Annotated in this window: 83 protein-coding genes, 5 tRNA genes and 1 rRNA gene (1 of these 89 running past the window's edge); 29 read left to right on the top strand and 60 right to left on the bottom strand. The window is 44.5% G+C overall.

The features are described from left to right. The 7 genes from K6Y31_RS05980 to K6Y31_RS05950 form a co-directional block, all read right to left on the bottom strand. Nucleotides 1-603: ribosomal RNA gene (locus K6Y31_RS05980) — 16S ribosomal RNA — on the bottom strand; the annotation flags it as partial. Between the two features lie 510 nt (nt 604-1113). Then, nucleotides 1114-1632 (bottom strand): menaquinone-dependent protoporphyrinogen IX dehydrogenase, encoded by a 519-nt coding sequence (hemG, locus tag K6Y31_RS05975; RefSeq protein WP_233051899.1) that lies wholly within the window; start codon nt 1630-1632, stop codon nt 1114-1116. A gap of 31 nt (nt 1633-1663) precedes the next feature. Next, nucleotides 1664-3121, bottom strand: a complete 1458-nt coding sequence (locus K6Y31_RS05970; protein WP_233051898.1) for a TrkH family potassium uptake protein — start codon at nt 3119-3121, stop codon at nt 1664-1666. A 42-nt stretch (nt 3122-3163) separates the two neighbouring features. Next, nucleotides 3164-3778, bottom strand: a complete 615-nt coding sequence (locus K6Y31_RS05965) for a YigZ family protein (RefSeq protein ID WP_233051897.1) — start codon at nt 3776-3778, stop codon at nt 3164-3166. Continuing rightward, nucleotides 3778-5103 carry a Xaa-Pro dipeptidase gene (gene pepQ, locus K6Y31_RS05960; protein WP_233051896.1) on the bottom strand — a complete coding sequence of 442 codons (1326 nt, stop codon included), beginning with the start codon at nt 5101-5103 and terminating at the stop codon, nt 3778-3780. The genes K6Y31_RS05965 and pepQ overlap by 1 nt, the downstream gene beginning before the upstream one ends. 252 nt (nt 5104-5355) lie before the next feature. After that, nucleotides 5356-6402, bottom strand: a complete 1047-nt coding sequence (locus tag K6Y31_RS05955) for an MbnH family di-heme enzyme (RefSeq protein WP_233051895.1) — start codon at nt 6400-6402, stop codon at nt 5356-5358. 14 nt (nt 6403-6416) lie between these two features. Continuing rightward, nucleotides 6417-7154: an MbnP family copper-binding protein gene (locus K6Y31_RS05950; protein WP_233051894.1), complete on the bottom strand. Its 738-nt coding sequence runs from the start codon at nt 7152-7154 to the stop codon at nt 6417-6419. Between the two features lie 112 nt (nt 7155-7266). Here K6Y31_RS05950 and K6Y31_RS05945 point away from each other — a divergent pair, with 112 nt between their 5' ends. From K6Y31_RS05945 to K6Y31_RS05935, 3 genes are all read left to right on the top strand, one after another. Then, nucleotides 7267-7527, top strand: coding sequence for a glutathione S-transferase N-terminal domain-containing protein (locus K6Y31_RS05945; RefSeq protein WP_232800596.1), 261 nt, complete (start codon nt 7267-7269; stop codon nt 7525-7527). Between the two features lie 102 nt (nt 7528-7629). Then, nucleotides 7630-7824 carry a hypothetical protein gene (locus K6Y31_RS05940; protein WP_233051893.1) on the top strand — a complete coding sequence of 65 codons (195 nt, stop codon included), beginning with the start codon at nt 7630-7632 and terminating at the stop codon, nt 7822-7824. Between the two features lie 127 nt (nt 7825-7951). Beyond that, entirely contained in the window at nt 7952-8749 is a 798-nt protein-coding gene (locus tag K6Y31_RS05935) for a carbonic anhydrase (protein WP_233051892.1), read from the top strand. 59 nt (nt 8750-8808) lie between these two features. Here the strand turns inward: K6Y31_RS05935 and K6Y31_RS05930 are convergent, their stop codons facing one another. The 6 genes from K6Y31_RS05930 to argC form a co-directional block, all read right to left on the bottom strand. After that, complete coding sequence (locus tag K6Y31_RS05930) at nt 8809-9132, bottom strand: putative quinol monooxygenase (protein ID WP_233051891.1); 324 nt, start codon at nt 9130-9132, stop codon at nt 8809-8811. 134 nt (nt 9133-9266) lie between these two features. Then, a complete protein-coding gene (gene argH, locus K6Y31_RS05925) occupies nt 9267-11126 on the bottom strand; it encodes an argininosuccinate lyase (RefSeq protein WP_233051890.1) in 1860 nt (619 codons plus the stop codon). Between the two features lie 130 nt (nt 11127-11256). Next, complete coding sequence (locus K6Y31_RS05920; protein ID WP_233051889.1) at nt 11257-12468, bottom strand: argininosuccinate synthase; 1212 nt, start codon at nt 12466-12468, stop codon at nt 11257-11259. Continuing rightward, nucleotides 12468-13385, bottom strand: coding sequence for an ornithine carbamoyltransferase (locus K6Y31_RS05915; protein WP_233051888.1), 918 nt, complete (start codon nt 13383-13385; stop codon nt 12468-12470). The genes K6Y31_RS05920 and K6Y31_RS05915 overlap by 1 nt, the downstream gene beginning before the upstream one ends. Before the next feature lie 99 nt (nt 13386-13484). Continuing rightward, on the bottom strand, nt 13485-14258 hold the full coding sequence (argB, locus tag K6Y31_RS05910; protein WP_233051887.1) for an acetylglutamate kinase: 774 nt from the start codon (nt 14256-14258) through the stop codon (nt 13485-13487). A 97-nt stretch (nt 14259-14355) separates the two neighbouring features. After that, the gene (argC, locus tag K6Y31_RS05905) at nt 14356-15366 is read right to left on the bottom strand and encodes an N-acetyl-gamma-glutamyl-phosphate reductase (protein ID WP_233051886.1); all 1011 of its coding nucleotides are present in this window, start codon (nt 15364-15366) and stop codon (nt 14356-14358) included. 227 nt (nt 15367-15593) lie between these two features. On the opposite strand from argC, the gene argE reads away from it, so the two are divergent. From argE to K6Y31_RS05890, 3 genes are all read left to right on the top strand, one after another. Beyond that, nucleotides 15594-16742: an acetylornithine deacetylase gene (gene argE, locus K6Y31_RS05900; protein WP_233051885.1), complete on the top strand. Its 1149-nt coding sequence runs from the start codon at nt 15594-15596 to the stop codon at nt 16740-16742. Between the two features lie 402 nt (nt 16743-17144). After that, nucleotides 17145-19778 carry a phosphoenolpyruvate carboxylase gene (gene ppc / locus K6Y31_RS05895; RefSeq protein ID WP_233051884.1) on the top strand — a complete coding sequence of 878 codons (2634 nt, stop codon included), beginning with the start codon at nt 17145-17147 and terminating at the stop codon, nt 19776-19778. Nucleotides 19779-19959: 181 nt separating this feature from the next. Next, complete coding sequence (locus tag K6Y31_RS05890; RefSeq protein ID WP_233051883.1) at nt 19960-20745, top strand: hypothetical protein; 786 nt, start codon at nt 19960-19962, stop codon at nt 20743-20745. Here K6Y31_RS05890 and nqrM read toward each other — a convergent pair. From nqrM to K6Y31_RS05875, 3 genes are read right to left on the bottom strand one after another with little or no spacing between them, the layout of a single operon-like run. Further along, nucleotides 20742-20972, bottom strand: coding sequence for a (Na+)-NQR maturation NqrM (nqrM, locus tag K6Y31_RS05885; protein ID WP_233051882.1), 231 nt, complete (start codon nt 20970-20972; stop codon nt 20742-20744). The two genes, K6Y31_RS05890 and nqrM, sit on opposite strands and share 4 nt — an antisense overlap. Then, nucleotides 20972-21373: a NifB/NifX family molybdenum-iron cluster-binding protein gene (locus K6Y31_RS05880; RefSeq protein WP_233051881.1), complete on the bottom strand. Its 402-nt coding sequence runs from the start codon at nt 21371-21373 to the stop codon at nt 20972-20974. The genes nqrM and K6Y31_RS05880 overlap by 1 nt, the downstream gene beginning before the upstream one ends. After that, nucleotides 21370-21681 carry a DUF134 domain-containing protein gene (locus K6Y31_RS05875; protein ID WP_232800630.1) on the bottom strand — a complete coding sequence of 104 codons (312 nt, stop codon included), beginning with the start codon at nt 21679-21681 and terminating at the stop codon, nt 21370-21372. Before K6Y31_RS05875 ends, K6Y31_RS05880 begins: the two co-directional genes overlap by 4 nt. An 83-nt stretch (nt 21682-21764) precedes the next feature. On the opposite strand from K6Y31_RS05875, the gene K6Y31_RS05870 reads away from it, so the two are divergent. After that, nucleotides 21765-22253, top strand: coding sequence for a PaaI family thioesterase (locus K6Y31_RS05870; RefSeq protein WP_233051880.1), 489 nt, complete (start codon nt 21765-21767; stop codon nt 22251-22253). Further along, a complete protein-coding gene (locus K6Y31_RS05865; RefSeq protein WP_233051879.1) occupies nt 22253-23098 on the top strand; it encodes an MBL fold metallo-hydrolase in 846 nt (281 codons plus the stop codon). Before K6Y31_RS05870 ends, K6Y31_RS05865 begins: the two co-directional genes overlap by 1 nt. Before the next feature lie 156 nt (nt 23099-23254). Here the strand turns inward: K6Y31_RS05865 and K6Y31_RS05860 are convergent, their stop codons facing one another. Continuing rightward, nucleotides 23255-23782 carry a Crp/Fnr family transcriptional regulator gene (locus tag K6Y31_RS05860; RefSeq protein WP_233051878.1) on the bottom strand — a complete coding sequence of 176 codons (528 nt, stop codon included), beginning with the start codon at nt 23780-23782 and terminating at the stop codon, nt 23255-23257. Between the two features lie 132 nt (nt 23783-23914). On the opposite strand from K6Y31_RS05860, the gene K6Y31_RS05855 reads away from it, so the two are divergent. Together K6Y31_RS05855 and K6Y31_RS05850 are read left to right on the top strand one after the other, a co-directional pair. Beyond that, nucleotides 23915-24682: an SDR family oxidoreductase gene (locus K6Y31_RS05855; RefSeq protein WP_232800636.1), complete on the top strand. Its 768-nt coding sequence runs from the start codon at nt 23915-23917 to the stop codon at nt 24680-24682. A 29-nt stretch (nt 24683-24711) separates the two neighbouring features. Next, complete coding sequence (locus tag K6Y31_RS05850) at nt 24712-25383, top strand: TVP38/TMEM64 family protein (protein WP_233051877.1); 672 nt, start codon at nt 24712-24714, stop codon at nt 25381-25383. 118 nt (nt 25384-25501) lie between these two features. On the opposite strand, the gene K6Y31_RS05845 is transcribed toward K6Y31_RS05850, so the two are convergent. Together K6Y31_RS05845 and K6Y31_RS05840 are read right to left on the bottom strand one after the other, a co-directional pair. After that, the gene (locus K6Y31_RS05845; protein WP_233051876.1) at nt 25502-26632 is read right to left on the bottom strand and encodes a serine hydrolase domain-containing protein; all 1131 of its coding nucleotides are present in this window, start codon (nt 26630-26632) and stop codon (nt 25502-25504) included. A 224-nt stretch (nt 26633-26856) separates the two neighbouring features. After that, the gene (locus K6Y31_RS05840; protein WP_232800639.1) at nt 26857-27327 is read right to left on the bottom strand and encodes a CYTH domain-containing protein; all 471 of its coding nucleotides are present in this window, start codon (nt 27325-27327) and stop codon (nt 26857-26859) included. A gap of 102 nt (nt 27328-27429) precedes the next feature. On the opposite strand from K6Y31_RS05840, the gene K6Y31_RS05835 reads away from it, so the two are divergent. Then, complete coding sequence (locus K6Y31_RS05835) at nt 27430-28323, top strand: AraC family transcriptional regulator (RefSeq protein ID WP_232800640.1); 894 nt, start codon at nt 27430-27432, stop codon at nt 28321-28323. Nucleotides 28324-28529: 206 nt separating this feature from the next. Here the strand turns inward: K6Y31_RS05835 and metF are convergent, their stop codons facing one another. Next, nucleotides 28530-29414 carry a methylenetetrahydrofolate reductase gene (gene metF / locus K6Y31_RS05830; protein WP_232800641.1) on the bottom strand — a complete coding sequence of 295 codons (885 nt, stop codon included), beginning with the start codon at nt 29412-29414 and terminating at the stop codon, nt 28530-28532. Nucleotides 29415-29710: 296 nt separating this feature from the next. Here metF and K6Y31_RS05825 point away from each other — a divergent pair, with 296 nt between their 5' ends. Then, nucleotides 29711-31240, top strand: a complete 1530-nt coding sequence (locus K6Y31_RS05825; protein WP_233051875.1) for a bifunctional GNAT family N-acetyltransferase/carbon-nitrogen hydrolase family protein — start codon at nt 29711-29713, stop codon at nt 31238-31240. A gap of 99 nt (nt 31241-31339) precedes the next feature. On the opposite strand, the gene K6Y31_RS05820 is transcribed toward K6Y31_RS05825, so the two are convergent. Together K6Y31_RS05820 and K6Y31_RS05815 are read right to left on the bottom strand one after the other, a co-directional pair. Then, on the bottom strand, nt 31340-33124 hold the full coding sequence (locus tag K6Y31_RS05820) for an alkaline phosphatase D family protein (RefSeq protein WP_233051874.1): 1785 nt from the start codon (nt 33122-33124) through the stop codon (nt 31340-31342). 286 nt (nt 33125-33410) lie between these two features. Continuing rightward, nucleotides 33411-34319 (bottom strand): DMT family transporter, encoded by a 909-nt coding sequence (locus tag K6Y31_RS05815; protein WP_233051873.1) that lies wholly within the window; start codon nt 34317-34319, stop codon nt 33411-33413. Between the two features lie 171 nt (nt 34320-34490). On the opposite strand from K6Y31_RS05815, the gene K6Y31_RS05810 reads away from it, so the two are divergent. After that, nucleotides 34491-35336 carry an AraC family transcriptional regulator gene (locus K6Y31_RS05810; protein ID WP_233051872.1) on the top strand — a complete coding sequence of 282 codons (846 nt, stop codon included), beginning with the start codon at nt 34491-34493 and terminating at the stop codon, nt 35334-35336. 150 nt (nt 35337-35486) lie between these two features. Here K6Y31_RS05810 and K6Y31_RS05805 read toward each other — a convergent pair whose 3' ends face one another. From K6Y31_RS05805 to metB, 4 genes are all read right to left on the bottom strand, one after another. Next, nucleotides 35487-35702, bottom strand: coding sequence for a helix-turn-helix domain-containing protein (locus K6Y31_RS05805; protein ID WP_233051871.1), 216 nt, complete (start codon nt 35700-35702; stop codon nt 35487-35489). Continuing rightward, on the bottom strand, nt 35702-36262 hold the full coding sequence (locus tag K6Y31_RS05800) for a DUF2975 domain-containing protein (RefSeq protein WP_233051870.1): 561 nt from the start codon (nt 36260-36262) through the stop codon (nt 35702-35704). The genes K6Y31_RS05805 and K6Y31_RS05800 overlap by 1 nt, the downstream gene beginning before the upstream one ends. Before the next feature lie 490 nt (nt 36263-36752). Then, the gene (locus tag K6Y31_RS05795) at nt 36753-39173 is read right to left on the bottom strand and encodes a bifunctional aspartate kinase/homoserine dehydrogenase II (protein ID WP_233051869.1); all 2421 of its coding nucleotides are present in this window, start codon (nt 39171-39173) and stop codon (nt 36753-36755) included. A 2-nt stretch (nt 39174-39175) separates the two neighbouring features. Next, complete coding sequence (gene metB, locus K6Y31_RS05790; protein WP_233051868.1) at nt 39176-40339, bottom strand: cystathionine gamma-synthase; 1164 nt, start codon at nt 40337-40339, stop codon at nt 39176-39178. Nucleotides 40340-40667: 328 nt separating this feature from the next. Here metB and metJ point away from each other — a divergent pair, with 328 nt between their 5' ends. Further along, on the top strand, nt 40668-40991 hold the full coding sequence (gene metJ / locus K6Y31_RS05785; protein WP_233051867.1) for a met regulon transcriptional regulator MetJ: 324 nt from the start codon (nt 40668-40670) through the stop codon (nt 40989-40991). 141 nt (nt 40992-41132) lie between these two features. Next, nucleotides 41133-41540: a hypothetical protein gene (locus K6Y31_RS05780; protein ID WP_233051866.1), complete on the top strand. Its 408-nt coding sequence runs from the start codon at nt 41133-41135 to the stop codon at nt 41538-41540. Between the two features lie 188 nt (nt 41541-41728). Here K6Y31_RS05780 and tuf (K6Y31_RS05775) read toward each other — a convergent pair whose 3' ends face one another. From tuf (K6Y31_RS05775) to murB, 25 genes are all read right to left on the bottom strand, one after another. Next, nucleotides 41729-42913, bottom strand: a complete 1185-nt coding sequence (gene tuf / locus K6Y31_RS05775) for an elongation factor Tu (protein ID WP_232800650.1) — start codon at nt 42911-42913, stop codon at nt 41729-41731. Nucleotides 42914-43002: 89 nt separating this feature from the next. Beyond that, nucleotides 43003-45096, bottom strand: coding sequence for an elongation factor G (gene fusA / locus K6Y31_RS05770; RefSeq protein ID WP_233051865.1), 2094 nt, complete (start codon nt 45094-45096; stop codon nt 43003-43005). 87 nt (nt 45097-45183) lie between these two features. Then, nucleotides 45184-45654: a 30S ribosomal protein S7 gene (rpsG, locus tag K6Y31_RS05765; protein WP_232800652.1), complete on the bottom strand. Its 471-nt coding sequence runs from the start codon at nt 45652-45654 to the stop codon at nt 45184-45186. A gap of 83 nt (nt 45655-45737) precedes the next feature. Beyond that, nucleotides 45738-46112, bottom strand: a complete 375-nt coding sequence (gene rpsL / locus K6Y31_RS05760; protein WP_232800653.1) for a 30S ribosomal protein S12 — start codon at nt 46110-46112, stop codon at nt 45738-45740. 196 nt (nt 46113-46308) lie between these two features. Further along, nucleotides 46309-46599, bottom strand: coding sequence for a sulfurtransferase complex subunit TusB (gene tusB, locus K6Y31_RS05755; RefSeq protein WP_233051864.1), 291 nt, complete (start codon nt 46597-46599; stop codon nt 46309-46311). 12 nt (nt 46600-46611) lie between these two features. Beyond that, entirely contained in the window at nt 46612-46965 is a 354-nt protein-coding gene (tusC, locus tag K6Y31_RS05750; protein WP_233051863.1) for a sulfurtransferase complex subunit TusC, read from the bottom strand. 10 nt (nt 46966-46975) lie between these two features. After that, the gene (gene tusD, locus K6Y31_RS05745) at nt 46976-47362 is read right to left on the bottom strand and encodes a sulfurtransferase complex subunit TusD (protein ID WP_233051862.1); all 387 of its coding nucleotides are present in this window, start codon (nt 47360-47362) and stop codon (nt 46976-46978) included. Nucleotides 47363-47457: 95 nt separating this feature from the next. After that, on the bottom strand, nt 47458-47841 hold the full coding sequence (locus K6Y31_RS05740; RefSeq protein WP_232800657.1) for a RidA family protein: 384 nt from the start codon (nt 47839-47841) through the stop codon (nt 47458-47460). 65 nt (nt 47842-47906) lie between these two features. Further along, nucleotides 47907-48701: a UDP-2,3-diacylglucosamine diphosphatase gene (locus K6Y31_RS05735; RefSeq protein WP_233051861.1), complete on the bottom strand. Its 795-nt coding sequence runs from the start codon at nt 48699-48701 to the stop codon at nt 47907-47909. A gap of 187 nt (nt 48702-48888) precedes the next feature. Continuing rightward, nucleotides 48889-53106, bottom strand: coding sequence for a DNA-directed RNA polymerase subunit beta' (rpoC, locus tag K6Y31_RS05730; protein ID WP_233051860.1), 4218 nt, complete (start codon nt 53104-53106; stop codon nt 48889-48891). Nucleotides 53107-53184: 78 nt separating this feature from the next. Beyond that, nucleotides 53185-57216 (bottom strand): DNA-directed RNA polymerase subunit beta, encoded by a 4032-nt coding sequence (gene rpoB / locus K6Y31_RS05725; RefSeq protein WP_233051859.1) that lies wholly within the window; start codon nt 57214-57216, stop codon nt 53185-53187. Between the two features lie 218 nt (nt 57217-57434). Beyond that, nucleotides 57435-57803 (bottom strand): 50S ribosomal protein L7/L12, encoded by a 369-nt coding sequence (gene rplL / locus K6Y31_RS05720; protein WP_233051858.1) that lies wholly within the window; start codon nt 57801-57803, stop codon nt 57435-57437. Nucleotides 57804-57851: 48 nt separating this feature from the next. Next, complete coding sequence (gene rplJ, locus K6Y31_RS05715) at nt 57852-58355, bottom strand: 50S ribosomal protein L10 (protein WP_233051857.1); 504 nt, start codon at nt 58353-58355, stop codon at nt 57852-57854. Between the two features lie 234 nt (nt 58356-58589). Next, a complete protein-coding gene (gene rplA / locus K6Y31_RS05710; RefSeq protein WP_232800663.1) occupies nt 58590-59294 on the bottom strand; it encodes a 50S ribosomal protein L1 in 705 nt (234 codons plus the stop codon). 3 nt (nt 59295-59297) lie between these two features. Further along, complete coding sequence (gene rplK, locus K6Y31_RS05705) at nt 59298-59726, bottom strand: 50S ribosomal protein L11 (protein ID WP_232800664.1); 429 nt, start codon at nt 59724-59726, stop codon at nt 59298-59300. A 257-nt stretch (nt 59727-59983) separates the two neighbouring features. After that, nucleotides 59984-60535 (bottom strand): transcription termination/antitermination protein NusG, encoded by a 552-nt coding sequence (gene nusG / locus K6Y31_RS05700; protein ID WP_233051856.1) that lies wholly within the window; start codon nt 60533-60535, stop codon nt 59984-59986. 2 nt (nt 60536-60537) lie between these two features. Beyond that, nucleotides 60538-60921, bottom strand: coding sequence for a preprotein translocase subunit SecE (secE, locus tag K6Y31_RS05695; protein WP_233051855.1), 384 nt, complete (start codon nt 60919-60921; stop codon nt 60538-60540). A gap of 115 nt (nt 60922-61036) precedes the next feature. After that, nucleotides 61037-61112: transfer RNA gene (locus K6Y31_RS05690), tRNA-Trp, on the bottom strand. A gap of 171 nt (nt 61113-61283) precedes the next feature. Beyond that, nucleotides 61284-62468, bottom strand: a complete 1185-nt coding sequence (gene tuf, locus K6Y31_RS05685; RefSeq protein WP_233051854.1) for an elongation factor Tu — start codon at nt 62466-62468, stop codon at nt 61284-61286. Nucleotides 62469-62543: 75 nt separating this feature from the next. Beyond that, a tRNA-Thr gene (locus tag K6Y31_RS05680) sits at nt 62544-62619 on the bottom strand. A 9-nt stretch (nt 62620-62628) separates the two neighbouring features. Next, nucleotides 62629-62703, bottom strand: a tRNA-Gly gene (locus tag K6Y31_RS05675). A gap of 43 nt (nt 62704-62746) precedes the next feature. Then, nucleotides 62747-62830, bottom strand: a tRNA-Tyr gene (locus K6Y31_RS05670). A gap of 18 nt (nt 62831-62848) precedes the next feature. Next, nucleotides 62849-62924, bottom strand: a tRNA-Thr gene (locus K6Y31_RS05665). A 159-nt stretch (nt 62925-63083) separates the two neighbouring features. After that, entirely contained in the window at nt 63084-64052 is a 969-nt protein-coding gene (gene birA, locus K6Y31_RS05660; RefSeq protein ID WP_233051853.1) for a bifunctional biotin--[acetyl-CoA-carboxylase] ligase/biotin operon repressor BirA, read from the bottom strand. Between the two features lie 29 nt (nt 64053-64081). Then, the gene (gene murB, locus K6Y31_RS05655) at nt 64082-65152 is read right to left on the bottom strand and encodes a UDP-N-acetylmuramate dehydrogenase (RefSeq protein ID WP_233051852.1); all 1071 of its coding nucleotides are present in this window, start codon (nt 65150-65152) and stop codon (nt 64082-64084) included. 432 nt (nt 65153-65584) lie between these two features. Between murB and K6Y31_RS05650 the strand changes: the two genes are divergently transcribed. From K6Y31_RS05650 to K6Y31_RS05620, 7 genes are all read left to right on the top strand, one after another. After that, entirely contained in the window at nt 65585-66793 is a 1209-nt protein-coding gene (locus tag K6Y31_RS05650; protein ID WP_233051851.1) for an ammonium transporter, read from the top strand. 218 nt (nt 66794-67011) lie between these two features. After that, the gene (locus K6Y31_RS05645; protein WP_233051850.1) at nt 67012-67740 is read left to right on the top strand and encodes a TetR/AcrR family transcriptional regulator; all 729 of its coding nucleotides are present in this window, start codon (nt 67012-67014) and stop codon (nt 67738-67740) included. Between the two features lie 135 nt (nt 67741-67875). After that, entirely contained in the window at nt 67876-70236 is a 2361-nt protein-coding gene (locus K6Y31_RS05640; RefSeq protein WP_233051849.1) for an efflux RND transporter permease subunit, read from the top strand. 10 nt (nt 70237-70246) lie between these two features. Further along, entirely contained in the window at nt 70247-71065 is an 819-nt protein-coding gene (locus tag K6Y31_RS05635; RefSeq protein ID WP_233051848.1) for an outer membrane lipoprotein-sorting protein, read from the top strand. A 92-nt stretch (nt 71066-71157) separates the two neighbouring features. Then, a complete protein-coding gene (locus tag K6Y31_RS05630) occupies nt 71158-72330 on the top strand; it encodes a hypothetical protein (protein ID WP_233051847.1) in 1173 nt (390 codons plus the stop codon). Nucleotides 72331-72490: 160 nt separating this feature from the next. Continuing rightward, nucleotides 72491-72637 carry a hypothetical protein gene (locus K6Y31_RS05625; RefSeq protein ID WP_232800674.1) on the top strand — a complete coding sequence of 49 codons (147 nt, stop codon included), beginning with the start codon at nt 72491-72493 and terminating at the stop codon, nt 72635-72637. Nucleotides 72638-72874: 237 nt separating this feature from the next. Further along, the gene (locus K6Y31_RS05620; protein WP_233051846.1) at nt 72875-74539 is read left to right on the top strand and encodes an ExeA family protein; all 1665 of its coding nucleotides are present in this window, start codon (nt 72875-72877) and stop codon (nt 74537-74539) included. A 184-nt stretch (nt 74540-74723) separates the two neighbouring features. Here K6Y31_RS05620 and ssb read toward each other — a convergent pair whose 3' ends face one another. After that, nucleotides 74724-75356, bottom strand: coding sequence for a single-stranded DNA-binding protein (ssb, locus tag K6Y31_RS05615; protein ID WP_233051845.1), 633 nt, complete (start codon nt 75354-75356; stop codon nt 74724-74726). 14 nt (nt 75357-75370) lie between these two features. Next, nucleotides 75371-76741 (bottom strand): MFS transporter, encoded by a 1371-nt coding sequence (locus K6Y31_RS05610; RefSeq protein WP_233051844.1) that lies wholly within the window; start codon nt 76739-76741, stop codon nt 75371-75373. Between the two features lie 298 nt (nt 76742-77039). Between K6Y31_RS05610 and K6Y31_RS05605 the strand changes: the two genes are divergently transcribed. From K6Y31_RS05605 to bfr (K6Y31_RS05570), 7 genes are all read left to right on the top strand, one after another. Then, entirely contained in the window at nt 77040-77678 is a 639-nt protein-coding gene (locus K6Y31_RS05605) for a LuxR C-terminal-related transcriptional regulator (protein ID WP_233051843.1), read from the top strand. Nucleotides 77679-77804: 126 nt separating this feature from the next. Continuing rightward, nucleotides 77805-80630, top strand: coding sequence for an excinuclease ABC subunit UvrA (gene uvrA / locus K6Y31_RS05600; protein ID WP_233051842.1), 2826 nt, complete (start codon nt 77805-77807; stop codon nt 80628-80630). Nucleotides 80631-80646: 16 nt separating this feature from the next. Then, complete coding sequence (locus K6Y31_RS05595; protein ID WP_233051841.1) at nt 80647-82398, top strand: PglL family O-oligosaccharyltransferase; 1752 nt, start codon at nt 80647-80649, stop codon at nt 82396-82398. Between the two features lie 83 nt (nt 82399-82481). Further along, a complete protein-coding gene (locus K6Y31_RS22295) occupies nt 82482-83111 on the top strand; it encodes a transglycosylase SLT domain-containing protein (RefSeq protein WP_345790236.1) in 630 nt (209 codons plus the stop codon). Nucleotides 83112-83268: 157 nt separating this feature from the next. Next, entirely contained in the window at nt 83269-84300 is a 1032-nt protein-coding gene (gene dapD, locus K6Y31_RS05580) for a 2,3,4,5-tetrahydropyridine-2,6-dicarboxylate N-succinyltransferase (protein ID WP_233051840.1), read from the top strand. 199 nt (nt 84301-84499) lie between these two features. Further along, nucleotides 84500-84970, top strand: coding sequence for a bacterioferritin (gene bfr / locus K6Y31_RS05575; RefSeq protein WP_233051839.1), 471 nt, complete (start codon nt 84500-84502; stop codon nt 84968-84970). A 1-nt stretch (nt 84971) separates the two neighbouring features. Beyond that, nucleotides 84972-85445 (top strand): bacterioferritin, encoded by a 474-nt coding sequence (gene bfr, locus K6Y31_RS05570; protein WP_233051838.1) that lies wholly within the window; start codon nt 84972-84974, stop codon nt 85443-85445. A 41-nt stretch (nt 85446-85486) separates the two neighbouring features. On the opposite strand, the gene rplQ is transcribed toward bfr (K6Y31_RS05570), so the two are convergent. The 7 genes from rplQ to secY all read right to left on the bottom strand — a co-directional run. After that, the gene (gene rplQ / locus K6Y31_RS05565) at nt 85487-85879 is read right to left on the bottom strand and encodes a 50S ribosomal protein L17 (protein ID WP_232800684.1); all 393 of its coding nucleotides are present in this window, start codon (nt 85877-85879) and stop codon (nt 85487-85489) included. A gap of 42 nt (nt 85880-85921) precedes the next feature. Beyond that, nucleotides 85922-86908 (bottom strand): DNA-directed RNA polymerase subunit alpha, encoded by a 987-nt coding sequence (locus K6Y31_RS05560; RefSeq protein ID WP_232800685.1) that lies wholly within the window; start codon nt 86906-86908, stop codon nt 85922-85924. 24 nt (nt 86909-86932) lie between these two features. Continuing rightward, complete coding sequence (gene rpsD / locus K6Y31_RS05555; protein ID WP_232800686.1) at nt 86933-87553, bottom strand: 30S ribosomal protein S4; 621 nt, start codon at nt 87551-87553, stop codon at nt 86933-86935. A 28-nt stretch (nt 87554-87581) separates the two neighbouring features. After that, nucleotides 87582-87971, bottom strand: a complete 390-nt coding sequence (gene rpsK, locus K6Y31_RS05550) for a 30S ribosomal protein S11 (RefSeq protein WP_232800687.1) — start codon at nt 87969-87971, stop codon at nt 87582-87584. 10 nt (nt 87972-87981) lie between these two features. Then, on the bottom strand, nt 87982-88338 hold the full coding sequence (gene rpsM / locus K6Y31_RS05545; RefSeq protein ID WP_233051837.1) for a 30S ribosomal protein S13: 357 nt from the start codon (nt 88336-88338) through the stop codon (nt 87982-87984). 140 nt (nt 88339-88478) lie between these two features. Continuing rightward, nucleotides 88479-88592 carry a 50S ribosomal protein L36 gene (gene rpmJ / locus K6Y31_RS05540; protein WP_232800689.1) on the bottom strand — a complete coding sequence of 38 codons (114 nt, stop codon included), beginning with the start codon at nt 88590-88592 and terminating at the stop codon, nt 88479-88481. A gap of 43 nt (nt 88593-88635) precedes the next feature. Then, a protein-coding gene (secY, locus tag K6Y31_RS05535; protein ID WP_233051836.1) for a preprotein translocase subunit SecY crosses the window boundary here: on the bottom strand, nt 88636-89205 show its final stretch. Its footprint extends 756 nt past the window's final position; 570 of the gene's 1326 nt are visible here — the last part of the coding sequence; the start codon falls outside the window, past its right edge; its stop codon occupies nt 88636-88638.

Here is an 89205-nt window from a genome sequence, read left to right as displayed (position 1 = left end):
ATCTGGCTTAACAAGCCACCTACACGCGCTTTACGCCCAGTAATTCCGATTAACGCTCGCACCCTCCGTATTACCGCGGCTGCTGGCACGGAGTTAGCCGGTGCTTCTTCTGTCGCTAACGTCACAGCAACGTGCTATTAACACGTTACCTTTCCTCACGACTGAAAGTGCTTTACAACCCGAAGGCCTTCTTCACACACGCGGCATGGCTGCATCAGGCTTGCGCCCATTGTGCAATATTCCCCACTGCTGCCTCCCGTAGGAGTCTGGACCGTGTCTCAGTTCCAGTGTGGCTGGTCATCCTCTCAGACCAGCTAGGGATCGTCGCCTTGGTAAGCCGTTACCTTACCAACTAGCTAATCCCACTTGGGTTCATCTTGTGGCGTGAGGCCCGAAGGTCCCCCACTTTGCTCCGTAGAGATTATGCGGTATTAGCAGTCGTTTCCAACTGTTGTCCCCCACCACAAGGCAGATACCCAAGCATTACTCACCCGTCCGCCGCTCGTCAGCAGAGAAGCAAGCTTCTCTCTGTTACCGCTCGACTTGCATGTGTTAAGCCTGCCGCCAGCGTTCAATCTGAGCCATGATCAAACTCTTCAATTAAAGTTTTTTGGTCCGAAGACCTGCTCAATGAATTCTGTTTTGAACATCACCTAAGTGATATTCGATTTGTTCTATATGAACACTCAGAAATAACATTGATAAATAAATCGTTTTGGCGATTCGTTACCATTGCGTTGTCAACCGAAGTTAAACAACATGAGTATTCACACAGATTGCATGATTAAATTGTTAAAGAGCGTTGACTGGATTGCTTTCGCTTCACCTCGTCAGGGCTGCGCATTCTACGCTAGCCGATTTGAAAGTCAATCGTTAATTTGCATTAAATTGTCGATTTCTTTTCTGGTTAGAAAGCTAAGCTTCTTAACCACCTGATGTTGCGTTGCGCCTTGCGCTGTGCCGTCTCAGTGGTTGCGCATTATAGGGAGATTCGATTCTGGCGCAAGGCTTTTTTTAAGAAAAATCGTAGTTTTTACCATTTCGAACAAATTAGCTTATAAAACACGCAAAAGTAACGCTTAAAGCGGCAGGCTGCCTATTTTTCATACAAGATTAAAGGCAATTAAAATCTTTACCAAAGGTTTCAACATGCTGCCAATCTGTAAATTCAAGATCTTTAGTCTTATCTGTACTTCCGCCCGTCATTTTCATGATTAGCTGAATAATCAACGTTTGCCACCAATTGTATTTCGAGTAAGTCAGTGCGCCAGCGAACACCCCTTTCATTTTTGGCTGCCATTCACATAGGCGATCAAACTTCATCATATACGCACTGGTCGCGGGGCTCGCCTTTTCAGGTTTCCGCGCAGTTAAGCACACAACAAAAAAAGCATTCGGTATTTTATGCAGCTCATTTTTATGTTCGTTTAAAAATGGGATAACACTCGATTCAAAATTGCCATAACGTATCGAGGCACCGACCAGTACTTTTGTATACTGCGTAAAATCAACTGAAGCCGCTTCATTGATATTAACTAACTCGGAGTCTTGATCTAACTCAGACTGTATCTTGTTAATGATTTTCAATGTTTGACCATCACGGCTTGAATACAAGATTAATACTTTAGACATGTGCTTCCTTAAAATACATTTTAGGCTGTAATCAGCTTTTCCAATAGACAGGTGTAAACAAGACCAGTAGCGTGAATATTTCTAATCGACCAAAGAGCATCGCTAGGACTAAAATCCATTTACTCGCATCGGATGTTTCGCCAAAGTGTACTGCAACTTCGCCTAGACCCGGCCCCAAGTTATTGAGCGTGGCCACTACGGCAGAAAACGCTGACAGCTCTTCCATACCCGTTGCGATCAAAGCTAACATACAAATAACGAATACTAAGGCGTAAGCAGAAAAGAATCCCCAGACGGCTTCAACAACCTTGTCAGGCACCGCTTTTTTTCCTAGTTTAATTTTGTAAATAGCACGTGGGTGCACTAATCGCTTTAATTCACGAAATCCTTGCAGGTTTAACAGCAATACTCTAATCACTTTCATGCCGCCCCCAGTAGAACCAGCACAGCCACCAATAAAAGATGAGAAGACCAATAACACAGGTAGAAAAAGTGGCCAATCAGAGAAACTTGTGGTGCTAAAGCCAGCGGTTGTTGATATGGATACGGCTTGAAATAGAGCTTGATCTAAACTCTGCTCAAGCGAGTCGTAGGTTTGATGTGCTGCTAGCACCGAAAAACAGATGACGGTGAGCGCTAGCTGTATATAAAGAAACGCCCGTACTTCGGGATCTTTCAAATACACCTTCAAACGCATGCCATGATTACCAAAAGCCGCAAAGTGTAGGGCAAAGTTGAACCCTGAAATAATGAGAAAAACCACCGTAATCAGGTTTATTAGCGGGCTATTGAAAAACCCCATACTAGCATCGTGAGTTGAAAAGCCGCCAATTGCTACCGTTGAAAATGAATGACAAATCGCGTCAAACAAGCTCATGCCAGCCAACCAAAACGCCAACATACACGCAATAGTTAAACACAAATAGATATACCAAAGCGCCTTAGCCGTTTCGGCTATCCTTGGTGTCATTTTGGAATCTTTAACGGGGCCAGGCGTTTCCGCGCGATAAAGCTGCATGCCACCTATACCTAGAATTGGCAGTACAGCAACAGCAAGTACAATGATCCCCATCCCGCCCAACCATTGCAGCATTTGTCGGTAAAATAAAATGGCTTTGGGCAGATTATCAAGCCCCGTGATCACCGTTGCCCCGGTGGTGGTTAAGCCCGAGAATGATTCAAAGAAGGATTCTGCCACATTCATTTTTGGCTGTTCGCTAATCAAAAATGGTAATGAACCAACACTCCCTAACACCGTCCAAAATAACACGACAATCAGAAAACCATCTTTCGCCTTTAACTCGCTTTTGTAATATCGATTAGGAAACCACAATGAAAGACCAGAAAACAAAGCAATCAAAAATGCACTGATAAAGTCACGACCCGCACCATCTTTATAAATGACCGCCACTATTGCTGGCGCCAACATAGTGACGCTAAACAGTGCAACTAATAAGCCAACGATACGTAATATAGCCCTAAACTGCATTTAGCCTGTCACCTGTGTTTGCTCAAACATAACTTATCCATATCATTCGATGAGAGAAAATTTCAGCTCACCTTGGCTTTTATCTTTTAGGCCTCGCTTTAGCGCTGCCACATTACGTATATCAATGCTTACTTCTAAGCTAACCATTTCACCATAGTCACTGGTTACAACAACTCCGCCCAATTGACCTAATAATATTTCAATCCAACTGATCTGTGGGTAATGACACATAATATGCCCTAAAGCCTGAGGGACTTTTTCAATCACTCTAATTTGTTTAAGCGCGGCCTGTACACCGCCGCCATAGGCCCGCACTAAGCCTCCAGTACCCAGTTTAATTCCGCCTGAATACCGCACCACCACCGCAGTGACCTCGCCCAAACCACTTCCTTGTAATGCCGCCAAAATAGGTTTACCGGCCGTACCGCTAGGCTCGCCATCATCACTAAAACCAAGCTCAACACTATTACTTGGCGCAGCAGCCACAAAAGCCCAGCAATGATGCCTAGCATTCGGATGCATATCTTTCATCCCTTGGATAAAAGCAGTAGCTTGCTCTCGCCCATTCGTATGGGCAAGAGTAGTAATAAAGCGGCTTTTCTTAATTTCCTCTACCAGCTCAACTTGTTCAATAATGATAGGGTAAGGCTGTGGCATTAATTTAAGCCTAAATCACGCGTCATATTTTCTATATTATGCTGATGAATAATGATGTTATCTTCAATTCGGATGCCACCAAACGGCAACAATTCGGCGACTTTTTGCCAATCTACTTGTGCTTGCTGAGGGCTTTGCTTCAACTGCTTTAATAATTCTGGAATAAAGTACAAACCAGGTTCAATGGTATAAACCTGCTGCGCCTCAATGATCCGGGTACAGCGCAAAAAACTGTGCTCTTGAGGTGGCGCCAAAGGAGTGCCGCGCTCGTCTTGCATAAAACCAGCAACATCGTGAACTTGCAACCCTAGCAAATGCCCTAACCCGTGGGGGAAGAAAGTTGAGGTTACGCCACCAGCAACCAAGCTTTCGACACTCCCTTGTGCCAGCTTAAAATCCAACAAGACCTGAGCAATTTTACTGTGCATCTGTAAATGAAGATCGCTGTAACGCATCCCGATCTTAATTTCACTGATCGACGCCAGCTGAATACGCTCAATAGCAGCAATCAGCTCAGCAAAAAGATCCTTTTTAGCACTGTATGTACGGGTGATATCCGCAGCATAACCCGCATAATTAGCACCGGCATCGATTAAAAATGAGCGTTGCTCGCTAGCAGTTAATTGACGTAGCTCGGGATGACTGTAATGTAAAATAGCGCCATGTTCATTTAGCGCAACAATATTGCCATAAGGTACTTCGTTTTCGTCTTGACCAATGGCATTTAAATAACGCTGATTAATTTCAAATTCTGACAAACCATCATAAAATGCTGCCTTGGCCGCTAAGTGACCGGTAACGGCAATTTTATTCGCTTGGCGTAAGCACCCCATCTCATAGTCGGTTTTGTAACTGCGATGAAAGTGCAGGTAATTAAGTACATGCTCTGGGTTACACTGACCGATCCCTAATGCTTCGGCTACTTCAATATGTTCACCAATGTAAGCCATATTGGCGCGATCGTAAGGCAGTAAATCGGCCACTTGCTCAGGACGAACAAGTAGTTCAATATCAAAAAACGCCGTCCAAAAATCATCTGGCTCATTTGGCACTTTATGCCAAAAGTCGACAGGGCGATAAAAAATCAACTTAGGCTTATCTTGACCATTAACCACTAACCAGCAATTGGGGTTATCGTACACAGGTAACCAATGTTTAAAATGCGGATTAGCCTTAAACGGGTAGGTTTGGTCATCGAGAAATGCTTTTTTTAACTGACCAGAGTGAATAATCAGTGCGTCAAATGCCTGTAGCTTTAATGCTTCAGCAATACGAGATTGGAGTGCGGCGATGTGCGCAGCAAAAAGTGTAACAACATTGCTCATGTGAAACCCTGCTAATAAGCCAAATCAGATATCAATATCTTAACACACAAGATAACTAAGGCAGCCAGCACTGTTTGACCGAAATGCGACTCGTTGCAAACCTAATAATGGAAAAAAGGACGCATAGATCAGCGATGTGTTACCACTTCAAATCGACTTAAGCCTGCCGGCGCTGTCTAAAGTAAGCTTTTTTATTGCAAAGCTTCGCTTACTTGGATCAGCGCAGAGCATAAACAAAAGGCACGCTGCAGATTATTTTTTAGGAGCAGAAAAGTCGGGGGTTTGTATCAATTCGTAATCCGTTAATGAAGCTAAAAACGCAATCAGTTGGTTTTTTTCTAGCTCCGTTAATGCAAAGCCGACAATCAACTCGCTTTTGTTAGGGTTTAGCTTACCGTCACCTTGCACGCCTTGTAAGTTTAAACTGCCGCCACGACTGTAGTGATCTATTACTTGTGCCAAATAGGCCATACTACCATCATGCATATAAGGGGCGGTTAAGGTTAAGTTTCGTAATGAAGGGGCTCTGAACTTACCGTTATCCGCTTCAGCAAACGAGACTTCATAAAGACCTAAGTCCGATTCGGGGTAACCCGTATCGCTATAGTATAAGCCGGTATTATGAAATGTATTGCGCTGCACTCGCCCTTGCGCATCTATGGTTTGATTAAAATTGATCCCCCCGTGACAACGGCGACAACCTAATCGCTCGGATTCAAAAAGCGCCATACCAGCGATCGCCTCATTACTTAACGCCTGTTTATTGCCTGCTAAGTATTGATCATAAGGACTATTGTAAGACTGCAATGTCATTTGAAAAGCCGCTAATGCAGCAGTAATCCGAGTAAGCGAAATCTCAGCGTCGCCAAAAGCGGCATCAAACAATGGCGCATAATCATACTGCGATAAAGTTAAATTTTGCGCCAATAAATCAATTTCAGGAGCAGCCATTTCAACGGGATCATCACTAAACAACGGGATCAAAGCCTGAAAGGAGAGATCTGTCTGTAACGGGTTCGCCCAAGTAAAGCTGTCATAACTGGCCAAATTAAACAGCGCCAAACTGTTGCGTCGACCTGCTTTACCATGAGTGTTAAAAGATAAGCGTCGACTGTCGGCAAAAGCATAAGCTTGTTGATGGCAATCACTGCAGGCTAAATTGTTATTGGCTGATAAACGTTTGTCATAAAATAAATGGCGCCCCAACTCGGCCAAAGCTTGCTGCTCTTTCCCACCTTGCCACTTACTCCAACCCCAAATGCACAAAATCAATAGACCGAGGCAAACAACAAGGCGCAAAGCAACACTCCTCACTAGGCCCCCAGTCTAAATATACGCTGCGGCGCATCTTGTAAACCGAGTAAATTAAATAACGTATCACACCCCTTGTCTTGCGGCTTACCAAAACAACGGGCGTGAGGAAGCTCAGTAAAAAACTGGCGTAGCTCTAATTTAATAGGTTGGCCTAATTGATAACTCGGCAACGTAATCTCAGGGCGATTTTGATACCTACATTGGATATCATCCCCGACATTGCCAACACAACCGCTGCTACCTAGGTGATGCTTTACTGTTTGCTCACGCCAAGCAAGATCAAAGTAGGCAAACTTATATCCCACCGTCCAATGCCATTGCAACTGGCTGATATCCAAAGGCGCTTTGGCAAGTTGAGGATCTTGATGATTTAGCGCTTGCGGCACGCCTATCTTAAAACGTAAGCCTTGGTATTGTCCGGGCTTCACCTTCATTGCGACAGACGTTAAGCCCATTGGCTTGGTTTGACAGGGTGCTAAATCCAACAGTGCAATCGACTCATTTTGCCAAGGGCTATTTAGAGAGTTATCCAACTCAACCTTTTGCCACTGCCCCGATAACTCTTGTAGCGCCAAATCGTGAATATACAACGTCAGTGCATTTACTTGTAAAGCGCTACTACATGTCACCTCTTGCCCTTCAAAGCTGAGAGAGAATGGCAAAATGACCGTTTCTGTTTTAGATTCAGCGCAGCCAAACAACCACAAGCAGGCAATCACCTGCATCATCTGTTTCATTGTTACCATCCATAGTAAACTCCATTAACGCTGAGCATAAAGCCAAAGCTACCCTATGGTAAAGCCTGTCAGCTTATTGCAAAATCCCCTTTTCCTTAAAGATGAGAAACTCATGACTTATTCCAGCAAAGATGTTGCACTATATCACTTCACCGCTTGCCCCTATTGTCGCAAAGTGCGTGATAGCTTGAACGAACAAAAACTTAATATTGAACTCAGAGATGTTCGCAAGCACACCCATTACCACCAAGAATTAATCAGTAAAGGCGGCAAGGCCACCGTTCCTTGCTTACGCATCAAGGAAGCAGACGGTTATCGCTGGTTATATGAGTCAAACGACATCATTAAGTTTCTGAAGCAGCAGGTAAAATAATTCTTATAAAAGCCTAAAAATTGATCCTGCTCAACTTTAGGTTCAACTTAGCTTCTTACCGCGGTATCATTCATTAGAAATTAACCTAAAAATGATACCGATATGAATAGCCTACCAACCAACTACATTACTACCTTTATTATTCCCCCTCCCGGTATCGCTAACATGTTATCGTTTTTAAGAAGTGACGATTACAATCAAAGAGTTAAAGAGCTCGCATACCAAGAATTAGCAATCAAATACGGTATTAACCGCAACCAAGCCGATCAACTTTGCCAACAAAACAGTGAACTGTAAAAACGTTATTAGCGGTTAGATAGTATATTTAACATCATGGTTTGAGTTAACGAAGACGCTTTCGCCCCCTTAACGTCAAATTAATGTAAAATACTGTTATCAACCTATAACGAGATAAGGGACACTTATGAATAAAGTTTTCTGGTTCGCAGCCATCGTGTTATTGATCGATATTATTGACGTTGCGCTATCTGATGCACCAGCGCCTGTCACGCAAAACCACCCACAATCATCCTCACTCCAACATCAGAGCGCGCATTCTTGGGGCTATGTCGGTAACACCGGACCTGAGCACTGGGGCGATATTGCAACAATCTGTGAAACCGGCAAACAACAATCTCCCATTGATATTGTCCACGCCCAGCCAACACAACTGGAAGCCATTGAATGGGACTACGAGCCTAAGTTTCAAAACATCATCAATAACGGCCATACAGTACAAGTAAATCTACAACCGGGCAGTGAAATCGAAGTAAATGATACAGATTACCAATTGAAACAATTCCACTTTCACACTCCTAGTGAAAACCGTTTGAATGGTAGAAGCTACCCATTAGAGGCGCATTTTGTTCATGCCGACAAAAAAGGTAACTTAGCGGTGGTTGGCGTTTTCTTTGAACATGGCCGCGCCAACGCAGCCCTAGCTGCTTTATGGGAAAAGATGCCAGCACAAGTGGGAACCAAACAATCATTGAACAAAATAAACTTTGAGCTCAATGAGCTGTTACCAAAAAATAAGAATTACTACAGTTTTACAGGCTCATTGACCACACCACCTTGCAGTGAAGGCGTGCAATGGTTAGTCATGCAGCAAGCAATTAAAGCCTCTCCTGAGCAAATAGCAGCATTCAAAGCGGTATTACCTAGCCACAACAACCGCCCAATTCAAGCACAGAACCAACGCACAATTAGCGTAAGTAAATAATCGAGAATGAAATAAAAACGGGAGCCACTGGCTCCCGAATTTAACTGCTTGATGTGCGATTAATAGCCTTGGTCGGTATAAGCTGTCACCTGTGCATCGGCCACCAAGCCATTTTCATCCACTACGTGTTGCTGAAAGAAATCTTGAATCTCTTTGCGCTCACCGTGAGCAGTCCAACTAGCAGCATCTGCCCACACTTCATTAAACAAAATGCTGTAATCTGAACGCGTGGCACTCGGATGATCAATTTGACGCGTTAAGATGTACTGTAAGCAGCCTTCCTCTTCGCGAGAGCTCGGCTCTAACGCTTTAAGTACCTCAAACAGCTCCTGCTCTTTACCTTCTTTAGCGCGAAACTGGGCAATAACATAAACTTTAGACATTCTCTTCCCTTATTTTGAATACGATGAAAAATGAGTATATCGCTAAATATAAACGATTAAAGAGTAGCAATAGCAAATAGCCACAAAAAAGGGAGCCGCAGCTCCCAGTTTAATTAAGTAAGAAAGCCAAAGGCTTACTTCTTAATTCGGGTATTAAAAATAAGCTCTAGCGCCACTTCATCACACGAATGTTGACGGAAGCAGTCATCGCAATCTTTTAACACTTTTTCTGGCAGCATGGCTTTACTTGTTGGGCTAAAACCAAGTTGCATAAAGAATTCAGAAGCGCGAGTCAGCACGAATAAACGTTGGATCGCCATTTTTTGTGCTTTCTTAATTAAGAATTCGACGAGGGCCTGATCTTGACCTTGGTCAGCAAACTCTACATCCACTCCCAATGAGCGCACCTCTGCTAGGCCAGTGTCGTAAACATAAAGAGAGGCACAGCCCGTCACTTTACCGTTCACTTCGGTCACGGCAAACTCACCCACCGCTGAAACCAATTCAGAACGAGAGCGCGGTAAATTTTCACCCGCATTGGCCCAATAATTCACCAAGCGTTCAATATCATCTAAGTCAGTTAAACGCGCCGCACGGGCATACACGCCCGAAGTATCACGTTTATTTAAACGCTTTTCGGCTGAGCTTAAAGCAAATTCAATCTGCTCTGGCGCCACGCCACCTAATGCTTTACGCGCCGCAAGCGTTGCTTCCAACGTCAACACAGGGTAAACGTCTGCTTCAATCACGCTTGAGAACGCTTTGAACTCCTCAACCGTTAAATCTTCTAGTGGTACACCTTTTTGGATTGCCCCCACCACCGCGGCGCCAACAATATGGTGCGCTTCACGAAATGGAATACCTTTAGCCACTAAATAATCCGCTAGTTCAGTCGCGTTAGCATAACCGCCTTGCGCGGCTTCTTTAGTACGCTCTTCGTTTACTTTCAGGTCGGTTAAGGCCATTTCAGCCATTTCTAAACAGTCACCCCAAGTATCTAGCGCATCAAACAAGCCTTCTTTATCTTCTTGCATGTCTTTGTTATACGCCAAAGGCAATGCCTTTAACGTCATCATCATGCCCGAAAGAGAGCCGTAAACACGACCCGCTTTACCGCGGATCAGCTCCATGGCATCAGGGTTTTTCTTTTGTGGCATTAATGACGAGCCAGACGTCACTTGATCTGACATTTCAATAAAGCCAGATTCGCCTGAGTTATAGAAAATTAAATCTTCAGCCATGCGCGAAAGGTGCAACATAGAAAGAGAGGCCGTGCTCATTAACTCAACCACATGGTCACGATCAGATACGCTGTCTAAGCTGTTACGAGTGGCGCGGCGAAAACCTAAGTTGTGCGCCAATATGGTGCGATCCATCGGATAACCCGTACCCGCTAATGCGCCGCTGCCTAATGGGCTAGTATCAAGACGCTTTAAGCAATCCTTCATACGGCCATAGTCACGCTCAAACATTTCGACATAAGCTAAACACCAATGCGAGAAAGTCACCGGCTGGGCGCGTTGTAGGTGAGTGTAACCCGGCAATACCACCTGCTGGTGAATGCGCGCTAGTTCAACCAATTTCTGCTGTAGGCGATCCAATAATACGATCAGCTCTTGGGCGCGCTCTTTACACCAGAGTTTTAAATCTGTCGCAACTTGGTCGTTTCGGCTACGGCCGGTGTGTAGCTTTTTACCTAAGTCGCCGACTTTTTGAATCAGCTGCGTTTCAACCCAAGAATGAATATCTTCAGCATCAGATTCCAAAATTTGCTCAGGGTTTGCTACCACTGACTCTTTTAATTCGTTCAGCGCCACTTCCAAACGCTGTTGCTCATCAGCGGTCAATACGTTCACTTCTAACAGTGATTTTGACCAGGCAATCGAGCCCACTATATCCTGCTTAGCTAGACGATAGTCAAACCGCAAGGAATCATTAAACAACTTAAATTTTGCGTCTGCTGCTTGGCTAAAACGCCCGCCCCAAAGTGCCATGAGCTTCTCTCTCCTGAAATGTTTTTACCATTGGTCTTTGTTGTCAGAGTAAGTGACCAATCAAGTCTTTAAAACGACAAAATAGCCGCTCAAGAGCAGCTATTTTGTTTGATGCTAATTAAAACAAAGCTTACTTGTTTTTAGCATTTAACGAACGAATACGACTCGCTAAAGAATACAAACGGATGAAACCTTCTGCATGCTTTTGGTTGTAAACATCGTCAGCACCAAAGGTCGCAAATGCTTCAGAGTATAAGCTGTTTGGTGATTTTTTCTTCACAGCAACCGCTTGGCCTTTGTAAAGACGTACCACTACTTCACCGTTGGCATCTTTTGCTAACGACTCTGAAGCAGCCAATAACGATTCACAAAGTGGTGTGAACCAACGACCGTCATATACTAAGTGAGCAAACTCTTGACCCACTTGATCACGCCAGCGACGTGATGGCTTGTCATGCACTAGCTCATCAATACCGCGCAGCGCAGCAACCATTACTGTACCACCTGGGGTTTCATAACAACCTCGAGACTTCATACCCACAGTACGGTTCTCGGTGATATCAATACGACCCACGCCGTGCTTGGCAGCTTTTTCATTTAACAGCATTAATGCTTGATAAGGTGATAGCTCAACACCATCAACTGCGGTTACGCGTGCATTTTTAACCGTTAGGGCCACGTATTCTGGCTCGTTTGGTGCATCTAACGGGTCAACCGTTAATGTCCAAACGCCTTTACTTGGCTCGTTGTATGGGTCTTCTAGCTCACCACCTTCGTGCGAGATATGCCATGCGTTGGCATCACGACTGTAAATTTTAGTCGCCGACGCGCTGGTTTTAATATTACGCTCAGCAAGGTAGTCAAGTAGGTCTTCACGAGAAACCATGTCCCACTCACGCCACGGTGCAATCACTTTAAGCTCAGGTGCTAATGCAGCAAAACAGCTTTCAAAGCGGATTTGGTCGTTACCTTTACCAGTACAACCATGACATACCGCATCCGCACCCACTTTAAGGGCAACTTCAACTTGCGCTTTAGCAATGATTGGACGTGCCATTGACGTACCTAATAGGTAAGTACCTTCGTACACTGCGCCAGTAGCAATGGTTGGGTAGATGTAGTCTTTTACAAACTCTTCTTTTAGGTCAACAATGTGACACTCAGAAGCCCCTGAAGCTAAGGCTTTTTCTTCTAAGCCAATGAGCTCTTCTGCACCTTGACCAACGTCAGCACAGAACGCAACAATTTCACAATCATCGTAGGTCTCTTTCAACCATGGAATGATCGCCGAAGTATCTAAACCACCTGAATAAGCCAGTACTACTTTTTTTACCTTGCTCATTAAAAATCTCCTTTCATCAATGTCAGCATGATGGCATTTTGGATATGCATTCTGTTTTCTGCTTGTGGGAAAATAAGTGAAACATTCTCGTCGTCCATCACTTCTGATGTGATATCCAACTCACGATGTGCCGGCTGACAATGTAACACATGTTTGATGCCGGTATTATCCAGCAATGCCCTATTTATTTGATAAGGCATAAATTTATCTTTTACCGCTTGTAATGGTGTGTCATCACCCATCGACACCCAAGTATCGCCATAAACAACATCATAACCCTTAATATCGTCCATCGAGTTAGTCACGCGAATAGTCGCACCTGATTCTGCAGCAATATCTTCAACTTGCTTTAGGATCTGCGCATCTGGACTAGAGCCAATAGGACACACCGCCGTTACTTCAGCACCCAAAATAGCGCCGACAATAAACAATGAGTGAGTCACGTTGTTACCATCACCAACATAAGCCAATTTTACTTTAGAAAGGTCATCATAGTGTTCAGCAATGGTCATAAAGTCTGCTAAACCTTGGCAAGGATGATACAAATCACAAAGGGAGTTAATCACAGGTACATTTGAGTACTCAGCCAACTCTTCTAGTGTTTTATGGGACATCACCCGAGCCACAATACAATCGGCCCAACGCGTTAAGTTCGATGCAAAATCCTTAACAGTTTCACGCTCACCAATTGCCCCATTTTGCGAATCAAGGTAAACCGCATGGCCACCCATTTTATGAATACCAATATCAAAAGTAACGCGAGTGCGCAGCGATTGCTTTTCAAAAATAGTAACAATACTTTTACCCTTTAAGGCATCAGCATATTTTTTCGGGTTCGCTTTCAAGTCTTTACCCAAATTAATGAGATCAATTACTTGTTGCTTACTGGCTTCTTTACCTGTTAATAAATGTTCCATTATCTACTCCGTTTTGCTGGCTACGATGTCATTTTCATTAACATGACCAGCATCAAGTGCACCGGCTTATGACCATTGCATTTTGTTTATTTGCACACCTTATTTAACGACTTTGGTGCCCATATTTTCACCTTTCAATAAGGCAACTAAATTTTCTGGCTGCTTCCAACTGGCTAACATAACATGGCCTAAACTATCAGCCGCTGCTAATGCCGCCTGCACTTTTACCGTCATGCCATCTCGGATCACGCCAGCAGCAATCAATTCATTGGCGAGAATGGTATTGAGTTCAGGAATCAGCTGTTTATTACCATCAAGCACACCATCAACATCAGATAAGAACACCAACTCGGCGCCCACTAACTCACAAATCGCGATAGCTGCTTGGTCAGCATTAACATTATACAAACGGCCATCTTCACCGATGCCAATAGATGAAATAACCGGTAATTGGTTCGCCGCTAATAACACCTTAAGCAAGGTTGGATCATTTGGCTCACATTGACCCACAGCACCAAGCTCGGGATCAAGCTGGGTAACCTTAGTGCTAAAACCATCCGCTAAAGATAGCCCGACAGCACTTAGGCCGGCTTGCAGTGCTTTCGCCATCAACAATTTGTTTGACGTACCCGCCAATGCGCCAGCAACGTAAGGAATTTGCTCAAACGGAGTAATACGCAAGCCATTTTTTTTCTCACTCTTGATACCCATTTTACTCAGCACATCTTCGACCACGATACCGCCACCGTGAACCAAGATCAGTGGGCGTTGGTTGTCTGTTAAATAACGCGTTAACGCATCAAATAAGTTCGCCAGGGCAGTGTCATTCTCAAGTACTGCGCCGCCAAGTTTAATTAACAGAGGTTTATTCATGCTGTTGTTACTTCCTTACGGCCATTGGCCAACAAAACTCGCTATTCTATGTGTTTTTAAGTATCACTTAAAAGTCACGCTTCACAGAACCAAGGAATTAAATCAATGAGGTGGTCATTGGGAAACCAAACTTGATGTTGATACACTGCATCGCTTGTGATGATGCGCCTTTTAACAAGTTATCCGTCGCACTAAAAATCACTAAGTCTTCACCATCTTGCGCCCAAGCGATGTCGCAGAAAGGAGTGCCTTCAACATTTTTAATTGCAGGATATGAACCTTTAAGTAAACGAACAATAGGCTCGTGTTGATAAGCTTGTTCATATACCTCTTGCACTTGCTCGGGTGTCACGCCTTCTTTTAGTACCACATTAATACTGGCCAAAATGCCACGCTTGTAGCTACCCAAATGAGGCGTAAATACCACTGGCGTGCCCAAATGCGCATCAATTTCCGGCTTATGTCTGTGGGTAAACACACCATAAGGTTGCAAGCTCACTTCGCAAAAGCTCGAAGTGGTTGATGCTTTACGCCCTGCACCACTAACACCACTAGTGGCATTAATGGTTGGCTTAACGCCAGTCTTAATTAATCCAGCCTGTTGCAATGGTTTCAGTGCAAGTAATGCTGTGGTGGTATAACAACCAGGTACCGCGATAAGGTCAGTCCCTTTTACCGCCTCGGCATTCCATTCGGCTAAGCCATACACCGCTTTTTCTAGCAGGTCTGGATATTGATGAGTGAAGCCATAAAATTTTTCATAGAAAGCGGAATCTTTAACACGGAATGCGCCAGATAAGTCAAACACTGTGGTGTTAGCTGCTAAAAAATGCGGCGCTAAATCATGGCTGACTTCGTGAGCCGTCGCCAACACTACAATATCAATGCCTTCACAGGCAGCAGGAATATCTGCCGTGGCGAGAGGTTGGATAATTTGGTCAACCACCCCTAGCAATTTACCGTAAAGGGCAGAGATGGGCTTACCTTGATCTTGGCTATTTTCTGAAACATACAAGCCCGCTAATTCAAGGCCTGGATGTTTTGCAATATAAAGCGCTAATTCGGCACCAGTATAACCACTGGCCCCCACAATAATTGTTTTTAACATGTCGAAATTCCGTTTAAATTTAGCTAATTGAATACAGATGAGACTAACAAAATACGCGCCCAAAAGCGCCTCTACTAAAGGTGGGATCGTCGTCGCGAATTGTGGGAAAAATTAGTCTTCATTATCGGGCATAATTTGTTATGTTAATTCAGGCTGAAATGCTAGCTGAAACTAACTTTTTATGCAATATTTCTGCATTAATATTTAAATTTAAATTTTGAGGTTCTATGTCATTACCTGGATTTATCGAAACTTATCGTGAATTGATCGCTACGCCTTCTATTAGCTCTACCGATTCGGCTTGGGATCAGAGCAACCAACAGGTAATCACCAAACTTGCCAGCTGGTTTGAAACCGCAGGGTTTAGCGTTGAAGTAACAGCAATTCCTGGTCTAGAGGGTAAGTACAATATGGTCGCGACCCTAGGCCAAGGTGAAGGAGGCTTATTGCTGGCAGGCCACACCGACACCGTGCCGTTTGATGATGGCCAATGGAGCAAAGATCCCTTTAAACTCACTGAAGATGGCAATCGCTTATACGGCCTTGGCACCATCGACATGAAAGGCTTCTTCGCGTTTATTCTTGAGGCGGTAAAAGGGTTAGACCTGACCACTATCAATAAACCACTGCGCATTCTCGCTACTGCCGATGAAGAAACCACCATGGCTGGTGCGCGTGATATTGCCAGCCGTCAGCACATTAAACCGGATTACGCCGTGATTGGTGAGCCAACGGGGTTGGTTCCCGTGTTTATGCACAAAGGCCATATGTCGGAAGCCATTCGTATTACCGGTCGCAGCGGCCATAGTTCCGATCCCAGTAAAGGGTTGAACGCCATTGAAGTGATGCATAAGGTATTAGCAGAACTATTGAAAGTGCAGCAACTGTTTAAAGAAAAATACAACTGCCCTCACTTTGAAGTACCCGCCCCCACCCTAAACTTTGGCCATATCCATGGCGGCGACAGCCCAAATCGTATTTGTGGTTGTTGCGAGTTGCATATTGATATGCGCCCTATTCCGGGTGTGAGCCCCAATGAATTGTTCATTACTTTAAAATCTGCATTGGCTGGCATTGACCAACAATACCCGGGCGCGGTCGATGTATTTCATCTTCACGAACCGATCCCTGCTTATTCCTGCAGTGAGACATCAGATTTAGTGCAGACCGCCGAACAATTTAGCGGCCATAAAGCCGAAGCCGTTAACTACTGCACCGAAGCGCCATTTATTCAACAGCTCGGCTGTGACACCATTGTCATGGGGCCGGGTTATATTGGCCAAGCGCATCAACCTGATGAATATTTGGATCTTTCTTTTGTTAAACCAACCAGCGAACTGCTTAGTTCACTGATTAAACGCTTTTGCTTAGACTAAGTCTGATTAGTCCAGAACCAAGGCTCCAATTAAGAAGAAACTTGAATTTGGCGATTGAAACAGCAGATTTATGAGTAATGGCGGTAAAAGTAAACAGTAACGAAAAAGCTGCTTGGCGGGCTAATTCATTGAATCAGCAACTAGTTTCATCGCTCGCCTTAATAGAAATGTAAGAAAGTTACACAAAAAACCGTAACTTTCACATGGGCTATCGGTTAAATAAATCGACTGAGTTTATTTGACCCAGCGCCCGTTTTGCGGATAGATTAGATACAAGTTAACGATAAGTTTAGCGTTATTAGGTTTTAAACAGGCTTTAAATGGGTTTTATTGAACTGATTCGAAACACGAACAGAAAAATAAAAAAGTTGTAAAAACACAACAAATGTAAGGACAACAGCTATGAACGACAAGTATGCTGCTCTACGCAGTAACGTAGGCTTGCTAGGTCAGTTATTAGGGCAAACTATCTCCAACCACCTAGGTGCAGAGTTTCTAGATAAAATTGAAACCATTAGACAACTGTCTAAATCATCTCGTGCTGGTAATGACGCAGACGGAGAATTACTCGTAGCTATGCTTGCAGGCCTGTCGGACGATGAATTGTTGCCTGTAGCCCGCGCCTTCACTCACTTTTTAAATCTCGCTAACATCGCAGAGCAGTTTCATACCACTTCGCGCCACTGTGAAGAGCAAGTTTGCGCACCCGACCCAATTGACGAGTTGTTTGGCAAATTAAAAGCGTCAGATGCCACTCCAGAAGCAATAAAAGCCGCCATTGAAGAAATGAAAATGGACTTGGTATTAACGGCCCATCCCACAGAGATTACCCGTCGCACCTTGATCCACAAACATGTAGCGATCAATAACTGCTTAGCCGCACTTGAACTAAGCGATATTTCAGAGCGCGAAAAAGAAAAGCTACTTTATCGATTAGAAGAGTTAATTACTCAAGCTTGGCACACCGACGAGATCCGCAAACAACGTCCTACGCCAGTAGATGAAGCTAAATGGGGCTTTGCCGTCGTTGAAAACAGCCTATGGCAAGCGGTGCCAGATTACATTCGCAATCTCGATGAGCGCGTACAAAAGAACTTTGGCTTTGCTTTGCCAATCGATGCCGCTCCTATTACCTTTACCTCATGGATGGGTGGAGACCGCGACGGCAACCCATTTGTTACTAGCAAGGTAACGGAAGAAGTATTGCTATCAAGTCGCTGGGTTGGCGTTAGCTTATTCCTTAAAGACATCAAACAGCTGACTAGCGAGCTGTCAATGATGGACTGTAACGACGCGCTGCGCGAAGTAGCGGGCGATGTACACGAACCTTATCGTGAATTGTTAAAAGGCCTGCGCAGCGATCTAAAAGAAACCTTAAACTATCTTAGCGCAACGCTGCAAGGCGAATACACCGAAGCGCGCGACCTTATCAATCGCACCGAACAACTGACCCAGCCACTAACCCTATGTTATGAATCATTACATGACTGCGGCATGAGCATTATTGCAGATGGGCTGTTGTTAGATGTGCTGCGCCGCGTAGCTTGTTTTGGTATCAACCTTGTTAAACTCGATATCCGCCAAGACGGCGAACGTCACGGCGATGTGATCGCTGAACTAACTCGTTACCTAGGTATTGGTGACTACGCCAGCTGGAACGAAGAAGAAAAACAAACCTTCTTATTACAAGAGCTCAACAGCAAGCGTCCACTGATCCCACAAGATTGGCAGCCGATGCCTGATAATCAAGAAGTATTAGATACTTGCCGAGTAGTGGCAAAAACCGATCCGCAAGCCCTAGGTATCTATATTATTTCCATGGCGCGCCAAGCATCAGATGTATTAGCAGTGCAACTACTGTTAAAAGAATGTGGTTGTCCATTCCGCATTGCCGTAGCGCCATTATTTGAAACCTTAGACGACTTAAACAACGCAGAAGAAGTCATTAAACGCTTATTCGCTGTTGACTGGTATCGTGGTTATATCAACGGTCAACAGCATGTGATGATCGGCTATTCTGACTCAGCAAAAGATGCCGGCGTGCTGGCCGCTAACTGGGCACAATACCGTGCGCAAGAGGCATTAGTCGCCCTTTGTGAAGCAAACAATGTACGTCTAACCTTGTTCCATGGCCGCGGCGGTACCATTGGCCGTGGCGGTGCACCAGCACACGCAGCCTTGTTATCACAACCTCCTGGTTCATTAAAAGGTGGCCTACGGGTAACTGAGCAAGGCGAGATGATCCGCTTTAAGTTCGGCTTATCAAGCATTGCTCAGCAATCACTCAACCTTTACACCGCGGCGATTTTAGAAGCGAACTTATTACCGCCACCGGCGCCAAAACAAGAGTGGCGTGACATGATGGACCAACTATCGGAAGACTCATGTACTGAGTACCGTGGCATGGTGCAACATGAGCCAGACTTTGTACCTTATTTCCGTAGCGTCACACCTGAGCTTGAGCTAGGAAAACTGCCACTGGGTAGCCGCCCTGCGAAGCGTAAACCAAATGGCGGCGTTGAAAGCTTACGTGCTATCCCATGGATATTTGCTTGGTCACAAAACCGCTTCATGCTACCAGCATGGCTCGGTGCCGGCGATGCAATGGGTCGCGCCCTAGAGCAAGGCAAGCAAGAGCTATTAACAGAAATGTACCAAAGCTGGCCTTTCTTCCATACCCGTTTAGAAATGTTTGAAATGGTATTTATGAAAGCGGATGAAGAATTAGCTAAATTCTATGAAGAACGTTTAGTACCACAAGAACTACACGGCTTAGGCTTAAGCTTACGTAATAAGCTAAAACAAACCCGTGACTGTGTCTTACAAACCATTCCAAAGCACAAGCTAATGGAAGAGCAACCTTGGATCAAAGAGTCGATTAATCTGCGTAACCCGTACATTGATCCACTTAACTTACTACAAGCTGAACTACTAAGCCGTTCACGTGCTAATGGTGAGCAAATTTGCCCAACCATTGATCAAGCGTTAATGGTGACCATTGCTGGCATTGCAGCAGGCTTACGTAACACCGGCTAATACCACCGAGTGTAAAAGTAAATAAAAAAGCGGGCTATTCATATGCCCGTTTTTTATTGCCGCTAAGGGTAAACCTTTCGTTTGATAGCGAATATATTGAAAACAAATTTACCTCATATCTGAGCCTACCCGCTCTACAACCGCTCAATCTTGCCTAATGTTAAGTAAGAGGTGCGTGCAAATGAAAGTGTGGTTATTGCTGTTATGGTTGTTTTGCCCTTTTCTCTATGCTGGCGAGCCAATCGAGTTAATTCTACCTGCCAGTAAAGATGGCAGTCATGAGTACTACCATGAGCTATTGATTAGCGCACTATCCGCTCAAGGAGTCGAAGTAACCTTAGTGACACCTTATAGCCACGTACCACAAAAACGCGCAGTGCGCTTACTTGAAAGCCAAACCATCTCTTTATTTTGGATGCTCGAAACGCCAAAAAGAAATCGCCAATTTACAAAAGTAAACGTAGGGCTCACCAACGGGTTTATCAGCAAGCGTATATTACTGGTCCCCAGAGATGACAAAGAGCGCTATGCACAAGTGAAAAACCTCGATGATTTTCGTCGAATCAACACCATTGGCGGTTTTGGTGCTGATTGGTTTGACATTGAAGTATGGCAAGCCAATAAATTGCCATACATCGTCAGAGATGGTGAGTGGCGCGCCTTATACAGCATGCTATCAAGTAAAGGTGGAGTGAACTATTTCTCTCGCGGCGCCAATGAAATTTGGTCGGAACAAAAACAGCACCCCTACCTAGTTATCGAGCCACACTTACTCTTTACTTACAAACGTGACTTTGTCTTTTACCTCAGTAAGCAAAACGCTTACTTACAACCTGTTATTGAATCAGCGCTAATAAAAGCAAAACAATCTGGCTTGATGGATCACTTGATAAAGAAGTATTGGACCCGACATTTCAATCAACTAAATTTAAACCAAAGGGTCACCATAGAATTAGTTACGCCCTAACTGATTAACTTGGTTGCTATTATTGGTTTGGGTTTGGTTGAAGGCTCTTGGATTTGATACAACACCCGATGCTCGGCGCACACTTGTTGGCAATCACAACTGGGCTCAATATCAATACTGGCGAGGCCACCACAACTGCCTTGAATGGCGCGGCGCTTAAAAATTACGCCCAGCGCCATGGCTAGAGAGATGAATAAAAAAATCACAAAAGCTAGCACATATTCCATTAGTGACAACCATTTATGTGGCCATGACAACCAGCATGCTGACAGCTGCCATTTTGAGGCAGCACGCCTTGATCTGGGCAAGTAAGTGAATGGCTTCGCGTCTTCGCGTGCGCCAATAACTCAGTAACCGAATGACGAGTATTACCTTGCTCTACCTCTAACCCCGCCATTAAAAGTTTAGCCAAGGTTTTTTGGCCTATCTTTCTAACGATGACTGTTTTACAGCCCATGGTAGTCAGCATATTAATTAACTGCGCTTTGCCCTGACAACACGATGTGGTAAGTGCCGGATTCTCAATCCGCGCTAAACGCTGCCCCTGTTGGTCATAAAAATCGAAGCTCTCAGACTGAGAAAAACGATGGGATAACTTGTCATTACTTGTCGCGATGGCATAAATCATCTTGATTCCTTTTGTTCAATTATTGGTCTGTTTTCGCCAAGAGCCAAAGCCTCGCCATGCACCAAGGCATGAGTGATCTTATGCCGAGCCTGCTTCAGAATGTTGGCGAATGTTTGCCTCGATACTTGCATTTGCTTAGCGGCATCTTGCTGAGATAAGCCTTCAAGATCTACCAGCCGAATGGCTTCAAACTCATCCACCGCAATACTGACTTGGTTTAACTCACTCGTGGGGATGCCATTTGGTTTAAAAAAACGATAAGGCGAGCCATGATGTGGACAAATATGACGTTTGATTTTGGGTCTCATTATTGGTGCTCTTTGCTAAGTACTTATGCTATCCTAATTTAGTTATTGGCATATGCCAATAACTTTTTACAAAGGAGCAACTAATGAGTAGTCAGCTTAGGACTGCAACTGCAACACTACAGAACTTAATTAAACATGCTCAGCCCAATGATAGCGGCCAGCAACTCTTGCCCGTCGCCAAACAGCCAAGCCACCAACACTGCGTTTTATGCAGCCCAAACGCCCTGATGGGCTTAAAACTTAATTTTTTCAGTTCAGACAATTCAGTGTGGGCACACACCAAGGGTAGCCAACATCAACAAGGCTATCAGGACATTATCCATGGCGGCGTATTAGCTGCGTTAGTAGACGCAACCATGTGCCAAACCTTATTTAGCCACGAAATAACGGCCGTCACTGCTGAAATGTGTGTTCGTTATTTGCATCCCGTTCCCGTAGGCAGTGAAATTTTAATGCAGGGAAGCCTAGTTACCAGCCATCCGCCCTTATTTAACGTGCAGGCTAAATTATTTGTTAACGGCCAATTAGTGGTTAAAGCGCGGGCTAAGTTTTTTCAATCAAAGGCGAGATAATGGCGCAATACAGCACACGTATAACCGTATTAGCAGACAATATCGCAACACCGCCTTTGCTCAGCGAACATGGCTTTGCTGTATTAATTGAACGCGATCAAGAACGAATTTTATTTGATACAGGGCAAGGGCTCGCCCTATTTGAAAACGCAGAGCAACTCGGCATCCCCTTAGACAATTTAACTGCCATTGCACTTAGCCATGGTCACTACGACCATACCGGCAACCTTGCTCAACTACTGGGTTTAAATCCGCACTGTCGGTTATATCTGCATCCTGACTGCACCGTTGAGCGATATGTGTTACATGATAACCAGCCAGTAAAAATGATCGGCATGCCTAACTCGGCCAAACAAGCGATCGCCAAGCACGATCCAGCCTTGATCCACTTAACTTCTCAGGCATGCAAGCTCACTGCAGAAATTAGCTTAACTGGCACTATCCCCAAATTTCATCTCTTGGAAAATACCAGCGGTCCATTCTATTTAGATCAAGCAGGATTGCATATTGATCAACTATTGGATGATCAAAGCTTATGGTTAACAACTAAACACGGCATCTGCGTGATCACGGGCTGTTGTCACACAGGTTTAATCAACACCTTGGCGTTTATCCAGCAACAAGAGCCAAACGCCCCACTAACTCACTTAATCGGCGGCCTACATTTAGCTAACGCGACGAGTGAGCGGCTTGATGCCAGTGTCCAATATCTTCATCAACAACCTTGGCAGCACTTGTACCTTTCCCACTGCACGGGCGCACGAGCCACTGATGCTATCGGTCAACACCCCTCACTGATAAATAAAGTCACATCTACTTATGTGGGACGAGTCATAAACGTTTAGTAGATAATAATTTGGCGAGCGAGAACAGAAAAAGCGGGCATATAACTCAACGTTAAAGGCACGCTTACCATGAAACGAGTATGAATATATATTTTTGCTGTGAGCTGTTAACTACGGTTAACAATGGGAGGATTTCCCAAGCAACTATCCTTGCAACTACGCTTTACGCCCATGTTTAATCCGGCTCAATGCCACTGGGGTGATCCCTAAATAACGGGCGATGTCGTTCTGGGTAATGCGATGGAGTAAATCCGGTTGGTGCTGCATTAATTGCTGATAACGGGTGGTGGCATCTAAACACAGAAACTCGTATTCACGACGCTCCTTTTTCTGTGCCAGCTTGATTAATGATGCGAGCATAAAGCGACTTAATTCAAGATCATCTAAGGTATGTTGGTAAAGCGAATCAAAGTCGACCTTGACCAACGCTGCTGGCTCTAAGGCCAGCAAACTAAAAGTACAAGGCTCACGCTCAAACACCGCTGATAAATTCGTGATCACATCACCTTCAGCAATAAAAGACTTCACCAGCTCTTTACCGTCTTGACATAAATAATAAGCTTTAAATAACCCTTGTTTAACAAAATATAACGCGTCTTCCATCTCGCCTTGACGGAATAAGTGCTGCCCCGCAGCTAAATTCACTTGGCGGCCATGCTCGATGACGTATTGTTTAATATCCATATTATTTCTACTCCGCAACCATCACAAATACGAACCAAGACAATGCTCCGATCTATTATCAGCGTTTTAACCTAGGTTAATTACCTCGGCTAACTTTCTACTTACAGTGAGCTTAAATCGAAAGGAGCTCACATGTTACAAAGTAATACGCGGTCTAAAAAGAAACAGATGCAACTGACCAATAAAACCATCGTCATCACTGGCGGCACCGCTGGGATTGGAAGGCAGTTAGTACAGCTGCTTGCCCCAGCGAATCACCTTTATGTGATTGGCCGCAGCGTTGCAAAACTCAACGATTTACAGCAAAAGTACCCAAATGTTATTGGCATTCACGCCGATTTGAACGACACCACGTTGCTCGAAACTAAGCTAGCTCAGTTATTAAAGCAAGTATCTAAAGTCGATGTACTCATTAACAATGCCGCTGTGCAACACACTGCAACATACATAGATCCCAATTTCCAATATCAACAAATAGCAAGTGAGATTAACGTCAATTTTACCGCTATTTGCCAGCTCACTTATCTGCTGCTGCCCACATTAATGGCCAGTGAGTCTGCTCGGATCGTCAATATCAATTCGGGCCTTGCCATCGCGCCAAAAGCCCAATCTGCCATTTACTGCGCCAGTAAAAGTGCACTGAACAGCTTTAGTTTGTCGTTACGTTATCAGCTCGAACACACCTCGGTGTTAGTGCAACAAGCCTTATTGCCATTGGTGGATACCGCCATGACAGAAGGTAGAGGATCAGGGAAGCTAGTTGCTCGAGAGGCCGCTCAACATATTATTCGTGGCATTGAGCGCGGCACCTTAGATAACGACATCGGCAAAGTTAAATTACTACGTTTGCTGATGCGCTTTGCGCCCAACATGGCTTACAAACTGATGAAAGCTTCCTGAAACTGAATTCCTATAGAAAGGACAACAATATGAAATCGTTATTTAAAGTGATGTTAATTTTAGCCCTAGGCTTTGCTTCTACCTTTATTTTCCTCAAGCTTGCGGGGATACTTAGCTTGGCGGATATATCGCGCTGGTTAGAGCAAGCCAGCGCCCTACCCCATGGTTATTTATTTGCACTGGTGATCGGCTTACTATTTTTAGACTTGTTTATCGCCATGCCGACGCTCACTATTATTATTCTATCCGGTTATTTTCTCGGCTTTAGCCAAGGCGCATTAGCAGCAAGTACTGGCCTATTGTTAGCAGGTTTAGGTGGATATATTTTGAGTCAGTATTTTGGTCAACCATTCGTTCGCCTGCTCATCCGCGATCCAGCAAAGCGAACAGAGATGATCGATGGCTTTGATCGCTACGGCGCCATGATGATCTTACTGTCACGCGCGATGCCAATTTTACCGGAAGTGAGCGCTTGCATGGCAGGACTGACAAAAATGCCGTTTTGGCGTTTTCTCGGAATTTGGATCGCCAGCGCAGTGCCTTACGCAACCATCGCCGCTTATGCTGGATCCTTTAGCACCCTGCAAAATCCAAAGCCAGCGATTCTCACTGCCGTAGGCTTAAGTGTATTTTTCTGGTTGGGTTGGTATTTGTTTACTAAGCAACAACGAAAAGCTTCATCACTATCAAATGGCGCTTAAACTCTTCCCTCTACGATTACTTCACGGCTCGCCGTTGTAAGTACTGCTTGTTAATTTGGTCCAGCGCGGCACATTATGGGTGCGTCTGGACTCAGTCCACTGCTGCAAAGCTAGTCTTTCAATCGAGTAAACGAGGTACATAACGCTTTATAATGTATTCAGCTAGTGAGACGCCACCCAAATCATTAAAACCTTCATGGTCACCATTGATCGCTATCGTGGCTTTAAGCTCAGGAATAACCAAAATAAACTGCCCCTTAAACCCTCTTGCAGCCATAACAGTGATATCTTTCCCCTTCAATTTAAACACATTACTCCACCAATAATAACCATATTGGCTCCATGTTGATCTTGTCGAGATATGGGGCGCGATTGAACTCTTTATCCAATGCGCATTCACTAGTTGATCACCAGACCATGCGCCATTATTTTGCACAAGTTCACCAATTTTAAGCATATCCCAGCTTGTTAGTACTAACCCACCTGCGGTGTTTGCACTGCCGTCAGCGAGTAGGTGCCACTCAAAATACTTAATTCCCATTGGCAGAAATAAGTTCTGCTTGGCAAATTCAACCACACTGACTCCAGTCGCATTTGCTATGATCCGCCCCACCAGCGTGGCTGGGCCTTCACCATAATTAAAACCTTCAATGCCACTTTCGGCAGCGCCAAATCCTAGAATAAATTCGACAGGGTCTGGTGCTGCGAAATATGCCTCTAATTGAGGTGAAAAAGCACTTTGACCATCATTAACCGCAAATAGAGGCATATTGCCAATCGGTGATTTCATCAGCAGTAGATCTTCAATCGTAACCGTTTTACCATACTCGCCAAGCAGGTGAGTATGATCCGGTAAATACATGGCAATGGGATCATGAACTGAGTGAATAAAACCTTTATCTATCGCAATTCCTACCAGCAAAGATGTGACACTTTTTGTCACGGAATTTAACCCATAAAGCTCAAGCTTGGACTCACCGTTAGCAAAGCAGTTAAACCGAATAGTACCCGCAACACTAACAATCATCGCTTTAAGCTCATCACCGGAGCGTATTCTGTTAAGGCAAAGCCGAGCTAAGAATGGTTCGTCATCATCAATAAAAACTTCAGGCACAATAACATCAGATGGAGAGCCTTCCACCCAATATTCGTCGTTATGGGCTTCATTAGTCAGCTCATAAGCGCTAAGTACGTCATCATATATACTGGTATAAATTGACGCAGTGAAAATTAAAGCAAATATAAACATTATTAGGCCCAAACCAAAGAAGTTAGAATGATAGAGTTTTTTAATCAACAATCTCACAAAGCAATCCTAACAATATTCAGCCACCTGAATTCAATGGCGACTTGACCTTCAACTATGTATGGAAAGTAGCTTACTTACCATTGTAAAAAATATCTAATTAAAAAATATATAATAATGACAAATGAAAATTAAGTACTGATATCAGTATGTAGCCCTGAAAAAAATCACCTCGACCAAAGGCTATAAGGCTGCTGCATTAATTGCGAGTTGTAATAGCGCTTATCGCCCGTCACTTCTTCACCTAGCCAGCTGGGCTTGGCAAAGGCTTCATCAACACTTGTTAACTCGACTTCTGCGACCACCAGACCAGCGTTGTCACCGTAGAATTCATCTACTTCAAAGGTGTGCAGGCCTGCTTTCACCAAATAACGGGTTTTATCAATCACACCCGGTTCACATAAGGCCAATAAAGCTTGCGCTTCCGCAACGGGGATTTCTCGCTCCCACTCAAAACGACTTAATCCTGCAGCATCACTGATGCCTTTAATGGTTAAAAAACCTTGCTCACCTTTAATTCGCACCCGCACGCAGCGCTCAGGGGCAGAGTTTAAGTAACCTTGGGTAATGCGCTGAGCTTTAAAAGCGTCATTCTTATAATCACCTGTTACTAAAAATTTACGCTCTATCTCTTGCATCTATACTGATCCTTTTCGGGTAATTTGGCTTAAACTGCGCAAACATTATCAAATAAACCTGACATATGCTGAAACCGTCAACTAATTAGCGAGAGAAAAAAGATGAAAGCCAGTACGCAGCAGGGATATCAACAACGTCTAATCAAGGTGGTGGATTATATGTATCAACACTTAGATGCACCACTAGATGTGAATACCTTAGCCGATGTGGCCTGTATGTCACCGTATCACTTTCATCGTATCTATCGTTTGATGACGGGTGAAACGATTAATACCACAGTGAGAAGGCTGCGTTTATTTCTATCTGCCGCCGAATTAATTCGCACTCAAGCGCCCATTGCAGAAGTAGCGAAAAAGTTTAACTACAGCACGTTAGAAGCTTATAGCCGCGCCTTCGCTCAGTTATTTAATCAGCCGCCCAGTGAGTATCGCCAACAAAATAGCCAAGGCAATACCACACCAGAACCGCTGTCACCCCAGTCGTGGATGCAGTTTCAGCCCTTTTATGATCAGGAGATCCACCTTATGTATCCAGTTGAAGTTACCGAAATACCACAACTTAACTTTATCGGCATCAAACATCACGGCGATTATATGAAGATCGGCCAAGCCTTCGATAAGTTGTGTATGTATGCTGGCAGTCGAAACTTATTTACACCACAAACCCGTAGCTTTGGCATCTATTATCAGGATCCTAAAACCGTTGCGACGGAAGATCTGGAATCCATGGCTTGTATTACCATTGACGATCCGAATTTGGTACTGGAGGATGAGCAGATCCAACACTTGTCGATCCCAGCGAGTAAGGCTGCTGCTTTGATGTTTAAAGGGCCTTATGCCGAATTAGAGCAGCCCTATGCTTGGCTATTTGGTCAATGGTTGCCGCAAAGCGGCCGTACCCTTAAAGATCATCCCGCATTTGAAGAATACCTCAACAATCCACAAGACACAGCGCCAAAAGATCTACTCACAAGGATCTATTGCTTAGTTGAATAGCTTTATTGATCTTCTACACCAATAAAAAGCAGATCCTGGCGGGATCTGCTTTAGCAATTGAGACTGCAACACTCAAGGGTGAGTTTGTTTCACGAGCCGCCGTGAAAATACATCTATGTAGGCTTAAACAAGGCATCCCTGCCTTGTATACTCGCTCAATCAAACCCACCCTTTCACGATTAGCTCAGCGAGAAGGCTAGTGATGACTAAGGGCGCAAACCTAAAGTATGGCAAATTGCATAGCTTAGTTCACTGCGGTTCAGGGTGTAAAAATGAAAATCTTTCACGCCTTCTTGCCCTAGCACCTTCACCATGTCCATCGCGATGCTGGCACCAATCAAGTTGCGTGTGGTCGGATCGTTATCCGTACCATCATAAAGCTTGTGCATCCAACCTGGCACTTTCACATTACATAACTTAGAAAACTTCACTAATGTTTTGTAGTTAGACACGGGTAAGATCCCCGGTACAATCTCTTGCGTAATACCAATGGCAGCACAACGGTCGCGAAAGCGTAAGTAGCTTTCCACATCAAAAAAGAACTGAGTGATAGCACGATCGGCACCAGCATCCATTTTATCTTTAAACGCGAGTAAATCCGCTTGTGCATTTTTCGCTTCAGGATGTACTTCTGGGTACGCCGCTACCGAGATATCAAAGTCGGCCTGCTCTTTTAATAAGCGCACCAAGTCAGTCGCGTACATATGGGGCTTATCACTGCCCGCTGGAATATCACCGCGCAAGGCAACAATGTTCTTAATGCCGCTGTTCCAATAGTCTAGAGCTATTTGCTTTAACTCATCTTTACTGGCATCGATACAAGTTAAATGCGGCGCGGCTACTAGCCCTGTGCGATCTTTAATTTCTTTAATCACGCTATGAGTACGATCACGCGTACCCGAGTTAGCACCATAAGTGACCGAAACAAACTTTGGCTTTAGGGTTTTTAACCGATCAATAGACTGCCATAAGGTATCTTCCATCGCTTCGGAAGTGGGCGGAAAAAACTCAAAAGACACATTCAAATCACCCTTTAAATCAGCGATATTCTGGTTCAAAATTTCAATATTACGTGCCGTTTGACTACCCATGATCCATTCCTTTTAAATTCAAACAAAGACGAAACTGTGACTAAAACAAATAGCCGTTTAGCCGTCTGAATGGCTTAATTTAATGAATTATGAATAAATGTCAACAACTTTGATTTAACATGAAATTTACTCATAAATATGGTGAAATTTACTCATACTCATGATTTATAGATAAATTAAATAACACTTCCTTGGCAACAAACACTGGAAATAGAAGGTATTACTGGAGACTTGTGTTTTTGTTTCGCTATACCTGTGGCATCCTGAACAAAATATTGCCACTAGGACTTTTCAATATGGATCACAATACTCCCAAGCTTTCCTTACGTACCATAGAATCAAGTGACTATATCCAAATAGCTGAATTAATGGACTTAGTTTTTCCTGACGTGGGGGGAGCATGGCCAAAAACGACCATTATGGATCTTATTAAACAGTTTCCAGATGGACAAATTTGTATTGTAGATAGCGATAAAATAGTTGGTGTTGCCCTTACTATTAAGGTCAGTTACAACCGCTATTCTTTACCTCACACATACAATGACATCATAGATGAGAACAATGTAATACAGAACAACCCCACGGGCGACGCCATGTACGGCTTGGATGTGTTCGTGCATCCTGACTATCGCGGATTACGCTTAGGTCGCAGACTTTATGATGCGCGCAAAGAGCTGTGCCGAAATAAGAATTTTAAAGCTATCCTAGCGGGCGGCCGCATTCCTTTGTACTACAAACATGCCGATAAGTTGAGCGTGCCAGAATACATAGACAAGGTTAAGCGCCGCGAATTACACGACCCTATTTTGTCATTTCAGTTGGCCAACGACTTTGATGTTAAGCGTTTGATGCGAGGCTACCTACCCGAAGATGATGCTTCAAAGGGCTATGGCACATTATTGGAGTGGGATAACTTTTTTTATGAAGAAGATATTACATCCGTCCACGATATTGAAAAAACCTTAGTACGTCTTGGCGTGATCCAATGGCAAATGCGTACCATGCACGATCTTGACGATTTAATGGATCAAGCCGAGTATTTTGTGTCTTCACTTTCTAACTATAAAGCCGATTTTGCGCTGTTTCCCGAGTTCTTCAATGCGCCACTAATGGGCTTACAAGAAGGGCAGAATTCAGTGGAGGCCATACGCTTTCTGGCCAGCTTCAGTGACGAGATAAAAAATCGCTTTTCACAAATGGCGGTTACCTACAATATAAACATCATTGCTGGCAGCGTTCCTGTTATCGAAGGCGAAAAGCTCTACAACGTCTCTTATCTGCTGCACCGTGATGGTCAAATTGACGCTCAATACAAAATTCATATTACCCCTCACGAAGAGAAAGACTGGGTTATTGATGGTGGTAATAGTGTCAAAGTATTTGATACCGATGCCGGAAGAGTGGGCATATTAATCTGTTATGACAGTGAATTTCCTGAGCTGGGTCGAATGATGGCAGAGCAAGGCGTACAAATTATCTTTGTACCGTTTTGGACCGACACCAAGAATGGTTACCAACGCGTGAGAATTTGCTCGCAAGCCCGTGCTATTGAGAACGAATGTTATGTTGCCATTGGCGGCAGCGTTGGCAACTTACCACGGGTTGATAACGTTGATATTCAATATGCCCAATCGGCGGTGTTTTCACCATCAGACATTTACTTTCCTCACGATGCCACACTGACCGAAGCCAGCGCCAATACCGAGATGATCATTTTCGCCGATGTTGATTTAACCAAGCTGAAACAACTTAATACCGAAGGCTCTGTGACCAATCTTAAACATCGTAGAAAAGACATTTACGGCTCGTTTATTAAAGCCGATTAATGTTCAGCTTTAAGCTACTTTAATAAGCTCAACCAAGCAGTAAAAAAGGATCGAATATGCTAATTGGCATATTCGATCCTTAAAATGAGCATTAAAAACCTAAGCAGAAATTAACGTGTTGGTGTTCACTTTAACCATCAGGCGATGCTGCCTATCCGTTAACATTTCATATTGCTTCGACTTAACCGTTGAGCAATATAGCCACTCACTAACGGCGGTATCAGGGGTAAAGGTAATCATCATATAGCCACGATTGGTAAGATTAGTATATTTCAGATCATCCACCAGCTGCACCATTCCCGGCTCATTTTCTGGTTTGACGCCAAGGTAAACCTCCATGCCAGGCGAGCTTACAGACGCAACGGCAAACTCAACCCCCACATGCCCCCCTGATCGCAAACGCAAATCATTAGCCCATGCATTATGCGTGTCACCAGATAAAACAACTAAGTTGGCATTATTCTGCTTGGCTGTTGCCAACAGTACTTCACGCTCATAGGCATAACCATCCCAAGCATCAAGGTTGTAAGGGATTTTTGGCGACTGTAACAACTGCATCGCATCTGCCGTTAAGCGCTGTTGGTTTGCCTCAAGAAACAACAACTGTGCAGCAGTTAGCGAACTGGGATCAACTTGTGCCTGTTGCGCTAATTGCGCAATGTAAGCTAACTCAGAAAAATCATTTAACGATATTTGCTGGGTAATCAAAGACGCCGGTAGGCTCATGTTTCCCATCAAGGTTTGTTGGCCTAGCACCTGCCAGGTGGCTACTGATGTTGTTAATTGACCTTTTAACCATTCAAACTGCTCCGCGCCCATCATAGTGCGGTTGGGGTCACCGACATCAGCCATAAAGGCACTCGCGTTGAAGCTACCATCAGCGCCAAGGTAATTAGCGTAATCCAACTGTTGATCGCGACCAATCAAGCGCGTATCCAGCATATGTAAATCAACTAAATCGCCAAACTTAAAACTGCGGTAAATGGTTTCATTATTGCCCTCAACAAGGGGACGTATGGGTAGCCATTCAAAATAAGCTTGGATTGCAGCCATTTTACGCTGCTCAAACTCTCCTTCTTCTGATTGATGATTTTCCGCCCCTTCACGCCAAGTATCATTGGCTATTTCATGATCGTCCCACACCGGAATAATGGGCAGTCTGCTATGGAATAGTTGCATATCAGCATCAAGGCGATACTGCGCGTAACGCATGCGATAATCCGCTAAAGTGAGTAACTCATGGATAGGCTCAACCACTCTGCCCATCGCCTTCGCTTCTTCACTTGCATAACCGCCATCGGCATATTCGTAAATATAATCCCCTAAATGCAGTACCGCATTTAGATCGTCTTGCTTCGCTATTTCAGCCAACACGTTAAAATACCCGGCTGGGTAATTAGAGCAAGAGATTGCCGCTAATTTAACCATTGCAACACTGCCTTCAGGCAGCGTTCTCATGCGGCCAATCGCCGAGCTGACTCCATTAGAATGAAAACGATAGTAATATGTGGCATTGGCTGACAAGCCACCCGCATCTACTTTCACCGTAAAGTCGCGATCTGCTGTTGTCTCTGTTTCACCATTCGTCACTAGTTTGGTAAAGCCTTCATCTTCGGCTACCTCCCAGCTGACGGTTAATTTATCTACCGTCGTTTTTGGCGTCACCTTAGTCCAAATTATCACTCTGTCAGATAAAGGATCGCCACTGGCAATACCATGTTGAAATCCAACCCCAATAAGTGGCTCGTTAGTTGTCGCACCTTTTTTATTAGCGGGTCCCGAAGAACTGTCATTACAGCCCATCAATCCAATAGAGAGAACCGCAGCACCGGCTCCCATAGCAGACATTCGAATAAAATCACGACGTGAAAACGGTTTGCTCACTTGTTTTTCCTCAAAATAAAGGGACTCTTTGGCTGCGTGCTTATGCTTGAAAAGCCAACAGCATGAGTACTGAATGGATATTGCGAGCTGAGACTACAAGATGAAAATGAAGGAAAGATGGCAGAGGTTGGTTAATTTCACCCTTTTAATCACTTTTTACACCAAATAAATTGGCAACATCAGCTAGATGCGAAATTAAATGACTAGCGATTGGAATAAGCCGCCAAGGATGACTTGGCGGCTTTAAAACGCATTTTGATCTATTGACCGACGTAAGTTTGCAGCATCAAGCCGGAGTAATAACTAGCTTGCCTTTCCGACGCCATAAAGGATTAACGGTTCGCGCCACCACATTGCCTAAAATCACTAACGCCAAACCTAAGCTGGAATAGATAGTCCAGTGATATGACTCAAACACGCTAGAGACTACCAACGCGACTATCGGTGTAATTAATAAAACATAAGAAGCCGTATTAGCACCGATACGATCCACCAAGATCAAATACAAGGTAAAGCCCATCACCGTCGCGGGTACCGCCAGATAAAACAAGCTGCCAAGGTATTGCACTTGTAGGTCGATATTAAAAGGCAAATCGCGTAAGTAAATAATCACCAATAAAGTAGCGCAGCCATATAACATACTATAGCTAGTGGCGGTGTAGGGCTTAATATTATCGCGTGTATTACGCACACTAATCATATTACCAATGGAGAAACACCAAGTGCCAAGTAGCGCATAACCAAGGCCAATTAACACATCCGTTGACCATGTTGTCGCCAATAAATCAGCGCCAAATAACAGCCCAATCCCCGATAAGCCTATCACCACACCAAGCCAAAAATTAGCGGTGGTAGGCGTTTTGAAAAATAAGCGTCCATGTAACGCGTTAAAAATAGGGGCGGTTGCCATGACCACTGCGGTTAAGCCACTGGCGATATAATGGGTCGCACTGTAAAAAGCCAAGAAGTTACAACAAAACAAACACAAACCCTGCAAAGCAAAAAAGCGATGCTGCGATAACTTAGGCTGTTGCAGCTGCTTAAATAACTTGCCAAAAATAAACATCAACAAGGCTGCTAAAGCGAAGCGATAGAATATCGAGACTTCCGTGGCCACGATCCCTTGCTGCCATTTAATAGCGATCCAAGAAAAGCCCCATAGGCCTATCATAAGTAGATATATCAGTGCCGACATTGCTCTATTCCCATACTAAACTAACCAGTCTTTATTGTGTTCGATAGCATGACGAAAAGCTGTCACGATAGCGCGGCTTTTAACATGATCTTGCGGTTTTAATTGTCACCAACGATTGAGCACCACCGTTGAAGCCTTTATTATTTTGCTATGAACGAAAACGTCCGCTATATGAGCTTTTTTAAATCATCAAAAGTGTGCCATCGCCAGCAAGGGATCACGCCGAAATTGGCGTGGGCGCAATATAGTAATGCTTATGATCGTTTGTATTACCAAAACGATAAGTTTCATACCCTAAGCTTATATCTATCAGGTGGCGAGCAAACCCATCGTACCGATATACGCTCTGAATTAGGCGGTGCCGGTAAATTTTGCTTAATGCCGCAAGGCTGTGAAAGTCGCTGGCAGCTTGGCGATCCACAACAATTTATGCACCTATATTTTACGGATAGCCACCTAAAGCAATTAGCCTTGCAAGTGTTTGACATTGACCCACGGCAACTCGCCCTGCCCGACCTGACCTTTTTTAGTCAGCCTGCGCTTGAAGCCATGTATCGCCAGCAAATGCTGTTAATGGATTGGTCGGCGCCGGAAAGCCACTTGGCCATGGCGCAAATGAGTGACACCATTTTAGTTAACTTATTGCAAAGCACTGGGCTCACGAAACCACTGGGGATTATTAAAGGTGGACTGGCACCGAAAGTTGCCAAGCAAGTACAAGACTTTATGCAGGCCAACTTCCATCGCCAAATTTATTTACATGAGTTAGCCGAATTAGCGCAGTTAAGTGAATACCACTTTACTCGCATGTTTAAAGCCCACTTTGCGCGCACGCCGCAAGAATACCTAATGCAGTTGCGTATCGAGCAGGTTAAGCACTTACTCACAGGCCCAATGAAGCTGGCCGATATTGCCCTCGCTTGCGGCTTTTCCAATCAAAGCCATATGGGCCGTTTCTTTAAACAATTAGTAGGCATGACGCCTACGGCCTATCAAAAGTGTTTGGGGGTGAGGTGATTAGCTATTATCTCAACTTAGCCTCAATGAAGCCAACTATGCAGGACGCTCAGGCCATCCGTGGTCGCTCGAAAAAAGGCATCCCTGCCTTTTAACGCCTGCCAATTTGACTTCGTTGAGACTTCACCGCTACAAGGATAAAAATGGTCGTCATGTTGATACATCATCAACAAACTCCAAGATATCGCCGGGTTGGCAATCCAGAGCCTGACACAGTGCGTTTAGGGTGGTAAAGCGAATGGCCTTAGCGTGGTTATTTTTTAAGATGGATAGGTTAGCCGGTGTAATGTCCAATCGCTCGGCTAACTCTCCTAGGCCAATATTTCGCTGCGCCATCACCACATTCAGGTTGATCTTAATGGCCATTACACTAACCCCTCAGAATCGTTTTTATAGTTAATCGCCATTTTAAGTGCGCCAGCAATAAGGAAGGTGATACCACAGTAGAGTAAGCCGTCGGTTAGATGGTCAAATAAACTCATGGCTAAAGAATACTGTAACTCAGCCCCTGTAATGTTCGCATGTTGTAAAATCATTTGCGCCAAAAGGTAATCAGTAAAAGTATCTAGCCCTGCAAAAGGCACAAACAATAAGCCTATTATTTTTAGATACTTAAAGTTGTTATCGCTGAATATATCGCCTCGCTTAATATGACTAAACAAACGCCGAAACAGGTCTAAATAAACACCCCATAGTGCTAGACTCAGAGCACAAAATAGAAGTACCCCCGCACCGGCTAACAGTTCTATTTCTTCATCAAGCTGGATTAGCATTCCAAAATAGTTTATGTCCTTTACCGTAAAGGGTATCTCTGGAAAGACGGCTAAGTAGAAAACGATAACCCCAAAGATCACAAGCATTATCAGCCCAACAGTAGTAATAAGATGAAGTATGGCGGCTATTTTTCGAATGGTTTGATGTTTCATTTTACTTTCCTTAGTTAAATCAAGATAAGTAAAAATATAGTCATGCCTTAAATTTAAAGCAACAATTACTTATTGTTTATCAATAAATAATTACCGTTAAACGTAAAGGCTCTTTATTAGAGACAAAGAGCCACCCGCAGGTGGCTAATTGATTTACTTGAGAATAAATAAGCCGAGTTCTGGATAAGCAAAATAGTATGTTTTACTGCAAAAACGCTGTGAATATTTCCCTATACGCTTTGCGTTTTAATCCCTGGAAACGAAATTTTGCCGTAAAACATACTTTATCTTGCTGCGATAGGCTTAAACAGAACTGAGGCTAAGTAAATAAACGTCCATCAGCAGATATCAAAAGCTAAGCGACCATGGAGGGCTTGAGCGCTCTGCAGAGTGGCGTTTATTTGTGAACGCAGTGCGATATAAGCCTTTATGTACTGACCATAAAAAAACCACCCGAAGGTGGCTTAGTACATATAGTGTTACGCGCCAGTTAAGCTAGCTTTTCACATAAGCTAATTAAGTCAGCTTGGATCGCGCCAGCCGTCACTTCACGACCCGCCCCCGGACCTTGGATGATCAGTGGATTAGTGCGATACCAGTTGGTTTCAATGGCAAAAATGTTGTCACATGGCAACAGATTAGCAAAGGCGTGGTTATCCGCTAAAGCTTCAAGGCCTACGGTGGCTTTACCTTCAGCATCAAAACGCGCTACGTAACGCAGCACTTTACCTTGCTTAGTGGCTTTAGCTAACTTCTCGGCTAATAACTCATCGAGCAAATGCGTTTTTTGCATAAAGTCATCGGCTGAGCCTTGTTGCAATTCCTCTGGCACCAAAGATTGCAGCTCGATGTCTTTCTCTTCAATGTTAAGACCGGCTTCACGCGCCAATATCAGTAATTTGCGCATAACATCGTTACCCGATAGATCTTCACGCGGATCGGGTTCGGTTAAGCCTTGCTGCCACGCTTGATCAAGTAGTTCAGAAAATGCAATGGAACCATCATATTGCTGGAATAACCAAGACAGCGTACCCGAGAAGATACCACTGATGCCTTGAATGGTGTCACCGGAGCCTTGTAGCATAGCCAAGGTTGGCTGAATCGGTAAACCCGCACCCACGGTTGCGTTATATAACCAATGGCCACCGTGATCGGCAAAGCTTTGTTTTACTTCATTGTAAAAGGCCAATTCAGCCGATCCCGCATATTTATTCGCCGCAATCACATGGAAGTGGCGCGATGCAAACTCAGGGTAATAACGACTAACACTTTCGCTGGCGGTGATATCCAGCACCACTAGCTCATCAAATGGATGACGCTTGAGCTTGGATAGCATTTCTTCCCAAATGAACGGCTTGGGGGTAAAACCATTACTGATTTCTTGCGGCTCAAAACCATCAAAATCGACGATGCCACCAAGGTGGTTAAACACACCACATAAAGTGAGTTTTTGATTAAAGCGTTGCTCTACTTTGGCCTTTTCAACTTGGATAAGCTTGAGCCATTGGCCACCTATGTTACCGGTGCCAAACAAGACTAAGCCAATGCGCTTAGGCCGTTTAAATAACGCCTCGTGTAAGGTTTTAAGTAAGGGCTCAAGTAAAATCTCACGAGTCACGGCGACCAGAGACAATTTACGCTCACAAGCTTGAATAAACTCAAGCGGCTGAGTCGACAAAGCGCGGTAGAAACGGTAACACTGTTCAGCATTATCACTCACGCCATTACCGACCAAACCAACCATGCTATAGCCAGAGCGTAGCTCGACACTTTTGATTTCAGGAAGTGGATGGGCGTAGGCTTTAGCCACGTCAAACGCTGAGTCCGCCACTTCTGGAGTGTAAACCAAACGGATTAGGTTTTTCTTTTTGTCTTGGTGTACCACAAGCGGGGCAACAAAGTGCGCGTTAAGATCGGCTTGCAGTGCTGCATTAGCCAGCGCTAGATCTTGTTCTTGCTCTAGTTCAACTTCAATAATACACGCCTGCTCTAAACCGGTAACAATTTTGGCTGCGCCAAGCTTGTGCTGACGTCGTACAATTTGCGTTGAGCCTTCATCAGGCGCATAGCTTGAACGTAGGCTCAGGCGTTGTGAGCTTTCAATCACAGGTAATAACGTACGCGCATGAAGCACTGGTGAGCCCAAGCGTGATAATTCCGCCGCTTCATCAAGTGATAAACGCTCCATCAACACGGCATTTTTCACTTTACGAGGATCGGCACTGAATACACCTGCTACATCGCTCCAAATGGTAGTAGAGACTGCATTCGCAATCGCGCCAGTGACGGTAGCAGAATAATCACTGCCGTTACGGCCTAGTGTTACGGTATGGCCTTCGCTGTCGGCGGCGAAGAAACCAGTGATCACCACGCGATCTTGTTCGCGACCGAGTAACTGCTGAGTGAGCTTTTCACGAGACAAGTTAATATCAACCACAGGCTGCACACTCATTTCAGCACTTAAGTAAGTGCGTGAATCTAACCAGCTGGCTTTTAAGCCAAGTTGTTTTAAATAAGTCGCCAATAGACGTGCTGACCAGACCTCACCAAAACTAAGAATTTCGTTGGTTTGATAACGGTCTAGCTTATTTTCTAAGATCAAGGCCAAACGGGTTAAGTCATTATCCAACGCGACTAAGGCATCACCTTGTAGCTCTCCGTCAAGTAACTCGGTGGCAAGATTACGCTGGAAATCAGACAGCGAAGCAAGAGATTCCGCTGCGGCATTATCGCCATCTTTGGCATATTCAATGATCTCGATCAAACGGTTGGTGGTTTTACCCGCCGCAGATACCACGATCAAATCAGTGCTGCTTGAGTGCTTTTCGATAATATTCGCCACACGACGAAAACAGTTGGGATCAGCTAAGCTGCTGCCACCAAATTTATGCACATGTCTTGTTTGTTTCACCTTTACTTCTCCTGCGCCACAGCCTTAAAGGCATGGTCTAAATCGGCGATTAAATCGTCGGCATCTTCCAAGCCAACGGATAAACGAATAAGGGTACTGAATATGCCCGCTTCAGCCTGCGCCTCATCACTCATGGCGCGGTGTGTCATGGTGGCAGGATGAGCCACTAAACTCTCAACCCCACCGAGAGACTCCGCAAGTGAGAACAATTGTAAATTTTCGAAGAATACCTGTAAGCCGTGCTCATCCGCATCCAGATCAAAGCTAAACATAGAGCCAAAATCTTTTTGTTGGCGTTTAGCAATTTCATGGCCAGGGTGGTCCGGCAAGCTTGGATGATAAATCGTTTTAACCAGTGGCTGAGTTTGTAAGAACGCGATAATAGCATTGGCATTTTCTTGGTGATTGCGAATACGCGCGCCTAACGTGCGGATGCCACGTAAGGTCATGTATGAATCAAACGCCGAGCCGGTTAAGCCTAAACAATTAGCCCACCAAGCTAAATCTTGGCCTAACGTTTCATCTTTCGTCACCACTGCACCAGCTACCACATCAGAATGGCCGTTAATGTATTTGGTGGTGGAATGCACGACTATATCTGCTCCTAGCTCAAGTGGCTGTTGCAACGCGGGCGATAGGAAGGTGTTATCTACTACCACTAACGCGCCGACCGCTTTAGCTTGCTGGCAAATTTTCGCGATATCAACAACGCGGAGTAATGGATTACTAGGGGTTTCTAGCCAAACAATTTTTGGTTTTTTGGCAATGGCCGCCGCTAACTGGGCATCATCACCTTGATCAATAAAGCTGACGTCAAAGGCATTTTTCTTAGCACAACAATCAAACAAACGGTAACTGCCACCGTAGCAATCGTGAGGCGCAATTAATAAGTCACCAGGGCAAAGTAGCGCAGTCACCAAGTTCACCGCAGCCATACCTGAGCAGGTAATAACGCCTGTGCTGCCATTTTCTAATTTAGCAATGGCATCACCTAAGATGGCGCGAGTTGGGTTGCCTGAGCGGCTATAGTCAAAGCCACGAATTTTATCGTAACCTTCAAAAGTATAATTGGTACTTAAATAAATGGGCGGTACCACCGAACCATGTTGAGTATCAGATTCAATGCCGCTTCTTACGGCTTGAGTGGCTTGTTTATACTGCGCCATTATTTAAAAACTCCAATAAAAATCATATGTGACAACTTTAAGCTAGCAGGAATAAGACGTCAACACTTCTGGACGTCTAAACGGCTCATTATTGTCATGCATCGTGTTTCGATGAGTTAGTCTACCTGAGCCTAAGGAATGACAAAAATAAAACTTCATTCACCTCAACAGTTCATAACAGCAAAACCTAACAGTATATTTACAACACATTCAAAGCTTGCGATGGGTCGAATTATTAGCGCAGACGTCTAAGCATCTTTACCGATAGATTGCCTATGCTTGGCCGAGCGGTTAGAATAACCTTGATTTTTGTAACGGGTAGTGAAGAATGACGACGAAATGGAACGGTGAATACCTCAGCCCTTATGCTGAGCACGGCAAAAAAAGTGAACAAGTTAAGAAGATCACTGTATCCATCCCACTTAAGGTGTTAAAAATCTTAACTGATGAACGCACTCGTCGTCAGGTGAACAACCTACGCCATGCAACCAACAGTGAATTATTGTGTGAAGCGTTTCTTCATGCTTATACCGGGCAACCACTCCCTGAAGATAATGATTTACGTAAAGACCAAAATGATGGCCTGCCCGAACAAGTGAAAAAAATCATGCTTGAAAAGGGTATAAACATCGACGAGTACGAAACCGAGTGATATCTGTCACGCGCTGGTAACCCCTATATCCAGCGCTATCCAACCCCCTTCGCAAAAAACACTTTTTTAATTATCGCCACTTTTCAGTCTCATACTATCCTGTTAGATTAACAACAATATAATAAAAGCAGGGAGCTTATTGTGCGACTTTTCGCTGTTGTAATGTGCAGTACATTATCAATGTTACTGGCGCCTTTTGCGAGCGCCGACGAATGTGCCGAAGAAGCAATAAAAATGGTAGCTAAATCAGATGCCACAGCAGGTATTGTGCGCTATCAAAACTTAATAGTTGACTACTCGCAGTGTGAAGATATGGATGAAACCTATGCTAAAGAGCTATATGACTTTAGCTATGATTTAACCTATAGCCAAGTATGCCACGGCGAAGAAGGCTTTAAACTGGGTAAAGCAGGCAAAGGGCCAAACCCCGTATGCAAAGATTACGTAAATGCCGGTTACTACCGCCACCGCCATGCGCAAGGTATTGAGCGATACAAAGAAGATGTAATAAGAAAGGCAAAGAAAGAAGCCGCTGCCAAGGCTAATTAATCCACCATTCAATAGGCCAATGACAGTCGTTGTTGGCCACACTCAAAACAACTCATTTCTTTAGTTCCCTACACTGTTGCACTTCATTAAAGTAATCTAATCAATTTTTGTTTCAAGAAAACAAAAACTATAAGCAATAAAAAAGGCCGCCGAAGCGACCTTTTCAGAGTGCTCTTAATCAATCGAACTTATTCGATGATTGAAGATACAACACCAGCACCTACTGTACGGCCACCTTCACGGATAGCGAAACGTAGACCTTCATCCATTGCTACTGGAGCGATTAGCTCTACAACGAATTTAAGGTTGTCACCAGGCATTACCATTTCTACACCTTCTGGAAGCTCTACAGCACCAGTAATGTCAGTTGTACGGAAGTAGAACTGTGGACGGTAACCTTTGAAGAATGGAGTATGACGGCCACCTTCATCTTTGCTTAGTACGTATACTTCTGATTCGAACTTAGTGTGTGGTGTGATTGAACCAGGCTTAGCTAGTACTTGACCACGTTCAACGTCTTCACGCTTAGTACCACGTAGAAGGATACCACAGTTCTCACCTGCACGACCTTCGTCAAGCAGCTTACGGAACATTTCAACACCCGTACAAGTCGTCTTAGTTGTTTCTTTGATACCAACGATTTCTACTTCGTCTTGTACACGAACGATACCCGCTTCGATACGACCTGTTACAACAGTACCACGACCTTGGATAGAGAATACGTCTTCGATAGGCATGATGAATGGCTTATCGATTTCACGCTCTGGCTCTGGGATGTAAGTGTCTAGAGCTTCTGCAAGCTCAAGTACTTTCGCTTCCCATGCTTCGTCGCCTTCAAGTGCTTTAAGCGCAGAACCTTGGATTAACGGTAGGTCATCACCTGGGAAATCGTACTCAGATAGCAGTTCACGAACTTCCATTTCTACTAGCTCTAGTAGCTCTTCGTCGTCAACCATGTCACATTTGTTCATGAATACGATGATGTATGGAACACCAACTTGACGAGAAAGTAGGATGTGCTCACGCGTTTGTGGCATTGGGCCATCAGTCGCAGCTACTACTAGGATAGCGCCGTCCATTTGAGCAGCACCAGTGATCATGTTTTTAACATAATCGGCGTGTCCTGGACAGTCTACATGTGCGTAGTGACGAGTCGGTGTGTCGTACTCGATGTGAGAAGTATTGATTGTAATACCGCGCTCACGCTCTTCAGGTGCATTATCGATAGATGCGAAATCTTTAGTTTCACCACCGTAAGCTTTGGTAAGAACCGATGAAATAGCAGCGGTTAGAGTTGTTTTACCATGGTCAACGTGACCAATGGTGCCCACGTTTACGTGAGGCTTATTACGTTCAAATTTAGCTTTAGACACGACGTGTACCTTCTTTTCTAAGTGTTAGCCCATGTTGTTATGGGCCATCAAATTACATAAAACAGAGACGGGATAATTCCCTGCTCCGATTACTTCGCTTCAATGATAGCGTCAGCGATGTTTTTAGGTGCTTCATTATACTCTTTGAATTCCATTGAGTAAGAAGCGCGGCCCTGTGTGGCAGAACGCACGTCGGTAGCATAACCGAACATTTCTGCTAACGGAACCTTGGCTCGGATGATTTTTAAACCAGCTGGACCTTCATCCATGCCTTCAATCATACCGCGACGACGGTTTAAGTCACCAACTACATCTCCCATCCAATCTTCAGGGGTAGTCACTTCAACCTTCATCATAGGCTCTAGAATAACCGGATCTGCTTCTAACGCACCGTTTCTAAAGCCCATTGCTCCAGCGATCTTAAACGCCATTTCATTGGAGTCAACATCGTGGAATGAACCATCAAATAGGGTTACTTTAACGTCTAGCATTGGAAAACCAGCCAGTACCCCTTGGTCCATTTGTTCTTTACAGCCTTTGTCAACAGCAGGGATAAAGTCTTTTGGAACTGTGCCCCCAACAATTTCGTTAACAAATTCGTAGCCAGTCCCCGCAGGTAATGGCTCCATCTTCAACCAAACGTGACCATATTGGCCTTTACCACCTGATTGACGAATGAATTTTCCTTCAACTTTTACCGTTTTACGGATGGCTTCACGGTAAGCAACCTGAGGTTTACCTACGTTACAGTCAACGCTGAATTCACGTTTCATTCGATCAACGATGATATCTAGGTGTAGCTCACCCATGCCAGAAATCAATGTCTGGCCCGATTCAGCATCGGTTTCAACGCGGAAAGACGGATCTTCGGCTGCCAATTTCTGTAGTGCGATGCCCATTTTTTCTTGGTCAGCCTTGGTTCTTGGCTCAACCGCAATCTGGATCACCGGATCAGGAAATTCCATGCGCTCTAGGACAACTTTGTTATCCATATCACATAGCGTGTCACCGGTGGTGACATCTTTGAGCCCAATAGCAGCAGCTATGTCGCCCGCATGGATTTGTTTTAATTCTTTTCTGTCGTTGGCATGCATTTGCACAATGCGGCCAAAACGCTCACGCTTTTGTTTCACTGAGTTGTAAACAGCATCACCTGTACTTACTACCCCAGAATACACACGTAAAAAGGTCAACGTGCCCACAAACGGGTCAGTTGCAATTTTAAATGCAAGCGCTGCAAACGGTTCGTCATCGGAAGAAATACGCGTTACTTCGTTATCATGCTCATCAACACCTGTGATGGCTTTAACTTGGTTAGGAGCAGGAAGATATTCCACCACCGCATCCAGTACTGCTTGTACGCCTTTGTTTTTAAAGGCACTACCACAACAAGCAAGAACGATTTCGTTATTGATTGTACGTTGACGAAGTCCGGCTTTGATTTCTTGTTCTGACAGTTCACCTTCTTCAAGGTATTTTTCCATCAGCTCATCAGATGCTTCAGCTGCGCTTTCTACCATATATTCACGCATCTCTTCTGCTTTATCTTGAAGATCAGCTGGAATATCGGAGTATTCAAAAGTCATGCCCTGATCAGCTTCATTCCAGTTAATCGCCTTCATTTTCACTAAGTCGATGACACCACGGAATTCTTCTTCAGAACCGATATTTAATTGAATGGGTACACACACCGCGCCTAAACGATTGCGAATTTGTTCCACAACACGTTCAAAGTTAGCACCCGCACGGTCCATCTTGTTAACAAATACCATGCGAGGCACTTCGTATTTGTCAGCTTGACGCCAAACGGTTTCTGATTGAGGTTCCACACCTGACGATCCACAGAACACCACAACAGCACCATCAAGTACGCGCAAAGAGCGCTCTACTTCGATAGTGAAGTCAACGTGTCCAGGAGTATCGATGATATTGATACGATGCTCATCGAATTGAGCTTCCATGCCACGCCAGAATGTAGTGGTAGCAGCAGAAGTGATAGTGATACCACGCTCTTGCTCTTGCTCCATCCAGTCCATGGTCGCAGCGCCGTCATGTACCTCACCAATTTTGTGAGACAAGCCGGTGTAAAAAAGCACGCGTTCGGTAGTGGTAGTTTTGCCTGCGTCAACATGAGCACAAATACCAATATTCCGGTAACGCTCTAAGGGAGTTGTACGAGCCACAATATTTCCTCTTAACTAAAGGAACGCTTAATAAATAAGCGCTCCTTCAGATAACAACTAACGGCGTGGACTAGCCACGCCAAAATATTACCAGCGGTAATGTGCAAACGCTTTGTTTGCTTCAGCCATACGGTGAACGTCTTCACGTTTCTTAACCGCAGTGCCTTTGTTGTCTGCTGCATCAACTAGCTCACCAGCTAGACGTGCTGCCATTGATTTTTCACCACGTTTACGTGCTGCTTCAACTAACCAACGCATAGCCAGTGCATTACGACGACTAGGACGTACTTCAACTGGAACTTGGTAAGTAGAACCACCCACACGACGAGATTTAACCTCGACAGTAGGGCGCACGTTATCAAGAGCTACTTCAAAAATGTCTAGGTGCTCTTTGCCGCTCTTTTGAGCTGCAGCTTCTAATGCACCGTATACGATTTTCTCAGAAGTAGATTTTTTACCATCAACCATTACTACGTTGATGAATTTGGCCAGAATCTCTGATCCGAACTTAGGGTCCGGAAGGATTTTACGCTGACCGACGACGCGTCTTCTTGGCATCTTATATTCTCCGTTTGCTTCAGGTTTACCCCAAAACGATTAATTAAAATTGTCTTTGCTTGGCCTTACTTTACGAAGAACCATTAACCTTTTGGTCGTTTAGCACCGTATTTAGAACGAGACTGACGACGTGCAGTTACACCAGAAGTATCTAGTGCACCACGAACGGTGTGGTAACGAACACCTGGTAAATCTTTTACACGACCACCGCGGATTAGGATCACGCTGTGCTCTTGTAGGTTGTGACCTTCACCACCGATGTATGAAGTTACTTCGTAGCCGTTAGTTAAACGAACACGAGCAACTTTACGTAGTGCTGAGTTAGGTTTTTTAGGAGTAGTTGTATATACGCGAGTACATACACCACGTCTTTGTGGGCACGCTTGCAGCGCAGGCACGTTGGTTTTTTTAACCGGTGCTTTACGTGGTTTGCGAACCAGCTGTGAAATTGTTGCCATTAAAAATAGCTCCTGATACTTATGTAACGTGAAAAATCATGCCCCAAAACTTGGGACGCGAAATTTTATTACCCTTGAGTAGGCGTGTCAAGAACAAGACTGCTCATAAAGTAAACCAATTATAGCTGCTGCGATCGCAGCGAGGTCGAAAACGTGAGCATAGACAAAAAAGCAGGGACAGACTGAACACCAACGGTTACCAAGAAATAGTTGTATCAGCCTTTACAACAAGCGAAACAAACCCTTTATAATCAACCACCTTACCTATTGAACTAGATAAGCCTCGCGCCAATAAATCGGCTTGTAAAACAAATAATCGCTGCTGCAAAGCCAGTTCATTCAAGGCCTCTGATAGCTCATGAGTCATTGTCACTGCCACGACGCTATTTTCAATTAATAACAAATAATCGTCCTGCCCTAGCCTCGGTAACACTTGTTCAAGGGATTTATGGTTAAAAGGGGAATGCTTAACGGTGTGTAAAATCATATTTACCAGGCCTTAAAAACGGATTATCTGTTGCTGCTGGTGTAATATTTCACTGAGTTGCTGCGGTTGCAATAACTGCACAGGAATACACAAACGCTTTGGGTCAATACCCCGCAGCAAACAAGATTGTTCGCACACGTACACTGTCTCTATGTCATACAAATCAAACAATTTAAACGTCGGCTGAATATGTCGCTGCAATATGCCTTGCGGTTGCTGATTTTCAACTAATTGATAAACGCCATCATCGAGGAAAAACACACTTAGGTTTTCCGTAAAACCTGATAAAGCGAGTGCGGCATCTAACGACTCGCGTGCATCAGCCATGCCATGGGGCATTTGGGTATTTATAATCGCTATCTTCATCTCATTGCCCCTAAAACTGCACCAAGCGATCAGCTCGACTTGATAACTCGGCTAGTTGCCCTAACCCTGTCATGGCAAATGGCTCACTCAAGTTAGCGGCTGCAAGTTGGTGATCTTGTGCTGACACCTGATCCACCACACCACGGCGCAAAGCGGCAGAAATGCACACATCAAGACTGAAGCCATGCTCCACGGCAAGGGCTGCCCATAATGCAACTAAATCGTCTTCATCATTGGCAGGGGTGGTAAATTGATTGCCATTGCTTACGCCTTGCTGATAAAAAAAGATCCCTTGGATCTCATGTCCCATTGCAATTGCAGCTTGAGTAAACAAATAAGCCGATGCTGAGCCTTGGCTGCCATAAGCAGGTGCGGTGACGAGTATCGCGAAACGCATGTAAACCTCAGAATGAAAATACGATAGTTAAGAAGTGGCGATGCGGTGATTGATCTTAGCTTATTGAACACCACCAAGACCAACCAAGATTGTTATTACTTAACGTAGGCGATCGCTTCGACTTCAACCAATACATCTTTTGGCAAACGCGCCACTTCAACACAAGAGCGTGCTGGCGCATTGGTTGGGAAATATTTGCCATAAACTTCATTAAAAGCAACAAAGTTATTCATGTCACTTAAGAAACAAGTCGTTTTCACCACGGTGGTTTCATCGGCACCACCTTCAGCTAAAACCTTCATTAGGTTTTCCATCACCAGCTCAGCCTGAGCCGTGATGTCACCTTCTAAAACAGCCATGGTTTCAGGTACTAATGGAATTTGACCTGACGTAAAAATAAGGTCTCCCCATTTGTTGGCTTGTGAATAGGGGCCGATGGCAGCTGGCGCTTGATCCGTAGCGATAATATGCTTGGTCATGGTTACATCTCGTTAATTAAAAGGTGTTTTATCTTAACGTAATTCCATGCAAAACGCAGCCACCCTTAAGCCACACTGGATAAATGCGCCTCATCGAGACGTTGCAAAAATTCTGTTTGCTCAGTGCTACGCACCAAGTGTAAGTTGCCATCAAGCTCTTCAACGAGCGCACTGCAGTTCTCAACCCAATCCCCCAAGTTGGTATAGATAATGTCAGATTCAGTCACCACCTCAGGATGATGGATATGGCCACACACCACCATATTAACCCCCTTACGACGACCATAAGCCATCGCAGCTTGGCGGAAACGGGCAATGGCAATATTTGCTTTGGGGATCCTTTCTTTGATATAGCCAGCCAAGGACCAATAGTTAAAACCTAAGCGTTTACGTAAGCGATAGACATGTCGATTAAGAAAAAGCAAAAGATCATAGGAAAGATCGCCAATAAACGACGTGATCTTGGAATAACAGACCATCGCATCAAATTCATCACCGTGGATCACCAACACCTTTAACCCTAAACTGGTGGTATGTTGATATTGATGATGGATCTGCGCCAGATTTAGCTCAGGCTGGCCAAGTTGGCGGATCGCCGCATCATGATTGCCGGGTACGTAAATCACCTGCGTGCCTTGACGCGCTATGTCCAACAATAACTGCACTACTTTCATATGGGATTCGGGCCAATAAACTTGCCGTTTCAATGCCCAAAAGTCGACGATGTCACCCGCTAAGATCAATTTGTCACAGCGCATACTTTGTAAAAATTGAATCAAGTATTCGGCTTTACAATCTTTGAAACCTAAATGCACATCCGACAACCAAACGGTACGATAGTAGTGGATTACTTTAGCCATGCTTGCCTCTTATTGAACAGTACAATTAAAGCTAGCAACAGCAAATGAACAAAAGGTGACAACAGGGTGATAATAAGGTTAACACTAGGAGTGGTAGACCAATAGAAATTTGATAAGTCAGCACTAAATAACAGGCAATAAAAAAGGCACCCGAAGGTACCTTTTTTGTCAGTCTATAGATAACTGATTAGTTGTCGCTTGAGTCAGCTAAGTTGAGTAGATTCGCTAAACTTTGTTCTGCTTCATCTGCTGTCACTGGCGCTGGTTTAGCCGCTTCAGGATTGTTGCGACGCTCGTTACGCTCTTTGTGGTAAGAATAACCGGTACCCGCTGGGATCAGACGACCCACGATAACGTTTTCTTTCAAGCCACGAAGCTCATCCACTTTACCGCCTACCGCTGCTTCAGTTAATACGCGCGTCGTTTCTTGGAACGATGCTGCCGAAATAAATGATTCAGTGGCAAGTGATGCTTTAGTAATACCCAGTAGTTCGTGGAAGAACGTAGCTGGTGTTTTACCGTCAGCAATCAATGCACGGTTAGCAATGTTAACGCGTGCTACTTCAACCTGTTCACCAGGTAAGAAGTCGGTGTCACCAGCATGCTTAATGATCACTTTACGTAGCATTTGACGTACGATAACTTCAATGTGTTTATCGTTGATTTTTACGCCTTGTAGACGGTAAACGTCTTGTACTTCGTTAGCGATGTAGTTAGCCACAGGGCTAATACCACGAAGACGTAAAATATCATGTGGTGATTCTGGACCATCGGCGATAACTTCACCTTTTTGAACCTTCTCACCCTCAAACACGTTAAGGTGACGCCACTTAGGAATCATCTCTTCGTAATGCTCACCATCTGGCTGCGTGATCACAAGACGACGCTTACCTTTGGTTTCTTTGCCGTAAGAAATCGTACCTGTCACTTCCGCTAAGATCGCTGCATCTTTCGGTGTACGTGCTTCGAATAAGTCGGCTACGCGAGGTAGACCACCCGTAATATCACGAGTTTTCGAGCTTTCTTGTGGAATACGCGCTAACGCGTCACCCACGTTTACTTGTACACCGTCTTCAAGGTTAACAATCGCATTACCCGGTAAGAAGTATTGCGCAGCAATATCTGTACCTGGAATGTTAATGTCATTACCTGCAGCATCAACCAGTTTAACCATCGGACGCATTTCTTTACCAGCACTTGGGCGTTGGCCTGGATCAAGCACAACCATGCTCGATAGACCCGTAAGCTCATCGGTTTGACGAGTGACAGTTACATTTTCAATCAACTCAGCAAACTTGATGGTACCCGCCACCTCAGTGATGATTGGGTGAGTATGTGGGTCCCAGTTAGCAACAACTTCGCCTGCAGTGATCGCTTCACCGTCTTTCTTCTCTAAGATCGCACCATAAGGCACTTTGTGCGCTTCTTTGGTTTGGCCTAGTTCGTCCAATACCATTAATTCGGTAGAACGAGAAGTAACCACTGGCTTACCGTCAGAGTTAACAACAAACTTAGCATTGTAAAGTTTCACGCTACCCGTGTTCTTAACTTGCACGTTGTTCTCTGCTGACGCTCGTGATGCCGCACCACCGATGTGGAAGGTACGCATCGTTAACTGTGTACCCGGCTCACCGATTGATTGTGCTGCAATAACACCAACCGCTTCACCTTGGCCAACAATGTGACCACGTGCTAGGTCACGACCGTAACAGTTTGCACACACGCCGTAATCGTTTTCACAAGTGATAACAGAGCGCACTTTAACGATATCCACTGAGTTCTCTTCAAGAATGTCACACAGTTTTTCGTCAAGCATGATGTTACGCTCTACGAGCACTTCGTCATCGGTACCAGGCTTAATGATGTCTTCAGCAACAACACGACCTAGCACACGCTCACGTAATGGCTCAACAACGTCGCCGCCTTCAATCAATGGCATTACCCATAGACCTTCGTGCGTACCACAGTCTTCTTCAGTGACCACTAAATCTTGCGCTACGTCTACTAGACGACGCGTTAAGTAACCTGAGTTAGCTGTTTTAAGTGCCGTATCTGCTAGACCCTTACGCGCACCGTGAGTAGAGATAAAGTACTGTAGTACGTTTAGACCTTCACGGAAGTTCGCAACAATCGGCGTTTCGATGATAGAGCCATCTGGTTTAGCCATCAGACCACGCATACCCGCTAGCTGACGAATCTGCGCAGCACTACCACGAGCACCCGAATCGGCCATCATGTAAATGCTGTTAAATGACTTCTGAACTTCCTCTTTACCTTCACGGTTGATCACCGTTTCAGTAGACAGGTTTTCCATCATCGCTTTAGAAACTTGTTCGTTCGCTGATGCCCAGATATCGATTACTTTGTTGTAACGTTCACCCGCAGTTACTAGACCAGATTGGAACTGCTCAGAAATTTCTTGAACTTCTTCTTCAGCTGCTTCAATGATGCCTTTCTTCTCATCCGGGATCACCATGTCGTTGATACCTACAGAGGCACCTGACAGAGTCGCGTAATGGAAACCGGTGTACATTAATTGGTCAGCAAAAATAACCGTTGGTTTTAGACCAAGCTTACGGTAACAAGCGTTGATCAGACCCGATACTTGTTTCTTACCAATCGCTTGGTTAAACAGCTCGTAATCCATACCTGCTGGTGCGATAAGCCAAAGAATAGAACGACCTACTGTCGTGTCTTTCAGGCTGATCACTTCACTACGATTACCTTCTTCGTCGATCACTGTTTCAGTGATACGAACCTTAACGCGAGCATGTAGCTCTACTGCGCCAGCGCGGTACGCTTTTTCTGCTTCTTTCGGGCTCTTAAACCACATGGCTTCGCCTTTCGCATTAATGCGATCACGCGTCATGTAGTAAAGACCCAATACAACGTCCTGAGAAGGTACGATGATTGGCTCACCGTTCGCAGGAGAAAGTACGTTGTTGGTCGACATCATTAGGGTACGTGCTTCTAACTGTGCTTCGATAGTTAGAGGAACGTGTACCGCCATTTGGTCACCATCGAAGTCGGCGTTGTATGCCGCACAAACCAATGGGTGTAATTGGATTGCTTTACCTTCAATTAATACTGGCTCAAACGCTTGGATACCTAGTCTGTGCAGTGTTGGTGCACGGTTTAACATAACCGGATGTTCGCGGATTACGTCTTCTAGAATATCCCATACTTCACCGCCTTCACGCTCAACTAATTTCTTAGCCGCTTTAATAGTGGTCGCTAAACCACGCGCTTCTAGCTTGCCGTATACGAATGGCTTAAATAGCTCAAGTGCCATCTTCTTAGGAAGACCACACTGGTGTAAGCGAAGTGTTGGACCTACGGTAATTACCGAACGGCCTGAATAGTCAACACGCTTACCAAGTAAGTTTTGACGGAAACGACCTTGCTTACCTTTGATCATGTCAGCCAAAGATTTAAGAGGACGTTTGTTAGAACCAGTAATTGCACGACCGCGACGACCGTTATCTAATAGCGCATCAACAGACTCTTGTAACATACGCTTTTCGTTACGTACGATGATGTCTGGTGCCGCTAGGTCAAGTAGACGCTTAAGACGGTTGTTACGGTTGATTACACGACGATAAAGATCGTTTAGATCTGAAGTCGCGAAACGGCCGCCGTCTAGTGGTACGAGTGGACGAAGATCAGGCGGCAGCACAGGAAGAACCGTTAGGATCATCCACTCTGGCTTGTTACCTGATTGGTCAAATGCTTCCATTAGCTTAAGACGCTTAGTTAGCTTCTTACGCTTAGTTTCAGAGTTAGTCGTTTCTAACTCTTCATGCATGATTTTGATTTCGCTCTGTAGCTCGATTGCTTTTAACAGTTGTAATACTGCTTCAGCACCCATCTTAGCTTCAAACTCATCACCCCATTCTTCCAGCGCGTCTAGGTAATTTTCTTCAGTCAACATTTGACCACGTTCCAGGTTAGTCATACCTGGTTCGATTACCACGAAAGATTCAAAATAAAGAATGCGCTCGATATCACGTAGCGTCATGTCTAGTAATAGACCGATACGAGATGGCAGTGATTTTAAGAACCAAATGTGCGCGACAGGAGAAGCAAGCTCAATGTGGCCCATACGGTCACGACGAACTTTAGTCTGGGTAACTTCTACGCCACACTTCTCACAGATCACACCACGGTGCTTAAGACGTTTGTATTTACCACACAAACATTCGTAATCTTTTACTGGACCAAAAATACGCGCACAGAAAAGACCGTCACGCTCAGGCTTAAAAGTACGGTAGTTAATGGTTTCTGGCTTTTTAACTTCACCGAAAGACCAAGAACGCACTTGATCAGGTGAAGCAAGACCGATTTTGATACCATCAAATTCTTCGGTCTTATTTTGCTGTTTTAAAAACTTTAATAAGTCTTTCACGTTTTTCTCCCACTGGGAACGACGCTAAAAGCGCTTTCGCATTGAAAGCGCTTTACTCACTTCAGGCTTAAGCCCTGCTTATTTCTCGTCTAGCTCGATGTTGATGCTTAGAGAACGGATTTCTTTCAACAATACGTTGAATGATTCAGGCATGCCTGGCTCCATTCTATGGTCACCATCTACGATGTTCTTATACATCTTAGTACGACCATTCACATCATCTGACTTAACTGTCAGCATTTCTTGAAGCGTATAAGCGGCACCGTATGCTTCTAGTGCCCATACTTCCATCTCACCAAAACGCTGGCCACCGAACTGAGCTTTACCACCCAGAGGTTGCTGAGTTACTAGGCTGTAAGAGCCCGTAGAACGCGCATGCATCTTGTCATCAACCAAGTGGTTAAGTTTCAGCATGTACATGTAACCCACAGTCACTGGACGCTCAAACGCATTACCAGTACGGCCATCAAACAATTGTAGCTGACCTGAATCAGGTAAATCAGCTAAGCGCAGTAGCTCTTTAATCTCACCTTCTTTCGCGCCATCAAACGCTGGGGTTGCCGTTGGCAAGCCTTTACGTAAGTGATGGGCTAAGCGCAATACTTCGTCATCTGTGAAAGTAGTTAAGTCTACTTCTTGACGGGTATTACCAAGGTCATAAACCTGCTGAATGAAATCACGTACTTTCGTAATTTCAACTTCACGCTGATCTTTCAGCATGCGGTCAATCTTCTCACCCACACCTTTAGCCGCTAAGCCTAAGTGGGTTTCAAGAACCTGACCGATGTTCATCCGTGACGGTACACCCAATGGGTTTAACACGATGTCAACTGGTTCGCCATGCTCGTCATGAGGCATGTCTTCGATAGGTACGATAGTCGAGATAACACCTTTGTTACCGTGACGACCGGCCATTTTATCACCAGGTTGAATACGACGTTTAACCGCAAGGTAAACTTTAACAATCTTCAATACGCCAGGTGCTAGGTCATCGCCTTGGATGATCTTGCGACGCTTAGTATCAAATTTCTTGTCGAATTCCGCTTTCAGCTCGTCGTACTGCTCACCAATTTGCTCTAACTGGTTTTGTACTTCTTCGTCAGCAAGGGCAATTTCAAACCACTTGTCACGAGACGTTTTAATCAGAGTTTCTTCTGATTTACCAGCCGCGATCAACAGGTTCTTCGCACGCGAGAAAACACCGTCTTCTAAGATCTTGAACTCTTCAGTCAAGTCTTTCTTCGCTTCTTTCAGCTGCATCTCTTCAATTTCGATCGCACGCTTGTCTTTCTCTACGCCATCACGGGTAAATACTTGAACATCGATTACGGTACCGTAAACTGAGTTTGCAACACGCAGAGAGCTGTCTTTAACGTCAGACGCTTTTTCACCGAAGATAGCTCGTAAAAGTTTCTCTTCTGGTGTTAGCTGAGTTTCACCTTTAGGTGTCACTTTACCCACTAGGATATCGCCAGGTTTCACTTCAGCACCTACATAAACAACACCAGACTCATCCAGTTTGCTTAGGGCTGATTCACCTACGTTTGGAATATCCGCAGTGATCTCTTCAGGACCTAACTTAGTATCACGAGAGATACAAGACAGCTCTTGAATATGGATAGTGGTAAAGCGGTCTTCTTTAACCACACGCTCAGAAACAGTGATGGAATCCTCAAAGTTGTAACCGTTCCAAGGCATGAAGGCGATCTTCATGTTTTGGCCAAGAGCAAGTTCGCCCATGTCGGTTGAAGGACCATCCGCTAATACATCACCTTTAACAATCGGCTCACCTGGGTTACAAGTAGGACGTTGGTTGATACATGTATTTTGGTTTGAACGGGTGTATTTGTTCAGGTTGTAAATGTCGATACCTGCTTCGCCCGGTACCATTTCTTCTTCATTTACTTTAATTACGATGCGTGATGCATCAACGTAATCAACCACACCGCCGCGCTTAGCCACTACGGTTACACCAGAGTCGACAGCAATACGTTTTTCAATACCGGTACCTACTAAAGGCTTGTCTGCTCTTAGTGTTGGTACGGCTTGACGTTGCATGTTCGAACCCATCAATGCACGGTTCGCATCATCGTGTTCTAGGAACGGGATAAGCGATGCCGCAACAGAGATGATCTGCTGTGGAGATACGTCCATATATTGCATTTGATCTGCAGTCATAAAGGTAGATTCACCTTTGTGACGACATGGGATCAATTCGTCTGTTAACTTAGCATCTTCGTCTACCGCGGCATTGGCCTGTGCGATTACGTAGTTACCTTCTTCAATCGCAGACAAGTACTCAACGTCATCCGTTACTACACCATCAACAACCTTGCGGTATGGTGTTTCAAGGAAACCGTACGAGTTAGTACGAGAGAAAGTCGCTAATGAGTTAATTAGACCGATGTTTGGACCTTCAGGCGTTTCGATAGGACATAGACGACCGTAGTGAGTCGGATGTACGTCTCGAACTTCAAAGCCTGCACGCTCACGCGTTAGACCACCCGGACCTAATGCAGAAATACGACGTTTGTGCGTCACTTCTGATAGCGGGTTGTTTTGATCCATAAATTGCGACAACTGTGAAGAACCAAAGAATTCTTTCACTGCTGCAGAAATCGGTTTCGCGTTGATTAGATCTTGTGGCATTACCGCGTCTAAGTCACCTAGAGACAGACGTTCACGTACAGCACGTTCAACACGAACGAGGCCAACGCGGAATTGGTTTTCAGCCATTTCACCAACACAACGAATACGACGGTTACCAAGGTGGTCGATATCGTCCACTTCGCCTTTACCATCGCGGATATTGATCAGGGTTTTCATTACCGCGACAATATCTTCTTTACTTAATGTGCCAGCACCTTGCTCATCTTCAAAATCAACACGACGGTTGAACTTCATACGGCCTACTTTAGATAGGTCGTAACGATCTTCATTGAAGAATAAGTTTTCAAATAGGGCTTCAGCTGCATCACGCGTTGGTGGCTCACCAGGACGCATCATGCGGTAAATTTCTACTAACGCTTCAAGACGGTTAGTCGATGAATCGATACGTAGGGTATTTGAAATGTATGCGCCGCTGTCTAATTCACTGGTGTACAGTGTTTCGAATTCTTTAATGCCAGCAAGTGACATTTCAGCAACCATTTCAAGAGTTAGCTCAGTGTTAGCAGGTACGATTACTTCGCCAGTCTCAGCATTAACGTAATCTTTCGCTGCTACTTTACCTACGATGTATTCCGCAGGTACTTCTAAACGCTCAACGTTGGCTTTTTGTAGCTCGCGAATATGACGCGCAGTAATACGACGGCCAGTTTCTACTAGTACTTCGCCATCAACTACGATATCAAATGTCGCGATTTCACCACGTAAACGCTCTGCCACTAAATCTAATGTCAGTTTGCCATCTTTAATCTCGAAATGAACTGTATCAAAGAACATTGCCAAGATTTCTTCGGTTGTGTATTCCAACGCACGAAGAACGATGGTGCTTGGTAGTTTACGACGACGGTCGATACGGACAAATAAATTGTCTTTCGGATCGAACTCGAAATCTAACCAAGATCCACGGTAAGGAATAACTCGAGCATTATAAAGAACTTTACCAGAGCTATGGGTTTTACCCTTGTCGTGATCGAAGAATACACCTGGAGAACGATGTAACTGAGATACTATTACGCGCTCAGTACCGTTGATAACGAAAGTACCGTTCTCAGTCATGAGTGGCATTTCACCCATGTAGACTTCTTGCTCTTTAATATCCTTTACAGTGCCCGCTGGTGCGTCTCTATCATAAAGCACTAGACGTAGCTTGACTCGAAGGGGTGCGGAATATGTAACACCTCGGATTTGACATTCTTTCACGTCAAACACAGGTTCGCCTAAGCGGAAACTCACATATTGTAATTCCGATGTACCAGAATAGCTCTTGATCGGAAATACGCTACGAAATGCAGCTTCTAGTCCAACTTCGCCTTCAGGATCAACGTTAATGAAACGTTTGAACGAATCAAGCTGGATAGACAATAGGTAAGGAGTCTCAATAACCTGCGGACGCTTACCAAAGTCCTTACGAATACGTTTTTTCTCTGTATAAGAGTAAACCATATGGTTCCTCAGCTCGCTGATAAGTGACCCACTCTGTCCAACCGTGGGACAGATCTTAGTTGTATCGTTTTGTAATGCTAAATGTTAAACAACACATTTAGGCTTTAGCATAGTCGAACAAACGAGACGAAATTTCAACTATTCCTATAGCGCAAAAAGGCCGGTGCCAAAAAGCACCAGCCTCTAGTCGACTAATCGACTAGTAATCTAATGATAGATTACTTAAGTTCAACTTCAGCACCAGCTTCTTCTAGAGCAGCTTTAAGCGCTTCAGCTTCAGCTTTATCAACGCCTTCTTTAACTGGAGCAGGAGCTGCATCAACTACTGCTTTAGCTTCTTTAAGGCCTAGACCTGTTGCGCCACGTACAGCTTTGATAGCTGCAACTTTGTTAGCGCCAGCAGACTTAAGAATTACTGTGAATTCTGTTTGCTCTTCAACAGCTGCGCCAGCGTCGCCGCCGCCAGATACTACTGCAGCTGCAGCAGATACGCCGAATTTCTCTTCCATTGCTTCAACTAGTTCAACAACTTCCATTACAGTCATTGCTGCAACAGCTTCTAAGATTTGGTCTTTAGTAATAGACATGACTCAAATTTCCTAAATTTATGAAATTTTTAAAAATAAGCAAACTTATTAAGCTGCTTCTTGCTCTTTTTGGTCGCGAAGTGCAGCCAGTGTACGTACAAGCTTGCCAGCAGACGCTTCTTTCATCGTCATCATTAGCTGCGCAATTGCTTCGTCGTAAGTTGGTAGCTTCGCTAAGCGGTCAATTTGCTCTGCAGGGATTAATTCTCCCTCGTAGGCTAACCCTTTTACTTCAAATTTCTTTTCTTCTTTAGCGAAGTCTTTTAGAAGACGCGCTGCAGCACCTGGGTGCTCAAGAGAAAAAGCAATAAGAGTAGGACCAGAAAACACGGTTTGAAGACACTCAAAAGAGGTACCTTCAACAGCGCGACGAGCTAGTGTGTTACGTACTACACGTAATGTAACACCAGCTTCACGAGCTTTAGCGCGTAAACTGTTCATTGCACCTACTGTAACGCCACGTGAATCAGCAACTACAGCAGATAGGGCAGCCTGGGCAGCTTCGTTGACTTCAGCAACAATTGCTTTTTTGTCGTCGAGTCTGATTGCCATTGGCTTTACTCCTGGATTCCATACCAGACTAATGTCTGGAAAAATACCCCCTAACAAGTTAGAGGGACTAATACGGCAAACGGAACCAGCAGAATAATTCTATCTGGGGTCCGGTACCATCTACGTTGGATATTAAGTGCGCTTATCGAGGCTCACGCCAACGGTCTTGGAGGGGACCAATGGCCCTTTCCAAATCAAGGCGCAAAATTATACAACAATTTCACGCCTTGTCAATTATGCTACTACGGTTACTAGCGTTGCTTGGTCTACAGCAACACCTGCGCCCATAGTAGTAGAAATTGTTACTTTCTTGATGAACTGACCTTTTGCAGAAGAAGGCTTCGCTTTCTTAAGTGCAATGATTAGTGACTCAAGGTTCTCTTTGATTTGATCGCCAGAGAATGTTGCCTTACCAATGGTAGTATGGATGATACCATTTTTGTCGTTACGGTAACGAACTTGACCTGCTTTAGCATTTTTAACTGCTGTTGCAACGTCAGGTGTTACTGTACCAACTTTAGGGTTAGGCATTAGGCCACGTGGACCTAAGATTTGGCCAAGTTGACCAACAACGCGCATTGCATCAGGAGAAGCAATTACTACGTCGAAGTTCATTTCGCCAGCTTTAACTTGTGCCGCTAGGTCATCCATACCTACGATGTCAGCGCCTGCAGCTAGAGCCGCTTCAGCGTTAGCACCTTGGGTAAATACCGCAACACGTACTTCACGACCAGTACCGTGTGGTAGCACAGTTGCGCCACGTACGTTTTGGTCAGATTTACGTGCATCGATGCCTAGGTTTACAGAAGCATCTACACTTTCTACGAATTTAGCTGTCGCTAATTCTTGAAGTAGAGCAATAGCTTCGTTGATGCTGTACTCTTTAGTACCGTCAACTTTTTCTTTGATTGCGCGCATGCGCTTAGATACTTTAGCCATTTTTTAGCCCTCTACTACCAAGCCCATAGAACGGGCAGATCCAGCGATACAACGAACCATCGCTTCTAAATCAGCACCTGTAAGGTCTGCTTCTTTAGTTTTTGCGATCTCTTCAAGTTGAGCTTGTGTTACTGTGCCCACTTTAGTCTTGTTTGGTACTGCTGAACCAGACTTGATGCCAGCCGCTTTCTTAAGTAAGAAAGATGCAGGTGGAGTCTTAGTTTCAAAAGTGAAAGAACGATCAGCGTATACAGTGATAACTACTGGTACTGGAGCACCTTTCTCAAGAGAATCTGTTTTCGCGTTAAACGCTTTACAGAATTCCATGATGTTAACACCGTGTTGACCTAGCGCAGGACCAACTGGGGGACTTGGGTTAGCAGCGCCAGCTGCTACTTGTAGCTTGATATAAGCCGTGACTTTTTTAGCCATTTTAAATACCTCGTGGGTGGGTATAACGCCAGTGAAGAATCACTCGCTTCCCTAGTGTAAAAGCAAATAAACATTGATTACTTGCTGCTTCATCTCACGTTCAATCAACGTCAGATATAAAAGAGCGCGTATTCTAGGTTAAAAAGGGAGCAATTACAAACAAATTAGCATTTCAACTGCACTATTTTTAATCGCACTCAATTTATTACAGATAAAAAAAAGCCCCTGTTTTAAGGGGCTTTTTTCAAAAATAATTTTTATGATTTCTCAATCTGACCAAATTCTAAATCAACCGGTGTTGAACGACCGAAGATAAGTACCGACACTTTCACGCGGCTTTTGTCGTAATCGACTTCTTCAACCACACCGTTAAAATCAGCAAATGGACCATCAGTAACGCGAACCACTTCACCTGGTTCAAATAGCGTTTTAGGTCTTGGCTTATCAATCGCATCTTGCAAGCGATTTAAAATAGCATCTGCTTCTTTTTGCGAAATAGGCGCTGGACGCTCAGTGGTACCACCGATAAAGCCCATGACACGAGGAATGCTGCGCACTAAGTGCCAAGTTTCATCGTTCATTACCATCTTAACCAATACATAACCTGGGAAGAACTTGCGCTCGCTTTTACGTTTTTGACCCGCGCGCATTTCAACGACTTCTTCGGTTGGTACCAGTACCTCTTCAAAGAAATCTTCCATTTCATGCATTTTAATGTATTCGTTGAGCGTTTTGGTTACACGTGCTTCATAGCCAGAAAAAGCTTGCACCACATACCATCTCATTTTTTGCTCTGCAATCTCAGTCATAGTTAAAGACTAACTCCAGTAATGAATGCCACTAAACGTACTAAAATGCCGTCTAGACCCCACAGAATAAGCGCTGCGATAGCAGAAACGGCTAATACGATAAACGTTGTTTGTGTGGCTTCTTGACGCGTTGGCCATACCACTTTTCGCACTTCAATTTGCGCTTCTTTAGCAAAACTAATAAAGGTTTTACCTTTTGTCGTTACGGCAGCAACACCGAATGCGGCAATAACTAAAAAGATCACACCGATTAATCGTGCCAGAAAGTGAGCGTCAGCCTCACCGGCAAAATAGTTGCCTACTACTGCACCAACTAAAAGTAATGCTACTGTAAACCACTTTAGACCATCCATTGAACTGCTGGTACTTTCATTGCTCGTTGTCATACAACCAAATCCACTTTTCGTAAATGCAAAAGCCCCGCGAGGCGAGGTTATCTGACCTGCTATACGCTCATTGCGCAATATTCAGGTAACGTTGTTGATCTGCTGAGATCAAATTTGGCAGGGGTGGAGAGATTCGAACTCCCAACATTCGGATTTGGAATCCGACGTTCTGCCGTTGGAACTACACCCCTTCAAAATTGGCCCTATTATAGGGTTTTTTCACTAAAATGTAACCTGAATAATCTTGTCAAAGGACGCATTACTGTCGATTAAGTTTTTAGTGCTGGGGTAATTTCTCATACCTTAGCTACCACAAAAGGCCGCCAAAGCGACCTTTTCAGAGTGTTCTTAATCAATCGATATTATTCGATGATTGAAGATACTACACCAGCACCTACTGTACGGCCACCTTCACGGATAGCGAAACGTAGACCTTCATCCATTGCTACTGGAGCGATTAGCTCTACAACGAATTTAAGGTTGTCACCAGGCATTACCATTTCTACACCTTCTGGAAGCTCTACAGCACCAGTGATGTCAGTTGTACGGAAGTAGAACTGTGGACGGTAACCTTTGAAGAATGGAGTATGACGGCCACCTTCATCTTTGCTTAGTACGTATACTTCTGATTCGAACTTAGTGTGTGGTGTGATTGAACCAGGCTTAGCTAGTACTTGACCACGTTCAACGTCTTCACGCTTAGTACCACGTAGAAGGATACCACAGTTCTCACCTGCACGACCTTCGTCAAGCAGCTTACGGAACATTTCAACACCCGTACAAGTCGTCTTAGTAGTATCTTTGATACCAACGATTTCTACTTCGTCTTGTACGCGAACGATACCCGCTTCGATACGACCAGTTACTACTGTACCACGGCCTTGGATAGAGAATACGTCTTCGATAGGCATGATGAATGGCTTGTCGATTTCACGCTCTGGCTCTGGGATGTAAGTGTCTAGTGCTTCTGCAAGCTCAAGTACTTTCGCTTCCCATGCTTCGTCGCCTTCAAGTGCTTTAAGCGCTGAACCTTGGATTAACGGTAGGTCATCACCTGGGAAATCGTACTCAGATAGCAGTTCACGAACTTCCATTTCTACTAGCTCTAGTAGCTCTTCGTCGTCAACCATGTCACATTTGTTCATGAATACGATGATGTATGGAACACCAACTTGACGAGAAAGTAGGATGTGCTCACGCGTTTGTGGCATTGGGCCATCAGTCGCAGCTACTACTAGGATAGCGCCGTCCATTTGAGCAGCACCAGTGATCATGTTTTTAACATAATCGGCGTGTCCAGGACAGTCTACGTGTGCGTAGTGACGAGTCGGTGTGTCGTACTCGATGTGAGAAGTATTGATTGTAATACCGCGCTCACGCTCTTCAGGTGCATTATCGATAGATGCGAAATCTTTAGTTTCACCACCGTAAGCTTTGGTAAGAACCGATGAAATAGCAGCGGTTAGAGTTGTTTTACCATGGTCAACGTGACCAATGGTGCCCACGTTTACGTGAGGCTTATTACGTTCAAATTTTGCTTTAGACATGTTCGCCCCTCAGAGACAAATACGGTGAAAGATTTCACACTATGATTAATTTTTTTGGATTAAAGCGACTAGAAATGGTGCTGATAGGCAGATTCGAACTGCCGACCTCACCCTTACCAAGGGTGCGCTCTACCAACTGAGCCATATCAGCATTTTGTATTGGAGCGGGCAGCGGGAATCGAACCCGCATCATCAGCTTGGAAGGCTGAGGTAATAGCCATTATACGATGCCCGCATCATGTTTCTAGTTGTCATTTAAGACCACTTTAAAACTTAGATGGTGGGGGGGGACGGATTCGAACCATCGAAGCTTTCGCGGCAGATTTACAATCTGCTCCCTTTGGCCACTCGGGAACCCCCCCAGTACTTAAATGATTAAATGGTGCCGACTACCGGAATCGAACTGGTGACCTACTGATTACAAGTCAGTTGCTCTACCTACTGAGCTAAGTCGGCTTCATTTAAGTGACGCGCATTCTAAGTAATAGTTTTCGCGGTTGCAACAGTAAAAGGATAAAAAAATAAGATAAATCGACTGAGTGGGCAAACTTCATACAAAATCGACCAAAAGCCCTCTCATACGGTACGAAAAACAGGCATTTAAACAAATCTGCATCAGGCCTGAGCGAGTCGTAAAGAAATTTCGCCACCGATAAAAGGCTTGATCACCCCGTGCTGCTCGACTAACAAAGCACCTTGCGCATCAATACCTCGTGCAATACCTGAAATAGTTTTCGGCCCGATAATTAAATTAACAGGCTGATTAATAAACGCATCAAGGGCTTGCCAACGCGTCAAGAAAGGCTCCAGTCCCGCTTGCTCATACAATGACAAACTTTGCGCGAATGCCATAATCAGCCTTGCAGCCAGTTGGTTGCGACCGATCCCGCTCGCCCCCATCTGTTCTAAGTCAGTCCATGGCTGATCAATTCCTTCTGCCGCCGCTGCTGGCATCTTCACATTTAGGCCAAGCCCGATCACCAGTTGGCAAGGGCCTGCAGCTTGAGCTGACATTTCAACTAAAATACCTGCCAACTTTTTACCTTCGACATAGATATCATTGGGCCACTTAAGTTGCACGCCATCCACACCTAAGGACTCAAGTGCGTTAACCGTGGCAATGCCTGTCACCAGACTCAGCCCCATCGCCGCACCCATGCCCGCTTCAAGCTGCCAGTACATGGACAAATATAAATGCGAGCCAAACGGTGACACCCATTGCCGCCCGCGTCGACCGCGTCCCGCGGTTTGGCATTCCGCCATACAGGTTGCGCCGGGTGTTAGCTGATCTAACCGGTCTAATAAGTATTGATTGGTGGAATCAAGCACCGGAAAAACATCTACCGCTTTTTGCTCCGACAAAGAACGGATCAAGGCTTCATCTAATAACTCAATTGGCGCAACCAACTTATAGCCTTTACCTTTTACACTGTGAATATCCAGCCCTAGCGCTTCAGCTTGCTTGATATAATTACTGATTGAAGTACGAGTAACGCCGAGCTGCTGCCCCAACCATTCGCCAGAATAGAACTGTCCATCCGCTAATAATTGAATCAATAGATTAATATTCTTCTTGGCTGTCATCTCAGCGCCACCTTATATAATTTCAGAATTTAAGCGTCTTGCTCAGCTGCTAATGCATTGCGCTCTAATTGCAGCATCATGTCATCAAGAGTTGTTTCACCCTGCGCCGCAATAAAGCGCACTTCATGCTCTAACAACACACCAAACCGCTCTGCCACCTGATTACGGACTAGCCACGCCAGCTCAACCACATCTTTAGGTGTTGCTCCACCTTGATTAACTAATACTAATGCCTGCTTCTGATGCACCTGCGCACCGCCTATCTGCCGCCCTTTTAGACCACATTGATCAATTAGCCAGCCAGCAGCGAGCTTTTTAATATTTTCGTCACCAGTCTCGTAGATCGGTAACTCTGGATAAGCAATCGCTAACGCCTGTGCTTGCGCAGCTGGGACTTCTGGGTTTTTAAAAAAACTCCCAGCATTACCTAAGGTGTTCGGATCAGGCAGTTTTTCAGCTCTGACTTGACACACCAGATCGTAAATTTGTTGTGCACTCGCCGTTTCCGGCAGCTGTTTTAAATCCCCATAATTTAAGGTTCGTTGCCATTGTTTAGGTAAACGAAACGTAACCTCAATGATAAGGTGGGTATTTTTATACTGATGTTTAAACACACTGTCACGATAGGCAAATTGGCATGCTTGATGTGATAGCGTTTGCCATTCACCATCTGCTAAGCGATAAGATTTAACACTGTCAATGAAGTCTTTTACTTCAACCCCATAGGCGCCAATGTTTTGCACGGGCGTAGCACCAACACAACCTGGAATTAACGCTAGGTTTTCTAAACCATGGTAGCCATTAGCCAAGCACCAAGTGACAAAGTCATGCCAGTTTTCACCGGCACCAACAGTAATCAGCCAAGCATCCCCCTCATCTACTACCGCTTTACCTTTGAAATCAGGCTTAATAAGCACGCCATTAAAATCTTCACAAAAGAGTAAATTACTGCCGCCGGCAAGAATGAAATACGGGGTATCTGGTTGATAAACAAAATCGGCTAAATCACTTTCTGACGCCAGCGTCACTAAGGTATGCGCTTTCACATCAAGAGAAAAAGAATTGAAATCAAGCAATGACTGTTGCTGGGAAATGATCATATAGAAGGCCTAAATCAAAATGTCAGCGCAGCATTATACTGAAAATGTTCGACTAAAGCCCGGCCCAAAATAAAACCTTTAGTTAAACTTTAATCCCTCAAAGCACCAATAAAGAGCAAGCGCACCACACTATGCACCAATACTGCTCACAAATAGGGTAAAACAGGCCATAAAACCGCTATTTATTCCCGCCAACGCGCCACAACCAAGCCCCACCGGAAAGCAGGTGCACCATAAAAAGCCACTATTTACATTTATGGCATAAAACCTGCTATGACGGTCCCTGACAAGGATTTAGCTCACACGGGCATTTACGTACTCAGCCTAGCTAGCCATCGAAACCTTATAACAACTAAAAACTTTAATATCGAGACACAACCGCTTTATTACTGCCATAGGATATGTCTTTGGCAGGAAGCAAAGGGAGAGACAGTGGACAACATCAACAGTGCAGTAGAAACCTTAGTGCAAAGCTCAAACACTTTATTTATTTTACTTGGTGCCATTATGGTACTGGCGATGCACGCAGGCTTTGCCTTCTTAGAGGTGGGCACAGTACGTCAGAAAAACCAAGTTAATGCATTAGTAAAAATCATTGCCGACTTTGGCTTTTCTGCCGTGATTTACTTCTTCATAGGTTATTGGATAGCTTACGATGTGACGTTTTTAGCCCCAGCTAGTGAACTGACCACAGCGAACGGCTATGAATTAGTAAAATTCTTCTTTTTGCTTACTTTCGCCGCGGCTATTCCAGCGATTATCTCTGGTGGTATTGCCGAGCGCGCGAAATTCTATCCCATGCTCGCCGCATCAGGTTTAATTGTCGGGTTTGTTTATCCTTTCTTCGAAGGCATCATTTGGAACGGTAATTACGGTTTTCAAGCTTGGCTAGAAACAAGCTTTGGCGCAAGTTTCCATGACTTTGCTGGATCGGTGGTTGTTCATGGCGTCGGCGGTTGGTTAGCTTTAGTGGCGGTATACTTTCTTGGTATTCGTAATGGCCGTTACCGAAACGGCAAGTTAGTCGCTTTCGCGCCTTCTAATATTCCGTTTCTTGCCTTAGGCGCTTGGATTTTAACTGTCGGTTGGTTTGGCTTTAACGTGATGTCAGCGCAAACTATGTACGGGATTTCCGGCCTGGTTGCGGTAAATTCATTGATGGCTATGGTTGGCGGCATCATAGTGTCACTACTGGTCGGAAAAAATGACCCCGGCTTTATTCATAATGGTCCATTGGCAGGACTAGTAGCAGTCTGTGCTGGCTCAGATTTAATGCACCCTATTGGCGCATTGCTAACAGGCGGCATCGCCGGGGGCCTTTTTGTGGTGCTGTTTACCTACTTACAAAACCGCATGAAACTCGATGATGTGCTAGGTGTATGGCCATTACATGGGGTATGTGGTGCTTGGGGTGGTATTGCTGCGGGCATTTTCGGCAGTGAAGCGCTCGGCGGACTGGGCGGAGTGAGCCTGATGTCACAAGTCATTGGCACTTTAGCGGGCATAATTGTCGCACTGATTGGTGGTGTTATCGTATACGGCATTCTCGCCAAAACGGTAGGCCTGCGCATGACTCAAGAAGCTGAGTACCATGGTGCCGATTTAAGCATTCATAAGATAGGATCAATTAGCGACGATTAATCGAGCTAGGATTTATCTGTGATTTATTTATCAAAGCGGGCAATGCCCGCTTTTTTTCGAAAAATATAATTGACATCAACATAAGATGAAACTAGATTAATGACCAATCGTCATTTATAGACTTTCAGTCATTCATTACTGTTCGTGCGCCAAATCATGGCTGTGCATGCTGAAGACACGTATAATTCATTTTATGTATTTAAAGAACGTGGCGGCTCATGACAACACAAACAAGAAAAGCAAGAGAAGTGGCAGAGCGTGAAGAGCTATTGCTGGATTTGGCCATAGAGATTATTGAAGAGCATAGTTTTGCGCAGCTCACGATGGATAAGTTAACGGCCCGCTCTGAGTACTCGAAAGGAACGGTATACAACCATTTTTCGAGTAAGGAAGATTTATGGTGTGCGCTGTGCGCGCGGGGTCTAAGGATCCAAAAGAGCATGTTTGGTAAGTTAGCCAATTTTGAAGGCAATAGCCGAGAGCGCATACTGGCACTTAGTTTCGGCTATGAATTGTTCACTTTGTGTTACCCCATCTTAACGATGGTGTCATTAAGGGTAATGAGCCCAGCTGTTTTTGAAAAAGCCTCCCCCGCGCGAATTAAAGCGCTTGGTGAGACTGAAGATGAAATGGTCGAAATGCTCAAAGGCATGATTGAAACAGCAATGGCAAACAATGAGTTAAGTCGACGATATGAAGATAACCTCTATCAAGTGACGTTCGCCATTTGGGCAATGAGCTTTGGCTCAGTGACTATTTTGCGTAACTCAACGCCCACGCCTTGCTTAGAGCGCATTGATATCGACTCAGCGGTGTTGGTTAATGCTTCAATTGTACTAGATGGACTGCAGTGGCAACCCTATTCGTGGGACTGGGATTATAAAGCCAGTTGGCAGCGCATTGCTGAAGAAATCTTTTATGAAGAGCTGGCTACATTGAATAAATAAGTAACGAGCAGTAGAGAATTATAAACTAGCCAGTTGACTGGCTTTCTTTACACCACCACATGACGATTCGTCACTTTGTGATTTATCGTCATATTTTTTTACTAGGTAATGACGAAACGTCATAATGAGGAAACAATGCAAAATACTAGCCCCCCTAATGTGGCAAAATGGCAGATTTGGGTTGTAGAGCGACCCCTAATAAGCCTATTTGCCTCGTTATTAATTCTATTTGCTTTTGCCTTTGGTGCCAGCAAATTATATTTCGATGGTGACTATCGGGTGTTTTTTGGCCCTGATAACCCCCAATTGCAAGCCTTTGAGCGAATGCAAAATGTTTATAGTAAGTCAGATGCGGTTAGCTTCATCATTGCGCCCAAATCAGGCAATGTGTTTAGTGATCAAACCCTGAGCCAGATCCATCAAATGACCAAAGAATCTTGGCAAACCCCTTATTCAACAAGGGTTGACTCGATCACTAACTTTCAACATACCCGAGCTGAAGAAGATGACTTGCTGGTTGAAGATTTATTACTCGAAACCAATCTATTGAGTCCAGAGAAAAAAGATGCAATCCGCCAAGTCGCCCTAACACAACCCGAGTTACTCAATAAGTTAGTCGGCGAAAATGGTGCTGTCACTATTATCAACGTTACCGTACAACTGCCTGAAATAGATCCCCTAACCGAAGGGCCAGCCGTCGCCGCATTTGCTAAAGAGCTAAAAACAAAATATGAAGCGCTTTACCCTGACACCGACATTCGTATGTCAGGTATGGTTATGTTAAATGATGCCTTTGCCAGCTATTCTCAAAGTGATTCAAGCACTTTAGTTCCGGGGATGTTCTTGGCTATTTTGCTGATGCTTGCCTTTCTACTGCGCTCTATTCTTAGCACCATTGCCTCGCTAGCGGTAATCATTGCCACCATAGCCGCAACCTTAGGCGTATCCGGTTGGCTTGGCATTCCTCTTACCACGCCAACGGTCAATGTGCCCACCATTGTGATGACATTAGCAGTGGCTGACTGCGTTCATATTATTAGCAGCATGTTGCTGGCGATGCGCCGTGGCGAAACCAAAAAACAAGCCATACACAGTAGTTTGGGCATTAATCTTAAACCCGTATTTATTACCAGTGTCACCACCGCCATTGGCTTTTTGTCACTTAATTTTTCAGACTCACCACCACTGCGTGATTTAGGTAACTTAGTTGCCGTTGGCATGCTGTTCGCCTTCCTATTTTCCATCACTCTGCTACCGGCTTTACTGAGCATAATGCCGATTAAAGTTAAAGCGCAGCCAAACCCATCGGCCAATATGGCGCGCTTTGCCCTCTGGGTGATAAAAAAGCAAAAACAAGTGTTAGGTTTTGGCATCATTACGGTGATCGCATTAGCATCTCAAGCACCCAATAATCAGGTAAATGATGATGCACTAAAGTATTTCAGTACAGATACCACCTTCCGCCAAGATTCTGATTTTATGGCGGAGCATATTTCCGGTATGACAACCCTAGAGTTTGGTCTTGATAGCGGCGCTAGTAATGGCATTAATGATCCAGCATTTCTCAGCCGACTCGCTGAATTTACTGAATGGCTAAGAGCTCAGCCAGAGACAGATCATGTCCTGTCCCTGACTGATACCATCAAACGCCTTAATAAGAACATGCATGGTGATGACCCGTCGCAATACCGTTTGCCGGATGAAAAAGAGCTCGCAGCACAATATTTGTTAATGTATGAAATGAGCTTGCCGTACGGCTTAGATTTAAACAATCAAATCAACATTGATAAGTCAGCCACCCGCATTGTTGCCACCTTTAAAAACCTCGGCAGCATTGAAATTTTAGCCTTAGAACACAGAGCAAATACATGGTTTGAGCAGCATGCACCTAACCTGCAAGTGGATATTGCCAGTACCAGTTCGATGTTTGCTCATGTCGGCGAACGCAATATGGGTAGCATGTTGATTGGAACGGCCTTTGCCTTAGTGTTGATTTCCGCTCTACTTGGCGTGGCGCTGCGCTCATGGCGTCTAGGTTTGATCAGTCTGTTGCCAAATATCCTGCCCGGCTTAGCAGGTTTTGGCTTATGGGCATTGGTTAATGGTGAAATAAACCTCGCCCTGTCCATTGTCTCTAGTTTAACACTTGGGATCGTTGTCGATGATACAGTGCACTTCTTAAGCAAGTACCAACACGCCCGCAAGCAAGGTCAAAATACCGAACAGTCCGTTATTTATGCCTTTACCAGTGTTGGTCGAGCGCTCGTGATTACCACCTTAGTTATCTGTGTTGGCTTTGGCATTTTAACCCAATCCAATTTTGCCATGAATGCCGATATGGGCTTGCTCACTAGCATCGTCGTCATGATCGCGCTGCTGATTGACCTGCTAATTTTACCCGCATTTCTACTGGTATTTGACCGTAAACCTAAGTTAACAACCAGCATAGAAACCAGCAATACCGAACCTAAATTAACTTCTCTGGCCAACCCATAGGAACCCCATAATGAAAAAAATATATTTACCTATTTCTCTCACCGTTGCACTTATGTCGACGGCGGTCATAAGCCCGGTGTTAGCCAGTGACGATCAGGGCCTAACCATTATGCAAGAGCGTAAACTGCGCGACACTGGCTGGCGCAGTAATGAAGCAACCTTAGAAATGCGTTTAACCAATGCGCAAGGGCAAACCAGTACCCGCAATCTAAGAATGAAGAGCTTGGAAGTCAAAGGTGATGGTGATAAATCGCTGAGTATTTTTGACACACCACATGACGTAAAAGGTACCGCTTTTTTAAGCTTTTCCCACGTCACGGGAGCTGATGACCAATGGCTGTATTTACCCGCCCTAAAACGAGTTAAACGCATTGCGTCACGCAATAAGTCTGGCCCTTTTATGGGCAGTGAATTTGCCTACGAAGATCTGAGCTCATTCGAAGTCGAAAAATATAACTATCGGTACTTAGGTGAAGCTGACATTGGCGGGGAAAAGACTTGGAAAATTGAAAATATCCCCACTGACCAGTATTCCGGTTATAGCAAATTAATTACTTGGATCGATCAGCAACACTATCGAGTATTAAAGACAGAATATTACGACCGGAAAAGCGCGTTGCTGAAAACATTAACATTCAGTAATTATCAAGCTTATGAAGTGAGGCAAGAATTAGATGGCGAAAATAAACGCTTTTGGCGCGCAAACCTTCTCGCTGTTGAAAATCATCAGACAGGCAAAAGCACGCAATTGAATTTTAGCGAATATCGTTTTGATACCGGGCTCAGTGAAGCCGACTTCAATAAAAGTAAGCTCAAGCGCGCGCGTTAAGAAAATGGGAGGGTTCGTCCCTCCTTTTTATCCACTTTAATTCAAAAGCTTTATTTCAGGCGAAGTCAGTCGATACTGACCAAGGAAGTATAATGAAATCATACTTTGCAGCGGCGCTGCTTAGCGCTATTCACTTACCCGCAATAGCGGTCGAGATGCAAGGCTCGATCAGCTTGCAACAGCGTAGTTTTATTGAATCAGCGCAATTTGCACACCAAGGTGACCACCAAACCTCGATAGCGATTGAACCTGAATTTTATCTGCCTTGGCATGATGGCCAAGATGCTTTTATTTTCACCCCTTTCGCTCGCCTTGATAGCCTAGATGATGAGCGCAGTCATTGGGATATTCAAGAAGCCAAATGGGTTCATTTGCGTGATGATTGGGAATTTGAGCTAGGGGTTGGTATTGTTTTTTGGGGGGTCACAGAATCACAACACCTAGTGGATGTGATCAATCAAACTGATCAAGTCGAAACGGTCAATGGCGATCGCAAGCTCGGCCAGCCTATGGCGCATTTAAGCTTAATCCGCGACTGGGGCGTACTTGATGCTTTTGTTTTGCCTGGCTTTAGAGAGCGAACCTTCACCGGTGAAAAAGGACGTTTGCGAACGCCATTAGTGGTAAATACCAACCAAGCGCGATATGAGTCATCCGCCAAAGCGCAACATATCGACTTCGCACTGCGCTGGAGTCGTACCCTTGGCGACTGGGATGTCGGTCTTGCTGGCTTTAAAGGCACTGATCGTGAGCCGATATTACAACCCGTTGGTCAAAATGAGCTAGCCCCTTATTACCAACAGATGTGGCAGGTCAGCACCGACATCCAAGCCACACTAGGCGAGTGGCTGTGGAAAATAGAAGCGTTGCATAAAGAGGGGCAATTTGAACACTATCAAGCCGGCGTCGCTGGCTTTGAATACACCCTGATCGGCCTAGCTGATAGTAATATCGATTTAGGGCTGTTAAGCGAATACAACTGGGATCGGCGCGGCTTAAACGCTAACACGCCGTATCAAAACGACCTTTTTCTCGGTACTCGGTTGGTCTTTAACGATGTCGATGGCTCCGAGCTATTACTTGGGGTGGCAAGAGATTTAGAACAAATGAGCTACTCAGGACGAATCGAGGGGAGTACCCGATTTGGTCAGCACTGGCGATTGAACCTAGAAGCTTGGCTATTCTACAGTAGCGAAGCCAATGACCCACTCTATAGCTGGAAAGACGATGACATGCTGAGCATTAACCTTGAATATTTTTTCTAATAAAAAATAACGCTAAAATCTAACAAATTGTTTCGTCAATGATTAAAAATTGGTCTAGAGTTTATTGATGCATTACATTATGCCGTCTAATGCTAAAGTCGAATATACACAGAAACGAAAAAACTGCATAACATAGTCGTAACATATAGGGAGATAAAAAATGCATGCATATTTACCTGCCATCGACGTATTGATGTGCCATTGTGGAATTAGCTTTGAAGAGGCGTGTGAACAACTTGGAGTGAATATGGCTGAGCTGACGGAATCAGATAGCCGCGAGAAATACCTTCAAGTATCAGAAAAATGAAATAATTTTTCGTTATAGCAGCCTAGCGTCAGAAACAAAAAACCCAGCCTATCCGCTGGGTTTTTTATTTATTACTTTTTACTTTCGGATAAATTTAGCTCAAACCACGGCTAATGATTCCAATATCACTAACAACTCAGTAGAATCCAGCTTTAATGAAGTGAAATCCTCTAAAGTTTCATTTTGAACAGCTGAAGGATCAGCGTATTACCTTCACGGCAAGGATGTGAGTCTAAAATGTATTATGACTTTTTTGGGCTAAGAGAAAACCCTTTCTCGATCGTTCCCGCCCCTGATTACTTTTATATGAGTGACCGCCATGAGCAGGCGCTAGCCCATTTAATGTATAGCTTGCAAGGTGGCACGGGTGGCTTTGTGTTATTAACAGGTGAAGTCGGGACCGGTAAAACCATGGTTTGCCGCACTTGGCTAGCTGGCCTTACAGAACAAACCTCTCTTGCCTACATCATCAACCCTTCGGTTAGCGAAATTGAACTACTTGAAACCATTTGTGATGAATTTGCCATTCCCTATCAAAATGACCAAGACGATTTAAAAACCCTTTTTGACCTCATTACTCAATACCTACATCAGAATCATTGCCAGCAAAAACATTCTGTTTTATTAATCGATGAAGCACAGCTGTTAACGCCACTGTCCCTTGAATTACTTAAATTACTAACGCAAATTGAGCGCGATGGGCAAAAGCTACTTAAAGTGGTACTTATCGGCCAACCCGAGCTATTAGCGTTACTTAGAAAAGAATCGTTACTGGTGCTGGCGCAAGGGATCCATGCGCGTTATCACTTACTGCCATTGGACTACAGGGAAGTGTGCCTCTATGTCGCTCATCGCCTACAAATAGCCGGCTGTCGATTAAAAGTATTCAACCGGTTAGCACTGAAAGAGTTACAACTACACAGCCAAGGCGTGCCGCGCTTAATTAATCTAATTTGTGACCAGTCCATGCTGGCAGCTTTTGCCAAAGGACAGCATCAGGTTTCAGCTAAAATGGTGCGGCAAGTCGCCAACGAAATCCAAGGAATTCGTCATCAAAGTGCGTTGCAACAACTCATTCAACCATACCGCACAGTTGTGGTTAGCGGTATCGCTGCGGCTATTATTGGCTCACTAGCTATTACGCTGACACCGCCAGCCAGCCACCCACCAGTGAAAATAGGTGCTAATAACTCATGGTTTTTACCCAGCTTCAATACACAAAAAACAGTCAATATCAGTGCCCAATCAAAGCGCTTAGTAAAACGTAGCCGCCCAGTCAATGATATTGACAACCGAGAGGGTCAATATCTCGATAGCATTATCGCCAGCAGCCGGTCACCACATCAAGCGATGCAAAACCTTTATAAGCTTTGGGGCTACACACTGCCCGCTGAACGAGCTGATTGCAATACCGGACAAATTGTTGGCCTTCGCTGCTTAGAAGAGAGCGCTAATCTTGAACAGCTGAAAAGAATGAATCACCCCGTGGTGGTGAAAATGCAAGACTCTAATCAACGGCCATATTTTGCCACCTTAGCTAAACTTTACCGTGGCGTGGAATTACTGGTGGATGATAGCCATATTCGTGTCAGTGAGTCTTGGTTCAATGCCCATTGGACTGGAGAGTACACCCTACTCTGGAAAGCTCCATTGCAGTTTAAAGAATACCTAAAGCGAGGCGATCAAGGGCCGGCGGTGAGTTGGTTAAGTGCAAGTTTATCGCAACTACAAGCCTACGATGGCACCCAAACAGATCATTTTGAGCAAACACTTGAACAAGCGTTAAAGCAGTTCCAGCAACAACAACAGCTCACGCCAGACGGGATCGCCGGCGTTAAAACACTCCTGCAGCTTAACTTAAAAGTCAGACCAGAACAGCCTCGCTTAGTCTTCACCAACTAAACGATATTTGGCTTGGGCTAACCTACATAGAAGCACCTTCACCGCCATACTGCGTAAGCAAACACTCTTTTGCCTACTACTATCACAACTAATCAATATCTAGCACCGGCCATAACCATGAAAAAAGGGTCTGTAAAAACAGACCCTTAATATTCTTTATCAAAAATTACTATTTATGTATGGCCTAAAAAGGAATATCGTCATCAAAGTCCATTGGCGGCTCATTGTAGGTTGGCTGTGACGCCGGTTTTTGCTGTTGTGGCGCTTGCGCTGGCGGTGCTTGATTATAAGCTGGCTGTTGCGGCGCTTGAGCAGGAGCAACATTTGGCTGCTGTGGTTGACCCCAACTCTGTTGTGGTTGTGGCTGACCTTGTGGTTGTCCGCCGCCTTGTGGTGCACCGTAGCCACCTTGTTGTCCGCCTTGACCGCCATAATTACCTTGGCCACCACCTTGTTGACCGCCTTGGCGACCACCTAGCATTTGCATTACACCACTGTAGCCTTGCACCACAATTTCAGTGGTAAAACGATCTTGGCCTTGTTGGTCCTGCCATTTGCGAGTCTGTAATTGGCCTTCAATATAAACTTGTGAACCCTTACGCAGATATTCACCCGCGACTTCGGCCAATTTACCGAACAAAGATACGCGATGCCACTCAGTCTTTTCGCGCTGCTCACCGCTGGTTTTATCACGCCATGACTCAGACGTGGCAATCGTAATGTTAGCAACCGCACCACCATTAGGTAGGTAGCGAACCTCAGGATCTTGACCTAAGTTGCCAACCAAAATAACTTTGTTCACTCCACGAGTGGCCATAATCTTAACTCCCGTTAATTAACACACTTAATCAGCTTATGGGCCTGATTAAGTTCAAACTCTGTATGTTTTACTTTGAGATAAACTACACGCTCATTAGGCACAACTACAGCTTCGAGCACCCCAGCCAAATGCGTTAATTGACTAGCTAACTGCTCAGCTTGTTGCGTCTCCATGAGGTTAATACTTAATACATGATTGCGAATTTGGCTAGGGTTACTCATGCCAAATGCAATGACCAACCAGCATAACATTAAACAGCCAATAAAAATAAATAAACCTTGTTCGCCGAAATAATTATAAGCAGTTCCTCCGGCAACGCCGCCCAAAAAAGCGCCTAAAAACTGGCTAGTAGAGTAGATGCCCATGGCCGAGCCTTTTGCTCCTGCTGGAGCCAACATGGAGATAAACGCCGGCAACGAGGCTTCTAAAAAATTAAATGCGGTAAAATATAAAAATACCGCCAGCAATATTAACCATAGCGGCATATTTGAATTTGCCAATAAAAATAGGCTCGCCGCCATTAGCGCAATCGAGAACAAAAAGAACTGCTTATTCTTTTGCTTACGAGCACCAATAATCAACATTGGAATAATGAATATAAAGGAAAGGATTAGGGCGGGGAAATACAATAACCAGTGCTGAGTCACCTCCACCCCCGCGGCAACCAATTTAAGTGGCAGCACCACAAACATCGCGGTCAATGTTAAATGCAGAACAAAAATTCCCGCATCTAAGCGCAACAATTCCGGCTTACGTAGCAGCTTACCGAGTAACTGAGGGACTGCCACCGTCTCACCTGCGGGCGCCTTATGCACCACATCAGGTACGGCATACTTAACAATAATCAACCCCAGGATCGCCATCAAAGCGGTAAAATAGAATAACCCAGATAAGCCAATAAACTGGGTCACAATCGGGCCAACCACCATCGCAACGGCGAAAGCCAAACCTATGCATACCCCTATGGTTGCCATCACCTTGGGTCGCTGCTCTTCTCGGCTTGAATCGGCGGCAAGGGCTAAAATAGCACTGGCGATAGCCCCTAACCCTTGCACCGCTCGACCTAAAGCCACGCCATAAACGGAGTCAGACATGGCAGCAATCACACTACCAATAGCAAAAATGATCAGTCCAAGAAAGATGACAGGCTTACGACCAATACGATCTGACAACATCCCCATCGGAATTTGAAACAGCGCTTGAGTTAGACCATAAGCACCGATAGCCAAACCAACCCAAAGTGGCGAGTAGCCATCAAGCGCTTTACCGTAGTAAGCAAACACTGGCATGATCATAAACAGGCCCAACATTCTTAGGCCAAAAACGACGGCTAAGGAAATAGATGCTCGCTTTTCGGTGGCATTTAATGCACTTTGACTCATTAGGCTTGTCTGGCTGCTAAAATAGGCGGGGATGATAACATGATAGAAAACAAAAACGAAAACCCTTGGTCTGGGTCAAAACAGAGATAATAATGGTATTGTTCGTATAAAAAACACCTAACATTTGTCAAAAATAATTAATTTATGTAATCTAAATCGATATAAATAAGCCTAATAACAAAGCGCTAGTCGCTTTTTATAACTAACATCTTAGTGCTAATGCTTTTTTAATGCTTCACTTATTTTTGATAGATGTATTAGTCTAGTCGCGCTGAAAAGCTATCAGGGAATAACTTTAATGAACAAAAAACAGCATTTATTTTTAATTTCAGAAGACTCCATCGAGTCTTCTGCCCTGGTTCATTTTCTAAAGTTAAAACTGGCAGTGGACGTTGAATTAATCAGTACCCCCGAACAACTGAGTATTACTCAAGATGTGGATACTGAGTATTTCTTTCTTGCAAATTTGCAATATATTTCGAGAGCAAACGAACAAGATTGGCATCACGAAATTAATCAATGGACCATCAATACCAGCATTATTCTTTTCAATACTGACCCAGAGTTAGAAACACACTTGCTACAAGCTTGGCCGTTGTGTGCAGGAATTTTCCAAAAATCGGCCGATCAAGAGCAGCTTATCAAAGGCATAAAATGTGTCTTTGCTGGCGAATATTGGTTTAGTCGCTCCACTATGACCTCACAACTTGCCACGTTGCGCACTCGGCTTCACCGCCAGTACCAGCCATACGCTAAGTTAACCAGTCGTGAGGTGGAAATATTAAAACAAGTAATGACAGGGGCGTCGAATATGCAAATTGCCGACAACCTGTTTCTCAGTGAACACACCGTTAAATCACATTTATATAATGTGTTTAAGAAGCTTAAAGTCAAAAACAGGCTACAAGCTGTTAGCTGGGCAAGAGAATACATTTAAGCTACACCGCTTTTTAGCCAATATAAAAGCCAGCAAGGATGCTGGCTTTTCTTATTCTAACTGTCTATTCATACAGTTAATACTGTGCGATACTCACCACTTTGATTTTGTTTACAGAGTGGCAACATGGATAACATTGAAGTCAGAGGCGCGCGTACTCATAACCTTAAAAACATTAATTTAACTATTCCCCGCGATAAGTTAGTGGTGATCACTGGGCTATCTGGCTCAGGTAAATCTTCTCTCGCCTTTGATACCTTGTACGCAGAAGGTCAACGTCGATACGTTGAGTCGCTCTCGGCCTATGCGCGTCAGTTTCTATCATTAATGGAAAAACCCGATGTAGACCATATTGAAGGTCTCTCCCCCGCCATCTCTATTGAACAAAAATCAACGTCACACAACCCACGCTCAACAGTCGGTACCATTACCGAAATTTATGACTACCTGCGCTTGCTCTATGCTCGAGTCGGCGAGCCGCGCTGCCCAACTCATGATATTACGTTAAACGCACAAACTATTAGCCAAATGGTCGACAAGGTACTTGAATTGCCAGTAGGCAGTAAGCTGATGTTGTTGGCGCCGGTGGTAAAAGAGCGTAAAGGCGAGCATGTAAAAACCCTGCAAGGTTTAGCGGCGCAAGGTTTTATTCGCGCTCGGATTGATGGCGAAGTATGTGATTTGTCGGATCCTCCGCCCCTAGACTTACATAAAAAACACACCATAGAAGTCGTTGTCGATCGCTTCAAAGTGCGTGATGACATGCAGTTGCGTCTAGCGGAGTCATTTGAAACCACTTTAGGTTTATCAGGTGGCACAGCTGTCATTGGTTGGATGGATAAAGCCGAGCACGAAGAAATTATTTTTTCGGCTAACTTTGCTTGCCCGCAATGTGGTTACAGTATGCAAGAGCTTGAGCCACGGATCTTTTCTTTCAACAACCCCGCCGGCGCTTGTAGCTCTTGCGACGGCTTAGGTGTAAAACAATTCTTTGATAGTGAGCGAGTACTTACTGAGCCGAAGAAAAGTTTAACCAATGGCGCTGTAAAAGGCTGGGACAAAAAGAATTTTTACTACTTCCAGATGCTTACTTCACTCGCTGATCACTATGGCTTTGATATCAACACTCCTTTTCAAGATCTTGATCAAGAGGCGCAACAAGCGGTGCTGCATGGCAGTGGCCGCAGCGAAATTGAATTCAAATACATGAACGACCGCGGCGATGTTGTGGTTAGGAAACATCCGTTTGAAGGCATCATTCCAAACATGCAACGCCGTTACAAAGATACCGAATCCAATGCGGTACGCGAAGAGCTCGCCAAATACCTCAACAGCCAGCCCTGCCCTAGCTGTCACGGCAGCCGTTTACGTGAAGAAGCGCGTCACGTTTTTGTCAATGACACAAACTTGCCACAGGTGGCCAATATGTCCATCGGTGAGGCCACTGATTTTTTTACTAGCCTTACCCTAACAGGGCAGAAAGCTCAAATTGCCGAGAAAATTTTAAAAGAAATCGTCGAGCGGCTAAGTTTCTTAGTCAATGTTGGCTTAAATTATCTCAGCTTAGAGCGCAGCGCCGACACCTTATCGGGCGGAGAGGCACAGCGGATCCGTTTAGCCAGTCAAATTGGTGCAGGATTAGTTGGCGTGATGTATGTCCTCGATGAACCTTCTATTGGCTTACATCAGCGCGATAATGAGCGCTTACTGGGCACGCTTAATCATCTACGAGATCTGGGTAATACCGTGATTGTGGTAGAGCATGATGAAGATGCCATTCGCACTGCTGATTACATCATTGATATCGGCCCGGGCGCGGGTGTCCATGGCGGTAATGTCATTGCCCAAGGCAGTTATGAAGATATTCTTAACAGTGAGGGGTCACTCACCGCTGACTATTTAAGTGGCCGCAAGTCTATTGCGATCCCCGATAAACGCACTGCATTAACCAAAAAGTGGGTCAAGCTAAAGGGAGCAAGTGGCAATAACCTGAAAGATGTCAATCTAGAAATACCTGTGGGTGTAATGACCTGTGTCACTGGCGTATCCGGCTCAGGTAAATCAACGTTAATCAACGACACCTTCTACCGCATTGCACAAAAAGAACTTAACAATGCGAGCTTAAACACCCCAGCGCCTTATAAAAGTATTTCAGGCTTGCAACACCTTGATAAAGTGGTCGATATAGATCAAAGCCCGATCGGCCGTACACCGCGTTCTAATCCTGCTACTTACACCGGTATTTTCACTGGCATTCGGGATTTATTTGCTGGTACCCAAGAAGCGCGCAGCCGCGGCTATAAACCGGGACGGTTTAGTTTTAACGTTAAAGGTGGTCGCTGTGAAGCTTGTCAGGGCGATGGCGTGATAAAAGTGGAGATGCACTTCTTACCTGACGTTTACGTGCCTTGTGATGTTTGTGCCGGTAAACGCTACAACCGCGAGACCTTAGAAGTGAAGTACAAAGGCAAAAACATTAACGAAGTGCTTAACATGACGGTGGAAGATGCTCTGGAGTTCTTCACAGCAGTGCCTGCAATGAATCGTAAGCTACAAACATTACTTGATGTGGGGCTTAGCTATATTTGCCTTGGCCAAGCTGCTACCACGCTATCAGGTGGCGAAGCGCAACGAGTGAAGCTGGCTAAAGAGTTATCCAAACGCAGTACTGGCAAAACCTTGTATATTCTCGATGAGCCTACCACGGGTTTACATTTTCATGATATAAAGCACTTGCTCGAAGTTTTGAATAAACTTAGAGATCAAGGCAATACAATTGTTATTATCGAACACAACCTCGATGTCATAAAAACTGCCGACTGGATCGTAGATTTAGGCCCGGAAGGTGGCAGTGGCGGCGGCGAAATATTAGTCTGCGGCAGGCCAGAAGATATCTGCCAAGAAACACGTAGTCACACAGCGACATTTTTAGCGCCACTACTAAAGAAATAAGGAATACCAAGCCCTCATGGATCAGTCTCGCTCACGCCTAAATATCACCTTTACCGTGGTATTTGCCCTATTTTGCTTGATAGGCATGCATTACTTTCAGCATAACCAAGGCGGAGCGGGTTTAGATCTACCAATGAACCCCGTGGCATGGTGTTTTATATCTATTTTGATAGGGCTAGGGCTGTGGCAAATCAGCATCGCACAAACCATACGGTATGATTTGATGTCCATGGCAGGTTTTATTGCGTTTGCATTGCTCGTGATACCGGTATTTTACCCCAATGGTTTTTTTGCTGATGCCAGTTATGGCCGACTGTTTGGCTTTATCGGTGGGATATTACTCTTATTCGCCATGCAGCAACTCAATCTAAGCAAACAAAATTGGTTGTTGTTATTATTTTTGATTGTTTGCGCTGGCTTTATTCAAAATATCTATAGCCTGACTCAAATGTACTTGCTCAAACCGGGGAATATACTCGGCTTTGATGTCAACTATGGCCGCCCTTACGGCATATTTCAGCAACCCAATGTTTTAGCAAGCTTTACCGCAACGAGTTTATTACTTTCCTGTTATCTTGTTCAGAAATTGCCCCCAAAAGGTCGACCTGCGCTAACGGCATTTTTACTCGCGCAGTGTTTTTTATCGGCTTGGGTGATCTATATCAGCGCTTCCAGAACCGGCTATTTAGGCGCTGTAATCGGGCTTGTTTTAATCGCCCCTTGGTTGCTTCAACAATCTAAAAAACGTTTTTCTTGGGTCATCATTGCAATCGCCCTCGGCCTGTCAACGCACTTTATAATCAGTGATGGTAGCGTATCTCGCAATAAAGAAGAGCTAGCCAAAGCTGGCGCAAGAGCGCTGCAATACGAACAAAGCTGGCACATGATGCTAGAAAAACCCCTTACTGGTTGGGGCTACGGTAATTTCGAAAACAGCTTTCTGACTAATCGTGCAGAGCGGATTCAAGCGGAGGGAGTACCATTTGTTCTAGAAAATCTAACGCATCCCCATAATGAACTGATGTATTGGGGCGTTGAAGGTGGCATTGTACCGTTACTGGGCCTACTCATCTTAGCTATAACCTTCATATATCTACTTAGTCGCTTTCAGTGGCGTAAAGCGCTGGCATTTTTGGCCCTTGTTTTTCCGCTCACCCTCCACAGTCAAACTGAGTATCCTTTTTATCACGCCGCTGCAACTTGGTTTATTTTCATCGTATTAGTCGCCTATATTAGCCACAAAGGGCGGCTGCAAAAGGAAATCATTTTTCGCCCTTATCTATTAGTAAAGTGTAACGCGATTCTGATCCCATTGCTTACTTGTGCCTTTATGATAACTGCTGTGCAAACGAACTATCTGGTGACTAAATTTGAGCGCTCAGGTAGAACCGATATTGATCTTTTGATGCAGGTCGTTAACCCCTTAGCATTAACCACTCGGCTTGAGTTCAATATCTTCACATTACGCATGCTGGTTGGAGAGAAATTAAACAAGCCTGAAGAGCTAGAGGCTTACGTTACTTGGGCCAGTGAATTTGTTAAACACACTCCAAGGGCCAATATTTACTATAATCTGGCTTATGCATACCGCTTACTTAACCAAGAGCAAAAATCACAAGCAGTCATCGAGTACGCTCGGTTTTTATACCCCAACAATGAACTACTTAAAACGGACTTAGCAGAGGTGATGCGAGACGTAGAAAAAGCCCCCTCTGAAGTTGTAGAGATGCTGGGCACCGTGAGTAAGGCTGAACCTGTAATAAACTGAGAAGTAATTGTCATATCGGCGTAAAATTTGCTTCAATTCTAGCAATGGGTATTTGGGCTGGTTTTTGCTTACGAGGAATCAATGTGTATAGAATATTTCTGACGTTTACATTATGGTTTAGCCTATTTATCCCCACTGCCAACGCGGATGTTTATATGTGGGTGGACAGCAATGGCACTACGCATTTTGCGCAGAAGAAGTTAAATAAAAACTATACCTTATTGATGCGTACGCCGAAAAAAACCACCCCAGCAAGCTTTGGTAATTGGGTCGATAAGCCCGCGAAACGAGTTAAAATTTACAAAGTGAACAAGAAGCTGCGCCAGCATTATCACCCGACTATTGTTGATGTAGCCTCGCGCCACCAATTAGAGCCGGCATTGCTCCATGCGGTTATCAGTGCTGAATCGGGCTATAATCCACAAGCCGTTTCACGCGCGGGTGCGGTTGGTATGATGCAACTGATGCCTGGCACCGCGAAAATGCTTGGCGTCACCAATAGCTACGACGTGGTGCAGAATATGGAAGGCGGCGCAAAATACCTTAGACGCTTACTAAACCAATATAATAATAAGAAATTGGCACTAGCTGCATACAATGCCGGTCCCGGGGCAGTAAAAAAATACAATAATCAAATTCCACCTTATAAAGAAACGCAGAATTATGTCAAAAAAGTGATGCAGTATTACGAGACTTATCGTCAAAACATGTAGCTCTATCTTAGTCCGTCAAGATAATGCCGATTAATTCAGCTAAACACTTCAATTGTGTTAACCAGATCATTATTATGTACCCCTACTATAAAAATTAACCCTTCGTTTTGCAGTCCAATTTTTGCAATTCATCATTTTCTTTGGAGAAGTACTTAACATGGCGAGTTTTTCATTAGCGTTCGGTAGCGCAACAAAAAATAGCAGCGGAAAAATTATCGAAGCTTTCTTCCCTAACCCGGTTCTAAGCCCAAGTGCAGATCTTGTTGCAGCGTTAACACCAGTGGTTGAATATCAAGGCGGCAACGAAGTTTTTGAGATAAACTCAGAGCAAAGTAAGGTGTTAGCAGGCGCATTTAACCAAGCTGGCGACGAGAAGAATGCTAAGTTTGCACAACAGGCAGCGAGCTCAGCACAGCCTTTGGTGTTAGTTATTTTAGCAACCGATGAGAAACCAGCAAGCGTCGCGGAAGGTTTCTTAAAGTTACAACTATTGTCACATCGCTTAGTTAAACCACATGGCTTGGTACTGGATGGCATTTTTGGCCTACTACATAACATCGCATGGACTAACGAAGGCCCGATAGATCTGCCTGAGTTAGCAGATCGCCAAATTGAAGCACGCCTCTCAGGACGCACACTAACCGTAAACTGTGTAGACAAATTTCCGAAAATGACCGATTACGTGGTACCTAGTGGCGTGCGCATTGCACATACAGCACGGGTGCGTTTAGGTGCACACATAGGTGAAGGTACTACGGTTATGCATGAAGGCTTTGTTAACTTCAATGCCGGTACAGAGGCTGTTAGCATGGTAGAAGGTCGTATCTCTGCTGGCGTAATGGTTGGGAATGGCAGTGACGTTGGCGGCGGCGCGTCTATCATGGGCACACTAAGTGGTGGCGGTAGCGTTGTTGTCTCTATTGGTGAAAACAGCCTACTAGGCGCCAATGCTGGACTGGGCTTCCCACTGGGCGATCGCTGCACACTAGAGTCAGGTTTATACGTCACTGCAGGAACCAAGGTAACAATGCTCGATGCAAGTGGAAATGAGGTTGAAGTAGTAAAAGCGCGTGAACTATCTGGTAAAAGCGATTTATTATTCCGCCGCAACTCAGTAACCGGCAAAATCGAATGTTTGACTAATAAGTCTGCAGTTGAGCTTAATTCTGAACTACATAGCAACAACTAACAAAATTAGCCATGTAGCGCCTCTACATGGCTTTTCTTCCCGCTTCTAAAAACAAATAAAAACACCTCTCAATATCAGTACTACCTCATTGAATTTATTAGATATATTAAATATTTTCTATATATCGAAATAGACTTGCAGAATTATTTATTTGTACCAAGATAAATTGACACAGATCAATTTAGACTTGGAGAGAAAAATGAAAGGCAATAGTAAAGTCCTGCCAGAACTGAATAAAATCCTCACCTTAGAACTAACTTCCATCAACCAGTATTTCCTGCATGCCCGGATGTTTAAAAATTGGGGTCTAGCTGAGCTCGATGAAAAAGACTATAAAAAGTCGATTAAAGACATGAAGCAAGCTGATGAACTCATCGAACGTATTCTGTTTCTAGAAGGTCTGCCTAACTTACAACAACTCAGTAAACTAAGAATTGGCGAGCATACCGAAGAGATGCTGGTATGCGATATGACATTTCAAAATGAGCAAATAGCCGCCTTACGTACTGCAATCGAGTTATGTGAGAATGAGCAAGATTACATCAGCCGCGAGCTATTAGAGGACATACTTGAATATGAAGAAGCGCACCTCGACTGGATAGAGTCACAACAGTTTTTAATCCAGGCGACAGGCATCGAAAATTATCAACAATCTATGATGGAGAGCTAACATGCTAGGTAAACAAGTCGTTATCGACCACCTCAATAAGCAACTTACCCTTGAGCTAACCTCAATGGATCAGTATCTCGCGCACTCAAAGATGTATGAGGACTGGGGCATCAATAAGCTCCACGAAAAATTAGCGCACGAGTATGAAGAAGAGCTAGAGCATGCGCAAAAACTGATTGAGCGGATCCTATTTCTCGAAGGCACGCCAGACACAGCATCAAGAATGGCGATTCATATTGGTTCAAACGTTGAGGAAATGCTTAAGAATGATCTTGCTGCAGAGTATACGGTAGCGAATAGCCTTCGAGAGATCATCGGCATTTGCGAAAAAGAACAGGATTATGTAACTAGAGATATTTTGACGAAGCTACTTGATGACACTGAAATGGATCATATTTATTGGCTGGAACAACATTTAGGTCTGATTGAGCGTATCGGGCTACAAAATTATGTACAGTCACAGATGGGAAGCTAAATAAATAGGGTAAAAAAGGCCGGGTAAACCCGGCCATTTTTTTATTCTTCTGCAGCGTCTTCTACTGCTTCAACAACTGGGCGTTCAACCAGCTCGATGTATGCCATAGGAGCATTATCACCAGCACGGAAGCCACATTTTAGGATACGAGTGTAGCCACCTGGGCGAGACTCGTAACGTGGACCCAATTCATTGAATAATTTGCCTACAACGCTATTATCACGTGTGCGGGCAAATGCTAAACGACGGTTAGCAACACTGTCTTGTTTAGCTAGTGTAATTAATGGTTCAACTACACGACGAAGTTCTTTAGCTTTAGGCAAGGTTGTTTTGATAACTTCATGAGTTACCAACGAGCTTGCCATGTTACGAAACATAGCCTGACGATGACTGCTGTTTCGGTTAAGTTGACGTCCACTCTTGCGATGGCGCATAACCTAATCCTTCTAACTAATACGTTAACTCAGTAAATCTGATTATTCGTCAGCAATACTTGCTGGCGGCCAATTTTCAAGGCGCATGCCCAGAGATAAACCACGTGATGCCAATACATCCTTAATTTCAGTCAGAGACTTCTTACCAAGGTTTGGCGTTTTCAATAGTTCAACTTCGGTACGCTGTACCAGATCACCGATGTAATGGATCGATTCTGCTTTCAAACAGTTAGCAGAACGAACCGTTAGCTCTAGATCATCTACGGGACGAAGCAGGATTGGATCGAACTCAGGCTTCTCTTCTTTCTCTTCTGGCTCAGTTACATCACGAAGATCTACAAACGCATCTAGCTGTTCAGCTAAAATTGTAGCAGAGCGACGAATCGCTTCTTCAGGATCTAAAGTGCCATTAGTTTCCATGTCGATGACTAGTTTGTCTAAATCAGTACGTTGTTCTACGCGAGCAGCCTCAACACTGTAAGCAATACGCTCAACAGGGCTGTATGCCGCATCGACAAGTAAACGACCGATAGGACGCTCTTCATCTTCTGAATGGACACGAATTGAAGCTGGTACGTAACCGCGACCACGTTGAACTCGGATGCGCATGCTAATGTCAGCATTGCTAGTCAAAGTACAAATAACGTGCTCTGGGTTAACTATCTCCACATCACCATCATGGGTGATGTCTCCCGCTAGTACAGGGCCTTCACCAGACTTTGTAAGCGTTAGCAGTGCTTCATCTTTACCTTCCAGCTTAACTGCAAGGCCTTTAAGATTAAGTAGGATTTCAAGAACATCTTCTTGAACGCCTTCCTTAGTACTGTATTCATGCATTACACCGTCGATTTCAACTTCAGTCACTGCACAACCTGGCATAGATGAAAGTAGAATGCGACGTAAAGCGTTACCTAAAGTATGGCCGAAACCACGCTCTAAAGGCTCGAGTGTAACTCGTGCACGATTAGCGGTAACCTGCTCGATGTCAACTAGTCTAGGTTTAAGAAATTCAGTTACAGAACCCTGCATTATGTCCTCTCTTAGCAGTTAACTTTACTTAGAGTAAAGTTCGACGATCAGCTGTTCGTTAATGTCCGCAGACAAATCAGAACGTTCTGGATAGCGCTTAAAAGTGCCTTCCATCTTGTTAGTGTCAACTTCTACCCAAGTAGGAAGTTCACGCTGTTGAGCGATTTCTAGAGCCGCTTTAATACGAGCTTGACTCTTAGCTTTTTCGCGAACGCTGATAACGTCGTTTGGTTTAACGTTGTACGATGGAATGTTTACCACTTTACCATTTACTAGGATAGCTTTATGGCTAACTAGTTGGCGAGATTCTGCGCGAGTAGAACCAAGACCGAAACGGTATACAACATTATCTAGACGACTTTCAAGAAGTTGTAGCAGGTTTGAACCTGTAGCACCTTTTAAACGTGCAGCTTCTTTGTAGTAGTTACGGAATTGCTTTTCTAGTACGCCATACATACGACGAACTTTTTGCTTTTCACGTAATTGTAAACCGTAGTCAGATAGACGAGGTTTACGTGCACCATGTACACCAGGTGCATTATCAATCTTACACTTAGAGTCGATCGCACGAACACCAGACTTCAAAAATAGGTCGGTGCCTTCACGACGGCTAAGTTTGAGCTTAGGCCCAATATATCTTGCCATTTTCTTTCTCCAACAGGTCTAAAAAACGTTATACACGACGTTTCTTAGGTGGACGACAACCGTTGTGTGGAATCGGAGTCACATCAGTAATATTAGTGATGCGGAAACCCGCTGCGTTTAACGCACGGATTGAAGACTCACGACCCGGACCAGGACCCTTAACGAAAACTTCTACGTTTTTCAGTCCATACTCTTTTGCAGCTTCGGCAGCGCGCTCAGAAGCGACCTGCGCAGCAAATGGAGTTGACTTACGTGAACCACGGAAGCCAGAACCACCTGCAGTAGCCCAAGAAAGAGCATTACCTTGACGATCGGTGATGGTAACGATTGTGTTGTTGAAAGATGCATGGATATGAGCCATGCCGTCAGCAACCTGCTTTTTGACGCGCTTACGAGCGCGAGTTGGAGCTTTAGCCATTACTTAACCCCTACTTCTTAATCGGTTTACGTGGGCCTTTACGAGTACGAGCATTCGTTTTAGAACGCTGTCCACGTACAGGCAAGCTGCGACGATGGCGAAGACCACGGTAACAACCAAGGTCCATTAGACGCTTGATGCTCATGGAAATTTCACGGCGTAAGTCACCCTCAACGGTAAACTTAGCTACTTCAGTACGAAGAGACTCAATTTGAGCTTCGTCTAATTCCTTGATCTTAACATTTTCTGCAATACCCGCTTCAGCACAAACTTTTTGTGCGCGAGTTTTACCGATACCATAAATCGCAGTTAAGGCGATTACAGCATGCTTCTGATCAGGAATGTTAATGCCAGCGATACGGGCCACTATGCACTCCTAGTATTAATTAAAGGCCATCTGCGAAAAGCCCGGTAGGATACTCAACAGATGACAAAATTGCAAGCAAAAAACAGCTCTGATGGTTTAATAACCATCAGGCTGCAATTCATCTCGATGAAATCTCTGACTTAGCCTTGGCGTTGTTTATGCTTTGGCTCACTGCAGATTACACGTACAACGCCGTGGCGTTTGATAACCTTACAGTTACGACAGATTTTCTTAACGGATGCACGAACTTTCATTGCATAACTCCGTAAACAAATAGCTTACCCTAAAAATCAGGTCTTAGCGACCATAACCTTTAAGATTTGCCTTTTTCAGGACGGATTCATATTGATGAGACATCAAATGCGTCTGTACCTGAGCCATAAAATCCATGATTACTACAACAATAATCAACAACGATGTTCCACCGAAGTAAAATTGTGTGTTCATTGTAATCATCATGAACTCGGGAACCAAACAGACAAAGGTAATATATAGTGCGCCAGCTAATGTTAGGCGAGTCATTACTTTGTCTATGTAGCGCGAAGTTTGTTCTCCGGGACGAATACCTGGAATAAAGGCACCGCTCTTCTTCAGGTTATCTGCTGTCTCGCGTGGATTAAACACAAGGGCAGTGTAGAAGAAGCAGAAGAAGATTATAGCGGCTGCATACAACATTGCATGTAGCGGCTGACCAGGCTGTAACGCAAGCGAAAACTCACCTAGCCATGCAAAACCTTCAGTCTGTCCGAACCATTGTGCAATGGTACCTGGAAACAAAATTACACTTGAAGCGAAGATAGCAGGAATTACACCGGCCATGTTTAACTTCAACGGTAGATGCGTGCTTTGAGCTGCAAATACCTTTCT

The sequence above is a fragment of the Motilimonas cestriensis genome (genome assembly GCF_021295315.1).
GTDB classification, from domain to species: Bacteria; Pseudomonadota; Gammaproteobacteria; order Enterobacterales; family CBDFNC01; genus Motilimonas; species Motilimonas cestriensis.
This window is presented reverse-complemented; position numbering and strand designations above follow the sequence as displayed.

Bases quoted from the DNA above. Each gene is read 5' to 3' on its own strand.
- nqrM (WP_233051882.1), bottom strand. From the start codon at position 20,972: ATGGAATATGTGCTAGCTTTTGTGATTTTTTTATTCATCTCTCTAGCC.
- metJ (WP_233051867.1), top strand. From the start codon at position 40,668: ATGACGACGAAATGGAACGGTGAATACCTCAGCCCTTATGCTGAGCAC.
- K6Y31_RS05645 (WP_233051850.1), top strand. From the start codon at position 67,012: ATGACAACACAAACAAGAAAAGCAAGAGAAGTGGCAGAGCGTGAAGAG.
- K6Y31_RS05845 (WP_233051876.1), bottom strand. From the start codon at position 26,632: ATGTTTATATTTGCTTTAATTTTCACTGCGTCAATTTATACCAGTATA.
- argC (WP_233051886.1), bottom strand. From the start codon at position 15,366: ATGTTAAAAACAATTATTGTGGGGGCCAGTGGTTATACTGGTGCCGAA.
- uvrA (WP_233051842.1), top strand. From the start codon at position 77,805: ATGGATAACATTGAAGTCAGAGGCGCGCGTACTCATAACCTTAAAAAC.
- K6Y31_RS05810 (WP_233051872.1), top strand. From the start codon at position 34,491: ATGAGCTTTTTTAAATCATCAAAAGTGTGCCATCGCCAGCAAGGGATC.
- K6Y31_RS05855 (WP_232800636.1), top strand. From the start codon at position 23,915: ATGTTACAAAGTAATACGCGGTCTAAAAAGAAACAGATGCAACTGACC.
- K6Y31_RS05940 (WP_233051893.1), top strand. From the start codon at position 7,630: ATGAATAGCCTACCAACCAACTACATTACTACCTTTATTATTCCCCCT.
- rpsL (WP_232800653.1), bottom strand. From the start codon at position 46,112: ATGGCAACAATTTCACAGCTGGTTCGCAAACCACGTAAAGCACCGGTT.
- K6Y31_RS05850 (WP_233051877.1), top strand. From the start codon at position 24,712: ATGAAATCGTTATTTAAAGTGATGTTAATTTTAGCCCTAGGCTTTGCT.
- rpsK (WP_232800687.1), bottom strand. From the start codon at position 87,971: ATGGCTAAAGCTCCAACTCGCGCTCGTAAGCGCGTCAAAAAGCAGGTT.
- tuf (WP_233051854.1), bottom strand. From the start codon at position 62,468: ATGTCTAAAGCAAAATTTGAACGTAATAAGCCTCACGTAAACGTGGGC.
- metB (WP_233051868.1), bottom strand. From the start codon at position 40,339: ATGGCGCAGTATAAACAAGCCACTCAAGCCGTAAGAAGCGGCATTGAA.
- metF (WP_232800641.1), bottom strand. From the start codon at position 29,414: ATGGGTAGTCAAACGGCACGTAATATTGAAATTTTGAACCAGAATATC.
- K6Y31_RS05865 (WP_233051879.1), top strand. From the start codon at position 22,253: ATGGCGCAATACAGCACACGTATAACCGTATTAGCAGACAATATCGCA.
- rplK (WP_232800664.1), bottom strand. From the start codon at position 59,726: ATGGCTAAAAAAGTCACGGCTTATATCAAGCTACAAGTAGCAGCTGGC.
- ssb (WP_233051845.1), bottom strand. From the start codon at position 75,356: ATGGCCACTCGTGGAGTGAACAAAGTTATTTTGGTTGGCAACTTAGGT.
- K6Y31_RS05595 (WP_233051841.1), top strand. From the start codon at position 80,647: ATGGATCAGTCTCGCTCACGCCTAAATATCACCTTTACCGTGGTATTT.
- rplL (WP_233051858.1), bottom strand. From the start codon at position 57,803: ATGTCTATTACTAAAGACCAAATCTTAGAAGCTGTTGCAGCAATGACT.
- K6Y31_RS05735 (WP_233051861.1), bottom strand. From the start codon at position 48,701: ATGGCTAAAGTAATCCACTACTATCGTACCGTTTGGTTGTCGGATGTG.
- argB (WP_233051887.1), bottom strand. From the start codon at position 14,258: ATGAATAAACCTCTGTTAATTAAACTTGGCGGCGCAGTACTTGAGAAT.
- rpoB (WP_233051859.1), bottom strand. From the start codon at position 57,216: ATGGTTTACTCTTATACAGAGAAAAAACGTATTCGTAAGGACTTTGGT.
- K6Y31_RS05800 (WP_233051870.1), bottom strand. From the start codon at position 36,262: ATGAAACATCAAACCATTCGAAAAATAGCCGCCATACTTCATCTTATT.
- pepQ (WP_233051896.1), bottom strand. From the start codon at position 5,103: ATGAGCAATGTTGTTACACTTTTTGCTGCGCACATCGCCGCACTCCAA.
- K6Y31_RS05860 (WP_233051878.1), bottom strand. From the start codon at position 23,782: ATGGATATTAAACAATACGTCATCGAGCATGGCCGCCAAGTGAATTTA.
- tusB (WP_233051864.1), bottom strand. From the start codon at position 46,599: ATGATTTTACACACCGTTAAGCATTCCCCTTTTAACCATAAATCCCTT.
- rplJ (WP_233051857.1), bottom strand. From the start codon at position 58,355: ATGGCAATCAGACTCGACGACAAAAAAGCAATTGTTGCTGAAGTCAAC.
- K6Y31_RS05920 (WP_233051889.1), bottom strand. From the start codon at position 12,468: ATGAGCAAGGTAAAAAAAGTAGTACTGGCTTATTCAGGTGGTTTAGAT.
- K6Y31_RS05875 (WP_232800630.1), bottom strand. From the start codon at position 21,681: ATGAGACCCAAAATCAAACGTCATATTTGTCCACATCATGGCTCGCCT.
- rplQ (WP_232800684.1), bottom strand. From the start codon at position 85,879: ATGCGCCATCGCAAGAGTGGACGTCAACTTAACCGAAACAGCAGTCAT.
- birA (WP_233051853.1), bottom strand. From the start codon at position 64,052: ATGACAGCCAAGAAGAATATTAATCTATTGATTCAATTATTAGCGGAT.
- tusC (WP_233051863.1), bottom strand. From the start codon at position 46,965: ATGAAGATAGCGATTATAAATACCCAAATGCCCCATGGCATGGCTGAT.
- K6Y31_RS05630 (WP_233051847.1), top strand. From the start codon at position 71,158: ATGAAATCATACTTTGCAGCGGCGCTGCTTAGCGCTATTCACTTACCC.
- K6Y31_RS05945 (WP_232800596.1), top strand. From the start codon at position 7,267: ATGACTTATTCCAGCAAAGATGTTGCACTATATCACTTCACCGCTTGC.
- argH (WP_233051890.1), bottom strand. From the start codon at position 11,126: ATGGCACTTTGGGGCGGGCGTTTTAGCCAAGCAGCAGACGCAAAATTT.
- K6Y31_RS05605 (WP_233051843.1), top strand. From the start codon at position 77,040: ATGAACAAAAAACAGCATTTATTTTTAATTTCAGAAGACTCCATCGAG.
- hemG (WP_233051899.1), bottom strand. From the start codon at position 1,632: ATGTCTAAAGTATTAATCTTGTATTCAAGCCGTGATGGTCAAACATTG.
- K6Y31_RS05640 (WP_233051849.1), top strand. From the start codon at position 67,876: ATGCAAAATACTAGCCCCCCTAATGTGGCAAAATGGCAGATTTGGGTT.
- K6Y31_RS05825 (WP_233051875.1), top strand. From the start codon at position 29,711: ATGGATCACAATACTCCCAAGCTTTCCTTACGTACCATAGAATCAAGT.
- argE (WP_233051885.1), top strand. From the start codon at position 15,594: ATGTCATTACCTGGATTTATCGAAACTTATCGTGAATTGATCGCTACG.
- rplA (WP_232800663.1), bottom strand. From the start codon at position 59,294: ATGGCTAAAGTATCTAAGCGCATGCGCGCAATCAAAGAAAAAGTTGAC.
- tusD (WP_233051862.1), bottom strand. From the start codon at position 47,362: ATGCGTTTCGCGATACTCGTCACCGCACCTGCTTATGGCAGCCAAGGC.
- K6Y31_RS05835 (WP_232800640.1), top strand. From the start codon at position 27,430: ATGAAAGCCAGTACGCAGCAGGGATATCAACAACGTCTAATCAAGGTG.
- secE (WP_233051855.1), bottom strand. From the start codon at position 60,921: ATGACAACGAGCAATGAAAGTACCAGCAGTTCAATGGATGGTCTAAAG.
- K6Y31_RS05635 (WP_233051848.1), top strand. From the start codon at position 70,247: ATGAAAAAAATATATTTACCTATTTCTCTCACCGTTGCACTTATGTCG.
- K6Y31_RS05610 (WP_233051844.1), bottom strand. From the start codon at position 76,741: ATGAGTCAAAGTGCATTAAATGCCACCGAAAAGCGAGCATCTATTTCC.
- bfr (WP_233051838.1), top strand. From the start codon at position 84,972: ATGCTAGGTAAACAAGTCGTTATCGACCACCTCAATAAGCAACTTACC.
- K6Y31_RS05840 (WP_232800639.1), bottom strand. From the start codon at position 27,327: ATGCAAGAGATAGAGCGTAAATTTTTAGTAACAGGTGATTATAAGAAT.
- K6Y31_RS05620 (WP_233051846.1), top strand. From the start codon at position 72,875: ATGTATTATGACTTTTTTGGGCTAAGAGAAAACCCTTTCTCGATCGTT.
- K6Y31_RS05950 (WP_233051894.1), bottom strand. From the start codon at position 7,154: ATGAAACAGATGATGCAGGTGATTGCCTGCTTGTGGTTGTTTGGCTGC.
- ppc (WP_233051884.1), top strand. From the start codon at position 17,145: ATGAACGACAAGTATGCTGCTCTACGCAGTAACGTAGGCTTGCTAGGT.
- K6Y31_RS05870 (WP_233051880.1), top strand. From the start codon at position 21,765: ATGAGTAGTCAGCTTAGGACTGCAACTGCAACACTACAGAACTTAATT.
- K6Y31_RS05915 (WP_233051888.1), bottom strand. From the start codon at position 13,385: ATGGAACATTTATTAACAGGTAAAGAAGCCAGTAAGCAACAAGTAATT.
- K6Y31_RS05740 (WP_232800657.1), bottom strand. From the start codon at position 47,841: ATGACCAAGCATATTATCGCTACGGATCAAGCGCCAGCTGCCATCGGC.
- bfr (WP_233051839.1), top strand. From the start codon at position 84,500: ATGAAAGGCAATAGTAAAGTCCTGCCAGAACTGAATAAAATCCTCACC.
- K6Y31_RS05930 (WP_233051891.1), bottom strand. From the start codon at position 9,132: ATGTCTAAAGTTTATGTTATTGCCCAGTTTCGCGCTAAAGAAGGTAAA.
- murB (WP_233051852.1), bottom strand. From the start codon at position 65,152: ATGATCATTTCCCAGCAACAGTCATTGCTTGATTTCAATTCTTTTTCT.
- K6Y31_RS05880 (WP_233051881.1), bottom strand. From the start codon at position 21,373: ATGATTTATGCCATCGCGACAAGTAATGACAAGTTATCCCATCGTTTT.
- dapD (WP_233051840.1), top strand. From the start codon at position 83,269: ATGGCGAGTTTTTCATTAGCGTTCGGTAGCGCAACAAAAAATAGCAGC.
- K6Y31_RS05965 (WP_233051897.1), bottom strand. From the start codon at position 3,778: ATGCCACAGCCTTACCCTATCATTATTGAACAAGTTGAGCTGGTAGAG.
- K6Y31_RS05815 (WP_233051873.1), bottom strand. From the start codon at position 34,319: ATGTCGGCACTGATATATCTACTTATGATAGGCCTATGGGGCTTTTCT.
- rpsG (WP_232800652.1), bottom strand. From the start codon at position 45,654: ATGCCAAGAAGACGCGTCGTCGGTCAGCGTAAAATCCTTCCGGACCCT.
- K6Y31_RS05970 (WP_233051898.1), bottom strand. From the start codon at position 3,121: ATGCAGTTTAGGGCTATATTACGTATCGTTGGCTTATTAGTTGCACTG.
- rpsD (WP_232800686.1), bottom strand. From the start codon at position 87,553: ATGGCAAGATATATTGGGCCTAAGCTCAAACTTAGCCGTCGTGAAGGC.
- rpmJ (WP_232800689.1), bottom strand. From the start codon at position 88,592: ATGAAAGTTCGTGCATCCGTTAAGAAAATCTGTCGTAACTGTAAGGTT.
- K6Y31_RS05935 (WP_233051892.1), top strand. From the start codon at position 7,952: ATGAATAAAGTTTTCTGGTTCGCAGCCATCGTGTTATTGATCGATATT.
- K6Y31_RS05625 (WP_232800674.1), top strand. From the start codon at position 72,491: ATGCATGCATATTTACCTGCCATCGACGTATTGATGTGCCATTGTGGA.
- nusG (WP_233051856.1), bottom strand. From the start codon at position 60,535: ATGACTGAGATTGCAGAGCAAAAAATGAGATGGTATGTGGTGCAAGCT.
- K6Y31_RS05560 (WP_232800685.1), bottom strand. From the start codon at position 86,908: ATGCAGGGTTCTGTAACTGAATTTCTTAAACCTAGACTAGTTGACATC.
- K6Y31_RS05805 (WP_233051871.1), bottom strand. From the start codon at position 35,702: ATGGCCATTAAGATCAACCTGAATGTGGTGATGGCGCAGCGAAATATT.
- K6Y31_RS05890 (WP_233051883.1), top strand. From the start codon at position 19,960: ATGAAAGTGTGGTTATTGCTGTTATGGTTGTTTTGCCCTTTTCTCTAT.